The organism is Zobellia uliginosa (assembly GCF_018860745.1).
Taxonomy (GTDB): Bacteria; Bacteroidota; Bacteroidia; order Flavobacteriales; family Flavobacteriaceae; genus Zobellia; species Zobellia uliginosa_B.
Genome location: NZ_JAHKPY010000002.1, coordinates 684,289 through 799,631 on the forward strand (window position 1 = coordinate 684,289; position 115,343 = coordinate 799,631).

General features: G+C 35.5%; 78 protein-coding genes, 13 tRNA genes and 1 pseudogene (2 of these 92 only partly in view). 37 read left to right on the forward strand and 55 right to left on the reverse strand.

Annotated features, from left to right (window positions below; translation table 11 throughout):
• Both KO521_RS03215 and KO521_RS03220 read left to right on the forward strand, forming a co-directional pair.
• Positions 1-266 carry the 3' portion of a PKD domain-containing protein gene (locus tag KO521_RS03215; RefSeq protein WP_215938456.1) on the forward strand. The gene continues 367 nt to the left of window position 1, outside the view, so 266 of the gene's 633 nt are visible here — the last part of the coding sequence; its start codon lies beyond the left edge, outside the window; it ends in the stop codon at positions 264-266.
• Between the two features lie 15 nt (positions 267-281).
• A pseudogene (locus tag KO521_RS03220) lies at positions 282-749 on the forward strand (BspA family leucine-rich repeat surface protein); the annotation flags it as partial.
• 535 nt (positions 750-1,284) lie between these two features.
• Here KO521_RS03220 and KO521_RS03225 read toward each other — a convergent pair.
• From KO521_RS03225 to KO521_RS03255, 7 genes are all read right to left on the reverse strand, one after another.
• Entirely contained in the window at positions 1,285-4,020 is a 2,736-nt protein-coding gene (locus KO521_RS03225) for a toxin-antitoxin system YwqK family antitoxin (RefSeq protein WP_215938458.1), read from the reverse strand.
• A 5-nt stretch (positions 4,021-4,025) separates the two neighbouring features.
• Complete coding sequence (locus KO521_RS03230) at positions 4,026-6,875, reverse strand: toxin-antitoxin system YwqK family antitoxin (RefSeq protein WP_215938459.1); 2,850 nt, start codon at positions 6,873-6,875, stop codon at positions 4,026-4,028.
• Positions 6,865-7,638, reverse strand: coding sequence for a DKNYY domain-containing protein (locus tag KO521_RS03235; protein ID WP_215938460.1), 774 nt, complete (start codon positions 7,636-7,638; stop codon positions 6,865-6,867). The genes KO521_RS03230 and KO521_RS03235 overlap by 11 nt, the downstream gene beginning before the upstream one ends.
• Entirely contained in the window at positions 7,638-8,264 is a 627-nt protein-coding gene (locus KO521_RS03240; protein ID WP_215938461.1) for a DKNYY domain-containing protein, read from the reverse strand. Before KO521_RS03240 ends, KO521_RS03235 begins: the two co-directional genes overlap by 1 nt.
• A gap of 4 nt (positions 8,265-8,268) precedes the next feature.
• The gene (locus KO521_RS03245; RefSeq protein WP_215938462.1) at positions 8,269-8,637 is read right to left on the reverse strand and encodes a hypothetical protein; all 369 of its coding nucleotides are present in this window, start codon (positions 8,635-8,637) and stop codon (positions 8,269-8,271) included.
• 98 nt (positions 8,638-8,735) lie between these two features.
• Positions 8,736-9,929 (reverse strand): YCF48-related protein, encoded by a 1,194-nt coding sequence (locus KO521_RS03250; protein WP_215938463.1) that lies wholly within the window; start codon positions 9,927-9,929, stop codon positions 8,736-8,738.
• 10 nt (positions 9,930-9,939) lie between these two features.
• Positions 9,940-10,647: an NADase-type glycan-binding domain-containing protein gene (locus KO521_RS03255; RefSeq protein ID WP_215938464.1), complete on the reverse strand. Its 708-nt coding sequence runs from the start codon at positions 10,645-10,647 to the stop codon at positions 9,940-9,942.
• 627 nt (positions 10,648-11,274) lie between these two features.
• On the opposite strand from KO521_RS03255, the gene KO521_RS03260 reads away from it, so the two are divergent.
• From KO521_RS03260 to KO521_RS03270, 3 genes are all read left to right on the forward strand, one after another.
• Positions 11,275-12,528 carry an NRAMP family divalent metal transporter gene (locus tag KO521_RS03260; protein ID WP_215938465.1) on the forward strand — a complete coding sequence of 418 codons (1,254 nt, stop codon included), beginning with the start codon at positions 11,275-11,277 and terminating at the stop codon, positions 12,526-12,528.
• 74 nt (positions 12,529-12,602) lie between these two features.
• Positions 12,603-13,175: a 3-keto-disaccharide hydrolase gene (locus KO521_RS03265; protein WP_215938466.1), complete on the forward strand. Its 573-nt coding sequence runs from the start codon at positions 12,603-12,605 to the stop codon at positions 13,173-13,175.
• A gap of 679 nt (positions 13,176-13,854) precedes the next feature.
• A complete protein-coding gene (locus tag KO521_RS03270; protein ID WP_215938467.1) occupies positions 13,855-16,329 on the forward strand; it encodes a DUF1566 domain-containing protein in 2,475 nt (824 codons plus the stop codon).
• Between the two features lie 414 nt (positions 16,330-16,743).
• Here KO521_RS03270 and KO521_RS03275 read toward each other — a convergent pair whose 3' ends face one another.
• From KO521_RS03275 to KO521_RS03365, 19 genes are all read right to left on the reverse strand, one after another.
• Positions 16,744-17,844, reverse strand: coding sequence for a slipin family protein (locus KO521_RS03275; RefSeq protein WP_215938468.1), 1,101 nt, complete (start codon positions 17,842-17,844; stop codon positions 16,744-16,746).
• An 842-nt stretch (positions 17,845-18,686) separates the two neighbouring features.
• Positions 18,687-18,759: transfer RNA gene (locus KO521_RS03280), tRNA-Phe, on the reverse strand.
• Between the two features lie 5 nt (positions 18,760-18,764).
• Positions 18,765-18,838, reverse strand: a tRNA-His gene (locus tag KO521_RS03285).
• A gap of 5 nt (positions 18,839-18,843) precedes the next feature.
• Positions 18,844-18,915, reverse strand: a tRNA-Gln gene (locus KO521_RS03290).
• 5 nt (positions 18,916-18,920) lie between these two features.
• A tRNA-Arg gene (locus tag KO521_RS03295) sits at positions 18,921-18,992 on the reverse strand.
• A gap of 5 nt (positions 18,993-18,997) precedes the next feature.
• Positions 18,998-19,071, reverse strand: a tRNA-Leu gene (locus tag KO521_RS03300).
• 4 nt (positions 19,072-19,075) lie between these two features.
• Positions 19,076-19,148 (reverse strand) — tRNA-Leu (locus KO521_RS03305).
• Positions 19,149-19,152: 4 nt separating this feature from the next.
• A tRNA-Asn gene (locus KO521_RS03310) sits at positions 19,153-19,225 on the reverse strand.
• Between the two features lie 5 nt (positions 19,226-19,230).
• A tRNA-Glu gene (locus KO521_RS03315) sits at positions 19,231-19,302 on the reverse strand.
• A gap of 87 nt (positions 19,303-19,389) precedes the next feature.
• Positions 19,390-19,461: transfer RNA gene (locus KO521_RS03320), tRNA-Pro, on the reverse strand.
• 5 nt (positions 19,462-19,466) lie between these two features.
• A tRNA-Asp gene (locus tag KO521_RS03325) sits at positions 19,467-19,539 on the reverse strand.
• A gap of 4 nt (positions 19,540-19,543) precedes the next feature.
• Positions 19,544-19,626: transfer RNA gene (locus tag KO521_RS03330), tRNA-Tyr, on the reverse strand.
• Between the two features lie 8 nt (positions 19,627-19,634).
• Positions 19,635-19,707, reverse strand: a tRNA-Cys gene (locus KO521_RS03335).
• Between the two features lie 4 nt (positions 19,708-19,711).
• Positions 19,712-19,801: transfer RNA gene (locus tag KO521_RS03340), tRNA-Ser, on the reverse strand.
• Positions 19,802-20,614: 813 nt separating this feature from the next.
• Positions 20,615-21,160 (reverse strand): tetratricopeptide repeat protein, encoded by a 546-nt coding sequence (locus KO521_RS03345; protein ID WP_215938469.1) that lies wholly within the window; start codon positions 21,158-21,160, stop codon positions 20,615-20,617.
• On the reverse strand, positions 21,151-21,843 hold the full coding sequence (gene prfH, locus KO521_RS03350) for a peptide chain release factor H (RefSeq protein ID WP_215938470.1): 693 nt from the start codon (positions 21,841-21,843) through the stop codon (positions 21,151-21,153). Before prfH ends, KO521_RS03345 begins: the two co-directional genes overlap by 10 nt.
• Positions 21,844-21,937: 94 nt before the next feature.
• Complete coding sequence (locus tag KO521_RS03355) at positions 21,938-23,329, reverse strand: RtcB family protein (RefSeq protein WP_215938471.1); 1,392 nt, start codon at positions 23,327-23,329, stop codon at positions 21,938-21,940.
• A gap of 651 nt (positions 23,330-23,980) precedes the next feature.
• Positions 23,981-24,577, reverse strand: a complete 597-nt coding sequence (locus tag KO521_RS03360) for a hypothetical protein (protein ID WP_215938472.1) — start codon at positions 24,575-24,577, stop codon at positions 23,981-23,983.
• 17 nt (positions 24,578-24,594) lie between these two features.
• A complete protein-coding gene (locus KO521_RS03365) occupies positions 24,595-25,980 on the reverse strand; it encodes an RtcB family protein (protein WP_215938473.1) in 1,386 nt (461 codons plus the stop codon).
• 163 nt (positions 25,981-26,143) lie between these two features.
• Here KO521_RS03365 and KO521_RS03370 point away from each other — a divergent pair, with 163 nt between their 5' ends.
• The 3 genes from KO521_RS03370 to KO521_RS03380 are packed head-to-tail and all read left to right on the forward strand — an operon-like array spanning position 26,144 to position 30,231.
• Positions 26,144-27,160, forward strand: a complete 1,017-nt coding sequence (locus KO521_RS03370) for a helix-turn-helix transcriptional regulator (protein WP_215938474.1) — start codon at positions 26,144-26,146, stop codon at positions 27,158-27,160.
• Positions 27,161-27,219: 59 nt separating this feature from the next.
• Positions 27,220-27,573, forward strand: coding sequence for a hypothetical protein (locus tag KO521_RS03375; protein WP_215938475.1), 354 nt, complete (start codon positions 27,220-27,222; stop codon positions 27,571-27,573).
• Positions 27,574-27,624: 51 nt separating this feature from the next.
• Positions 27,625-30,231, forward strand: coding sequence for a DUF4132 domain-containing protein (locus KO521_RS03380; protein WP_215938476.1), 2,607 nt, complete (start codon positions 27,625-27,627; stop codon positions 30,229-30,231).
• A gap of 465 nt (positions 30,232-30,696) precedes the next feature.
• Here KO521_RS03380 and KO521_RS03385 read toward each other — a convergent pair whose 3' ends face one another.
• From KO521_RS03385 to KO521_RS03415, 7 genes are all read right to left on the reverse strand, one after another.
• Positions 30,697-32,793, reverse strand: coding sequence for a glycoside hydrolase family 36 protein (locus tag KO521_RS03385; protein ID WP_215938477.1), 2,097 nt, complete (start codon positions 32,791-32,793; stop codon positions 30,697-30,699).
• A 93-nt stretch (positions 32,794-32,886) separates the two neighbouring features.
• Positions 32,887-34,413: a sulfatase family protein gene (locus KO521_RS03390; RefSeq protein WP_215938478.1), complete on the reverse strand. Its 1,527-nt coding sequence runs from the start codon at positions 34,411-34,413 to the stop codon at positions 32,887-32,889.
• 134 nt (positions 34,414-34,547) lie between these two features.
• On the reverse strand, positions 34,548-34,907 hold the full coding sequence (locus KO521_RS03395; protein ID WP_215938479.1) for a cupin domain-containing protein: 360 nt from the start codon (positions 34,905-34,907) through the stop codon (positions 34,548-34,550).
• A 177-nt stretch (positions 34,908-35,084) separates the two neighbouring features.
• Positions 35,085-38,693: a VCBS repeat-containing protein gene (locus tag KO521_RS03400; RefSeq protein ID WP_215938480.1), complete on the reverse strand. Its 3,609-nt coding sequence runs from the start codon at positions 38,691-38,693 to the stop codon at positions 35,085-35,087.
• Positions 38,694-38,809: 116 nt separating this feature from the next.
• A complete protein-coding gene (locus KO521_RS03405) occupies positions 38,810-40,252 on the reverse strand; it encodes a RagB/SusD family nutrient uptake outer membrane protein (protein WP_215938481.1) in 1,443 nt (480 codons plus the stop codon).
• A gap of 16 nt (positions 40,253-40,268) precedes the next feature.
• Positions 40,269-43,319: a SusC/RagA family TonB-linked outer membrane protein gene (locus tag KO521_RS03410; protein ID WP_215938482.1), complete on the reverse strand. Its 3,051-nt coding sequence runs from the start codon at positions 43,317-43,319 to the stop codon at positions 40,269-40,271.
• A 450-nt stretch (positions 43,320-43,769) separates the two neighbouring features.
• Entirely contained in the window at positions 43,770-47,888 is a 4,119-nt protein-coding gene (locus tag KO521_RS03415) for a hybrid sensor histidine kinase/response regulator transcription factor (protein ID WP_215938483.1), read from the reverse strand.
• Positions 47,889-48,415: 527 nt separating this feature from the next.
• Between KO521_RS03415 and KO521_RS03420 the strand changes: the two genes are divergently transcribed.
• From KO521_RS03420 to KO521_RS03450, 7 genes are all read left to right on the forward strand, one after another.
• Positions 48,416-50,035 carry a glycoside hydrolase family 31 protein gene (locus KO521_RS03420; RefSeq protein ID WP_215938484.1) on the forward strand — a complete coding sequence of 540 codons (1,620 nt, stop codon included), beginning with the start codon at positions 48,416-48,418 and terminating at the stop codon, positions 50,033-50,035.
• Between the two features lie 212 nt (positions 50,036-50,247).
• On the forward strand, positions 50,248-51,315 hold the full coding sequence (locus KO521_RS03425) for an amidohydrolase family protein (RefSeq protein ID WP_252729836.1): 1,068 nt from the start codon (positions 50,248-50,250) through the stop codon (positions 51,313-51,315).
• A gap of 162 nt (positions 51,316-51,477) precedes the next feature.
• Positions 51,478-53,052 (forward strand): FG-GAP repeat domain-containing protein, encoded by a 1,575-nt coding sequence (locus tag KO521_RS03430; protein ID WP_215938486.1) that lies wholly within the window; start codon positions 51,478-51,480, stop codon positions 53,050-53,052.
• 40 nt (positions 53,053-53,092) lie between these two features.
• Entirely contained in the window at positions 53,093-54,550 is a 1,458-nt protein-coding gene (locus tag KO521_RS03435; protein WP_215938487.1) for a DUF4832 domain-containing protein, read from the forward strand.
• 57 nt (positions 54,551-54,607) lie between these two features.
• A complete protein-coding gene (locus KO521_RS03440) occupies positions 54,608-55,357 on the forward strand; it encodes a GDSL-type esterase/lipase family protein (RefSeq protein ID WP_215938488.1) in 750 nt (249 codons plus the stop codon).
• A gap of 17 nt (positions 55,358-55,374) precedes the next feature.
• Complete coding sequence (locus KO521_RS03445; protein WP_215938489.1) at positions 55,375-56,205, forward strand: SGNH/GDSL hydrolase family protein; 831 nt, start codon at positions 55,375-55,377, stop codon at positions 56,203-56,205.
• Between the two features lie 141 nt (positions 56,206-56,346).
• Entirely contained in the window at positions 56,347-58,230 is a 1,884-nt protein-coding gene (locus KO521_RS03450) for a right-handed parallel beta-helix repeat-containing protein (RefSeq protein ID WP_215938490.1), read from the forward strand.
• A 672-nt stretch (positions 58,231-58,902) separates the two neighbouring features.
• Here KO521_RS03450 and mnmE read toward each other — a convergent pair.
• Positions 58,903-60,300: a tRNA uridine-5-carboxymethylaminomethyl(34) synthesis GTPase MnmE gene (gene mnmE, locus KO521_RS03455; RefSeq protein WP_215938491.1), complete on the reverse strand. Its 1,398-nt coding sequence runs from the start codon at positions 60,298-60,300 to the stop codon at positions 58,903-58,905.
• 139 nt (positions 60,301-60,439) lie between these two features.
• Here mnmE and KO521_RS03460 point away from each other — a divergent pair, with 139 nt between their 5' ends.
• Complete coding sequence (locus tag KO521_RS03460; RefSeq protein ID WP_215938492.1) at positions 60,440-60,907, forward strand: hypothetical protein; 468 nt, start codon at positions 60,440-60,442, stop codon at positions 60,905-60,907.
• A gap of 122 nt (positions 60,908-61,029) precedes the next feature.
• Entirely contained in the window at positions 61,030-61,395 is a 366-nt protein-coding gene (locus KO521_RS03465; RefSeq protein ID WP_215938493.1) for a DUF4870 domain-containing protein, read from the forward strand.
• Between the two features lie 74 nt (positions 61,396-61,469).
• On the opposite strand, the gene dnaN is transcribed toward KO521_RS03465, so the two are convergent.
• From dnaN to KO521_RS03485, 4 genes are all read right to left on the reverse strand, one after another.
• Positions 61,470-62,588 (reverse strand): DNA polymerase III subunit beta, encoded by a 1,119-nt coding sequence (dnaN, locus tag KO521_RS03470; protein WP_215938494.1) that lies wholly within the window; start codon positions 62,586-62,588, stop codon positions 61,470-61,472.
• 130 nt (positions 62,589-62,718) lie between these two features.
• Complete coding sequence (gene gldG, locus KO521_RS03475; RefSeq protein ID WP_215938495.1) at positions 62,719-64,383, reverse strand: gliding motility-associated ABC transporter substrate-binding protein GldG; 1,665 nt, start codon at positions 64,381-64,383, stop codon at positions 62,719-62,721.
• Entirely contained in the window at positions 64,383-65,114 is a 732-nt protein-coding gene (gene gldF / locus KO521_RS03480) for a gliding motility-associated ABC transporter permease subunit GldF (protein ID WP_215938496.1), read from the reverse strand. Before gldF ends, gldG begins: the two co-directional genes overlap by 1 nt.
• A 160-nt stretch (positions 65,115-65,274) precedes the next feature.
• Entirely contained in the window at positions 65,275-66,108 is an 834-nt protein-coding gene (locus KO521_RS03485; protein WP_215938497.1) for an SAM hydrolase/SAM-dependent halogenase family protein, read from the reverse strand.
• Between the two features lie 290 nt (positions 66,109-66,398).
• Between KO521_RS03485 and KO521_RS03490 the strand changes: the two genes are divergently transcribed.
• On the forward strand, positions 66,399-67,352 hold the full coding sequence (locus tag KO521_RS03490; protein ID WP_215938498.1) for a PhoH family protein: 954 nt from the start codon (positions 66,399-66,401) through the stop codon (positions 67,350-67,352).
• 42 nt (positions 67,353-67,394) lie between these two features.
• Positions 67,395-68,345 (forward strand): phosphoribosylaminoimidazolesuccinocarboxamide synthase, encoded by a 951-nt coding sequence (locus KO521_RS03495; RefSeq protein ID WP_215938499.1) that lies wholly within the window; start codon positions 67,395-67,397, stop codon positions 68,343-68,345.
• A gap of 5 nt (positions 68,346-68,350) precedes the next feature.
• Here KO521_RS03495 and KO521_RS03500 read toward each other — a convergent pair whose 3' ends face one another.
• Both KO521_RS03500 and KO521_RS03505 read right to left on the reverse strand, forming a co-directional pair.
• Positions 68,351-69,007 (reverse strand): 3'-5' exonuclease, encoded by a 657-nt coding sequence (locus tag KO521_RS03500; protein ID WP_215938500.1) that lies wholly within the window; start codon positions 69,005-69,007, stop codon positions 68,351-68,353.
• Positions 69,007-70,932: a DUF294 nucleotidyltransferase-like domain-containing protein gene (locus KO521_RS03505; protein ID WP_215938501.1), complete on the reverse strand. Its 1,926-nt coding sequence runs from the start codon at positions 70,930-70,932 to the stop codon at positions 69,007-69,009. The genes KO521_RS03500 and KO521_RS03505 overlap by 1 nt, the downstream gene beginning before the upstream one ends.
• Positions 70,933-71,097: 165 nt before the next feature.
• Between KO521_RS03505 and KO521_RS03510 the strand changes: the two genes are divergently transcribed.
• On the forward strand, positions 71,098-73,365 hold the full coding sequence (locus KO521_RS03510) for an FUSC family protein (protein ID WP_252729837.1): 2,268 nt from the start codon (positions 71,098-71,100) through the stop codon (positions 73,363-73,365).
• 19 nt (positions 73,366-73,384) lie between these two features.
• Here KO521_RS03510 and KO521_RS03515 read toward each other — a convergent pair whose 3' ends face one another.
• From KO521_RS03515 to KO521_RS03535, 5 genes are all read right to left on the reverse strand, one after another.
• Positions 73,385-73,780: a response regulator gene (locus KO521_RS03515; RefSeq protein WP_215938502.1), complete on the reverse strand. Its 396-nt coding sequence runs from the start codon at positions 73,778-73,780 to the stop codon at positions 73,385-73,387.
• Positions 73,781-73,789: 9 nt separating this feature from the next.
• Positions 73,790-77,767 carry a chemotaxis protein CheB gene (locus tag KO521_RS03520; protein ID WP_215938503.1) on the reverse strand — a complete coding sequence of 1,326 codons (3,978 nt, stop codon included), beginning with the start codon at positions 77,765-77,767 and terminating at the stop codon, positions 73,790-73,792.
• Between the two features lie 287 nt (positions 77,768-78,054).
• On the reverse strand, positions 78,055-78,450 hold the full coding sequence (locus KO521_RS03525) for a response regulator (RefSeq protein ID WP_215938504.1): 396 nt from the start codon (positions 78,448-78,450) through the stop codon (positions 78,055-78,057).
• Positions 78,451-78,727: 277 nt separating this feature from the next.
• Entirely contained in the window at positions 78,728-79,363 is a 636-nt protein-coding gene (locus KO521_RS03530; protein WP_215938505.1) for a response regulator, read from the reverse strand.
• The gene (locus KO521_RS03535; RefSeq protein ID WP_215938506.1) at positions 79,353-81,356 is read right to left on the reverse strand and encodes a sensor histidine kinase; all 2,004 of its coding nucleotides are present in this window, start codon (positions 81,354-81,356) and stop codon (positions 79,353-79,355) included. Before KO521_RS03535 ends, KO521_RS03530 begins: the two co-directional genes overlap by 11 nt.
• Before the next feature lie 245 nt (positions 81,357-81,601).
• Between KO521_RS03535 and KO521_RS03540 the strand changes: the two genes are divergently transcribed.
• The 9 genes from KO521_RS03540 (at position 81,602) to KO521_RS03580 (ending at position 97,449) form a co-directional block, all read left to right on the forward strand.
• Positions 81,602-82,024 (forward strand): hypothetical protein, encoded by a 423-nt coding sequence (locus tag KO521_RS03540; protein WP_215938507.1) that lies wholly within the window; start codon positions 81,602-81,604, stop codon positions 82,022-82,024.
• Positions 82,025-82,030: 6 nt separating this feature from the next.
• A complete protein-coding gene (locus KO521_RS03545; RefSeq protein WP_215938508.1) occupies positions 82,031-85,969 on the forward strand; it encodes a M4 family metallopeptidase in 3,939 nt (1,312 codons plus the stop codon).
• Entirely contained in the window at positions 85,966-86,667 is a 702-nt protein-coding gene (locus KO521_RS03550) for a hypothetical protein (RefSeq protein ID WP_215938509.1), read from the forward strand. The genes KO521_RS03545 and KO521_RS03550 overlap by 4 nt, the downstream gene beginning before the upstream one ends.
• 11 nt (positions 86,668-86,678) lie before the next feature.
• Entirely contained in the window at positions 86,679-87,965 is a 1,287-nt protein-coding gene (locus tag KO521_RS03555) for a PQQ-like beta-propeller repeat protein (protein WP_215938510.1), read from the forward strand.
• 213 nt (positions 87,966-88,178) lie between these two features.
• Positions 88,179-88,760, forward strand: coding sequence for a porin family protein (locus KO521_RS03560; RefSeq protein ID WP_215938511.1), 582 nt, complete (start codon positions 88,179-88,181; stop codon positions 88,758-88,760).
• A gap of 304 nt (positions 88,761-89,064) precedes the next feature.
• On the forward strand, positions 89,065-89,394 hold the full coding sequence (locus KO521_RS03565; RefSeq protein WP_215938512.1) for a TerB family tellurite resistance protein: 330 nt from the start codon (positions 89,065-89,067) through the stop codon (positions 89,392-89,394).
• Positions 89,395-89,412: 18 nt separating this feature from the next.
• The gene (locus KO521_RS03570; protein ID WP_215938513.1) at positions 89,413-89,766 is read left to right on the forward strand and encodes a hypothetical protein; all 354 of its coding nucleotides are present in this window, start codon (positions 89,413-89,415) and stop codon (positions 89,764-89,766) included.
• A gap of 346 nt (positions 89,767-90,112) precedes the next feature.
• Positions 90,113-96,736 carry a T9SS type A sorting domain-containing protein gene (locus KO521_RS03575; protein WP_215938514.1) on the forward strand — a complete coding sequence of 2,208 codons (6,624 nt, stop codon included), beginning with the start codon at positions 90,113-90,115 and terminating at the stop codon, positions 96,734-96,736.
• A gap of 8 nt (positions 96,737-96,744) precedes the next feature.
• Complete coding sequence (locus KO521_RS03580; RefSeq protein ID WP_215938515.1) at positions 96,745-97,449, forward strand: hypothetical protein; 705 nt, start codon at positions 96,745-96,747, stop codon at positions 97,447-97,449.
• 103 nt (positions 97,450-97,552) lie between these two features.
• Here the strand turns inward: KO521_RS03580 and KO521_RS03585 are convergent, their stop codons facing one another.
• Complete coding sequence (locus KO521_RS03585) at positions 97,553-98,146, reverse strand: HD domain-containing protein (RefSeq protein WP_215938516.1); 594 nt, start codon at positions 98,144-98,146, stop codon at positions 97,553-97,555.
• A 600-nt stretch (positions 98,147-98,746) separates the two neighbouring features.
• On the opposite strand from KO521_RS03585, the gene KO521_RS03590 reads away from it, so the two are divergent.
• Positions 98,747-99,139 carry a hypothetical protein gene (locus KO521_RS03590; RefSeq protein ID WP_215938517.1) on the forward strand — a complete coding sequence of 131 codons (393 nt, stop codon included), beginning with the start codon at positions 98,747-98,749 and terminating at the stop codon, positions 99,137-99,139.
• A 371-nt stretch (positions 99,140-99,510) separates the two neighbouring features.
• Here KO521_RS03590 and KO521_RS03595 read toward each other — a convergent pair whose 3' ends face one another.
• The 7 genes from KO521_RS03595 to KO521_RS03625 form a co-directional block, all read right to left on the reverse strand.
• Complete coding sequence (locus KO521_RS03595) at positions 99,511-99,834, reverse strand: HNH endonuclease (RefSeq protein ID WP_215938518.1); 324 nt, start codon at positions 99,832-99,834, stop codon at positions 99,511-99,513.
• Between the two features lie 39 nt (positions 99,835-99,873).
• A complete protein-coding gene (locus KO521_RS03600) occupies positions 99,874-100,218 on the reverse strand; it encodes a hypothetical protein (protein WP_215938519.1) in 345 nt (114 codons plus the stop codon).
• Positions 100,219-100,497: 279 nt separating this feature from the next.
• Positions 100,498-101,460: an ornithine cyclodeaminase family protein gene (locus tag KO521_RS03605; RefSeq protein ID WP_215938520.1), complete on the reverse strand. Its 963-nt coding sequence runs from the start codon at positions 101,458-101,460 to the stop codon at positions 100,498-100,500.
• Complete coding sequence (locus KO521_RS03610) at positions 101,457-102,581, reverse strand: aminotransferase class I/II-fold pyridoxal phosphate-dependent enzyme (protein WP_215938521.1); 1,125 nt, start codon at positions 102,579-102,581, stop codon at positions 101,457-101,459. Before KO521_RS03610 ends, KO521_RS03605 begins: the two co-directional genes overlap by 4 nt.
• Positions 102,582-102,806: 225 nt before the next feature.
• Complete coding sequence (locus tag KO521_RS03615) at positions 102,807-103,283, reverse strand: cupin domain-containing protein (protein WP_215938522.1); 477 nt, start codon at positions 103,281-103,283, stop codon at positions 102,807-102,809.
• 444 nt (positions 103,284-103,727) lie between these two features.
• Positions 103,728-104,132, reverse strand: a complete 405-nt coding sequence (locus tag KO521_RS03620; RefSeq protein WP_215938523.1) for a hypothetical protein — start codon at positions 104,130-104,132, stop codon at positions 103,728-103,730.
• Positions 104,133-104,345: 213 nt separating this feature from the next.
• Positions 104,346-104,891 carry a hypothetical protein gene (locus KO521_RS03625; protein WP_215938524.1) on the reverse strand — a complete coding sequence of 182 codons (546 nt, stop codon included), beginning with the start codon at positions 104,889-104,891 and terminating at the stop codon, positions 104,346-104,348.
• A gap of 512 nt (positions 104,892-105,403) precedes the next feature.
• On the opposite strand from KO521_RS03625, the gene KO521_RS03630 reads away from it, so the two are divergent.
• Genes KO521_RS03630 through moaA form a run of 4 tightly spaced genes read left to right on the forward strand, consistent with a single transcriptional unit; the run spans position 105,404 to position 108,473 of the window.
• Entirely contained in the window at positions 105,404-106,621 is a 1,218-nt protein-coding gene (locus KO521_RS03630; RefSeq protein ID WP_252729838.1) for a molybdopterin molybdotransferase MoeA, read from the forward strand.
• 10 nt (positions 106,622-106,631) lie between these two features.
• On the forward strand, positions 106,632-106,973 hold the full coding sequence (locus tag KO521_RS03635; RefSeq protein WP_215938525.1) for a winged helix-turn-helix domain-containing protein: 342 nt from the start codon (positions 106,632-106,634) through the stop codon (positions 106,971-106,973).
• 44 nt (positions 106,974-107,017) lie between these two features.
• Complete coding sequence (locus KO521_RS03640; protein ID WP_215938526.1) at positions 107,018-107,458, forward strand: molybdenum cofactor biosynthesis protein MoaE; 441 nt, start codon at positions 107,018-107,020, stop codon at positions 107,456-107,458.
• Between the two features lie 4 nt (positions 107,459-107,462).
• The gene (gene moaA / locus KO521_RS03645; RefSeq protein WP_215938527.1) at positions 107,463-108,473 is read left to right on the forward strand and encodes a GTP 3',8-cyclase MoaA; all 1,011 of its coding nucleotides are present in this window, start codon (positions 107,463-107,465) and stop codon (positions 108,471-108,473) included.
• Between the two features lie 54 nt (positions 108,474-108,527).
• Here the strand turns inward: moaA and KO521_RS03650 are convergent, their stop codons facing one another.
• Positions 108,528-109,820, reverse strand: coding sequence for an alginate export family protein (locus KO521_RS03650; RefSeq protein WP_215938528.1), 1,293 nt, complete (start codon positions 109,818-109,820; stop codon positions 108,528-108,530).
• 86 nt (positions 109,821-109,906) lie between these two features.
• Positions 109,907-110,386, reverse strand: coding sequence for a DUF7738 domain-containing protein (locus KO521_RS03655; protein WP_215938529.1), 480 nt, complete (start codon positions 110,384-110,386; stop codon positions 109,907-109,909).
• Between the two features lie 182 nt (positions 110,387-110,568).
• Between KO521_RS03655 and nrfH the strand changes: the two genes are divergently transcribed.
• The 3 genes from nrfH to ccsA form a co-directional block, all read left to right on the forward strand.
• On the forward strand, positions 110,569-111,165 hold the full coding sequence (gene nrfH, locus KO521_RS03660) for a cytochrome c nitrite reductase small subunit (RefSeq protein WP_155596024.1): 597 nt from the start codon (positions 110,569-110,571) through the stop codon (positions 111,163-111,165).
• Between the two features lie 11 nt (positions 111,166-111,176).
• Positions 111,177-112,670, forward strand: a complete 1,494-nt coding sequence (gene nrfA, locus KO521_RS03665; protein ID WP_215938530.1) for an ammonia-forming cytochrome c nitrite reductase — start codon at positions 111,177-111,179, stop codon at positions 112,668-112,670.
• Positions 112,671-112,755: 85 nt separating this feature from the next.
• On the forward strand, positions 112,756-115,343 hold the 5' portion of the coding sequence (gene ccsA, locus KO521_RS03670) for a cytochrome c biogenesis protein (RefSeq protein WP_252729839.1). Its footprint extends 538 nt past the window's final position; 2,588 of the gene's 3,126 nt are visible here — the first part of the coding sequence; the start codon lies at positions 112,756-112,758; the stop codon falls past the right edge of the window.

Consider the following 115,343-nt stretch of genomic DNA (forward strand, 5'->3'; position numbering starts at 1 on the left):
GTGAGAATACTATTCATGAATATGCTAAAGAGGGCGTATATACCGTGCAAATAACCGGTGATTTTCCAGCTATTTATAACGACTCATCATATGCCAATACTAAATTGTTGACTGTGGAAAATTGGGGGGATATTAAATGGGAGAGTATGAACCGTGCATTTCAAAATTGCACGAAAATTGTTTTTAATGCTACCGATGTGCCGGATTTATCTAGAGTAACAGATATGTATGCAATGTTCGCCAGTGCTACGTTTTTTAATAGCTAACTTAAGGATTGGAATGTAAGCAATGTTACGAATATGGGCTACATGTTTTACGAAGCTAATAATTTTAATCAAGACATTTCTACATGGGATGTAAGTAATGTAACCAGTATGAAATCCATGTTCTTAAAGGATAAAGCTTTCAATCAAGATATTTCTTCTTGGGATGTAAGTCAGGTAGCAGATATGTATTTTATGTTCTATGGTGCACATATTTTCAATAGTGATTTAAGTGCGTGGAACGTAAGTAACGTAACGGATATGGACAGTATGTTTTTCAACGCTGAAGTTTTTAATCAAGATATATCTGAATGGGATGTAAGTAAAGTGACCAATATGGAGAATATGTTTAACGACGCTTTATTATTCAGTCAAAACTTATCTGGTTGGGCTACGGAAAATGTTACAGAGTGTAATTCATTTTGGTCTGATAGTTCATTGGAAGAGAGTCAACTACCAACGGAAGGAACTTGTTTTGGAGGTTAAACCAAGCCTATTTTATAGAACAATTGGGGCTGCAGGAATAATTGATGTAATGGATAAGGTCCAATTGAATTTTGCTGTAGCTCATAACCGCAAGAATTTTAAAAGCAAAAGCCTTGTTTCCAAACAATAACCTTTCTCAAGTAGTGTACAAAAATGAGGATGGTGAAATATAGTAAACAATTAACATGGCCTATATTGGTGATGGTGACTACCCAAAAACAGCAACAGTTTCATTTGTTTCCACAGATGGTGGTGACAACGAAACTTACTTGACAACCTTAGCGTATGTAGATGAATAAGAATTATAATTTTTAAATGATAGAAAGCAGCCTACAGGCTGTTTTTTGTTTCTAGTTCAATTAATATAAAATCTTGTGTTCCTCAGGTTAATAGATGTATAGGATAGGGAAGTTCCGGTGGGTATAGATGAGGTGCTTTACAATAGTTCCATTTGTTCAAGAGTTGATTTTTCAGCTTATGACTCAACCCAATAAAATAATAGGAATATTTAGTAACCGCATAATTGGTTTAAAGATTATTTGCCTAATAACTTTAAAAGGGCTTCTTTGGTTAGGCTAGTTTCCCAAGCTAAACGCTCTCCTTTTTCATATTTAAAGTACGTATAGGTTTTACTGTCCTTTGCATAACGAATATGTTCACCATCATAGAAATCATTGTTAAGAATTACACCTGTTGCTAAAAGCTTATTGTCTACATAAGAATACATGGTTACTTCACCATCAACAAACAGCTTTTCTGGGTTAAGGAAGTTTTTGTATGTAAACTGCTTAATATGTTTTAAACTAGGATATGCCTTTAATAATATCCCTTCTTTTTTCAAGGTGATAACTAATTTAGAATCAACTAATGAATAATTGATATCATAGCGCGCTTCATGATAATTAATATCGATTGTAGTTATTTTATTTTTATCATATTCTAGTGTGCCTGCTGATACATTAACATCAGAGTATACTTCAACTTTTGCTTTCGTTTTTTCTTCATTCAAATATGTACTTCTGAACATCACTAAATCTGATTCTCTTTCTGCAACCGTAAATCCGGTATCCGTATAGATAACGGTATTTCGAATTTTTTGATTTAAATCATCTTTTGTTACTATTGTTTTAACAAGTTTTCCGTTTTGGTATTCGTGAAAATGCAACCTATCTTCTGTATGCTCCATAAACCTGCCCTGGTGCGGTCTACCAGATTTATATTGCATAGAATCTACAACTACTAGGGTTTGATAATCGTTAAAACCTACGTATTGCGCTCCAAATATTTCCCCATTCTCATAATGGGTGAATGAGGCTAGTATAGGTTCGAATTTAAAAAAATCACCATTATATGGTTTGCCATTTTTGTACACGCCTTTGGCAATTTCTCCATTTGATTTTTTTAAGTGAGGGTATGATTCGGTTAAAATAATTCCCTTATCGTATTCTGCCTGTCTGCCTATAACTTCTTCGAGCCTTGTTTCAGTGATTTCTTTTTCAATCCCTTGTTTTAGACCGTTTTTGTACGTTGTAAACGTATGGTCATGTATAACGGTACCCTTTATAGGTTTCCCTTTTTTATAGATACAAGTGGTCTTCCTGTCTAAGTCCTTTTCATAGAACTCAATTAATCCATGGCGTTGATTTTTCTTATAAATACCACTAATAGTTAAATCTCGATTATTTTCGTCTTGCTCTAAAAAAACACCTTCTTTAATTCCATTTTTATAGGTGGTAATTTCTTCACTATAAACTACGTAATGAACACCGTTGTACGGTATTTCATTTTTAAATGTTAATGCATAGGTTTTACCTTTTGCAATAATAAATTGTGCGCTAACAATTCCGTTTTCGTAAGTGGTGCTACCAGTAAAAACTAAAGTATCATTTTCATGATCAAAATTGAAATTGTCTATTTTAACAATAAGCCCTTTTTCATAGTGCGTTTTGGTATAGTTGTCACAAACTTGACCCGTGTACGGATTCCCTTTTTTATAAATACATTCGCAAATATCTCCATCTATAAGATTACTTTTGACCTTACCAGTAAGTAAATCATTTTCATATGCTTGTTGTTCTACAACTTCACCTTCGTAGTTATACTGAGTAAACATACCATGTTTTTTTCCATCCTTAAATGAAGAAAAAGACAAGCTGTAGGGATTATAAAAAGTTCCGTTCCAAGGTTTATGGTCCTTGTAGATTCCCTTTGCCACTTCTTTGCCATCTTGCAAGTAATAGGCGCTTTCCCCGTCTTTGTCATTGTTTTTAATATGTTCATATGACTTTACTTGCTCCAAGTTATCAGAATAGAATGAAGTTTGTTTACCATCTAACCTGCCTTCCTTGTAGCTAGAAATTTTACTTTCATAACTATCTACGAATTCACCATCCCAATGTTCTCCATCTTTATTTATTCCTCTAGTGATAGCTTCTTTTTTTCTTGAGTATCCTATTTCCTCACCTTCTAATTTTCCGTTGACATATGTTTTTAAGTTACTGTAGTTAAAGACAGTTCCGTTATAAGGTTGGTCATCTTTATAATCGACTTTTGAAAACAATTTACCATCGTCAGAAAAAGTAGCATACTCACCATTTAATTTTCCATTTTTAAAATGCATATAGTCTTCTAAACCTAAGGCATCATCTTCTTTATTGATGAAAAATGTGGCTAACATTCCGTTTTTTATATTTCCATTTATATATTGATTTTCCCCTATTTTATTTCCTTTTTTATCAAAATATAATGTTATATCAATACTGTCATTCTGTTGTAATTTCTGTTGCGCTAGTTGATTGGAGTCTTCATAAAACATTTGCTGACCAGTACGCTTACCTTCTTTGTAAATGGGTATGTAACCATTAAAACAGCATGGGTGAATAAAAGTACCTTCCCAACCTTCATCATTTCTATATTCGCCCTTGGCTCTTAAAAATCCGTTTTGGGAGTAGACCAATGATTCTCCGTTAAGTTTACCATTAGTGTAATGCCTACTTTCTAAAAGCTGACCATTTTCATGGTACCATTGTATTTTTCCTTGATTAATTTCATCTTCAAGGTTTGACCAATAGCCATCCATCTGAATATTTCCACTTATGAAATAGTCCTTTACATGATACAGATCACCCTCTTTTTCTAGCGGTAACGGTCTAAAAAACGATGCATTAGCTTTTTCGGTTCTATGCCAATCAGCGTCAAAATAGAGCGTGTCTTGTTGTGCCGTTATTTGGATAGTAAAAACTAAAAAGAGTAGGGGGAGTATGCTTTTCATTATAGTTAATGTTTGGTTTTAATTAGTTGTACTAATTGCTGTTTGGTTATATTTTTTTGATCTTCAACCAATTTACCTTTCTTATACAAGTTAAAGTTATAGCTGCCATCTTTGTTTATATTAGTTGTAACACCGTTGTACTCTCTGCCTTCTTTATACATACATGTGGCAATAGGAGTTTCTTCACCATCTAAATAAAAACTTGCCGGACCATCACCAAAATAAAATAGTCGAAGCCAGTCTTGAACATCACTAGGTTTTATAATATGCGCAGGTTTAAGTGTACTTTCAAACTTAATCAGCATATTTTCTAAGTCAAAAACTAGATTTATTTTATTCAAAGAAATACTTTCTATGGTAACGTTTGTGCCATATTCCTTAAATGAAAATGAAGCATTTGAAATTCCTTTTTTTGAAAATGAAAATCTTCCCATTTCATTTCCATTGCCGGTAATAATTGCGGTTCCTGCACTAGAATCGGTATTTATATAAGTTACTTCACTAGAATAATTGGTCGTGTTATTGGAAGGTCGTTCATTAGTAGTTTTATAGCCTTCATTGGTATACCTAACTATTGCATCTGGTTTTTTACTAAGTCCCCATGTAAAAATATTGGTCTGTACTAAATTTCCATTTTCATAAAGGTGTTCTAGGGTATCGCTATGGTATATTTCAAGTAGATTGCCTTGAAATGGTTTTCCGTTTTTATAGCTTACACTATCTAAAACAACCTGCATATTGGATCCCATGGTAGTAAAGTATTCCATGCCCGATTTTTTACCGTTTGCATAATGACTTACAGACTGATAGCTACTTTTGGTTTCTGTATCAGGTAGGTTAATAGCTAGTGTCGTTAAAAAATCTCCTGAAAAAGGCATGTTGTTTTTATAGGTACCTACAAGACTTTTTTTGTCTTTGAAAGGGAGAAAAATAATTTCACTTAGTATCTTTCCATTTTTATATTGAATCACTTTTTCTATTAAATTCTCTTTGAAATTGACCACAGTTTCTTCTCCATTTTTCTTACCTTTTTTATAGCTAGTAAGTGTGTACTTCTCTGGGAAATAGTTTTTGTCGATTTTTTCTAGTGTGGCAAAGCTACCTTCAAACGAAATGCCGTTTTTATAGCTGCCCTCAGCAATTAAATCTTCATTGTAATAGAATTTTCCTTGATGAAGTTTACTGTCTTTATATTCGTAGTTAGCTTTAAATTTCTGAGAGATGTATTCCTCTTTTAATTGTTCGCCTTCGTTGTAGGTGCTGCGGGTATAATTAGTGCCGCCAGAATACTCATAAAATACTCCGGTAAAAGGTTTGTTCTTATTGTACAGTCCTTCTGCTATTAATGTACTTTCTTCAAAGTATTTAATTTGACCATGCAGCTTACCATCTATATAGTTTCTGCTAATACTATCAAAAGGTGAATTGTAGGCTCCATAAGCACGCATAGGAGTTTCTAATCCGTTTTTAAGTCCGTTTTTATAAGATATAATGGTGTCTTTGTAAATTGCAGTACCATCAATTGGTTTTCCATTTTGGTACATACAAAATGTACTTGTCTTACTTTGTAAATTTTCAAATTCTATTTTTCCTTCGTAAACGCCTTGGTTGTAATTACCAGATGCTATATAGCCCTTATATTTCTTACTGATTCGAAAAGGACCTTCTTTTGTACCATTTTTAAAAGTGGTTAGGCTACCCGATATACGATCGTATTCTCGACCAGAATATGCCTTGCCATTTTTATAAATTAGCTCGTATGCTTCTCCGTTTAAGTTGACAAATTTTTTAGTTTTCTCTTTATCTTTAAACAACTGAATTTCTATTTTTTCACCTTCATTTTCCGAATTGCAAGAGGTTAATTTAATCAATTGTCCATCTACATACTCATAAACGTCATAACCTTTGCATTCTTCACCGTTGAAAGGTTTTTGATTTCTATACTCACATTCACATGTTTTGGTTTTAAAAAGCCCTGTACTCATGACTTTACCTGAAATCTTACCATTAACATATTCACGTATGGAAATTATTTTTCCTTGTTCATTAAAGGTGGTGAGCGGACCATGAAAAACGCCTTCTTTATAAGAGGTGATTTTGCGCGTATATTCATTGTAAAATGAACCGTTATATGACATTCCCGCCTTATTTATACCTCTAGCTTTTTCTTTACCGTCTTCGTAATAGGAAATTTCTTCGCCTTCTTTTAAACCATCGCTAATAGCATACTTCTGCTTTTTTTGACTAAAATTTAAATCATAGTATGCTGTGGTGAAACCGTCATTTTTTCCGTCTGTGTACGTGGTTTTTTCTGTTTGTGTATTGGCAAATTCTCCACTAAATCGTTTACCGTTTTTATTGATTCCTCTAGTTGCTATTTTGCCATTTTCAGCATAACTTATTTCTTCGCCATTTAATATACCATTGGCATAGGTTTGTAATAATCGGTAAACGATAAAACTACCTGAATACGGCTTGTTGTTCTTATAGATGCCTTTAGAACTTACCTGGCCTCCTTCTTTATAAATGGTATTTGTACCATCTAATACACCATAATTATATTCTGATTCTATAGATTTTGTGCCGTCTTTAAAGTACCAGGTAATTTTGCCATGCAAGGTCTCTTTTTCCAAATTAGACCAATAGCCATTCATTTGTAGATTACCGTTTATATAAAAGTCTTTTACCTTATATAAATCGCCCTTTTTTTCTAACGGTACAAGGCGAAAAAAGGCAGCATTGCTTTTGTCTGTTTTATTCCATTTCAAATTGAAGTAGAGCGTATCCTTTTGCGCTATAAGGTTGGTAATGCTACAAAAGACAAGTAATAGTAAGAATTGATTTTTAATGTTCATTTGTTACTTCGGTTTTCTTGGTTATTCTGATACTACTACCGTTGCCACTATAAAGATTGTTGTGGTCTTGCGCCTCGAATTTGTATTCGTATTCTTTTACCTCTTCGTAACTTAAAATTTGAAACGAATTATAGTCGGCTTCTTTAATTTTTTCCCTTTTAAAGAATATAGATGTTCCATCTTTAGAAAAATCATTTTTTAAAATGCTAAATGATTTAACATCGGCGTCATCGATTGATTTCCCCTTATAGAATACCTGTTTTTTATCTTTGGCATACTCGCTGTAATCATCACCTAAAACCGAAAAAGAGTTTTTGTCAATACCATGTAAAATGCTGTTAGGGTCAGAAGGATTGTAATATACTTGATTATCATCTACAGCATATTTGTCGTTTAAAAACCTAAAGCTTGGACCATGACTGTTTGGGATAATATTATTGTCATAATACACACCATATTTATCAGCCGTAACGTATCTTTTTATAACCTTAAAGGTAGCTGGGTCTCGTTTAATCAGTTTTTTAGTTTCGTTAAAAACACTCAATTTATCTATGCCGTAATATTTCGTTAATTGCTGAAATGTTTTTGCATCTGCCCCTTCTACAACTTCAATAGAAGTATGCGCTTTTGTGTAGTATTCCTGTCCAAGTCTATAAACGGAATGGTATAGTACTTCATCTCCGCTTATCTCGTAATAGGTTTCGTCAGCATCTGAGCAAGAAGCTAATAATAACACCATTAAAATAAGTTTATATGGTTTCATTAAAATTCTCTTTTTAACCATTTTTCTTTTTCTTTAGACCAAATTCCTAAGCTACCATCATCATGCGTACCACCACCAGATCTATAATAATTGTTTTTGTCTTCGCCATCATAGCCAGAATTGCCTTCAATCATTTTATAGGATTCATAATCAACTTCTTTAACTGGTAGACCTCGATAGAAAATAGATTTGTTGTCTTTTGCTAAGTCATACTTTAAAAGTTGAAAAGAATTTACATCTGTATCTTTCATAATAGCATAATGATGATATACATGATTTTTATCTTTTGAATATCCATTCAAACTATCAAGTATTTTAAATGAAGAGGGGTCGGCTCTTTCAATACTATGCTCATTACAATACACCTGATTTTTATCTTGTGCATAAGAAACAAAACCAGAATTTATGATTTCAAATGTTTCTTTATCAGCCCCTTTTAAAACGGTATAAAAATTAGTGGGAATATAATATACTTGATTATTATCTACAGCATACCCACCATCAAGTAATTTAAAACTTAAACCATCACTATTTGGTATTAGTTTATTTTGAAGATAAACCCCAAATTTATCTATCGTTATAAATTCACTAATAACCTTAAAAGTATGTGGGTCCCTCAGATTCATTTAATTAATCAATTATGTTTATAAGCTTTAGATAAAATGATTCTGTATGAAAAATTTCTAGAATTTCATCCTTGGATGTACCTCTTCCTATTGATTTAACCCTTTTTTTTAAAAACTCAATATTGTACTTATCTAGCTCAATATAATCTGGATTCGTTCTATGTTGGTTTTCAATATAATTTGCTTGATAATTAAGTATCGTTTCTATCTGAAAGAGAGAAAGCTTCTCTTTTAGCTCATCGGAAAGGTTAGCGTAAATCGTTTTTGAAGCTTGTGCGGAATCATAAACAGCAGCTACATATATTTCGTCTTCTGGTATGTTAATAGCATATGTTTCACCACTAACTTCGATATCTTCTATTCTAAAATTCATTTTCTTTTAATTCAGCCGGTTTACGTTTCCCATTCTGCTCAAAGTATTTCCAAATACCTGTTTTTCTTTGTTTTAATGAATAAATAGCGGAATTTTTTTTAGGAATATTTTACTTTATGTTGAATTGCTGTTTTATACAAATTATATCTATCTAAAATAAGCACTTCATTATCTAGAGTTTGAATACCGAATGACTCACCAGTAAATAATACCTCTTCATTATTGGAAGTCAAGAATGGTCTACAATTGGTTCCGTCTATATTGAGTTCGTAAACAAAGGTGTCTCTATAATAATCAGAAGATATACTTGTGGTAATTAAGGCAGATTCTTTAGTGAAAATAATATCAGAAATATTCGCTTTGTACCCATCTCCATCTTTTGGCATATCAATTTTACGCCAATCATTACCGCTATTATCGGTATAGAATAAGTCTCCATTTAAACCACCTATTAACCCAATGTTTTGGTTTAAGAAAGCAATAGAATTGAGGTTTACAAAATCTTCACCGTCCGTCTCAAATAGTAGTTGCCAATTACTACCACCGTCAATACTTTTATAACTTCTGCCAGAAAAAGTCACTACAATAATTTCTTTTTCTGAAAAGGCAACAAAGTCTGAGATTCCTTCAGTTTCTTTTTCTAAGCCCATATGTTCAATAGTAGTCCAGGTTTTGCCAGCATCTACGGTTTTAAGAATAACTGAAATGCTATTCTCTTCTCCACTTATGTACCCAGAGCCTACTATAAAACCAATCTTGTCATTAACAAAACGTGTTTTATAGTATTTGGGAGAAATACGTCCTCTTTTTTCAAATAGTACTTTGGTATTGAATACACTCCAGTTTTTTCCAAAATCTGGAGTAGTGAAAATGTATTCACTATCACCAATTACAAATATGTTATCACCAGAAAATGCTACTGAATAAAACGGATTGCCAAATCTAGAAAATCGATTTTCTAGCCAGGTTTTACCACCATCTTTTGTAATTCTGGTTATTAAACCAGCACCGCCAACAATAATCCCAACATTCTTGTTTTTGAACGCTAAGCCATTATACATATGAAACCCTGTTTCTTCTATATGATGTAAGACAGAAACATTTTGCTTGGTTGTAGCATTTGAAAAACTGGTGTTTTGTTGGGTAATGGTATCTTTTGATATAAACTCATTATCTAGAATTAATTCTACCTTGTTAAAACCTGTTAGTGGCTTTTCTTCTTGGTTGTTTTGCCCTTTGCAGGAGTTTAGAACAACTATAAAAAGGAATATTAAGGATTGTAATATTTTCATTTAAAATTATTTAATACACATCTAAACCATCAAAGTAAATTTCTGTTATAGCGGTGTCCTCATATTTATCGCCTTTATACACACTCATAATCTCAAACCTGATGGTACCTCCGGTTGTTATCTCTTTATTATATGATTTAAATATCTCACCATTCGCATCTTTATAGCTATACCAACTTGTTCCATCTTTATTTAAACCTCTGTATGTTATTTCATAACCAATGGTCGGTATTTTAAAAGTCTGTTCTGCATACACATCTTTCAGATTTAAAATGGCAAATTCTTTATTGTTGACACATACTTTTAATTGCTTTACACGGGAGTTATTTTGCCAAGTAATTTTGTCTTTTACATAACCGTTAGCAATCTTAATGGTTGTAATACGCGGATGTTGCGCAGTAAAGTTAAACTCAACATATTGACCAATTCCATCTCCTTTGACACCTTCTACCCAAGCAGTGGCATAGCTCAAATCACTTATACTAGTTTGATTGTAAATGTTGCCTTTCTGTGTACTTAGAGCAGAGGAAACGCTACAAAATGGTCTTTGTTTATTAAGCTTTTGAATGTTGTAGCTTTCATCTGTCCAATCATTACCGGATACTATACTAAAAGGATCTTTTTTTGCTTGACTAAAGCCTATTTCGTCACATTTGTCTCTAAAAGCATTCCATTGGTTCCGGGTAAAAGTTTCTTTTGGAAATAAGTGTTGGTCCAAAGAATCGCATATAGACCAATAGCTTTGCTTTTCAACAAAATTATAGGGTGCTCCTATTGTGGAATCAAGACTTGGGGGGACTTGACTTTTTGCAGAATAGCTAGTTAAAAAAAATAATAAGACAAAAAGTAAATGTTGTAGAAGCATCTTGCTTTATCTCTCGTTAGGCTGTCTAGTATAAACACTTAATAGCTTTTATATGGAACGGTAATAAAAGCCATTAGGTATAAAACTGCTTGGCAATGGTGTTTTATTTAGCATTAAGCTATATAGATACTTAAAAAAAGTAGTTATATGGGTTGATTTGAATGATTAGGTTTACAGTACACATCTATAACACACAATTGTTTCTTTTAGTTGTATTTATAAAAAAGTATGCTCCTTAATCGTGTCATAAGATAAAATGCGTATTGGTCTCCTGCCGAAAATACCATTTAATACCAATGTTAACATTGGTCAAAGCAAGTTTCAAAATCAAAAAATCAATTTAAAAAATAACTGATCACCATCATAAAAATTACTGTTGTTGATGTGGCTAAAGTTATCACTACTAATATTATAACCAGTGAACTCGGTAAATTTGGTTACATTGTTCTGCAGAAAAACACAACCAACCAACAGCAAAATATGGGAAGAATTAAAAGTATAATAAAAAACCTTGGACCAGGTCTTTTATTTGCGAGTATGGCTATAGGCACATCGCATTTAGTGCTTTCAACAAAGGCAGGTGCCCAATATGGGTGGTTTATGATCATACCTATAATCTTGGCTAACCTTTTAAAATATCCGTTTTTTGAATTTGGTATTCGATACACCAACGTTACGGGCAAAAGTATTATAGAGGGGTATAATGATAGGGGCAGAGGGTATTTATGGCTCTATGCCTTTATTACTTTGGCAACTAGTTTGGCAAGTCCCGCTGCACTTTGTTCTATTACTGCCGGACTCTTTATAAATCTCTTTGGAATAACCACTGTTAGTATTACAACTGTAGCTGTTGGTCTGTTTACTTTTAATAGTATTATCCTGATAATTGGCAAATACAAATTGTTGGAAACCACATTAAAATTTTTAATTCCCATTTTATTTGTCGCCCTATTAAGTACAACGGTGTTGGTTATTAATGCTGGTCCAGTAACTCCAATAGTTGATTTTAAAGCTCCCGAATTATTTGATGAATTTGGAATCTTGTTTCTTATTACGTTAATCGGTTGGATGCCTACAGCTGTGGAAGGTAGCAGTTGGTTAAGTCTTTGGAGTGCAGAAAAATATAGAATAGATAAAAATAAGCCACCTTTAAAAGAAGCCCTTCAAGAATTCAATACGGGATATGTATTGACTGCCGTGCTTGCTATTTTCTTTTTGACTATTGGTTGTATGACGTTGTATGGCTCTGGAACGGAATTAAGTGGAAACGCCGTAACATTTGCTGACCAGGTCATAAGTTTGTTTACAACGCATATTGGCGATTGGGCATACGTTTTGATTGCTGTATCTGCATTTGCCACAATGTATAGTACTTGCCTAACACAACATGATGCTATAGCTAGGGTTAGCGTAGATGTAATTGGATTGATAGTTGGTGAGCATAATAAGTTTACAGAAAAAAAATACTATGCGGCAGGTATAATTATCATATCTGTTACCAGCATTATTGTATTGGTGGCATTGGGTGCAAATATGGGTGTAATTCTTGCTACAGCTACTGTCATTTCATTTGTTTTAGCTCCATTGGTGGGTTATATGAATCTTAGGAATGTAGTAAATACAGATTTCCCTCAGAAATATCAACCTAAAAAAGGGTTACAGTTGTTGACTTATACCGGAATCTTATTCCTTTCACTACTTTCACTTTACTATTGTTGGACGCTCATTTTTTAAAAACAAAAGTTGTCAATAAATCAAACAGACATTTTTTGGATTGATAATACTATTCATTTGGAAATTCACCGGTCATGAGAAATTATAAAGCTTTTCTATTCACACTTCTGATTTTATCTTTTTTGTTGATTTCATGTAACGAAAAACAAGAATTATTTAAAGAGGGCTCTAGTGATTGGTATTCCTATGGAGAAGCCAAATGGTATTTCTCTAATAACGAGTTGATAAGTACAATTAACAAGAAGGAAGGCTATTTATTGACTAAACAAGTATATAAAGATTTCGTGTTTGAAATGGAATTTAAGCCGGATAGCACCATAAATACAGGCGTATTTATTCGATGTAAGAATAATGATTTAAATCCTGCCAATTGTTACGAAGTAAATATTTGGGATTTACATCCGGACAAAGACAATAGCACAGGGTCTATCGTTACCCGTGTAGCACCATTGGAATTTGTTGAAACTATTAACAAGTGGAACACATTAAAAGTAAGGGCTAAGAAGAACAAAATACAGGTCTGGATAAACAACCGGTTAACTGTAGATATGGTAGACGATAATCTTCCGGAAGGTCATATCGGACTTCAGTCTAAAGGAACAGGGGAAATTAGATTTCAAAATTCTACAATTAAAATTTTTAAGTAAGACGAATTTTGGTAGACTAATTAGTTTATTTTGAATTGAATTATAGCATGATTGTTCTGTAGCTCTCCAATAGGTCCTTACGTCATCATTGCCATCACAGCGGAGCAACCCATAGGTTAGGAACAGGAAATGGCGTATGGTGTCAAAGGGTTGCCGCGGTCGTGTCTTCCTTAAAATGGTGTCTTGCAATGCCATTTAGCACACCTCTTTCCATCTATGATTTTCCTCTACTACCTTCATTTATCTTGCTATGGCATCTTCTATTTCTTTACAAGACGATAAACGTTGTAAATAGTTCTAACAGGGACAACGTAAGGCTCAATAATGTGGCCGATGAAAAAAGGTAAATGTTACTGCATATGACCCCAACATATTGCAATGATAACATCTTTTTCTATTTTAAATTAGGTCGACTTCATTCAAAGTAAGAAAAAATTTACATCGGTTAGGGTATCGCAATGGTGCAAGGGAAAAATCAGTAAAATCTTTGTAAAATGTGCGTTTGTATAACATTTTATTAAACCTTTTCATAAAGTGAAATAATTTATTGATTAGTACCCTTTTAGATAATATTTATCCCTATTTTTAACGGCTACGGAGACAACCTCTATAGTTATATCAAAAGTAGTTTTAACCTTAATTTTAATCCAGATTTTACTTACATTTATTTCGTTATAAAATGAATTCATTAAAAAACATCTTTTCAATTTATACCAGCCAAGATAAAGATGTGCTACAGTATTTCTTACTCCATTTACAATCCATAAAAAATAATGTGAACGTAGCTATTTGGAGTGATAATTCCGTTGATGATATAGCGCTGTGGAAATCAGCAGACCTATCTCGGGTAAATGAAGCAGATGTGTTTCCCATTTTATTGAGCAATGCATTTATGAATTCTGAATTTGTCAAAAGTGATGAATTTAAAATGGTGGTAGAGCAATATAAAGTGCATGGGGCTGTAATAATTCCCATAATTCTTGATGATTGCTCTTGGGACGTCACTTTTACCTTTGATCATTATGATTTTAATTTTAATGAACTACAGGTATTTCACAAAACTGAAAATCCAATAAATAACGGAAATCCAACAGACATAGTTTTTACACAGGTTTCGTATTACATTATGGGTTTGCTCAATTCATTAACAAAAAAGAGTGTTCTAACAACGCCTATCGGTGCTGAGGAACAAAAGGAGTCGAGTTTGGTAAGTGAAGGGCAAATAGCATTTGATTTTTTTGAAGAAAGTGTTGCTGAGAATAAAGACGAGAATAAGATAAAAAATAACAAAGAAGCAGAGGTAAAAGAGCGGGTTGAAGAAGAGAATAAACTGCTTGAGGAGACAGAGGTTCGTGAGCAGATTATAAAGGAGAAATGGTTAAGGCAAAAAGCGGAAAACGAAAGAAAAATAGAGAAGGAGGCCGAGGCTAGGAGAGCAGTAGTTCAAGAAGAAATCCGCGAAAGAGAATTTATAAAGGCACGTATAGCAATAGGACAAAAAAGACAGGGCCAAGTTGCCGAATCACTAAGCGAGTCAACTTGGGAAAAAGGGTATGTTGAAACAGTTACTACACAAAGAATACCGAATAGAAAAAATAGCCTTGCTAAATATAATTATCGATTCAATAATAAGAATACGATTGAGGCCCGAAGTATAGTTCCCGAAAGAAAACGGGTTATTAAAGAGCCAATAGTCCAATTAAAAGTAAAGAAGAAATTAGAGGAGAAGGTTGGGGAAACAACAATAAATCCAGTTAGAGAAACACAACCCAAAAAAGAATTGGAGGATGTAGTAGCGGTAGAACAAACAGCCACTAGAAAAACTGATCTTGCAAAATATAATTATCGCTTTGATAATAAAAGAGAGGTAGAGACTTTAGCAGTAGAAAAAGAAAAATCGGACAAAGAAGAAACAAAGACCCAAATAAAAGTAGAGAGAAAAAAACGTCCTATATTCCTTAAGGTCTTAGAAGAAACAGAATGGAAAAAGAATCTTGGAGAAAAAGTTTCCTCGCTGATAATAGTTGCGAAAGAAAGTATTAAAAAATATAAGCACCTATTAGACCAAAAAATGGATGCTTGGGGTAAACAAGTCGTATCAGAAGAAAGATTGGACAAAGATGAATCAAAGCCCCAAATAAAAACAAAAGGAGAAAAACGCCCTTCAGCATTCAAGGCTTTAGGAGCAACGCAGTGGAAAAATAAATTTGGAGAAAGAGCTACATCATTTAAAACAGCTGCAAAAGAAAACCTTGCAAAATATAAAAACCTGTTGGTTGAAAAATTAAAGGTAAAAGCCAAAAGAGTTGTTTCGGAAGAAGAATCGGACCGCGAAGAACCAAAGTCGCAATTGGCGGTAGAGGAGAAAAAACGGACTATTCTAACAAAAAGATTACGCGCGGCTAAATTGAATATGAAGCTTAGTGAAAGTACTGCTGTACTTAAGAAAGCAGTTAAGAAGTATTCTAGCAGCATCCAAGATTCCCAGGTAAAAAATATAGCCGCAATTAATAAATTCTATAAAAAATCTAAGAAGAAAATTAGTACCGATAAAAAGACAAGAGTTCGTTCTGGGGTTTTAGTCGGGGCCCTTGTTGTTTTTATAGTATTAGCTTACATATTTATAGGAGATTCTGAAAAACAACCCTCTACTACATTGTCGGAAATTGAGGAAGTAGCTATAGAAACGGAAGTAGTTGCCGATGCTACTGTTAAGACTAAGAATATTCAAGAGAATAGCATTGAGAGTAGTAAAGAAAATAGCGCAGCAGCTACCCTAAAACTTGATATTGGAGATACGTATAAAGGAGGTGTCATCTTTTCTGTTGACTCATCTAACAAAACGGGTAAAATCGCTTACGTGGAGGACAAAGGTCCAATGGCATGGAAAGACGCTATGAATATTCACGAACAATTAGGTGAAGGCTGGCGATTGCCCGAACTAGATGAATTACGTCTCCTTTATAAGACTATAGGGCCGGGTGCTGATAACCAAGGCAACTTTGTAGCTGAGTTGTATTGGAGCGCCACACCATTTGATAAGCATCAAGCGCGTCTTGTTAAATTCAGCGATGGTAATGCTTCGTATCACTATAACAGTTCAGGAACGCATCGAAAATTTCGAGTCCGTGCTATTCGAGATTTCAAGCGATAGTTTTTGACCAATCTTGTTGATGACATTATCCCGGTGCCCGTGTGTATTGAAAATTTTAGGGTGTCCAGCAGCTTTTTCTTGGTTTATTTGTACTGGTTACTTCCCGATACAATAAGTGCTACTCATAGTGAGCATAGGGGGTAGGGGAGTTTGAGGTACAAATGAGGTACACTACAATGGTTTCCTTTGACTGGATGTTGGTTGATAATCCCTGTTTATAACTTTCAAAAGGTTAAATAAAAAAATTATGGAAGAACCAACAATCTGAACACTTGGTATTAATACGCAAAAACTATTTTACGAATTAATATTAGGTCAAAAAAAGGACAAAGTTTAATTTGACGACTTTTTGTTAATGCCTTAGAATCGTTCAATAAAAAATGCGCCAACTCTCGCTGACGCATTCTAACCAACTTACTTATTGACGGAGAAAATCTCTTTCAATTGTTTCACAACACCTCCGTTTCCAGAGACCGTGATTTCACCGATTCTCTCGGCGATTTTTTCAACGTATTCCATTTCCTTCAGCTTGAAGAGCATTTCGTTGTCTTCCATCAGTTTTGCGGTGTTCAGCAAACTTCTGGTCGACGCCGATTCTTCACGTCGGGTAATGATATTCGCTTGAGCTCTTTTTTGAGCCACCAAAACTTGGTTCATGATATCTTTCATTTCACCAGGCAAGATTACATCACGGATACCGCAGCTCAAAACTTCAACACCCAATTGGGTAGCGGCTGTCTTGATATCGCCAAACACAGCTTCCGCGATGCTTTCTTTACGCTCTAGAAGTTCATCTAGCGTATAGGTGCCGATATACGCACGTAATACCAATTGCATAGCGATATACAATTGCTTCTCGTAGTCTTTGCTTCCTAGTAAGGCCTTTTCGATATCTATAACTTTATACTGTGTATAGAAGTTGATACGAATAGCAGCCTTGTCTTTAGTCAACAGTTCTTGACCAGAAATCTCCAATTGCAATTGACGCATATCTGCCTTGGCAATTTTGATGGAGATGTCATTTTTCCAGAAATGGTATGCACCACTTTCGAGAGTCTTGACATAAACATCATCAACCAAAAGAACAGCTTTTTCATATGCTGCAACTTCTAAAACACGAACATAAGGACGCAATAGTGTATGACCCAACATTGCTTTGCTGATAGTCTCAGTGATATAGATTTTACTCAAATCAGCCATCACGAACTCATACTTTAGCAAGCTTTTCCAAAAGGCATACTTACCAGCTGTCAAGACCTGCTTCAAGTTTCCGTTTTCAGAAACTAAAGCCAGTTCAGCATCTTTAACTTCGATAATATGCAACATCGCTTCCAAACTTTGGTCCTGTAGCAAGATTTCTAATGCTATAGGAGCAACAAAGGCTTTGGTAAGGTCATAAATCATAACCGCATTTCTAAAACCTACCCAATGTGTACCTTGGGTAATTACTTTTTGGTAATCGCCTCTTTTGAAGACCAAACCTACTTTTCCTGCATTAATTCTTACTCTTTTCATTACTTAAAATTTGTGTCCGCCAGTCTAGTGACGGACGAACGAGTTAAACTATTATCATGTATTACTATTTGTTCTATTTAAAAAAAACAGCAGGTGCATATCATCTTTCTGATACGGAAATACTGGTTTTTGATACTTGTTACAATTCGTTTTATAGCATGCGTCCGATTGTGCTACTAATAATATTGTTATCAGTTTTCCAGAAGGAAGGATGACCAAAAAAGGATTTGCCTTTCACATCAAAAAATCACCATCTCAAAGTAGCTTCATGATTGTCTTTACTTCCCTTAGGAAACAATTACTGATCTACAGCTACTGCTTTTTGTCATTTTAAGCCTAACAGGGCTTGGTAATCAGTTTTAAAAGATGATTAGCTTTAGGCTACATTATGAGTGTAGTGCTCTACCAACTGAGCTAAAGGGCCTAAAAAAGGTGGCCTCTTGCAGGAGTCGAACCTGCGCGTCCTTCTGTTGTTCTAACCGCTGAACTACAATCCCAATGGGATTGATGGGAATCGAACCCATGACTCACAGAGTGGTGATTGTTTTTTGGTAAACAATCGAAACCATCAAGTCAAGTTGTACATGAAGACATTATACTTCTCAGTAAAACTTCATACAATAGTGCCCTACAGAAACACCCAACAAGACTAGCTTGATATTGTTATTCCTGCCAAGGCAGGAAAGTATTTTAATGAACTTTTGTAAAGCCTCACAACACTCCTTGTTGCTATGAGGCACTACCACAAAACATGTTTCCATGAGCTTGTTTTTAATTACATGACAAAAGTGAAACTGTACTACGCAACTATTGTGCGTAGTAAAATATTCTTTTGCTTTTTGTGGAACAGACAGGACTCGAATCTGTATCGTCGAATCTTCAATCCGCCGCATTGACCATCTTTGCTACTGTTCCCTCTTGGGTGTACTCCGGGACTCGAACCCTGTTCCTCCCGTTCACAGCGGGGCGCTTTACCGGATAAGCTAGAGACACCATATGAAAACCCGAAAGGATTTGAACCTTTACAACAAGAATCAAAATCTTGTATGCTAACCGTTACATCACGGGTCTATTTGCAAGCTTAACAAGATTTGAACTCATACCTCAGGTTTAGAAATCCTGCGTGCTATCCATTACACCATAAGCTTAATTGTACCCCACTCAAGATTCGAACTTGGACTTGAAGGATTTTAAGTCCTTTGCCTCTGCCAGTTGGGCTAGTGGGGCATTGTACAGGGAGAGAGATTCGAACTCTCAGACTACTGGTTCTAAACCAGCTGCGGTTGCCATTTCGCCATCCCTGCATTGCTGAGGCATTAGGAATCGAACCTAAAACTTCCGTGTTAACAGCACGGTACTCTACCTATTGAGTTATACCTCACTTTGTACTCTGTAGGGGAATCGAACCCCTATTTCCTGATAGAAAGTCAGGCGTACTAACCGTTATACGAACAGAGCAAATGTCTGAGAAGCAAGATTGACTTCGTCTTTCTTGCAACTACTCCTTGTTAATCAAATTCAAGTAAACTTGATTTGATTAAGTCGTCTGAGAAGCAAGATTCGAACTTGCGACCTCCCGCGTCCAAGGCGGGTAAACAACCACCGTTATCTTCCCAGTTTTGCAGTACCGACGGGACTCGAACCCGTACCTTTCCGATAGACAGTCGGGCGCTCTAGCCTTTGAACTACGGTACTAAAGTGGAAGCAGTAGGACTCGAACCTACATGTCATTTTTGAATCTGATTTACAGTCAGGCGAGCCAGCCAGTTGCTCAATACTTCCATTTTTAGAGACAAGGATGAGATTCGAACTCATAAAGAACGGATTTGCAGTCCGCCACCTTAACCATTCAGCCACCTTGTCAATTTGGCGGAGGGCAAAGGAATTGAACCTTCACTACCTTATGGTAGACTCGCTTAGCAGGCGAGCGCAACAAACCAGTATTTGCCTACCCTCCAATTGCTTCAGCCGCGGGAGTCCAATTTCCCAGACTGGCAGAGAACCTGCATGTGCCGTTATCCGCTAACACCTTTATTCATTTTTAATTATTCGCCTGCCCGGTTCGGGCCAAGAGTGTGGCCACCGCCCTTTGGCTTGCTCTTCCTTTTTTCAAAAAATAATGCGCATAAAAAAAGCATCTCGTTATCGGAGATGCTTCATATATGCTAATGTTGATTTTATGTCAACACATGATACACGTATTTCTCCTTTGTTTACAAATGGACAGTTGATTACTATAGAACCGTTCAAACCCTTTCGGCGAACAGAGATGTAGTTCCACTAATTGTATACGTCTTTTTAAAAATTCCATTAGTATGGGTTTGTGATTTATTACGGTGCAAAGATTATAACGATTTTTGAATTACGCAAATAAAAATGAATTTAAATTATTGATAATCAATTAGTTATATTGAAATTAGACACTAAAATCCCTGTCCGTCATATTGCGGATTTTGAACATTTGCTACAATCGCCTGTCTACCAATTGTTTCGTAATTCAACTATCTAGTTTTGTATTTTTTTACTTCTCATTCAATTGTTTAAAATTATTCCATAAAAAAAGCGCCCAATGTTAGTTGGACGCTTTTTAATATCAATATATGGTATTAGTTCATAGAATTAACTCTCATACAAAGTCACAAAACGTCCTTTTCGCTCACTATATTCTGAGCGAAAATTGAAGAGACAAAGCTCTATTTGTTGGATGATATGTAACTCTCTCGGTGTCATTTGTTTTACAAAGATGTTATTTTTAAACGTTTTGATACTATTATTTATTCTTTTTCTTCCTTTTTTTAGTTGAAGATTTCTTCTTTTTAACTTTAGATTTATCTAATTTCAACTTCTTTTTAATTCTATTTTCTTCATCAACTATATAAAACATATAGTCGTTGTTATAGGTAAGTCTTTTTGCTTCTTTTAAATGCTGCAGCGCAACCTTATAATTTCCATTTGTTTCTAATGCATAGGCTGAAATAGAGTACAGCTGAGCTTTATCTATACCTTTTATCGAAAGAGCAAATTCAATTAATCGAAACGCCTTTTCAGTTTCATCCGCCCAGATTAAATACTTAGCATATAATGGGTATACATCTATATAATAAGTATCAATTGCTATCACCCTATCAAAGCATTCGAATGCTTCCGAATACTGATTCAAATTTCGAGCATATACTTTACCTAAAAGACAAAGTGCTGCACAATGATTTTCATCATAAGACAAGGCGTAATTTAGTGATTCACAAACTTCGTCCCAATCATAACCAGATGCTGCCTTTGCTTTTAAATAATAGGTGTCGGCTATTGTTAGTCCCATTTTTGTTTATTTAGATCGTTTTTAAGCTTTTGCCGTTTTGGTTTAAAGCTTTTATTCTCTTTTTGATGTTTGAAATCGGTTCCTTTAAAAATCCGGATCGGATTTCCTCGTTGCAGATTCAAATGATTCTCCCATTGGTCGGTCATACTGCCCTTCAACTGCTCTAGGTTAGCTTCATTTACTTTTTCTTTTAACCGAGCTATTGCTAGTTTTTTGTTTTGATGTTGTGAGCGACTATCCATGGCAACTACTTGAACTCCTGTTGGGTTATGAATTACCCGTACGGCTGAGTTTACCTTATTTACATTCTGACCACCAGGACCTGTACTTCTCATCGTTTGAAAAGAGATATCTCTGTCGCATATTTCAGAATGCTGTGGCAATTTCAATTCGAAAGCACCGATAAACCAGTTTTTACGTTTGTGGTATTTTCTAAAAGTTGAGTTGCCAATCCATTGAATTGTTCCTAACCAAGTAGCTAAAAAAATTTCTAGGTTTTTCCCTGTCAAGCGGATGCTGACTGATTGTACCGTTCCATTTTGATTTCCTTTTTCTCTTTGCAAGATGACATACTGAAACCCTTCAGTCTTGGCCTCTTGCAAGAATTTCTTAAGCACTTGGGAAACAACCCAGCTACATTCTGATGGGCCTCTTCCTGCTGTTATTTGTATAATTTTTTCCATTTTTTGTTTCTTTAAAAGAAGTAGCTAGCGTTGGTATTCCAATAATCTTAAGTTTTCAATATGCTCTATGAATACTTTCGCTAACTACTATCTATTATTTATCCATTCGTACTATTTTAGGAGTGAAGGTTCCGAGTACTTCAACCAATTCTTGTTGATTCGCCATGACTTTTTTAATGTCTTTATAGGCCATAGGCGCTTCATCAATTCCGCCACCAATAAGCGTTACTTCATTTTTTTGTAACTGCTTTTTAATTTCACTTTGGGTAAAAGTCTCTTTGCACTTACGTCTTGAAAAAAGACGACCGGCGCCATGAGAAGCAGAGTTTAGACTCTCTACATTTCCCAAACCTTTTACGATGTAACCAGGAGCGGTCATTGAACCAGGAATGATTCCTAAAACTCCTTTTGCTGCAGGTGTGGCTCCTTTTCTGTGCACAATGCACTCTTCACCGTTTATGGCTTCTTTCCAAGCGAAATTGTGATGATTATCAATTTTCACCACCGCTTTTTCTCCAATTAATTTGGCCAGACGCTTGTGAATATTATCATGACATGCGGTTGCATAATCGCCAGCTAAATTCATAGCTAGCCAATATTCTTGGCCATCATGAGTATTCAAATCCAACCAAGCCAAGTGTTGTACTTGTTTTGGTAACGGACATTGCTTAGTTGCCAAATAGGTATAGTGCTTTGCAATATTTGCACCCAACCCTCGTGAACCGCTGTGAGATAATATGCCTAGATATTCTCCAGGTTTTAATCCCCATTCGTTTTTTGCATCCATTATAGATACACTTCCGAACTCGACAAAATGATTTCCTCCACCAGAGGTGCCTAATTGTTTATAGGCTTTGTCTTTCAATCTTTTTACCAAAGGGATGTCGTTAAATTCATCTCTTTCGAAGATTTCATGATCATGTTTTATTTGATGCGTTTCTCGCATTCCGAATTTGGTATGCTCAGAAAGGATGTTCGACAATTGATGTTTCTTTCCTTTCAGATAAGAGACTGGAATCGGATAAATAGTCAAACACATTCTACAGCCGATATCAACGCCTACTCCATAAGGAATCACCGAGTTCTTCGTCGCCAAAACACCACCGATAGGTAAACCATAACCAGAATGTGCATCTGGCATCAATGCGCCGGCAACAGAAACTGGAAGTTTTAAGGCATCGTACAATTGATACTTGGCTTGTTTTTCAATTTCATTTTCACCATAAATATGAAATGGTGCACGTACCGTTTTGAGTGCATGCTTTTTCACTATTACAGGATCTAACAAACTTTCAGCAATCTTACCCCAAACCCCATCACCTTGATAGTTTTCAGGATGTAACAATACTTTTTTGGCTTCTCTCAGTATCTGTTCTTTCTTTACTCGTTTGTGATACCGATTGATTTGACCTAATGTAATGTTGATACTATTGTTCTTTGGAAAGCCCAATTTAATTAGGGCTTTTCCGCTTAATTTCTTTCCCATGATTTTAATTTTAGGAATAGGATGGCCGTTCCATTTATGGAAACCATACTAGATTTGATATATGTATTCGGAAAGTTGTGCCTTGAAAAATAAGGGCATAAAAAAGTCCGAAACTTTAGAGCTTCGGACTTTTTATCATATTGCGAGTAGCGCTATGTGTGTATGAAGTCCTGAAGCGACACCACAATTGCACCTAGTGCTTGTAGTGTTTTTTGATATGTGATTGAAATTGTCATATATACTTCAGTTAAAAATGTTATTGTTTAATTCTGGTGCAAATCTAAAACGGATATTTGAATTATACAAATAAAATTTATTATAACTTGTTGAAAAACAATAAGTTATATTTTAATTTAGACATGAGTTAGCCTGTCCGTTAGTTAACAGATAGTAGCATATTTCATCAATTTGCTGCTTTTCAAATACTTAGCTTTCAAATGGCATTCTTTTAGAATTTTAAGAATTCTCAAAAATTTTACATAAAAAAAGCGCCCAATTTCTTGGACGCTCTAGTTATGTATCTGTTTTCAATAGTATCTACCCATCAATTCGATGCAATCCTAGCTTTTCAGCGTCCGGTATGTGAATAAAATGATTTAACATAGATATACTATTTTCTTGTTTTTGTTATTAGTAATATGCAAATATGGCTTATTCTTTTGAATTCTTAGATTTAAATTCGTCAAAATCAAAGTTTGTCCATGCGAAAACCATACCAGCAAATTTAATCAAACCCGACAATTCAGAAATATCAGAATTATAAGCTTCTTCGTCCTCAATGGTAATTCTTACCACTTTACCATTAAAAATAAATTCTCTATCCTTTTGCTCTTCCTTTATTTCTTCAGCTCCCATAAGCATGTCATAGTTTATCTTACCATGTGCAACTACATTTCTAGTTTCTACGATTTTTGCTATTTTACTTTTTAGCCGATTACTGAACTTTTCATAGGTATCATATTTATGTAAAATTCCCATCCCATTCTTTTTAAAAAATTTCACTAATTCGAAGAAGTATACATTTTTAAATATTTCTGAATTCACAATGTCCTTAAGAAATTCTACCTTTCTGCCAAAGGTTTTCCCAATTATAAAGTGCTTTTCCATTATTTGATAAACGGCCTTTTGATGCTCAGTATCCTTTCCATAAGAACGCATAAATCTTAGTATGAATGCATCTATTTCGTCCTCTAAAATAATCGCGCTATTAATAATTCGTCCTCTTAATTCAGGAGTTTCTATTTCCATTTCGGTTTAGTTTAAAATTAGTTTCTTCGTTTCTTCCTCCAAGGAGCATTAATCTGAAAATCTCCTGCCATAATGCAACCATAAGGCATTACTACATCAATGGCCACTCCCAAGCCATATTCTTCCATTTGAGAACGAACGGTTTGCGCATTTTTATAGGCACTAGGTAATTCAGAAATATCAATTTCTTTAGAAAAGAAACGCACATCTAAACCTTCTGTCTCCAAATCAAACAATGCTTCTTTTGTAAAGTCGGCGTTGTTTCTTTTATGCTGCGTACGGCTCATATTTCTACCAGCACCATGTGGTGCAAAGCCTAAATTGTTCGCCGTTGTTTTACCCTCCACAATTAATACGGGTTCGGCCATGTTCAAAGGAATCAATCTAGGACCAGTAATATCAGGCATAAATTTCGCATCCAAAGGAGTGGCGCCTTTAGCATGATAGAACAAATCTCCATCTTTGAAAACAAAGTTATGTTCATTCCAGTAACGGTCTTCAGCTTCCATCTCCAAAACTTCTAAAGTGGCATTATGAATACATTCGTGGTTTAACTTTGTCCATTTTCTGATAGTTTGTAAAGCGTTCCAATACAATTGGCCTTCTTCCGTTTCAAAAGGAATCCACGCATTTTGTTTTAAGGCAGCAGGGCATAAATCTTTTCTGAATCGCTCAGCCATATGCATTCCTTTTTTATATAATCTGGCACCAGGTGCTCTTGAGCCATGATGCGTAATCATCATAGTATTACCCGTTTTTTCTGAAATACCCACAAACAAGAAGTGATTACCATCACCTTGTGTGCCCAAGTGTTCTCTCGCGAGACTTATGTCTTTATCGGCATTCAATAATTTGTTGGCTTTGAACTCGGCTAATAGTTCTTCAGTCAACTGAAATTGTTTTCCACGTGGTCTTCCACCAGGACCGAAATGCGTAATTGAATGTGCAGCATCCAAAACTAGTTTTGGGTCAGTTTTTCCGAAATCAGTCAACATTACAGAACAACAAATATCTGCACTATGCATACCTGGATGGATGGCGTTTTTTGCCACTACCACACCCCCAACAGGAATTGTTCCTGAAGGACCAGTCGGACAAGCATCTGGCATAACCGCACCATTGACTGCAGTAGGCGTTCGCATCAAAACCTTCATAGATTCTACTACGGAGTTTACATTGGTTTCTTCCAATTGGTTTTCTGCTTTGATGTTTATAACGAATTCAGTAGCAGTTGCATGTAAGTTCACCATAGGAGGTAAGCGATATTGCTCTAAGAACTCGAGCATAGCTTCTTTTTCTAATTGGTTCGTGTTTATATATTCGATGGCTTCTGGAAACCATTTCCCTGAACGAAAACCTAAATCGATTAACTCTTTTCCTGTGATGCTTACTATATTTTCCATAATTTCTTTTAATTAGCTCCGCCGATTCCATTCGTCCGGCGGAGCGCTACATGAAGTCGGCGAACCGGCTTCTTTATGATTCCAAAACAAACTTGCGACTCATGTGCGCAATTATTTTGCGTAGTAAAAAATGATTTAGTATTTTCATTAAAAACACTCCTAAATGGCTCTCAATAAAAACGCCCTTATCCGCTATAAAACTATTGACAAATGTTTACAGAATAACTACCGTCAATGGACTTTAGATGATTTAATTGAAGCCTGCTCAGATGCCTTATATGAATACGAGGGTCGTGAAGTGAACGTGAGTAAAAGGACGGTTCAATTGGACATTCAATTAATGCGAAGCGATAAATTGGGTTACAATGCACCTATTACGGTTTATGAAAAGAAGTATTACAAGTATGAAGAGGAAGATTATTCGATTACAGATATTCCAATTACGGAAAACGATATGAATGTGCTTTCTGAAACTGTAGAGATGCTAAAACAATTTAAAGATTTTTCCTTGTTTTCGGAATTAGGCGGTATCATTCAACGATTAGAGGACAAGGTCTATACAGAGAAAACACATCAAGCATCAATCATTCACCTAGATAAAAATGAAAACCTAAAGGGGCTCCATTGGTTAGATGAATTGTATCAAGCCATTCAGAAAAAGGTGGTCTTGAAATTAGAGTATAAGTCGTTCAAAGCTATAGAGGCGAACATAATCACCTTTCATCCCTGTTTATTAAAGGAGTTTAATAATCGATGGTTCTTAGTAGGAATGGGGAACAAAAATAAGGGCGTTGTTAATTTGGCCTTAGACCGAATTATCTCGATTGATTATGATTTTACAACTTCCTACACAGACTTTGAATTTGATGCAGATACCTTTTACAAGGACGTTGTTGGTGTAACGGTAAATCAAGGAGAGCGAGCTTCAAATATTAAGTTGTGGGTTGATAGATATAATGCTCCTTACGTGATTACAAAACCCATGCATCATTCACAGCTCATTGAGAAAGAAAATGAAGATGGTAGCATTGAAATCAATATCAAAGTAAAAATCAATTTTGAGTTAGAACGATTGATTTTAGGTTTTGGAGAGGCCATAAAAGTGATACAACCAGAGCGATTGCGTAAACGAATTGCTAAGAAACTGGTAAAAGCTGTCGGTTACTACAATTTAAATTAATCTTATCGAGAAATTATCGTAGAAAGCCAGAAAATGAATAAATTCAAGAAAAATATGATATGGTAATAACAATAAAAGATGCCACCTTCTCAGGAGATATCTTAAATGAAATAGAGATTGCAGTTCAAAACGAACGTACTACGGTCAAAGACCTTATTGCCGCTCGTGTAACTTCTGAAGTGAAATCCTATAATGAAAAACTCCCTGAATACTTTAAAGGCTTAATTCAACCTAGTGAAGCTGAAAAGACACTAAACGGTTTTAAATTAAGGGACAGAAAAAAGAAGATTGATATTGAAAAGCAGATATTAGTTGCGCTAGACGCTTTTCAAAAAAATGGATACTTCATACTTATTGATAATCAACAGGTAGAGGATTTAGATCAAGAAGTATTAGTGAGTAAAACCACGTAAATTAGTTTTGTGAAACTCACTCAGTTAGTTGGTGGATAACATTAGAAGAAAATGAGTATAAAAGATAGCTTAGCAAGTTTATTCGGAAAAGGAAATAATCAAAACGAATCCAGATCGGAATTTAATAAACTACTAAATGATTTACTAAAAGAAGCTTACAATGGTAATGAACACAACCATTGGATTACTGTATCTTTTAGCAAGTTAGAGACATATCAAAAAATCAAGTCAAAAGATTCTATAACAAAGAAAAAGTTGCTCTTTGATTTGATACCCCTAATTAACAAATACGAAAAATTATCTAGGAAACCGGGCGGTTATAGTGGACGAGAGGAAACTTATAGAAAAAGCTATCTCTATCCAGAGTTGTTTAACCTTATGATGCGCAGTAATCTCGATTTTTCGGATGAAGAAATTATTTCTCTGTTAAATGAGTACAAGATATCAGACGATAAAGCAGGAAGATGGTTCCGTGATTGGCCTCTAGGTTTTACTATCCAACAAGTAGAACGAATTGCAAAAAAGCATGGGCTTTCAGAAATACTAAAAAACCATCTTAAACAAGTTTTAAAATGGCCTCAGCTTAAAGAAAAAAGACATCATTGGGGGGCCGATCTAGAAAAAGTGAAGGTGAAGATTGAGAAAATAATCTTTGAAAGTGAGAATACAGATGGTGGAGTAGCTCCTTATAATTTACCAGAAGATCGACTGGCAGAAATTATAAACCCAGAAATTGAAAAGCTAAAATCAGAAGAACAGAATCATTGGTATTCCCTTTTTCATTTGTTCATAAAAGCTACGGGTTCGAAGCCTAGTGCAAAATATCTCAAAAGCACTAGTGAACTGATTGATAATATTGGACCTTCTAGATATAAAAAATCAGTTCAGTTATGGTTGGATTTTGTAATTCCCTTAAAAGCAATAGAAACACCTCATGTACATGATTATGGGGATGGTACGACGTATCAATATTCTAGCTATGACTTTCTGCATGAGAAAAACACGATTTTTTTAAAAGGACTTGTTTGGAGTTTATCGAAATTTCATGATTCAAAAACTTTAAGCCTAGTAGCAAAACTTACGGAAAGGTCATTTAAGAAAATTCCAGGAGTTGGACCCACCGCTGCAGGAGTTGGTAATGCATGTATTTACACTCTAGGCAACACAAAAGGATTGGAAGGGATTAGTCATTTGTCTAGATTAAAGTTAAAAATCAAGCAAAACAATACTAAAAAACTTATTGAAAAGTACATTGAAACTTCTTCGGAAAAATTGGGTGTTTCTTCCTCTGAGATTGAAGAATTGTCTATTCCAGATTTTGGGCTTACTGACGGTTTTAAAAGTTATTCCTTCGATGATTATACCCTGAAGCTTAAAATTGAAGGTTTGGGCAAAGTGTTATTGACTTGGATAAAACCAGAAGGTGGAATTCAAAAGACACCCCCCGCATTCATTAAAAATTCTACAAAACATAAACAGACCTTAAAACGTGTTAAGGAAGATGTTGCCCAAATAAAGAAATATTTAACTGCGCAAAGAGATCGAATCGATCGCTCATATCTATATGATAGGATTTGGTCCAACGAGAATTTCTCTAAATTTTATTTGAATCACGGATTGGTAAGTTTCGTGGCTAAAGATTTGGTTTGGGAATTTAAAAAGATGGACAAATTTATTGCAGCTTATTGGCACCAAGAAAAATGGAAAGATATTAATGATATCGAGCTATCTTGGATTACTGAAGAGACATTAGTACGTCTATGGCACCCTATCAATTCTGAAATTAATGAGGTTTTAGGTTGGCGAAATAAGTTAGAGGAATTACAGATAAAACAGGCAGTTAAACAGGTGTATCGAGAAGTATATATTTTAACCGATGCTGAGATAAATACAAAGTCCTATAGTAATAGAATGGCAGCTCACCTTTTGAAACAGCATCAATTTAATGCGCTTACAGCTATAAGGGGTTGGCGCTACTCTTTGTTAGGTGCTTATGATGATGGTCGTGATGGCGAAGTTGCTAAAATCAATTTAAAAGAGCATGGTTTAGAGGCGCAATTTTGGATTAATGAAATCTATGCTGATGATGCGTTTAACGATGCTGGTATTTGGAATTACGTAGCAACAGATCAAGTGCGTTTTATTGATGAAAAGGACGAAGTAAAAGATCTGGTTGATATTCCCAAAATGGTGTTGTCGGAGATAATGCGGGATGTGGATTTGTTTGTTGGAGTGGCAAGTGTTGGTAATGACCCAGAGTGGAGAGATAATGGAGGATTACCTCAATATCGAGATTATTGGACCAGTTATTCTTTTGGAGATCTAAATGAAGTAGCTAAGACAAGAAAAGATATTCTAGAAAAATTAGTGCCTAGATTGAAAATAAACAATGTTGCAACGATTGAAGGAAAATTTCTTAAGATTAAGGGTACAAAAAGAACATATAAGATTCACATAGGAAGCTCCAATATTTTGATGGAGCCTAACGATCAATATCTGTGTATTGTTCCTGCTCGAGGTAAGGATAAAAATACAGAGGACTTGTTTTTGCCTTTTGAAGGGGATAGAGGTTTATCATTAGTCTTAAGTAAGGCCTTTTTATTAGCAGCCGATGATAAGATTGACGACGCAACTATTCTTAGTCAAATTAATAGCTAGCAAAAGTTCAAATAAATTGATTCGAAAATGGGATACAATATGTAACAAACCTAGTAAAGATAGGGCGTAGGGGAGTTCGGGTTACAAATGAAGTACACTACAATGGTTTCTTTGGGTTGGATGTTTGTTGTTAAGAGCTGTTTATATCTTTCAAAAATTTAAATAAAAAAAATAATGGGAGAACCTACAATCTGAACATCTGGCATTAATACGCAAAAACTATCGCACGAATTATTACTACATTATAAAAGACAAAGTTTGAATTTGAGGACTTTTTGTTAATGTCTTAGAATCGTTTAATAAAAAATACGCCAACTCTCGTTAATGCATGCTAACCAACCTACTTTTTGACTGAGAAAATCTCTTATAATTGTCCAATCACTCCACCATTACGGTAGGGTTGGGAATTCGGAGAAAGCCTCAAATCTCATCCCTATTATGGAGAAATATCAAAATATGCATTACTTATTCTTTTCTAACCTCATACAATTCTCCTTGAAATTCCTTGTTAAAGATTACCTTAAAGCCTTTGGAATACAGTTCTTTTCCCGAACCATTACTAATAACTCTCTTTTCTGGACCTAGAAGCACTTCATATGTAGAACTTGGGTCAAGGTGATCTATGGTGACCCACATTTCATTCTTTTTAGAGTTTTGTTTAAAAACTCCAACAATTCCACCGGATTTAGTATCCGTATTTATACGTTGAAAACCATCCCAAAACCCATCTTGTGGTTCCCCAAAACCTGGAAGATCTTGTCGATAGGACATGAAATCATATTGAACCTGCATCTTTTTCAGCCAATCTGCCATTGTCTTGATTTCACTTTGCTGTTCATTAGATAATTGTCTAGGATCTCCTAAGACAATTGGTAAGGTCCCGGATAAGGACTTCAAAGAGAACACAAAGTTAGGGTCATCCAGTCGTTGATTACCAATTACCATTGAAGAAGCAGGAATAACAGGTGTGCGAGACCAAGCCAACCTACGAACCTTTAAGCTCCCCAATGGCGCGTTATCGATAAAATTGGAAAGCCAGTTGCCATCGGCATGCTTGCACATATCCAAATCAATTAAGTGCAGTGCACCCATAGTTTCAAAAGTACAATCTATAAAGAGGTTGGGGGCGGAGGCGTGCAACTCGTCAAACAGTTCCCAAGTAGATTGGTACATTTCTAACATAGATTCATTACGGTCTTTATGATTGTGGTTTGTTGCATGGCATCCAGACCTAGTTTTGTCTGAAGTATAAGCACCCGTTACTGCTGCGAAATCTCCTTTTACATATTCTAAACCATATTCATTTACCATTTCTAAAATTACATCACGGATGTAATCTTTCCAGCCCGTGGTCATACACATGGATCGTGATTCCCAGTCATATACTTTATCTTTATCTGAATGTAAGTTGATATCTTCACCGTTAGCCTTTCTCACCGTCCATTCTGGGTGGTCTATATAGACATTACTTTTCGTTTCGGCGGAAGCAAGACTAATCCAGACACCAGGTTTCATTCCTTTAGATTTGATATAATCAAAAACAGGTTTTAGGCCATTTGGAAATTTTTTTTTGCTAACGCCCCAATCACCATAGGATTCTTGCCAGCCATCGTCAATAACAAACTCTTGTGCTCCACATGCTGCAGCCGCGTCTATGAGCCCATAAATAATATCTTCATTAATGTCGTGCCGAAAAGGCTCCCAAGTGTTATAAACAAATGTGGGTTTTTCTGTTACATTGTAAATACGTGCACCCATATGTTTTCTCACAAAATCATTTACTGTGGTATTTAAAACTAAGCTTGGGTCGTTAGTATGATTGTAGAGACCTGAAAACACCCATGTGCTTTCCCAAGTTTCATTAGGTTCTATCCATTTTCTAAAACCAAAATTTTGTTGAATATGTGTGAGACCAGTGGTTAATAGGCTTGGTTTCAAAAATGCCGATGTTCTTTTCATTACTCCTGGTGCCTCATTGCCTAAAAACACTCCCCGTTTTGTTGAGTGGTTATGAATCACCATTATTGGATCGTACCATTCTCCAATGAATTGTCCTAAATGCTTTTGACGGCCATAATCGTTCATTATCCAACTTGATGTGCCTACATCATCATCTGCTATTTTTAATCGTTCAACATCCACGGATTCTAGTTTTAACTTATTATCACCGGTGTTTTTAAATTCAAGCTTTTTTCGGATGAGAGGTAAATCTGGGTAGATGAGATAGGTAATACTTAACTGTAATTCGATTTCCTTTGATCTAAGATTTAACTTAATCCCATTTTCAACTTTCTGAGAAGAAATAAATTCCCACTCACTAAGGCCAGTATATTCCTTGTCGTTAATCTTAAACCCAAATTCATCGGAATCGGATACTAAAAGTTTGTCTTCATCATTTTTATTAGAGTGGGTATTGATAAGAAGAAATTCTTGTTTGTCGTTAAGTAGTTTAAAGGAGCTCGCCGTAAAACTACCGGACTGACTTAGTTTTATTTCTCTATGTATAATACCATTATCTAACGTCACTACATTATTATTATAAATAGCGGTAACCTGTGACATAAGTACTTGTTTTGGGAAGAATAAACTAAATAAGGTGGAAATAAAAAGCCAAACTCTCATGTCTGTTTTGGAATACTTTGTTTTCATAAGTAGTTATTGTTTAAATTGATCAAACTCAGGATTAAGTTTAGCATTTTTGAAATACGGTATGTCTTTCCATAAATCGTAAGTAGCTTTTAATTGGGCTGTTGACTCTGAATATTGACCTTTATCATCAGTTTCTTTTATCCAATTTTCTAAAACAATTCTGTGTTCTTTCAATATTTGAAAATATTTTGGATTTTTAGCCAGGTTGTCAATTTGATATGGGTCTTCTTTTAAAAAATATAATTCTTCAAGCGGTCTTGCTCCAAACCAATGGCTTTTTTGATATGTCGTCAATAAATCTTCTTCATAAGCTTTTTTCATATCTTTTACAATTAGTCTATCATCTCTGTAACTAGCCTGCATCATTGTTCTGTTAGGATAATAATTTTTGATATAACGATAGTTTTTTGACACCACAGTTCTAATTTTGTCGATGGTGTAGTCACAACGATCTCTTGCTCCAATTACATAATCTTGCTCAATAAATGTTTTTGAAAATAAATTTCGGCCATCTAAATAAGCTGGAACCTTTGCTTTTCCCATGGCCAGTGTCGTAGCGGTAATATCTAAAAGAGAGACTAAATCGTATCTAACACTTCCTGGAATTAATGCAGGGTGATTTCCTTTTATTATCAATGGTACTAACATTCCGCCTTCATAACAAAATTGCTTGTGTCGCAATGACATAGGACTTCCATGATCAGAAAAGAAATATACAATGGTATTATCTAATTCCCCATCCGTTTCTAATTGTTTTAAAATAGTATCTACATTGACGTCAGCACCTCTATTAGCATTGTAATGGTCTGTCCATGCTTCACGTTGTGAAGGAAGATCAGGAAAATATGGAGGTATTGGAACCTCATTAGCCCCTAATTCTTGACCTTTACGTACAAATTTGGCATGAGCTTTTCCGCCATCTATTTGAATTTGGCCAAACCAAGGTTGCTTTTTATCCGTTCTTGCATTCCATGTATCTTCTGTAACTGATCTGGCGTGTTTTGCCCAATTACCTTGCCAGCCATTCATTCCATGCTCATAATCCTCTTTATTTCCTACAGTATATAAGTCCTTTCTATTATAATGGAAATTGTAATCATCTTTGCCACTATTAAATGTAAAGTAACCTGCTTCTTGCATTAATTCAGGGAGCGTCTTCATACCTTCCTGTAAATAAATGCGAAGATTTTCAGGTACGATTTCTCCATCTGCTGATCTGCTCGAACGATGATTATGGGTGCCTGTAGTAGTTTGCATAACGCCAGTAATTAATGCAGAACGGCTTGCTGAACATACGGGTGCAGTAGCGTAGGCCCTATTGAACCGTACGCCTTCTGAAGCTAATCTATCTATTACTGGGGTAGCATTTTTGTTTATTGAATCGCCATAACAACCCATAAATGGCGATAAATCTTCAGCAAAAATCCAAAGAATATTTGGTTTCTTACTCTCTACCCTTTTTTGTGAATTACACAAAAAGCATGTCATGATAATGACTGAACATAGAGCACATTTAGATAATATAACTTTCATTTTTTGTATGCTAAGAAATTAAACCAAATAGGATTACAATTGTGGTAAGTTCTTTTCTGTATGACAATAGGAATAGTAAACTAACCAATTTAAAGAGTGAAAATTTTCTCTATTATGGTATTTTTAATTTGTATTTATTGTCTTAAATATGCATCAGTTTTATCAATCCAATCTTGTCGGAGAGGGGTAAATGTGTCTGTCTCCTCAACATCCCCAATCATAAGTGCTTCATGGGGTAAATTTCCAGGAATTATTATAAATTCACCAGCATGTACATCAATAACCTTAGATTTATCTTCACCAAACCAAAAGCGAATAGTCCCCTTATGGACATCAGTAAATTGTTCATTTTCATGCTTGTGTAATGGTACCAAAAAACCATCTTTGAATTTCATACGTCCAACCATTATTTTTTCACCAAATACTAATTGCCGTTGCATTTTCTCATTAATTTCTTCTTCGGGAATACTATCCCACCTACGTTTTTCTATCATATTTTTTTTATTAATTTAACAAGGCTTTGATATTGTTAAAATTGTAAAGACTAATAAGATGTTTGCAACAAACATCTTATTAGTGATTTTTATGGAACTGTTTATACTAGAAAGTATTATGTTTTGCGTATCTCTATCTATTACTGAAACCTGAAGGTTATGAGACACATAATTTATTCAATGTTTTAAAAGAGCTTTTTTTCCTCCATTGAAATTATAAATAGTAATCTGTTTGACGTTCAAGGGGTTGTACTTTAAAATTCTAGAAGATTGCGATAAATACGATTGACCATAATAGAATTCATGCTTTCTTGTTCTTCCATCATTTAAAGTTATTAAAGCGAATGAATTCATCTTTTCAGCTTTATAAATTTTAAAACTGCTAGTTGTTTGGAGATATGCTTTTAAATTATTGTTATTCTGTGATGCTAAAAAGAGCGACTTTCCATTTTTGCAGATAAGTTCCGCCAATGATCTGCTATCATTTTGAACCGAAAATCCAGTTTCTTTGAAATTCAAAGCATTGAAATTACCTTCGCCATCCCCACTAAAAAATAGTCCATTTAAAGCATCATACCTTCCCAAGGTAGCATTTGTCTGGTAAGAATTACCTATTAAGGTAAGGTCTAAAGTGCCATTTTCATCAACATCTTGAACGAGCATTCCATTAACAGGTGCGAATTGAGCTATATATGGAAGACTTTTAACTTTAAATGATGGAATACCATCTTTATCCGTACCCTGGTTTTCAAAATATGCTGATGCAAAATATTTAGCGTTCATTTGAAGACTTTCCTCAACTTCTTCTTTAGTTAATACTTGAGATAATTTTGATTCTGCATACGTAGTATGGTTCTTAAACCTTTTTTTCATCATTACCAGTTGTTCAGCGATTTCATTTCGAGAAGGTAATGGATAGTATGAACCATCTTGTTCAAAAGCTACAATAGGATCAATACTGCCGTTGCCATCAAAGTCATTAACATAAATCAGGAGGGGAAATTCGGTTGACGCCTTTAGTTTTGAGTTCAAGCCAAGATTACCACCTATATAATCAATATCACCGTCGTTATCGAAATCAGCCCCAACAAAGCTGTTCCACCAACCCGTATGGTTATTCATACCGGTTATTTTGGTAGTTATATTTATAAATTTATTCCCGGTATTCTGGAAAAACGTAGGAGGCATCCACTCACCAGCCAATAACAAATCTAGTTTTCCGTCATTGTTGAAATCAGTCCAAAGAGATGTAGTAACCATACCCAGGTCTTCCATTTCAGGGGCTACATCATGTGTGACGTCTACAAAAACTGGGCAATCTTTTTTCTGCGAATCGTTCCTTAGAATGGCACTCCGCGATGGGTATGGGTAGCTGTTAGGCTTAATTCTGCCACCTACAAATAAATCTAAATCACCATCACCGTCATAATCTGCAGCGATTACATTTGATCCACTTTCCGCAAGCTCTGGAAGCGCATTAGTATCTAATTTAAAATTGCTATTACCATCATTAATATATAATCTGTCTTTATAATAATCAGATCCGCTTTTAAACTCAGTGCTACCGCTTACAATATAAAGATCTAAATCATCATCATTGTCGGCATCGAACAATAAACAGCCCATATCTTCTTCATACTTGCGACCATCAGTTATGGGGATTCCTAAAAAAGTTCCATCAGTTTTTTGGGTAAACAACTTGCCGGAGTGACCAAAGCTACCACCAACAAAAAAATCCTCTAGGTTATCACCATTTATATCACCAATAGCTATGCCAGGCCCACTTTGCGAATGCATATGTGGTAATAATGGTTGATTAAGAAAATCAATATATACTTTTTCCTTATGCAGATATGTGAGATTGAGACTATCTGTAACATTTTTGAATAGTGGTTTAGTATTGGTTAGAGAAATACTATCCGAATTTTTAAGTTTTGGTAAATTCGCATTTTTATAGCTTAATTCTAACTTTTGATTGCCATTAATCATTTCTAGTAATTGACTTTTGCCATCGGCCCATACCACTTCCAAAGTATCAACAAGTTTGGTGGAACCAACACCAAAATGGATAATATCCTCAACAGTAGATTGAAATCCGCGATAGGGCGATTGTTCATAGTACTGCATCCTCTCTTTGGTTTTTATATATATTTTTGTTCCTATTCCAGAAAGATTATTGGTTGGGCCTTTTAATTTGACTTTAAGGAAATTGTTTCTCGTAGTTGAGTCTTTATTACTAATTGGGTATAAGGTGTTTTCTAAGAATTGTACTTTATCGTTTATATTGTTGACCACTATATCTAAATCACCATCATTGTCGAAATCTGCAAAAGCAGCACCTTGTGAAAAAGTAGAGTCAATAACTCCCCATTTTTCTGATACGTCAGCAAAGGTAAGATCTCCGTTATTTTTAAAAATTTTATTAGGTACTTTCAAAGAAGGATAAGTGTCGAGTAATTCTAGTAACTCTCTGTTTTGGTCTACATATGACTTAAATAAAAGCCTGCCGCCCTCATTTCTATAGTCTGAATAATCAGAATTAGTGATGTCTTTGGGGTAACCATTAGCGATAAACAAGTCCCTATTGCCATCGTTATCTAAATCTATCATTAAAGGTGACCAACTCCAATTCGATTCTGAAACACCTGAGAATTGACCAATTTCGCTAAATATAGGTAATCCACTTTCAGAATTTCCTTGGTTTAGTTGCAAAGTATTTCGCACATATTGGGGGTCGTAATTGTATTGCTCTTTATACAAATTGCGTTCATAACGGATACCTTGAAGCATCAGCTTTCTTCCTTTGTTTTCTCTTGGCAGCATATCTAGAGTAATCACATCAACCAAACCATCATTGTTAATATCTGCAATATCATTTCCCATAGCAGAATGGCTCTGATGTTTAAACATGGAAGATATTTGATCTGTAAAGGTGCCATTTTTGTTGTTTATATATAGAATGTCATTTGAAATGTAATCGTTAGATACGTAAATGTCTGGCCACCCATCTAAATTCATATCCTGTATAGCTAAACCTAGTCCGTAACCTTCTTTTATAATTCCAGCTTCTATAGTCACATCGGAAAAAAAAATTTCACCTGTTTCTATAAAGTTGTTTTTATAAAGTTTATCATTGTTTACGGAAGTACCATCGTTTTTTTTCGGCACAATACTGTTTGCAGACACGTCATTTTTTTGAATATTGTTAAGAAGGTAAACATCTAAATCGCCATCTTGATCATAATCTAGAAATGCAGCATGTACTGAAGGCCCATCATCATCTAACCCGTATTCTGCACCCTTTTCTTCAAACACAGGTATACCTTTTTTATCAATCCCTTGATTAATAAAAAATAAATTTTGTTTGTTGTAAAAATTGTATGGACCGCTGCTGTTAACATATATATCAAGCCAACCATCGTTATTAATATCAACCGTTGTTACTCCTGTAGACCATTTATTTATAGCTTCAACTTTTGAAATTTTTGTAACATCAGAAAATTTTAATTTACCCTGGTTTAGGTATAATTTGTTGTCAACCATGTTACCTGTTAAATAGATATCTGGAAGCCCATCATTATTAAAATCGCCAATACCTACACCACCTCCATTATAAATGTATTCGTAAGTTAAAATATTTACCGAATCATTCTCGATTATGTCATTGGAGAAGGTTAAATTAGTCTCGTTTGAAGGTAATATCTTGAATAAAGTATTTTCTTTTGGCTTGTTACAACCAACCAAGATAGTGATGCAAAGTGTAATAAGAGTTCTAAAATTTTTCAACTTATTCAAATTTAGTTTTGTTGGTCTGTTTTAATAACTACAAGCTGATGGCAATAAATTTCGTAAAATAAAAGATTGCGCCCATTTATTTGACGCAATCTTTTACAAGTATTAAATTAATAACCTGGGTTTTGCATTAAATTGCCCTCGCTAATGTCAACTTGCGATTGTGGGATAGGAAAATGTTCGTGCTTCCCATCTACAAAAGCATGACCAGCAGCCCTGTTGACTTCACCTGCAATGCCCCATCGAACCAAATCAAAAAATGATTTCATTTCGGAGGCTAATTCAATTCTTCGTTCATTTCTAACGGCTGCGATAAGATCAGGTTGAGATAAGCCTTTTAGTTCAGGAATTGCTTCAGGAATACTTCTGGCATCATTTCTAGCACGAGCTCTAACAATTTCTAATGCATCTTCCGCCTCTGTTAGGTTGCCGAGTTCGGCTTCACTTTCAGCCACCATAAGATAGACCTCTGCTAAACGCATGAATATAAAATTGTTAGAGGCATTCGCATCAGCTCCCTCACCAAATTCAGGATCACCAATAAGTTTTAATAGTCCATATTGCTCATCGGGTATACAATCTTCTGGGATTGTAAAATCATTGTAGTTGTCACCTGGTTTAAGTAGGGTGTATTCTCTTCTCGGATCCCCTTCTTCAAAAGCGTCATATAATATTTGAGTTCCAGTGTGTGACCCCCATCCACCAATACAGCCTGGTCGGTGCCATACTGTAATAGAGCTACCTTCATTAAGGTCTTCCCATCCTGATGTGTTTGGTACAGCCTGCATTTCGAAGATTGATTCTTTGGTATTTTTTGCCCAAGTAGCTTCTCTAAAATCACCTAATAATTCATATTGTTTTGAATCAATCACTTCATTAGATTTAACAGCAGCTTTATCCCACTCTTCCATAAAAAGATAAAGTCTTGATAAGAAAGCTTTTGCTGCGCCACTTGTAACTCTACCCACATTGCCGTCATCATATTCTATAGGTAAGGCTTCTGCATCCTTAAAATCTTGCTCTATAGAAGTTAATATATCTTCCGTACTTGCTTTTCCTTGTGTTAAGGCTTCTGTATCGCTTGGTGAAATGGGCTCTAATACTAATGGAACTTCACCGTATACTTGATAAAGCCAGAAATAGTAGAATCCTCTTAGGAATTTAGCTTCATTCACCAATCTTTCTCGGAGTACAGGGTCCATGTCAATTTCAGGAATATTTTCTATAGCATAATTTGCTCTACTAATTCCTTCATAAACATCTGACCAGAAAGCTCCAATATCCCCATTTGTTGGGGTATGATTAAAACTTTCAAATCCTCCATTGGTATCTGGAGTAGAGGTGTCTGCTAAACGCCATAAAACTAGATTTGTAGTTGACCTCTTGTTTAATTTGTCATAAACTGCGCTGACTGCAGTTATAGCATCTGATTCAGTTTTGTAGAAACTATTTGTACCTAGTACAGCTTCTGGTTCTTCATCTAAAAATTTACTACAGCTGATAACTAGTGCTACGCTTAAAAGCGTGTAGAAATAAATTAAAATCTTTTTCATATTTGTAATTTGTTTATTAAAAAGTAATATTAAGACCGAGTAAGAAAGTTCTAGGTTGAGGATATCTTCCTTGGTCTATTCCGTTTGATAAATCAGTGCCATATCCATTCTCTTGACCTGTATTTGTTCCGACTTCAGGATCATAACCGTTATAATTAGTTAGTGTAAGTAAATTTTCTATAGAAGTATATATCCTTAATCTTTTTAAACGTAATGATTCTAGAATATTTCCTGAAAAATTATATCCTAATTGAACATTTTTAATTCTCAAGTAAGATGCATCCTTTATATATCTATCTGAAACTCTATTATTATTGTTTGGGTCATCCCAAGTTAGTCGCGGTATATCCGTATTTGTATTAGAAGGAGTCCAGCTATTTAGTATTTCTGTAGATTTATTTCCACCTTGGCTATCTAGTATTAAATAGTCAATTCCATTAAATACATCTACATTGGAAACACCTTGTAAGAAAATTGATAAATCGAAGTCTTCATATTGACCAGAAAAGTTAAAAGAATATGTTAAATCAGGAAATGCATCACCTAAAATGATTCTATCATCTGCTGTAATTATTCCATCAGGTACACCTTCTGGCCCACTTAAATCTTTATACTTAATATCACCAGGAGCTGTTCTTACTTCTTGGACAGGGCTCGCGTCAATCTCTGCTTGTGTTTGAAAAATACCATCGGTTGCATACCCAAAGAAAGACCCAATAGGATATCCTACTAAAGCTCTAGATAATGATTCAGAACCTCTCAGGTCGTTAGCTACAATAATCTCATCAACAGTTGATAAACTAGTAACTTCATTTTCAATTTTACTTGCATTTGCTGAAATAGAATAGGTAAGTTTACCAGCGGTATTACGATAAGTGATACCTAGTTCTAGACCTTTGTTGTTTACAGATCCTGCATTAACATTTGGAACGCTGGCCTGTCCGATTATTTGTGGTAACGGTACTTGGAGAAGCATGTCCTTTGTATCATTGTTAAAATATTCGGCTGTGAATTCTATTTTGTTTTTTAAAATACTAAAATCTAATCCTATGTTTGACATTACTGTTGTCTCCCAGCTTAAATCTTCATTTCCATACACTGATGGTGCAACTCCAGAGACTAAATTTCCGCCGAATGCATAATTATAACTTTGCCCTGAGGAAACCTGTGTAACATAAGGGTAGTAGTTATTTACAGATTGGTTACCAACTTCGCCCCAACTTCCACGTAATTTAAGATTAGATATCCAGGGTGATTCTTTTAAAAAGTTTTCTTCTGATAGTTTCCATCCTAATGAAATAGAAGGAAATGTACCCCATCTTTTGTCTTCTGTGAACCTAGAAGAACCATCTCGTCTCACTGTTGCATTTAATAAGTATTTGTCCTTATAGCTATAGGTAAGTCTTCCGAAATAAGAGAGTAGTGTAAACCCTCCAGATGCTCCGTAATTAGACATAGATAATGGTGAGCCAAAGTTTAGATATCTTAAGCTTTCAGGGTCGCCATCAGCGAATTCCTCTCTACTAGCACCAAATCCATCATTTTGAAATTCTTGTGCTGAAGTACCACCTAATAAGGTTAAATCATGATTGCCTAAGCTTTTTGTATATAACAATGTGTTTTCCCACGAATAGAAGAAATTTTTGTTATAACTTCTGCTTAATGAAGATACAGTAATCGGTCTTTGTCCTTCGGGAAATTTCTCATTGTACGTTTTTGTTTCAGTAGTAGTGTAATCTATGGATAATTGCGACTTAAGTTTTAAACCATTAATTATGTCGTATTCGCCATAAACGTTTCCCAATAACCTGAATCTATAAACTGGATTATCTAATCTCGTAGCCTGTCCTACGGGGTTATTAGCATTTCCAAAGATACTGCCAGTATTATCTGTTGGTGGAGCCACGAATTCCCCATCTGCATCTTTAACTGTATAATTTTCTGGTAGGTTAAGTGCATTAATAAGAACACCGTTCCATAAATCATTTAAAATAACCCCATCAGTCTTTTCGTGTGATAAACTTATAGTAGAGCCAAAATTTATTTTATTATTCAACTTATGGTCAATACTAGATCTAAATGTATACCTTTTATTGTTGGTAGTTATTATAATTCCGCTCTCATCGCGCATACTAGCAGACACAGCATAATTAGTAGTTTCATTTCCTCCAGTAACACCAAATTGGTAATCTTGGACTATACCCGTTGTAAATATTTCATCTTGCCAGTCCGTTCTAGATATTCTGTAATTAGGGTCTGTTAGTCTAGCGTCGGGGTCAAGTGACTCTTCCCCAGCAGCAGTTCTTTGTGCATTAGCGTTGTTTCGAGATTCATTTATTACATCTATGTACTGACCTGCATCCAATACATCTAATTTGTTTGAAGCATTACGCATACCTGTATATGTAGAGAAAGTAAATTCAGTTTTTCTGTTTTTACCACCTCTTTTTGTTGTTACTATTACAACGCCATTTGCTGCTCGAGAACCGTAGATTGCAGATGCGGAAGCATCTTTAAGTACACTAATGGATTCTAAATCATTTGGATTTATACCCTGCAAAGAACTTGTTTGAACCCCATCCACCACATATAGCGGTGAATTATCACCAATTGTACCGATACCTCTAATTCTCACTGTGGGAGTGCCACCTGGAGAAGCATTTTGTATTACTGTTACACCAGTCATTCTTCCTTGCAAAGCTTGTTCTACATTGGCAACAGGTAACTCGGTAATTGTTTTGGATGATATTGTAGATATAGCACCTGTTAAATCAGTTTTTTTCTGGGTTCCGTAACCGATAACAACAACTTCACTTAATTCCGAGGCGGACACTTCTAGTGCCACTGATAAATTTGATTGATTGTTGATGCCTATTTCTTGAGAGGCATAACCAAGGTAAGATATAACTAGAATATTGTTTCCATCAGAAACATCTATTGAGAACTGACCATCAAAATCAGTTAGAGTACCATTAGTAGTACCCTTTTCAATTATATTAACACCAGGAATCGGAATATTGGATTCATTATCAACAACTAAACCTGTTATTTTTTTTGTTTGAGCCACAGTATTAAAGGATACTAAACATATGCACAAGATTGTGAAACATGCTTTAATATGATTTTTAACTTGTCTGCTTCTAGTTATTTTATTTTTTAGCATGTACATCTTTAATTGGAATTGGTTAATAATAATGATGTTAATTATTTGTTAACCAAAAATAAAAAAGAGCACAGTTAAAATGGTGTATTTATTGTCCTTATAAGGGGTAATTATTGTCTAAATCTAATAAAAACGGACGTTTTAGACGTGATTGTTGTTGTTTCTAAAATAACAGCTACTTAAATTCATAATAATGCATCTAAGTTAAACGATGCGAATATTATACGGATTTCTTAAGATAAACTTAATATATATTACTTGATGCTCAAAAAAATCGTTCAAGTTAAGAAATACTCATTTGGTGTAGGGTTGGAGCCCACCATTGTCTCTTCTTATAATGATTAAATTACCCAATTAATTTTTAATAGTTGTAGGGAGTTGACCATGAAACTCCTTAAAGCTTTTGCTAAAATATTTTGGGTTTGAGAATCCTACCATAAAGGCTACTTCTGAAACTCGTACCCCTTTATTATCAATTAAGATTTGCTTAGCTCTTTTCATTCGCATAGTTAGCAATATATCCTTACATGACTGGCCAGTTAATCTTTTAACTTTTCTATAAAAATTTGTATGACTCATTCCTAATTGAGACTCAAGAGAATTAATGGAAAAGCTAGAGTCTGAAATCCCTTCTTCAAGTGCTTTTATTAATGATGACATGAATTTTTCGTCCAGTGATGTAAATGTAATTGCAGACGGTTCGAGTGTATTATCCAGTTGAAACAGTTTTCGTAATTGTACTCGGGTGGTTATTATGTTTTTTATCCTAATTAATAAGTATTGCATATCAAATGGCTTAGAGATGTAATCGTCCGCACCCATTTCAATACCATTATATTTAGTTTGAACATCAACTTTAGCTGTTAATAGAATTACCGGAATATGGCTTGTTTCAATGTTAGACTTAATAAATTTGCAAAACTCAATACCATCCATATTAGGCATCATAATGTCACTAACAATTAAATCAGGTGAATATTTTTTAGCCATTTTTATACCCTCCTGACCGTCCTCAGCTTCAAAGACTTGATATTTGTTTTTAAGTTCATCTTTTATAAAAATCCTCATATCAGTATTGTCTTCAACTAAAAGTACTTTATGCTCTTTCTTACTAAAAGATTGCTCTTGATTATCATTAGTGTATTCAATATTTTTTTTGTTTTTTATGTCTTCAATAATATATATTTCATCAGTGTTAGGTGATTGCATTTTAATATTGGGAATAAATATGCTAACGGTTGTTCCATAATCTTTTTTACTAGTAACTTTAATTGCCCCAGAATGTGCTTCAATTAAATCCTTACAAAGAGAAAGACCAATACCATACCCTCCGGAATCAACAATATTTGCTTGATAAAACCTATCGAATACCTTATTGATATCACTTTCAAAAATACCTATTCCTGAATCTTGAATATCAATTTTTACAAATTCCATAACTGACTTAGCTTGTAATTCCTGTGGCAAGTTGTTAGTTACTCTTTCTATATAAATATTAATTTCACCTTCGTTTGTATATTTGACAGCATTCGAAATTATATTAAATATGACCTTTGAAATCATATCATTATCATAGCTAGTATTAATAATAGCCTCGGAACTAGATATATTCAAATCTATTTGTTTTCGACTCAGTTCTGTTTCAAAATACTTGACTTCCTCTTTTATTAGATCTATAATATTATTGTATTTTAATATTGGAGACAATTTGCCGGCATCAGCTCTTCTAACATCTAATAATTGATCAATTATATGTTTTAGTTTTTTTACATTAAGCTTTATCCTGTTTAATTGATTTTTTAAATCTGGTTTTAAATCAGTACTCTCTAGTATAATTTCTAAAGGACTACTTATTAGTGTTAGAGGTGTTCTAAGATCGTGAGAAACGTTAACAAAAAAGCGTGCTCTTAATTGGTCAACTTCGTGTAATTTTTTATTAAGTTCATTTTCAAGTAAAATTTCCTTCTTGGTGGTGTAGCGGATTACTGAATATTTAGTGAGATAAAAAACAATTATTCCAAAGATTAAAACATAAAGAATGTAAGCTAGAGGTGTTTTGAAAAAAGGTGTTCTTATGTGAACATAAACGCTCCTAGGGGTCTCTTCCCAAATGCCATCATAGTTCGTAGATTTAACTTTGAAGGTATATTTTCCGAAGGGAAGGTTTGTGTATGTTGCTCTTCTATTTAGGGCATTAGTATATTGCCAATTCTCATCAAACCCTTCCAGTGTGTAAGCATATTTGATTTTATCGGGGTTTGAAAATAGCATAGCAGAAAACCCAAAACCAAAATTATTTTGATTGGGAGCAAGAAAAATGGAATCGGTTAGAGTAATATTTTCTATTAGTACGTTATTTTTAGTAACCTCGTTACCAATTTTCACTTTCTTGTTAAAAAGGAAAAAGTCTGTTATTTCGGTTTCGGCTTGAATTTTATCTGAATATATATTGTTTGGATAAAAGGTGTTAATACCGTTTATGCCTCCTATAATAATTTCACCATCTGATTTTTTAAATACGGTATGTTCAGAGAATTCGTTACTTTGAATTCCATCGCTTATAAAATAGTTGTAGTATTTTTCAGTTGTAGGATTAAATTTGCTTAGACCTTGATTAGTTCCTATCCATAAATTACTATCATTATCTTCAACTATAGACTGGATCATATTATTTGGCAAACCATCTTTTTTGTTAAAGACTTTAAATGATAATTTTCCAGAATTGGAATCACGTTGGATTTTATTTAATCCCTCATAGGTTCCAATCCACATATTATCTTGTTTATCCTTAATTATAGATCGTATATAATTATTACTTAACGAATTTGAGGAAGTACCTTTTTTGTAGATAGAAATATTTATAGCGTTAGAGTTCTTATCTAATTTTAAAATATTTAAACCTCCTCCTTCTGTTCCAACGTATAGCTCATTTGTTTTCTTCGCAAAAAATAAATCACGACAATTATTAAAAGAAATACGAGGCGTTGTTGAAGTACTATACTCCTTATCTAATATAATTTGGTTATTTAGTATTTTACACTTTTTCAAACCCTTAAAAGTGGCAACCCAATAAATATTCTCAGCAACACGTTTAATATTAAAAACAGCATCGTTATAAAATTTACTTAGAATTTTAAGTTCATTGTTACTGTATTGAACTAGGTAAATACCAAACTCGCTACAGACAAAAAGATTATTATCATTTGCAGGTCCTATGTAGTAAATCGATTCTGTTTTAAACCCTATTTTCCTAAAAATATTTTCTTTTCTATTAAGAAGATAAAGGCCGTCATTATGTTTTCCTACAAAGATGTTATCATTTATATCGGCATAAAGAGCTCTGACAAAATTAGACTCTGATACATCTTCCGTTGATTGATTTTTAGCGGAGTAGTAATTGAATTGTTTTTGATGAGGATTATAAATATTTACTCCAGACCCCACTGTTCCAATCCATACTAAGTTATTTTTTGAAACATATAACGAATAAATAAGGTTTGAGTTTAGGCTTCTACTGTTAGATTTTGAATTTTGAATATTCTTAAATGGAGGATTTTCATCATTTAAATTGCCTGACTCTAAAACTATTACTCCTTTATCTCGTGTCCCAATCCATAAATCCCCAACTTTATCAATTACAACAGAAGAACATTTATCTGAACAAAAATTAGAATCAGATTTATTTTCGGTGAAATGGCTTAACATTTTGGTTGAAGAGTTATATCTAAAAACACCTTTCTTGTGTGAAGCAACCCATAAATTTCCAAAAGTATCTTCCTTAATACTTCTTACGCCAATATATTTTGCTTTCTCATCTAAAGAGTCGGTAAAATTTATAGTATCTATTAGAATAGGACTGGTAGCATTCACTTGAAAAACTAAATGGTGAATATTATTTTCTGTTGCAACCCATACGGTTCCATCTTCTGCTCCTTCTAAAGCCACAACATTTTTTAAATTTTTATCATTTAGTTGAATTTGGGTGAAATTTTCACCGATATCAAATAAATTAACACTTTCTATATTTGCGCGTAAGAAGCCTAATGATGTCCCTAAAAGTATACGATTCTCATTTATTAGGATAGCTTTGATGGATAGTAATTCTTTTTGGAAACTAGTTAGTTCTATCTGTTGAATTTTATCTGATTTTGGACTATAAACACTTAAGCCATCATCTGTTCCAATCCATACTCTCCCTAGTGAATCCTCAGCCAATGACCTAACTGTGTTGTTTGATATGGAGTTTGGGTTGTTTTTTTCAGTATTAAATACTGTAATGTTGTATCCATCAGATCTATTAAGTCCATCTAGAGTTCCAAACCACATAAAGCCTCTAGAGTCCTCCAAAAAACAATATATTTCACTTTGAGATAGTCCGTTTTCAGTCGTAATATGACGGAATTGTTTTGACTGTGAAAAAGTTAACACATGGAATATTAGAAAAAACAATATCAAAAAGCACTTTAGTTTCATTAAACATGTTTTGAGCACAATTAAAAAGAAAATCAAATTCAGCAACGAAATGCTGTAGCTAATTAAAATATACTTTATTAAAAAGTATATAATATGCTTATTTGAAGATACATTTTTATAATCTTTTTCAATGATAATTTAATTATTCTACTTCTTTTTTCTTTAAGAAATAGGAATTAACGTTTAAATAGATTGATTTTCTTAAATCTAACAATTTTTAGTACCTATTTGGTACAAAATGCACCCTTTAGAACATTTTCAAACTCTTACATTAGCTAATGTTCTTATTGAAATGTTAATGCCGCAGGTTATTTGAGTGAACAATCTTAAGGAAGCTTCTTTATTTAAATAACAGAAAGCTATTCATGGGAGTACTCAGGAATTATACGGTTTTATTGGTAAATAATCAGAATAATAAAACAATCCTTTAATGTGTAGAAGTTCGAGTTAGTTTGAATTGTTGTTTGAATTGACCCATACTTTGTGGGTCAATTTATTTTGCTCGAATTGTTATAAAAATTAAATTTATGAAGAGAGAAATTATTATCATTTTAACCTTTCTGTTGCCTTTAGGGGTTTTTGCTCAAAGTTCAAAGAAAATAGAGTTAGAAATATTGAATAATGAGTATTGGTGGACAGGTTTGAGTTCATTAGGGCATGAAATGCCCTATGATAAGAATTCAGAGCTCACTTTTGATTTATGGGGCGATAATGGAGGAAACCAGGCACAACCTCTTTTATTATCTAATAAGGGGCGTTATATATGGAGTGAATCACCAATTAAATATGAATTTAATAAAGGATTGTTAACGGTCGAAGTGCGGAATGGCAGTATTAATTCTGGAACTGCGGGTAATAACATAAGAACTGCGTATAAATTTGCTGCAGAAAATTTCTTTCCGTCAAACGGAAAAATTCCTGACCCGCTAATGTTTACTCATCCTCAGTATAATACTTGGATTGAATTAGTTTATGACCAAAATGAAGAAGCAATATTAGAGTATGCACAGGCAATTATTGATCGTGGTTATCCTCCTGGTGTGTTAATGATAGATGATAATTGGCAAGAAAATTATGGTGTTTGGGAATTCTCTCCGCGCCGGTTTAAAAATCCTAAATTAATGATTGAAAAATTACATGCTATGGGTTTTAAGGTTATGCTGTGGGTATGTCCTTTTGTTAGTCCTGATTCAGAAGTTTTTCGTCATTTGGCACAAGAAGGTTTGTTAATATTAGACCAACAAGAGACTCAAGATATATTATGGTCTAATACAAGGAATAAAGCAGCTATTGTGCGCTGGTGGAACGGTGCAAGTGCTTGCCTGGATTTAAGCAACCCTAAAGCAATGAATTGGTTTAAGGAAAGACTTGATCATCTAATGACTGAATATGGAGTTGATGGTTTTAAGTTTGATGCTGGAGATGCAGAATACTATACAAAAAATGTCGTAACATATGAGCCGGGATTGCCTAATTCCGGCACCACGTATTTTGCCAAACTCGGTCTGAATTATCCCTTAAATGAATATAGAGCATCGTGGAAGATGGCCGGATTACCTTTAGCTCAACGATTAAGAGATAAGGACCATAAATGGGAAAGTCTTCGAAAGCTTATTCCTGATCAAATGTCCCAAAGTTTGATGGGGTATGCTTATACTTGCCCTGACATGATTGGTGGTGGCCAATTTCTATCGTTTCAAAATGCATCAACTATTGATGAAGAGTTGGTTGTCCGTTCAGCTCAGGTTCATGCTTTAATGCCTATGATGCAATTTTCTGTTGCTCCATGGAGGGTTCTCTCTGAGGAAAACAATGAAATTTGTTTAAAGGCTGCTAATCTGCATACAAAAATGGGAGATTACATTCTTAAGTTAGCAAAAGAAGCTTCAATTACTGGTGAGCCTATTGTAAAGCCAATGGCTTTTGCTTTTCCTAAAAATAACTATGAAGAAATAAAAGATCAATTCGTGTTGGGTAATGATATTATTGTTGCCCCGGTCATCGATCAAGGTGCACGGTCGCGAAAGGTTATATTGCCTAAAGGAAAATGGAGAGCCGATGATGGTAAAGTTTACAAAGGAGGTAAAACGATTGAAGTTTCAGCTGCCCTAGATAGACTACCATATTTTACCAAATTAAATCCATAAAATTTCCGGCAGAGTGTCATCAGGAAAATAATTGATTAGAAAACTTCTTTCTCGGTGTGAATTGAGCTAAATGTTTAAACTTATATTATTACGGGAGTTTTAAAGAGGTAGTTATATAATAATTTAAGATTCCTATTTATCCAACAATTGATTAACATTAAATAACAATTTGTATGATATACTTTAAGCGAAATCTATTATTCCTTTTATTCTTGAGCTTTATTATTATATCCTGTAAGTCAAAAACAGAAAAAAAATCATCTACTGAAACCGAAGAATTCTCGGTTGACCAACAATCTGTAAAAAAAATCGATATACATGCACATTATAATTATGAGCGTGACTATTTGCCAGCACTTTTCAATAAATGGAATATGCAGGGCATACTTGTCGATGTGTCAATAGCTGATTCTGTAGGTGTAAATCGTAATTGGAATGAATATGTAGTTCATGCCAAAGCGCAACCCGATTTGTTTTTTCTGTGCTCTTCATTGATAGGTAATGGTATAGACGAACTAGATTTTGCAGAAAAACAAATTGAACGCCTCAAGGTTGAAATTAAGGAAGGAGCTCGAATGGTGAAAGTTTGGAAAAATTTTGGGATGGTTACTAAAGACACGTCAGGAAAATTTATTCAAATTGATGATGAACGACTAAAACCGATTTGGAATTTTTTAAAAGAACGCAACATTCCAGTTATGTCACATATTGGAGAGCCAATACAAGCATGGCGACCACTAGATGACCCTAATAATCCACATTATCCGTATTATAATGACGCTCCAGAGTACCATGCATATAAACATCCAGAAATCCCAACATATGAAACTATTATTACTGCTCGTGATAATTGGATTGCAAATAATCCTGAGTTAAAAATTTTAGGTGCGCATCTGGGCAGCATGTCCCATGATGTTAGTATGGTGGCAGAACGTTTAGATAAATTTCCTAATTTTTATGTTGAAGCCGCTGCACGGTTTGGTGATTTGGTAGGTCAAGATTCTGAAAAGGTGAAGGCCTTTTTTGAAAAATACCAAGATCGGATCATGTTTGGTACTGATTATGGTAATTATACATCTCAACAATCAATTTCGTCAGAAGAACTTAAGTTAGAAGAACAAAACCTCGATGCAGATTTTCTACGCTTATGGGGTTATGTCGCGACAAAAGATTCTATAGTAGAACGTGGACAAAAAAATATTGGATTGGGCCTTCCAGTTAAAATTTTGAATAAATTTTATTATCAGAATGCGGCTGATTTTTTAAAGCTAGAACAGTAAGTCCAAAGTGAAATTTTGGCTAAGTATTATAGGATATTAATACTTGAGGTTTATTAATAATAACGAAATCTATGTATTTGAAATTTATACCGGTTCGAAATCTTTCTAATGTGTTGTTAAATATTAAGAATTAGTAAAATATATGGTTTTTATAATTATTCAATGAAATTAGTAGTTCAGGTATTTTTCTTTCTTATCCTATTGATTTCCTGTAATAGGAAACCTAAAAATAAGGCCGTTTTAAATTCTAGTAAAGAGACAGAATCTAAATTCTTGGGAGAAATACTTTCGAAAAGTTATTGCGCTAGTTGTCATAGCTATCCCGACCCTAAGGTTTTAGATAAAAATACCTGGAAATACGGTGTTCTTCCTGAAATGGGTTTTCGCATGGGCATTTATCATGACACACCTCGTTTAAGCTTGATAGAAGGCGGAAGAGCAGGGGAGCTGATAATAGAAAAAAACATATTTCCTCAAAAGCCAGTTTTGTCAGAAAAAGAGTGGAAGAAAATAGTTGACTATTACATTGAGAACTCTCCAGACTCTTTAATTATGCCCCAAAAAGAAATAAACAGGGGGATTAGCGGAATGAGTATTCGTACTACTGAATTGCGCATTTCTCCACCAATGGTTACGTCAATAAAATACAATTCAGATTTAAACCAAATTTATGTTGCAGATGCTAAAGCAAATTATAGTACAATAAATATATTAAATCAAAATTTAAAGATGTTAAGTACGCTAAAGCTTCCTGTTCCCATCTCAGATTTAGATTATAAAGAAGATACTATATACGCAACACTAATAGGTAGTGTTTTACCTTCTGATAACCCGAACGGTAGCGTTGTTAAAATTTTCAAATTTTCTGAAGGCGATGAATATGAAGGTTATACTCCCATTTTAAGAAATTTGCAAAGGCCAGTTCATACGACTTTTACAGATATCAATGGTGATGGCCGAGAAGACATCATTGTTTGCGAGTTTGGCAATAATACTGGTAAATTAAGCCTTTTTATAAAAAACAAAAATGGTAAATACGATAAAAAAATATTATCAAATGATCCTGGCGCAACTGATGTAATAGTTAAAGATATTAACCGAGACGGTCTGCTTGATATTGTAGTATTAATGTCACAAGGCAAAGAAAGAATTGACGTGTATTATAACCAAGACGATACTAATTTTAAGATGAAAACACTCTTAAGTTTTCCGTCGTACTATGGTTCGGTTTCATTTTCTATAGTTGATTGGAATAAAGACGGATTTGAAGATATCCTATATGTAAATGGAGATAATGCCGATTATTCGGTAATTCTAAAACCTTATCATGGTCTTCGGATATTTTTAAATGATGGAATAAATGAGTTTAATGAAGTTTTTTTTCAACATCAAAACGGTGCGTACAAAGCCATAACTCATGATTTTGATAGAGATGGTGATTTGGACATTGCATTGGCATCATTCTTTCCTGATCTAAAAAACGATTCTGAAGAAGGGTTTGTTTTTATGGAAAATGTAAGTGTTAGTGATTCCTTGGGGTTTGATCTTCACACTTTTCAAGAAGCTTCAACCGGTAGGTGGCTGGTAATGGAAAAGGTAGATTTAGACAATAATAATTTTCCTGAATTGATTTTAGGCTCTTTTACTGCGTTAGAAATAAATGGTGATAGTGATGGCGTAGTTCAGAAGAGTCTTATGGAGAATTCACCTACTGTAATGTATTTGAAATTTGATTAGTGTTTTATTTTAATTACGCATAAAATTAAATTAATACGGAATGAAGTCAACAAAATTAATCCTTGTTTCGAGCATAATTGGCTATATCTTGTTTTGCTCCTTTCTTAAAAAGGATGATTATTTAACAGTAAAACCAACGGAATACAAACAAGCGCTTCGTAATCCATTAAAAGGTTTTACAACAAGAGGAATTACTGACCATCCTTGGGCAACAACCGCACAGACCTATATTCGTTGGAATGAAATTGAAAATGACAAATCTGACGGAGTAAACAAAATTATAAATGTGTGCAATCAAAAATGGTCCGGCATTGAAGAAAAAAATATAAAAGTAATACCAAGGGTTTATTTGCATTGGAGTGGTAATAAGAAATATTGGCCAGCAGATATGCGAGAAATGGATTATTCAAGTCAACAGTTTAAAGAGAGAGTACTTCGCTTGATTAAAAGGCTTGGAGAATGTTGGGATAATGATCCTCGTGTGGCCTTCGTTGAAATGGGTGTTTTTGGAAAGTGGGGCGAACAACATTCCCCTTATCCGACTAAAGAAATGGAAAAGCTTGTAGGACATGCTTTTAGTAAGGCCTTTAAAAATAAAAAAGTTTCTGTACGAAGGAATTGGGAACGATTTACTGAAAATCCGTACGGAGTTTATTGGGATTCTTGGGCGCATTACAACCAAATGTGGAGGCATGGAAATAGTATAGAAAAAATGAATGAAAATGGTCGTTATCTGCAAAATTATGTGGGAGGGGAAGTTGCTTATGATTGGGGCGATTCTAAAATTCAACCAGGAGCATCTCCAACAGAAAGCGTGGCATTTGAAAAGCACCGAAATTTTTTGATTAACTCAATCCGATGGCTGCATTGTACCCAATTGCGGTGGATAGAAGATTACGATAAAAAAAACAACAAAGCTATTGTTGGAGCTGAAAAAATTCAAAAAGCTTTTGGATATCGCTACTTGCTTAATGAAGTGCGGTTTACTTTAAATGATTCATTAAAATTATCATTTGATATAACCAACATCGGTTCTGCCCCTTTTTATTATGACTGGCCAGTTGAAGTTGCATTGCTCGATACCATAAATTATAAGCCCGTTTGGAAATCAACACTGACAAGTGCTGATATAAGAAATTGGTTGCCAGGTGAAGGATGGTCAAATCCTGAATGGAAGGCAACTGGGTCTAATGATTTTAACCCTGATCCAAAATGGAATCAAACGGGTAGATCTGCTTGGAGTAAATTACCTGTAAAAAACACTATTACTGAAAATTTCAAAGTTAAAATATCGAAAGGCACCTATATTCTTTCAATTGCAATATTAGATCCTGCAGGTAATCTACCAAGTTTAAGACTTGCTACATCAAACTATTTAAAAGGAGGAAGACACCCCATCGGATTAGTTAATTTCACTAATAAAAGTTGTTATAAATTACCTGTTAATTTTGTGTTTGATGACCCAGCTATAGACAGAAGGTTACATTATAAATACTAAAAAATTATAGGTGCATTCATCAATATAAAATACAGTCCAAAACCAAATTAATATATCATGATAAAAAAAATAAGGAGTAGTCAAATCATATTTGTTCTATGCATGTGGGTGAATGTGTCATGCACCGGTATTAAATCTAGTTCCGTTAAGGAGAACCCTGCAGCACAATCAACACAGAAAAATGAGGATTGGTGGAATGAGAGACACCAGACTATTATTAACCGTCTGCAAACAAACCCTGAACTAATTTTGGTAGGAAATTCAATTTTCCATTCTTTGGAAGAAGAGGATAGAAAAGAGGTTAAGGCAAAGTACCTTGATCGTTACCGAACCTTGAATATGGGTATTAGTGGTGATCGTACCGAGAATGTTATTTGGCGACTAGAAAATGGGGCATTAGAAGGTATAAGCCCTAAAATTGCTATAGTGTTAATTGGTACCAATAATACTGACGGAAACCATTATTTAAATATAAGTACTCCTACAGAATTAGCAGATGGAATTTATAAGATATGTGATCTAATACATAGTAAGCTACCTGATACTGAAATTTTACTTATGGGCATACTTCCATATGGTTATAATGCTAACCTTAGAAATAATACGAACAAAGCAACCAACCAACTGATTTCTGCATTTCCTGAGAAAAATCCCAAAATACATTATATAGATATCGGTTCAGAATATATTGATAAAAACGGAAAGGTCAATAAAGAACTAATGCCCGACTACCTTCATCCTAATGCAGAAGGGCATATGTTAATGTTCAAGGCACTTGATTCTAAAATTCAAAATCTTATGAAGTAATAACCAATTACAAGCACATGAAAATCATATTCAAAATCTTATTAGTAACCTTGATCTATTTTGGTTTTGTTGCTTTTAAAAGTACGCATTCACCTTCTAAAAAAATTAAAATACTGTTGATAGGTGACAGTACTACAATAGGTAATACCCCTCGTGAGGTTAAGCCTGAAGGACCTCATTTAGAACAAATGATAGAGCAGCTTGCACAAATTGAAGGTCTGCCTGAATTAGAAGTTATAAATACGGGGAAGGGTGGCGATACTGCTGCAGGATTATTGGGTAGTGATTGGTATAAAGAAAAAATTGCCCATGTAAAATATGTAGATTTTATCTTTCTTCGAATGGGTATTAATGATTGGTTCAAATACAAAGATTTTCAGACGGAATTTCCTGAAAAAATGAAAGTTTTGATTGGACGATTGAAAAATGACCACCCTAAAGCAAAAATTATTATATCTACAATTTGTCGTTTTATGTCTGAAGATGATTGTAAAGAGGTTAATAGTCTTATTAAAAATATTGCTCAAGATGAAAAATTAGACCTATTTGATCTTTACACACCTTACAATGAATTTCTTCATGAAAATGGAGAGAACAGTCTTAATGTAAGGCAAATGTATATTGATAGCTTACCTCAAAAATATCATGAATGGCTCAAGCCATATACACATTATAGAGAGGGTTGGCCGCAAACACCATCTGGCTATGTAGTAAAAGTAAATGATATATCTCTTGATCCCATATTTGGGGAGTATAAGGGGTGGTATGGAGACAGGCACCCGAATAGCACCGGGTACAACTTAATCGCCCAAGAAACGGTAAAGTTTTTAAAGCCACTTTTAGAATAGCAGGTTTTGTTGATATTGTAGGTTAAACTTAACAATAGTCAAAATGTGTATTGAAAATAGCTATGATTAAATGTAAAATCATTTTAGCCAGATAAAACACTATTCAAGATAAAAAAACAATTTTTAAAAAACATTAAACAAATGCTAAAACTAAAAAACATCCTAACTATTATATTACTTTTAGCGTCAACATTAGCTATTGCTCAACAGGTCACAGTAGGTGAGCAAGTCTATTTCACTACTGAAATTTCAGAAGACGCTTCCCCTGCAGTTTTAGAAAGAGTGCTTTCTGCAAATGAAAAGCGCATTTCAAAAATTTTGTTTGAAAAGGGCACTTATCATTTCTATCCCGATAAGGCTTACGAAGTGTATAGCAATATTTCTAACCATGATGATGTCATAGTTTATACCGCTTTTCCTTTACTGGGATTTAAAAATATAACAATTGACGGACAAGGATCAACCTTTATTTTTCATGGTAGAATGGTTCCTTTTTTGATAGAAAACTCCGAGAACATTACTGTGACCAATGTTTCTATTGATTGGGAAGTACCTTTTCATAGTGAAGGTATTATTGTGGCAAATGATGAAAAAAACGGAACTTTCGATTGGAAGTTTACAGATGAATATCCGTATGAAATCAGAAATAAACAACTCATTTTTTTAAAACCGTATTACGAACATACTATTGGAGAGACCATTTTGTTCGACCCCGAACGGAAAGCCGTCATGTTTGATACCGAAGCTTATACCGCGATTACCACGAAGTCGAAAACGGCATTACAAAACAACGTAGATAAGATTACATACAAATACAAAACTGACCCGCTTTCAAAACTTCATGAATCATGGGGTATTGAGAATAATACATGGGCAGAACAATTAGAACCTGGTTTAGTTCGTATTCATGGTCATACTAAAAAGCTGCCTCCAGTTGGTATGGTTCTGACCAGCAAAGGGAATCTAAGTTCAAACCGGATGTCACCTGGTTTTCGAGTAACCTATACCGATGGATTTACTGCCATAAACGTAAATGTGCACCATGCGGGTGGAATGGCTATAATTGTAGAAAACTCCTCTGACATATTGCTAGATAATTTCAATGTTACGGCTTCAAATGGTAGAATGGTATCAACAACAGCTGATGCAACACATTTTATTGGATGTCGTGGAAAAGTAACCCTTCGCAATTGTACTTTGAAAAATATGCTTGATGATGGTTTAAATCTTCATGGTGTATATCAAGAAATCGTAGATATTAAAGGAGATCATGTATTTGGCGTGCGAATGGGACATTTTCAACAGCAAGGTTTTACTATTGGAAGGGAGAATGACACCTTGGGAATCTTGCGTTTGAGCGATTCATTTTTTCCGAATAGTAAATTGACAATTAAAAGTATTCAGAAAATGAATGCACGTTATCAAATTATTACGGTAAATGAAAAACTGCCATCCTCTATTAATGTTGGTGATTTAGTTGAGAATTTAGATGCCTATCCTGAATTATTGGTTGAAAATTGTAATATTAGTAACAATCGGGCAAGGGGAATATTGCTTTCAAATCCTAAGAAAACCATTATTCAGAATAATACATTTAGTACTGAAATGGAGCCGATTTTAATTCCAGTTGAAAGTGGTCATTGGTTCGAGGCAGGTAATGCGGCGAACGTTCTAATTAAAAATAATGTTTTTAAAGATGGCCAACATAGTGGCTTTAATAGGGGAGTCATTCGTTTTGTAACCGATGATGATAATAAAAATATTGCTTTTACTAATATAGAGATAATAGATAACACTTTTAATCAATTTGACAATTTGATATTAGAAATTGCCAATACTGATGGGCTATTAATTAAAGGGAATACGATTACGAATTCAGGTTCTTTCCCTATGTTATTTTCAGAAAACTCAGCAATTAAAATTAAGACGTCAAAAAACATAAAATTACAAAAGAACAATTATAGGGGTAAGGCGAAGGAAATAATTGAAGTGGATAAAGAGATGTTGAAATTAAAATTCAGATAATTAAAGCAGTAGAAAGAATTATTGAGTTAGTATAAAAGAGTAATTGGACTGAGTATTTAAACTCATTCTTACGAAATTCTTTTGCTTAATCTTAAGAAGAAAAGAATATATCTAAAATTTACTAAATCACAAAAACTATTTAAATAGGCAAGTATGTATGTTGATTAGGTAGGGTAAGCATAAGCTCTTTTTATAAAAGTTAAACTAAGAAAGGTCTTCTTATGAAAAGTCTAGACATCCCCTTTTTATTACATTGTAAGATTCTCTGAATATCATGATAAAACAAATATTGATTTTCCAGTTGAAAATATTATAATCGGACTTTCGAAAAATATGCTTTTGTTTAAGTAGGTTCGATTCGCGCCTCGAGTACGATTAAATCCTATTATTTATCTGATTAACAGGATTTTTGTTTTTAGTGGTAACAGAATAGTAACAAGATTTGGCTTTAAAAAGGAAATTAGTTTAGTCTTAAATTAGATTCCATACATTAATTATAATCTGAATTACGACTTTAAGTTGAATGGATTGTTGGTTAATTGATTGAGCTGTATTGCATAGAAGATAAGGCTAGAAAATATATGAAAGTTCTTTATACAAAGTGGATTGTTAAAACCTCATAATTACAATAGGAATATTAGTAATAAATACTTGATAATCAAATAGTTACATCTATTTTCCGATACAAAAGTTAGCAAAGATATTCCCTAGCAATTCGTCATTCGTCACTTGTCCTGTGATTTCCCCTAAGTGGTAGAGTGCTTCGCGAACGTCGATTGCCATAAGATCACTAGAGAGGTCTTCTTCCATACCAAATTGGACTTTCTCAATTTCTTCTAGGGCTTTGAGTAGTGAGTTATAATGTCTGGTATTGGTTACTATAGTTTCGTTGTTTCGCAGCGCTCCGGTATTTACAAATTCCAACAGTCGGTTTTTCAAATCTTCAACACCTTCACCTGTTTTGGCTGAAAGGTAATTTACGGAATCTAGATGTTGGGCTATGTTTTCCTTATCAGTATCGGAAAGCGTATCCGCTTTATTCACCAATAAAAGCAGTGGTTTTAACGGGTTCTGATTTTTTATTTTTTCAAAGTCGATAGTAATGTTCTTCAGCTTCTCATTATCGACCAGAATTTTTGAACCATCTACCAAAAGCAAAATTACCTGAGCCTGTTCAATCTTTTCAAATGTTCGTTTGATGCCCATACCTTCCACCACATCTTGAGTTTCCCGGATGCCGGCCGTATCTATAAACCGAAAACCGATTCCGCCAATTGCAATTTCATCTTCAATAGTATCACGGGTAGTTCCCGCTATATCCGATACAAGGGCACGTTCTTCGTTTAAGAATGCATTGAGTAAGGTAGATTTGCCCACATTGGGTTCGCCTACAATGGCAACGGGAATTCCATTTTTTATTACATTTCCAACGGCAAAGGAATCAATCAGACCTTTTAAAACCTTTTGAATACGTGCCAATAGCTCTTTGAATTGAGTACGGTCCGCAAATTCTACATCTTCTTCGGAAAAATCGAGTTCTAATTCAATTAGAGAAGCAAAGTTTAGAAGTTCTTGACGTAGGTTTTTAATCTCGTTACTAAACCCACCACGCATTTGCTGCATGGCAATTTGGTGGCTTGCCGCATTATCACTAGCAATAAGGTCGGCAACGGCTTCGGCCTGGCTCAGGTCCATTTTACCATTTAAGAAGGCCCTCAAAGTAAATTCTCCCGCGTCTGCGGTTCTACAACCATTTCTGAGAAATAACTGAATAATCTGCTGTTGAATGTATGGAGAACCATGACATGATATTTCAACAACATTTTCTCCTGTGTACGAATTAGGACCTTTAAAAACGGAAACCAATACCTCGTCAAGTATTTTATTATTTTCTGTAATATGTCCTAAGCTAATGGTATGGCTTTTCTTTTTTCTTAAATCTTTGCCGTAGGCGGATTTAAAAAAAGTGGCGGCGGTATCTATTGCCGTTTCTCCAGAAATACGGATGACTGCAATTGCGCCAGCACCCGAAGGAGTTGCCATTGCTATAATATTATCATTAGGAATCATTAGAAAGTTTTGGCAAAAATAGGTAAAAACCTCTAGATGCAAATTGCAGTGGTGGTATCAAAAATAAAAGGTTGGAATGTTTTTGGATAACGGAAAATAATTAACTTCGCCGTCCATTAACTATTTAAATCCTATTATTATGAATATGCGATTATTGGCGTTTTTAGCCCTATTTATTGGAGTAACAACTTTTTCCTTTGCCCAAGAAGAGGAGAGTGAAGAAGGAGAAGTGATTCGATTGGATTCTATTTCCAGAGTGGAGCAAGTAGAAAGGGAAGCTAAGGAAATTAGAAAACAAATTGAAGCTGCCGAAAAAGAAGCTAAAGAAGCTGAAAAAGAGGCTAAAGCAGCAAAAAAAGAACAAAGTAAGTCTGAAAAGGCGAAAAAAAAGTACGAAAAGCTGAATAGCCAAATCAGTTCTATTAAAAAGGGATTGGAAAAAGACGAGAAGAAGGTTGCCAAGATCAGCGATAAAATGGCCGTTGATAAAATTAAGGGGAAACTTTCTCCTAACGATGTTGCCAAAATCGAGAAGAAATTAGGGAAGCTAAAAAGCAATATCAGTAAGAATCAGCAGAAGTTGATTAAGCTTGAAAGAAAGCTTTAAGCCTGAGAATTTATTTTTTGAAATCCCGTAGGACATTGCTCTTACGGGATTTTTTGTGTCCATTAGTGTAACATTTTGGTTTTTTACGCGTCATATCTCTAGAACCCCTAAAACAATCAAAAATGGAAATCATCAATCAAAACAGAGCATTAGAACAAAACAATCAGTTATTGGTAATTGCACATCTATCTCAAATGTTAACGTATGTAACCGGATTTGGCGGTTTAATTGTACCGTTGCTCTTATGGCTTACAACCAAAGATTCCGTTGCGGGAATGGATGAGCATGGCAAATCTATTATTAATTTTCAATTAACTGTCTTACTTTTTACTATTGTTAGCGTGCCGGCCATATTGCTTTTTGGCCTTGGTATTTTAAGTTTAATATTTTTGGCTATAGTTGCTTTTGTAATTCCCATTGTTAATGCGGTAAAAGCGAGTAATGGAGAAAAGCCTAGTACGTTTATGACTATTAAGTTTATTTCTTAATGCATAGCGAGTTAAATAATAAAAGCCCCAAGAAGAAATTCTTGGGGCTTTTTATGTATTGAGAAAATAGTTTTTTAGTTGTTCAACATAACCGGCATTACAAGCATAGTTACATTTTCGCCTTCATCAAGACCGTCTATCGGGGTAAGAATACCAGCTCTGTTAGGTAAGCTCATTTCTAATGAAACATCGTCAGAAGTAAGGTTGTTCAACATTTCTGTTAAGAAGCGTGAGTTAAAACCAATTTGCATGTCGTCACCTTGGTATGAACATGTTAATCGTTCTTCGGCCTTATTGCTGTAATCGATATCTTCCGCAGAAATATTAAGCTCTGCACCAGCAATTTTAAGACGGATCTGGTGTGTCGTTTTATTAGAGAAAATAGCAACCCTTTTTACAGAGCTCAAGAATTGGTTTCTAGCGATTGAAAGTACATTCGGGTTCTCTTTAGGGATAACAGCTTCATAATTAGGGTATTTACCGTCTATCAAACGACAAATAAGTTCTGTATTTTCAAAACTAAATTTAGCATTACTGTCGTTGTATTCAATAACAACATCAGACTCGCTCCCTGCCAAAATTCCTTTTAAAAGCGTTAAAGGTTTCTTGGGCATGATGAATTCAGCAACTTGAGAAGCCGTAACATCCGTTCTTTGGTATTTTACCAATTTGTGGGCATCTGTTGCAACAAAGGTTAGGTTCTCCGTAGAAAACTGAAAAAACACACCGCTCATTACGGGTCTTAGGTCATCATTACCGGCTGCAAATATAGTTTTGTCAATCGCGGTAGCTAAAATATCACCTAAAAGGGTAGTGGAACTAGGGTTGGCCAATTCAACAGCTTTAGGGAACTCAGCCCCGTCAGCATATGCCAATGCATATTTACCATGGTTAGAGCTTATTTCTACTGTGTTATTGTCTTCTACAACAAATGTTAGCGGCTGCTCAGGAAAAGTCTTTAGTGTCTCTAACAACAAACGCGCCGGAACGGCAATAGTTCCTTGGTTGTCCGAATCTACATCTAATACCGAGCTCATTGTAGTTTCAAGATCAGAAGCGGAGACCGTTAATTTGTTGTTGTCTAGATCGAATAAGAAATTGTCTAGAATAGGCAGGGTGTTACTGTTATTGATAACACCGCCTAAAACTTGTAACTGTTTTAAGAGATAGGTACTGGATACTATGAATTTCATAGGAGAATCGTTATTTCAATTTGTGGTATATAGTGTCTAAAATGTCTCGATATTGATACAAGGTTCTAAAAACCTGTGTGAAACAAAGATATTTGAAATGACTTTTTTACCGAAACAAACTTATTAACATCTAAGCCCCGTATTTGCGCTTTCTAAAATAGCGAAAAACGACTCCAAAAAGAAGTATCAACCCCACGGGAAGGCCAATATTTATTAGTTGCCATTTGGTTTTCTGGTCCGTTATCCTATTAGAGTCAAGAAAGGGTACCGCAACTTTTTTATTTCTAATGTTTATAAGTCCTTTTTCATCTAAAAGGTAATTCAACGCATTTATTAAAAATTCTTTGTTGCCATAATAGTTGTTTGTCCACTTGTCATAACCTAATTCCAATGGTCTATTATTTCGTATTTGATTTCGAATAATATCGCCATCTGAAACTACCAGCATTTGGTTTTGCACTCCTTGGTCTACTGCTCCTTTTAGCTCAACTGGCTTAATACGATTTGCAAATGCCGATGAAAATACACCGGATAAAAGAACGGCCAGTGGATTATTTCCTTTGTTATAAGTCTCCTTTTGAGGTGGGGTATTAATAATATCCAGACTGATCTGTTTTGGAGTACCCTCTAATTTAGACAATGGTGAGCTTGCCAATAGTACGGTCTTTTTGTTTTTATTGGCCAACGTATCTATAGAATTGGCAAATTGAAAACGAATAGCTTCTAAATTATTATTAATGGGATGGTCGTTTTTTGAAAAGACCATGGGATTGTAGTACCAAGGTACCGGATTGTATTCCGATGAATTACCTTCGCCTGATGCCAGAACGATTTGTGTAAAATATAAATCATCTATTAAATTGGGGTTAATTCGAATCCCGTATTTGAAAAAGAAATCGGTTAGATTCAAATCTCTCGGTAATGCCATAGCCGCTCCGTTTTCGTTGAATAGGCTGTCTAGCTCCATTTGAACTTGGTCTATAAGCCACATGGATTTGCCTCCGCCAACAATATATTGATCTAACACATACTTCTCGGCCTCGGTAAATGCCTCCGTGGGTTTGGCAATCAAGGCCAAATCATACTTATTAAGCTGTTCTAACGTCTTTTGCGGGTTCGTAGCTACAGAATCTAGGGTTATAGCTCCTATATTATAATAGTCCTTGATGGAGGTCAAGAAATCTGCTATGTACATATCAGCTAACTCCCCATTTCCTTTGAGTACGGCAATCTGTTTCTTTTTGGTTATACTAATTTTTGCAAAAGCATCTGCAAAGGCGTATTCCAGATGTTGAATGGAATTATTCGTGCGCTCCTCTGTAGTGGCTCCTAATTTGTTTTTTAACAAAGGAACCTTCACCGTTTTATTGTTGTAGTTGACCATCGCCCACGGAAAAACGATTTCTTGCGAGGTTTTTCCATTTTCCTCTACGGTAATCTGTGCAGGCGTTAGGCCTAAAGCTTGCAAATCGGTTATGGTACCGTCTATTGTGGTAGCATCTTCCAATGGATTTGTAAAACTGAATTTTATGTTCCTATTCTTAGATGCAAATTCTTCTAACAACTGCCGTGTCTCCGTCTTTAGCTTTAGGAATTCGGGAGGAAGGTTTCCATCTAAAAGAACATCTACAATAACGGGATGATCAAAGGCCTCAATAGTTTCTATCGCTTCTTCGGATAATGTATATCTATGGTCCTCTGTCAAATCAAAACGGGTATATGCCCATCCAGAAATAAAGTTCAACACCAGTAAAATGACAAAGGCAGCTGCAATTGGGAATATTGTTTTTTTCATTACCGGTTTGTATTTTTAAGTTGAACAACGGTTAGAAAAAGAAAGCATATGGTTAAGGTGATAAAGTAAATTAAGTCTCGTGTGTCCAAAACGCCTCTGGCTATACTTTCATAATGATGTTTCATTCCCAATTTTTCGATAAAAACGGTTATCTCTCCCTCTTCAAAAACAGTGGATAGTCCTTCAAATCCGTAGTAAAAAAGAAAACATATTATGAGTCCCACTATAAAAGCAACAATCTGGTTTTCTGATAAAGTGGAGGCAAATAGCCCGATAGCTGTGTAACATCCCATTAAAAACAGGGTTCCAAAATATGACCCAACCACTAATCCTGTATCTAAGTTGCCAGTTGTAGTTCCCAATTGTGAAATGGTATATACATAGAGAAGGGTAGGTATAAGAGCTATTAACCCCAAAGCGAAGGTTCCTAGGAATTTTCCCAAAACCGTTTCCCAGATTGATATGGGTTTAATGAACAGCAGTTCTAAAGTGCCTAATTTCTTTTCTTCGGAGAAGGTTTTCATGGTTATGGCCGGAATAAGGAAAAGAAAAACCCAAGGAGCCAGCAGAAAGAAGTTGCTAAGGTCTGCAAACCCATAATCAAAAATATTAAACGGGCCTTTAAATACCCATAAGAACAATCCGTTCAGTACAAGAAAGAGTCCAATTACCAAATACCCAATGGGAGATGTAAAGAACGATTGTATTTCACGTTTAAAAATGGCAAGCATATGCGGCTTATAGATTTTTAGTACTCCCTACGTTCGGAGTAACTATATTTAAGTTTGAGGTTGATTATGTCTACAGCTCAAAAGCATAACATCAAATTTATAAACAATTTCAGTTTAAATAAACATTTGTTGAATTCTCTGAGAATAGTTTTTCAACTTTCTATGAGAAAGTAATGGTAACTGTATCCCTAAAATCCAAACCAAGTAGGGTAGAGGCTCCACCTACGGTATTCAGGTCACTTTTATATATAGCAAGCTGAATGTAGTTGGCACTGTTAAAAAGGGCTAAACGGTCTCCCGCACCTTTCCGCTGGCTCTTATCTAAGTCAAAATTGATGATATCACTATACTTATTATGAATTTTTTTGAATTTGGCCGTACGGGCCGTTATTTCAAAATCCCTCCCCTTGCGGTAGGCTTCAAAGAAGTTTTTGCTAATATTGGTCACCACATTTCCGTAGTTATCAATGTAGATAACGCTGCCTATAATCTTGTTGCCATTATCTGTTACCGTCGGCGCAAATTCACGGAGGTCTTTGAGTTGGTCAAAAGGTTTGCCCACAACCTCTAAAGTACCGCCACGCGCTATATGACAGGCAACTTTAACAAATACGTCCAAAACAGGAAATGACCCTTGGCTGGGATTTGGAATATTTAACTGCACCACTTTTTCAGGTTTGGTTTCACTGGTAATTAGACCAATAACCCCGTTATTGGCACTAATAAAGTAATGACCGTTAACTAAGACGGCAACATGTTGGTTTTCTGGGGTAGGTTCGGAATCCACTCCCACAATATGTATGGTGCCTTCAGGGAAATGTTTGTAGGAGTTCTCAAGAATATAGGCGCATTCTTGAATGTTGAACGGGCTTATGTTATGGGAGATATCAACTATTTTAGCATCGTTAAGTTCCCTGTATATGGTTCCCTTTAGGGTGCCCACAAAGTAGTCCTTAAGACCAAAATCTGTAGTTAACGTTATAATTGGATTCATAAAATACTTTAATTTACATCAAGTAATATAGGCAACGGGCTAGCGTACGATACTTCTTCAACGAAGCGGTCTACCGTAACAATTGCGCTAAACCTATATAAAATGAAATGCAAGATGTTATTTGAGAATAAAAGAATCTGATTATTTGAGTTCGCTATCATACAGTAATGTTGATATGTTTTAGTTAGGCAAACTGAAATTTTCGTTAAGTTTGTTAAACAAAATTATAACAAAAAAATAGCCAAGCGAAATATTATGTTCACAGGCTTCCATTTTAACACCTATACTTCTTGAACGAACTCATAATTGAACTTACCGAGATTAGCCCAAGGGAATTTTTCGGGCAACAAAATGAAAATATCGACTTACTTAAAAAGTATTTTCCAAAGCTGAAAATAGTAGCAAGGGGAAGTAAAATAAAAGTCTACGGAGACGAAGAACTCTTGGAGGAATTTGAACGCCGTTTTGATATGTTGACTACACATTTTGGCAAGTATAATAAACTAGACGAAAATAGTATTGAAAGGGTTTTGACCAGCAATATATCTACGGATTATGAGTCGCCCGAAAGTAGTGATGAAACTTTGGTGCACGGGGTTAACGGAAGGTTGATCAAACCCCAGACCGTAAACCAAAGAAGACTTGTTGCCGCAGCTAAGAAAAACGATATGGTATTCGCAATAGGGCCAGCTGGTACAGGTAAAACGTATACAGGAGTTGCTCTTGCGGTTAAGGCACTGAAAGAAAAGCAAGTAAGGCGCATTATCTTAACAAGACCTGCGGTTGAGGCCGGAGAGAATTTAGGTTTTTTACCGGGTGATCTTAAAGAAAAATTAGATCCGTATATGCAACCCATTTATGATGGTCTTAGGGATATGATTCCTGCTGAAAAATTAGCGAATTTAATAGAGAATGATATTATTCAAATTGCGCCATTGGCTTTTATGCGCGGCCGTACTTTGGATAATGCCTTTGTTATTCTGGATGAGGCACAAAATACCACGCACGCACAAATGAAAATGTTCTTGACGCGTATGGGTAAGAATGCCAAGTTTATGATAACGGGGGATCCAGGTCAGATAGATTTACCGCGTAGGATGATTTCGGGCCTAAAGGAAGCTCTTTTAATACTCAAGGATACGGAAGGTATTGAAATTATATACTTGGATGATAAAGATGTTGTGCGTCATAAGCTGGTTAAGAAAGTTATTGATGCATATAAAAATATAGAGCACCAGAACTAAATTAATATTTTACCTTTTTCAATTACAAATCACGAATATCTCATGAGCAGTACCATTACAGACACAAATTTTAAATTTCCAGGCCAGAAAAGTATATATAAAGGCAAGGTGCGCGAGGTTTATGAACTAACTAATGGAGTATTGGTTATGGTGGCTACCGATCGTTTATCTGCTTTTGATGTGGTTATGCCCAAAGGTATTCCTTACAAAGGACAGATTTTGAATCAGATTGCTACTAAGATGATGGATGCTACTAAAGATATTGTCCCAAATTGGTTAATGGCCACACCAGATCCGAATGTGGCGGTAGGCCATGCTTGCGAGCCTTTTAAGGTGGAAATGGTGATAAGAGGGTATCAATCCGGTCATGCGGCACGTGAGTATAAATTAGGAAAGCGAATGTTGTGTGGTGTGGCTATGCCAGATGGCATGAAAGAAAACGACAAGTTCCCAGAGCCTATTATTACACCGGCTACCAAAGCGGAAATGGGTGATCATGACGAAGATATTTCTAAAGAGGATATTCTTAAAAGAGGTATTGTTTCTAAGGAGGACTATGAGGTGTTGGAAAAATATACGCGAGCCCTTTTTGAAAGAGGAACACAAATAGCAGCGGAAAGAGGACTTATCCTTGTAGATACCAAATATGAGTTTGGAAAGACGAAAGAAGGCAAAATTGTCTTGATTGACGAAATTCATACACCGGATTCTTCGCGTTATTTTTATGCGGATACCTATAAGGAACTGCAAGATAAAAATGAACCTCAAAAGCAATTGTCTAAGGAGTTTGTACGTCAATGGCTGATACAGAATGACTTTCAGGGATTGGAAGGACAGACCTTGCCTGAGATGACGGACGCCTATATTGAATCGGTTTCTGAGCGATATATTGAATTATATGAAAACATCACAGGAGAGACTTTTTTAAAAGCGGATATATCTGATATACAGAATCGTATAGAGAAAAATGTTATTGATTACTTGAATAGTTAAAACGATTATTTAAGTAGTTTTTTCGTAGAAAATTTTTTCTTTGTTTTTAATTTCTGCAAAATTTTCATGAAAGCGATTGCAGTAATATACGCATCGCCCAAAGCAGTATGGCGATCCTTTTTTGATATGTCGAATTTTTCTGCAAGTTCGTCTAGGGAGTACTGAGCTTTTACGGGAAGTAAAGGTGATTTGATCAATGTGCGCTTGTAAAGTACCGAGGTATCAAGAAACTTGTTCAGTAGGTTTGGCATTCCGTGCCTGTTTAGGGCGTGATTGATCATGTTGCGGTCAAAACCGGCATGATGCGCTACCATTACGGAATCTCCTATATACTCTAAAAATTGAATTAAGGCCTCTAGCTCCGTAATTCGTTCCTGCCGCTCCTCCTGTAAAATACCATGAATCTCTATGTTCTTAGCGTGGTAGAAATGTTGGTAAAGGAATGCTTCAAAACTATCGCTTATGTTTATACTGTTGTTTTGAACGGATAAAGCTCCAATAGAGAGAACACGGTCTGCATCATAATCAAACCCCGTAGTTTCGGTATCGAATACCACAAAACGTATATCGGGAAGGTCGTAGGATATCTTCTTTTCGAACTTCTGTTCGTATTCCGTCCAAAAATCTGGATAGTTTTTTTTACGTTTTTTGAACAAATCCATTAGCCCAGTAAGTTAGTTACCTTAAATCTAATTTTAAGAAGCTCCTGTAGATCCTTTATGGTCTTAAAACTACGCTTTAGTTTTATTTTTTCTTCTTTCGTTAGTTTGTTCAATGCAATAAAACGTCCGGAATCATTATGTAAAAGACCATGTTTAGTCCTAAATTTCAGTAATGCCTTAGTGGCATAGGAGCAGGCCAAGAATAATTCCTCGTTATTGGTTTCAAGTTCAGCTAGCTTCTCAAAACGCTCTGCGGTATTGTTAATGGACTTTACTTGGTGGGACAGGGTCAGAACCCTTGCGCCATCTATTAAAGGCATCAGGGCCCTTCGTTTTAAATCGAAAAAATCTTTGTACTCCCCATCTTCTTCAACCAAAAAGCTTCGGAAAAACCCACTTGGCGATGGGCTTTGGAGTGCGCCACTTGCTAAATGCATAAAGAAAACTGGGTATTTCTCAGTCGTTTCAAAAATATGAGCACTTAATTCGTTCACCAAATTAGCATCGCCATAAGACAGGTTGTAGTCAAAAAATATTGACGATAATAGTACCTCGTCTGGTCCTGGGTTGGTTATCCAGTGAAAGGTTCGATCTTTCCATTCCGCGATACTTAAGCACCATTCCGGGTTGGAGGCCATCATTTCTGCCGGGCAGTATTCGTATCCTATTTTAAATAGGCCCTTAGTAACGATTTTAGCCAACTCCAAGAAGTACGTACGTGTTTCTTCTAACTGTTCCCGGGGTACATTTTCAAATACCAGAGCATTATCTTGATCGGTGTGAAGTAATTGCTCACTACGACCTTGACTACCCATGGCTAACCAGGCGAAATTTACCGGAGGCGATGTTGTCATACGCTTTAAAGCAATTTTTATTATTTGTTTTATACACGCATCATTTAACTCTGAAATAATCTTGGAAGTAAGTGTTAGGGGGATATTTTGATTTAAATAGCCTTGAAGTAGGTTCATTATTCTTCTGCGGACCGTTTTTAGCTTCTTAAAACCGTTAGCTCTTTTTATTGCTTTTATAAGCACCGCAGGGTTGTTCCCTAGTTCAAACATAATATCATGCTTACTAATAATGCCTACGGCTTCGGTATTTGGGGTGCCATCTATCGTCAGGCACAAATGGCTGATACTGCTTTTCATCATGGCCATTTGTGCTTGGGTAATGGTCATTTTTATAGGATAGGTAATTACTGGGGAGCTCATAACGTTCGTAGCTCGTGTAGTAATGGGAAAAAGGCCTGTTGCAATTTTATTCCTTATGTCTTTATCTGTGATGATGCCAACCGGAAGCATATCTTTTACCACTAAAACAGAACCTACTTTTCTGTCGGTCATGGTAGTTGCAATAGTCTTAATAGTAGTATTCTCGGAGCAGGTAATTAATTTTTTGGAATAGTGAACACCTTGTAAGTCCAGTAACTCATTGTTTGTGAGGTGGTTTTCCTCTGTTGGTACTGAACCTTCATAAAGTTTACCTCTGTAGCTCTTTGAATACGGATTACGCGTATTAGAGGCAAAGCTTTCAATTAGAAAAGTACCCACCGCTTTATGTTCTTGGATAATGGGTTTAAACTCCGCAATGGGGATAGCGTAGAGAATGGTTTCTTCATATGCTTTCGCACCAATTTTATAATTTTCATTTGCAATCAGTGGTCGTAGGCCAAAAATATCTCCTTCATCACATAGGTCTACAACTTCGTCATCAGGTTCTTTGGTAAGCACGACAGCGCCTTTATGAACCACATAAAAACAGGGGTGAGCCTCTTCTTCATTGGCGAAGATAACCTCTCCTTTAACCTTGTATACAATACTTATTTGTCCGGATAATGTTTCCAGCTCCTTGTCCGCTACCTCGTTAAACGGTGGATAGTTTTTAAGGAAATCGGCAACCCGGGCAGAAATCGTATTTTTCATGTGATGAATTTAAAGCTAAAGTTAAATCAGGACAGGCATAAAAAAAAGTAAAACCAGTAAAGAAAGCTATACAAAGGAATTGAGCTTGATTTTCTTGTATCGGAGTAATAGATTTTTAGAAAGAACCTATATGTGTTTGAAGTAGCCCAAAGTTATCTTCTATCTTTGAAGTTCAAAAGCGATGTTTTGGCCATAACAAAAAGTAATATTGACTTAAACTTTAGGGAGCTGCTACAGTTTTTTAGAAGTGCGGACTTTACAAAGGCTATAATGGTGGGCGTTGCAGTAACGGTCCCCATTTTGTTGGGAATCTATTTTGATCAACTGGAAATAGGGTTGGCTATTTGTTTTGGGGCTTTTTGGAGTTCGCCCAGTGATGCTAGCGGTAGTTACCGGCATAAAAAAATAGGAATTCTTTTCTCATCTGCCCTGGTTGTCATTGTAAGTTTTATTGGGGGTTATTTGGATTTGCCTATTTATATTTTAATTCCAGTTTTAGGCATACTTACTTTCGCTATAGCCTATATATCCGTATTTGGTTTTAGGGCTTCTTTAATTAGTTTCTCCGGCTTATTGGCATTGGTGCTTAGTTTTGCTCATGAATTACAGGATTTAGAGGTGTACCAATATGCGCTATTTGTTGGTTTGGGAGGTTTATGGTATTTGTTGTTGGCGGTAATTTGGCATCGCATAAACCCTACAGGTGAAATAGAGGAAATATTTCAAGAAACTTATCTTTTGACCTCTAGATTTCTTCATATTAGAGGACAGTTGATTGAACCTGGTCTGGATAGGGAAAGCTTACTGTCCGAACTTCATAAGTTGCAGGAGCAACTTATGGAAAAACATGAAAAGTTAAGGGAGACCCTAGTGTTGTATAGACGAAGTTCAGGGCGTTCTATTTATCATAGTAAAAAACTATTGGTATTGGCCCAGCTTGTAGAAATGCTTGAGATAGCAATTGCTAAACCTGTAAATTACAGCAAAATGGCTGAAATTTTAGAAGAGCATCCTCAATACGTTAATCTTTTTCAAGATTTGATATTTAATGTTTCTAAGCAATTGCAAGAGATAGCCTATGCGGGAAGAGACAAGAAAAAAATACCTCAAAATGCAGAGCTACAACGTGCTTTAAAAAAAATATCAGGTGAGATAGAGCAACTTAAAGCTACGCCCAAAAACCAGAATCTCAGTGCCTATTTAATGCTTCAGAATTTATATGAATACCAAGAGCAACAAGTAGAACTTCTTAAAAAAATAAAATGGTTACTAGATGATCCAAAAGAAGAGGAGTTGGATTTTATAGATGAGGAATATGCCCGTAAATTTATTGCTCCACAAGATTACGATCCAAAAATGTTGGTAAGTAATTTTAGTTTTGACTCTCTTATTTTTAAGCACGCCCTACGTTTGGCTGCAACTGTAATGGTTGGATATGGTATTGGTACTGTATTCGATTTTCAAAATCCCTATTGGATTTTATTGACTATCATTATCATATTGAGGCCTAGCTACGGTTTAACAAAAACAAGATCAAAAGATAGAATAATTGGTACGCTTATAGGAGGGGCAATAGCTTTTGTTATAGTATCCTTGGTTCAGAATACCTATGTTTTTGCCACTTTGGGAATAGGGTCATTAATTGTAGCCTTTTCTATGTTGCAACGTAATTACAAAACGGCGGCCACCTTTATAACCCTAAGTGTTATTTTTATTTACGGAATTCTACGTCCGGATATTTTAACGGTCATTCAATATAGAATTCTTGATACGGTTATTGGCGCTGGGTTAGCATTTTTTGCCACTTTGATACTGTGGCCGGCATGGGGCTTTTTAAATATGAACAATAATCTTAAGGATTGCCTTATTGCCAATAAAAACTTTTTAACTCAGATCGCGGCATTTTATAGTTTGCCTGAAAAAGAACCTGTAAGCTTACGTATTGCACGCAAGAAAGCTTTTCACGAGACTTCTAATTTAAGTGGTGCTTTTCAGCAAATGGTGCAGGAGCCTAAGTCAAAACAAAAGAAAGTAAATGAAGTTTATGAATTGGTAACGTTGAGTCATGCGTTTTTATCCTCATTGGCCTCATTAAGCTCTTATATTCAAAATCATTGCACTACAGAGGCATCGGGCGGTTTTAAATTTGCTGTAGCGCATATAGAAGAAAATCTGGAAAGGGCTATTAATGTTCTAGCTCATGTAGATACAAAAGATAATTTCTCCCTTAAAAACCAAGAAGAATCGTTTGAGAGTAATCGCTCAAAATTCAATACCGTTGTCTGGGATTTTGAAAATGCTTTAAAAGTAGGGGAGGAACGTAATTTACAAGAAGCTTATTTAGTATTAGGACAATTACGTTGGCTGTTTTCTTTAAGTGGAAAAATGTTAAGAACAGCCGTTGCTATTGAAAACGATGTAACAGCTGAATAGCACGTAGAGGGTATGGTATTTAAAATGTTAGGTTGAAGTGCTCGTTCATTATGTCCTTTATGGCTTCTTTGTTTAAAGGTTTGAGCATAATAGCTTCAATTTCTTTGAATAAACGAATTTTTTCCTTGTCCGAAGGGATGATAGAGGTAGTTAAAAGTATAACCTTGGTATTAATTTTTCGGGAAATATCAATACCCTCGTAAATTTCCATAAACTCCCAAGCATTCATGGTTGGCATGTTTATATCTACAAATATGATTTCCGGGAATACCTCTAAATTCATAAGGTATTCAATCGCTTCTTTTCCCATGGTAAAAGTGTGAATTCTTTCAACACAATTAACTTGGTTTAAGTATGTTTCATGAATAAAATTGGTAGCTGTGTTATCATCTAATAGTACAATGGATTTTAGCATATATTTAAATTAAAGATTCAAGTTAATGAGAAAAGTACATCCTTTGCCAAGTTCGGACTGTACCCAAATTTTACCTCTATGTAATTCTACTATTTTTTTGCAATGAGCCAGACCTATACCGGTTCCTTCATAATGTTCATGGTTGTGCAATCTTTTAAATACTTCAAAAATATTATCCTGATTTTTTTTATCTATTCCAATACCATTGTCTTTTACGTAAACGAGATGCCCGCTTTCTGTTGGTAAAGTACCAATTTCAACAATAGGATTCTCTGTCTTACTTACAAATTTTATCGCATTACCAATAAGATTCAGAAAAAGAGAGTGCAGTTCGATCTGGTGTCCATTTATCTTTGGAAGCTTATGAACTATTATTTTGGCATTAGAGGAAACTATCCGCAATCGTAGATCTTTACGCACGTCTTCTATTAAAGAATTTAAATCAACTAATTCTTCTTCTGAGTCACTTCCAATTTTAGAGTACGCCAAAATTACCTTTACTAATTGCCCCATTCTTGCGGATGCCTCTTCTATAAAGTCTAGATAACTATTTGCATTACTGTCTAACAACTTTATGTACTGTTCTTTAAACAGCGCAACAAAGTCTCTAATAGTGCGCAGGGGCTCTTGTAAATCATGACTGGCCACATAGGCAAAACGTTCCAGTTCTTTGTTACTTTGAGAAAGTCGTTTAAGATCGGTGATGTTAATATGGCTACCTACCATTCGTATGGGGTCTCCATTGTCTGCCCATTCTATTACTAAGCCTTTGCACCAAACCCACACTATATCTCCATTTTTGTGAAAGTAACGAACTTCGTTGTCGTAAGGTACTTTTCCTTTACTTTTCACATGGGCATCAAAAGCTGAGAAAACACCTGGAAGGTCATCCGGGTGTATTATTTTCTGCCATGCTTCAGGCGTGTTTTCCATTTCCTGATCTTCGTACCCGAACATTTGCTTAAAGGTAGGGCTCAGGTACTCGGTATTTTCCTGTATATTCCAATCCCAAAAACCGGCTAATGTTATTTCAAGAATCTGCTCGAAAACCATATTTTTATCGAGAAGTTCTTTTTCAAGTTTCGGCATTTTTTTGAGCATTGAGACATCGGTCGTGGTACCCAACATTCTTTTGGGTTTGCCTTCTGGGGTCCATTCCACTAATTTTCCTCTGAGTAGTAAAGTCACGTAATGGCCTAATTTGTGTTTATACCGAGTTTCAACAGCATACGGAAATTTACCTTGGCTAGCCAAATGCTTTTCCATAATAAGGGCACTGGCTTGTAAATCATCTGGATGGGTCTGACTATCCCAAAAATCCGTAGTCTCTTCAATTTCATTTTCTTCATACCCTAAAATATGACGAATTGAACGACTCACATAGTATGTACCGTCTATTAAATTATAATCCCAAAAGCTATCAGTGGTCTGTTCAAAAGCAAGCAACTGGTTTTTAAGTTTTTGCTCTGCAGATTTAAGTTCATTAATGTCAACATAGCTTAGTGTACCCCCTTCGATCTTTCCTGCGCCATCACGAAAAGGGACTATTTTTTGTAAAAACCAATGTCCTTTGGTGTCTGTTACTTCATTTTGTTGTGCTACACCATCATTAACCACCTTTTTAATGTCAGCGATAAAATTTTTGTAATCGCTCTTGTGAAAGGTACTGGCAAAATGTTCCAGAGGACGGTTAATATCACTAGGCATTAAATTAAAATGTTCAGCAACACTAGGTGTAAATTTTCGTATTCTTAAGTGGTTGTCCAAAAATATAGTACCTATATCCGTGCTTTTGAAAAGATTGTCTAAATCTGAGTTTAGGGAAGCAAGTTCTTCTAATTTTTCTTGAAGCTCCGTATTAACGGTGTGCAACTCTTCATTTACACTCTGTAACTCTTCATTGGTACTCTGAAGCTCTTCGTTTGAAGCTAAAAGTTCTTCATTGGTAGCTTGCAGCTCTTCATTGCTGGTTTCTACCTCTTCGATCATGTTTTTTAGACTCTCCCGGGTTTCTTTTAATTCTGCTTCTAGTTCGTTCTCTCTAATGTTTTGAGGAGAATCATCGCGTTCATTTCTAGGTGCATCTGCTACTTGTATGTCCGCCGGTTTTATAATCACCAAATAATTGGATGGATTACTGTTCAAAGGGTTTTGAAAAGCGGCTACGTGCATATTGGCGATCGTTGGCTTCTTTCCGGTAGAGAAATTTAGATTTTCATGTTTTAGTTTCTGGCTCGTGCCTCCTACTTTTCTTAAGGAGTAACTTAGTACAGTGGCTACACTTTCGGGCACCATTTTTAAAAGGTTCATGCTAAACCCTTTATTGGGAAGGCTTATGTAGTTAGTAAGGTCTCCAAATGCATCTACAATATTAAAATTACCATCAATGACAATGGCTGCAAGATCTAAATTATCGCTCAATGCCTCTACAATATGTTGTCTGGCGTTTCTCTCATGGCTCGGGTTTCTTAGGCCGTAAGGATTTTTTTGGTTCTTGCCCGAATTGTACTGCTGTAGCCCCAGAATCTTAGCGGGTCTAATATTGCTGTATATCTTTTGTTTGCGGTACAATTCTTTAAATGCATTTTTTTGCTGACCAAGGGATTCACTGCTGCCAAGCACCAATATACCGTTCATGTTAAGCGAGTAATGCAAGACATCTAATGCTCTATTCTGTGCTGCCGGCTGAAGATAAATAAGCATGTTTCTACACATGGATATATCCATCTTATTAAAGGGGGGGTCTTTAAGCACATTGTGTTTGCTAAATATAACCATGCGCCTAATGTTTTCGTTAACATGGTAATAATCCCCATTTTTGGTAAAATTCAATCGCAATCGTTCTTCAGAAATATTGGCAATGGCACTTTCATTATATATGCCTTTTGCAGCATCGTTCAAGTGATGTTTCTCAATATCAGTGGCAAAGATCTTGACCACGTTTTTCTTGTTGAACTTTGTGAGTGTCTCATTGATGATTATAGCTAAAGAATAGGCTTCTTCACCACTGCTTACCCCAACACACCAGCATTTTATGGTCTCCTCCTTTTTCTTACTAGATACTATTTTGGGAATGATTTCATTGGTTAAGACCTCCCATACAAGCTGATCTCTAAAGAAACTGGTAACTCCTACTAAAAATTCTCTTACTAGAACATGGGCTTCTTCAGGTTTTTTAAATATATAGCCCTTGTATTCCTGAAGCGTATCTAAACGATTAATTCCTATTCTTCTGGCAATCATCCGAACCAAGGTAGGCCTCTTGTAATATTCAAAATCTAATTTGGTCTGACTATTTAAAAAGTTTAGGATTTTAATCAGTGTTTCTTCGTCACCAAGAATATTTTCTTCCAAAGACCCATAAACAGCAGGGTGGTGAATAAACCTCTTAAGTTCTTCTCCCATTTGTTCTGTGGGCAGAATATAATCTACTAAATTGGTGTTGATGGCATTTTGAGGCATACTATCAAACTCTGCTTGGTCTGGGCTCTGCACCATAACCATTCCGCCATATTCCTTAATATCCCTGGCGCCAGAGGTTCCGTCGCTTCCTGTTCCACTTAGAATAATAGCAACCGCCTTGTTGGTCATTTCCCTAGCCAATGATTTAAAAAATAAATCAATTGGTAAATTTAATGTTCTGGTTTTAGGTTTATCTTCTAGAATTAAATAACCGTCTTTTATGAAAATATTCTTTTTTGGGGTCAAAAGATATACTGTAGCTGGTTTTATCTTCGTCTTTTCCTTGACTTCTACTATGGGCATGTCTGTATTCTTAGACAATAATTCGCCCATAAGACTCTTATAGTCCGGGCTTAGATGCTGTACGACAACAAAACTATGTTTGAATTTTGAGGGTAAATGATCAAAGAAGGACTTTAAGGCTTCCAAGCCGCCGGCGCTTGCGCCAAGGCCTATTATTGAGAATCCGTTATTTTTTGATTTAGATTGTTCAGAAGGCCTGTCTAAGGCTAGTGATTCACTCATTGAAACATATTTGGTCTTTTTAAAAGTAGTCAAAACCTTACTTTTTTTAAAGTAAAACTTATATTTTTTTAAGCTTTTTTTAGTGAGACACTTAATTTAATTATTTAGATTAACTGAAACGCTTGAAAATCAGTGAATTGGAAGATAAACAAAGTGCAATTTTACCCGTAAGGGGGCAAAAAACGTTGTTTACCCTAACTTTTATAGAAGTAAGGGATTTATGACCGCGTAAAAGGCCATTCTTAGGAGATGTATTGAACCTTTTAAAAAAAGTTCTTGTAAAAAGATTAAAGCGTAAGATTAAAATATTTATTCATGACTTGTTTTATTACAGGTTCATTTAAAGGTTTGAACAAAACTTCGTCAATTTGAGTATACTTATCTATTTTTTCTTTGTCCGAAGCCATTATAGAAGTAGTAAGTAAAATTACTCTAGTATTGATTTTTAGGGACATATCTAGTTTTTCATACATATCTAAAAACTCCCAAGCATCCATTGTGGGCATATTTATATCTACGAATATAAGCTCAGGAAAGGTTTTTAGACTTTGTAGGTATTCTAAAGCCGTTTCTCCTCTAGTATATGAAAGAACATTTTCTACACAGTTTACACGTTTTAAGTAGGTTTCATGAATGTAGTTTGTAGCGGTATCATCATCTACAAGTACTATGGTATTTATCATAATACGGGGATTATAGATTTAATTAAACGATTTTATGTTCATTACTCATGCTTCTTCAATCCAATTTTTTTTCATAATCATTGGATTATTTTTTTGATTTTGGGAAAATTCTTCACGAATATGCAAAATTTTCAGCATATTATCAACTGTAAGACCTACAAAAAACAATTGTTTTGAGTCTTAACAGGCCTTTTAATTTCATTTTATTTTTGATTTTTAATCGGTTTCTACCCTAATTTTAGTAGTTCTCAATCATAATTTTTTAGAGTGTAAAACTTTAAATTAACTTTTTTTCAACAGCAACTTTAATTAGGGAAGCAGCATTTGAAACCTCTAACTTTTGCATCAGATTTCTTCTATGCGTTTCTACCGTAAGCGGACTAATAAAAAGCTCTTCTGCAATGTTGTTTGTTGTTTTTCCTTCTGCTATTAGGGTGAGCACATGTTTTTCTCTGCGGGTAAGCTTGGGCAGGTCAGTGCTCTCTTGTGTTACGGAATCTGCTAGAATTTTTTGAACTTCACTACCAAAATAAAAATTACCTTGTTGTACTTGAGAAATGGCATTAACCAACTCATCTGCCGTAGCGTTTTTAAGTAAGTAGCCCTTTACGCCGTTCTTAATCATTTGGTTAATGATACTAGGCTCACTATAGGTGCTAAGGCCAATGATACCAACATTAGCTCTTATGTTCAGTATTTTAGTAACCATTTCAACACCATTAATGTCCGGTAGGTTTACATCCAACAGAATAACATCTGCCGTATCTTTTTCTAAATAAGAAAGGGTATCCGTTCCGTTTATAAAATGGGTTTTTACGGAGACTCTTTCATCATCACTTAATAATGTTTTAAGCCCCTCAATGACCATTGGGTGATCATCAACTATTAAAATGTCTATGGGTTTACGCTGCATCTACATTGATTTGAACATTAACAGTAGTTCCTTCATTTTCTTCTGAGTGAAATTCTAAATCGCCTTTTAAATAGGCAACCCTAGTTTTAAGGTTAGAAAGCCCCATACCGCCTTCTTTATCGGCAGTATTACCTTTGCTAAAACCAACCCCATTATCTTCTACGGTAATATCTACTTTATTGCCATCTCTCATATACTGCACCAAAACATCTGAAGCTTTGGCATGTTTTATGGCGTTATTAATCAATTCTTGTATGACACGGTACATGGTAACCTGTTGATTTAAGCTGATGCCTTTTTCAGTACCGTAAAATTGTAAGGTTACTTTGGTGCCACTCCCGGTCATGCTACTGCAATAATCTTTGAGTGCCGCTTGAAGTCCGAATTTCACTAAAGTTTCCGGCATCATATTTCGGGCAATGGAGCGCAACTCGGTTAGGGAGTCGTCAAGGTCTTTCATCACCTTTTTTAGTTGGGTCTTAGGGTATTCCTTTGGCTCGTCCTTATCTAGTTTGGACAAATTCATGCTAATACCAGATAATCGCCCACCCAGGCCATCGTGAAGGTCTATTGCCAATCTTTTCCGTTCTTTTTCCTGACCTTCTATCATGGCGGAAAACACTTCGTTTTCTTGCTTTTGTTTTAAAAGAGAAACTTCTTTTTCTTGTTCCCGTTCTTTTTTTCGTGCTCTTCTAAGCTTAGCGTTGTACGCGTAGAAACCGATAAAAAGCAGTAGGGCGAGTAGACTGGCCACGGCTCCCAAAAGATAGTTTTGTGACTTCTTGACCTGAAGCGCTAAAGCTGCCTCACTTTTTTCATTTTTAAGCGCTAAAATTTCTTTTTCTTTGGTTGCAGTTTTGTATTGTATTTCAAGCTGCTGCATTTCGTTGCCCAATTCTCCAACTCTGGCACTATCTAGTGCAGCCACGTAGTCTTTTAAGTAGTTGTACGCCGACTTGTAATTGGTAAGTTTGGCATCGAATTTTGCTAGGGAATAGTAAGAGCCTAACTTATCATTAAAAGAATGCTCATCGTCACTAAAGTTAATATACTTTAATGTGTACTCTTTGGCTTTTTTAAAATTACCCATTCCACTATAAGCTTCGGCATACCTTTGGTATATTAGTTTTATATAGAAACTAGATGACTGTTCCTTGTAATATGTATAGGCTTTGTCTAATGCAACAAGCGCTTTATTATACTCGCCAATTTTGGCATGATAAAGGCCAAGTTCCATTTGATAAGGGCCTTCGTAGAAAGAATTAGGGATTAGGTCTAGATTTACTTTTGCAATATCCAATACAGATTTCATACGTTTTAATGAGTCCATACTTGATAAAGCGGAAGAAAATGATAAGCTGTGATATAACATATCTTCTGGAGTGCCAACTTCTTCATATTGTTTTTGACTTATTAAAAACATTTCATAAGCCCTCTTATATAGCATTAAATTACTGTATTTGATTCCTAAGCTGGTGTTGGCATTGGCTACGAACATTTTATCGCCCATTTCCTGTGCGTAGGGTATGGTTTCTGCAATTTGTTTTATTTCCTTTTCTACATTGCCCTCGTAACCATAGGCTACACCTATATTATATTTGCCGCGCAACCATATTTTCATATTACGGGAAGATGAATCTTTTGCAACCAATTTATCGGCAAACTTATTACCTATTGTAAAATACTTCTTTGCATTATCCACATCAAAATAATCAAGATAACAACCTGCTAAGTTAATATTAGCATCGGCCATACCCCTTAGGTAGTTGATTCTTTTGGCCAACGCAATGGCGGCAAACCCTTTTTCAAAGGCTTTTAAGGAGTCTACGCCACCGTAGGAGCGTGCCAACTCGCTAAGAATGTTCACCCTAGTGGTATCTTGCCCCGCTGATTTCAAAGCATTTTCTAAACTATCTATGCGCGCTTCACGCCCTGTTTGGGCAGAAATAGTGAGGGATAGTAAAAGAATAAAAACAAATACTAGAGAACGCATTTTGGTATGGTAGTTTTTTGATTGTTTACCGCCAAGATACTACAACTATACGGCACTATAAACACCCTGTAATCAATATACTGGAAAACCAGTAGAAAAAAATACAAACAACGTGGTATTTCAGAAACAAGCATTTCAAAATACCTTGCCATCAGCAAATTACAAGAAGTATCCTATAACCGTCAAGCTACTTAATTATAACAGTATTACCGAAAAAACTACTAAAAATAAATACATACTTAAAGATGAAACGAACACTCTTGTTTTATGGTCTACTTTTCTTAACGCTGTTGAATTGTAAGTCTCAACACTACACTTTTGACGAATTGCCCAGTAAGCAACTGGTTTTTGGGTACGGAGGCGGTATGGCTGGAACGGTAGATAGGTATATACTTCTAGAGAACGGACAGTTATTCCATACGAATTCGCTAACCCAACAAACAGAGGAGTTAGCCCCGCTATCAAAAAAAGAAGTGACTGCATGTTTTTTAAAGTTTGAAGAATTAGCACTGTCCGAAGCCAATTTTAACCACCCTGGCAGTCGCTATTATTTCTTGGAAGAAGTAAATCAAAATATTAAACACAAGGTCGTGTGGGGATCCAGTGACCATAAACCTGATAAGGCCTATTTGGAATTTTATAATGAGATGAAAAACCACATTAAATAACCAGCTATGAGAAGCACACTATATATAACCACCATTATTTTCACCTTTTTTATGGCGGTGACAGTTACCGCACAAGATACTTTTGATGATAAAAGACATCAGAAAGGAACCGCTGCTAAGAAACGAACGGTAAAGAAAATAAACATACCTAAAATGGCTAAGGCCAAAAAGAGGTCTAGCATAACAGGACGAACTAATTTTCAAATGTCCTCGGTTTTTAACGTGGGTTCAGGTAATCATAAATATAAACATATGGTTACTGGCAAATCTGAAAACGGAACGCCTCTATTTATTAAGAGCAAGGCAAATAAAGATGTAGCCTCTGTCGTAGCTAAGCAATCATCTGAGGATGTGGTAAAAGGCTATTTGGCAGATGTAAAGGACCTTATTAAAATTAAGGACCCTGAAACTGAGTTTGCTGAGATATCTAATAAAATCGATGTTTTAGGGCAGAGGCATATTAAAATGCAACAGGTTTTTCAAGGCATAAAAGTATATGGGAGTGAGGTAATTCTACATTTAGATAAAAGCAATAAAGTAAATGCGCTAAACGGAAGAAATAAACCTACGCCTAAAATAGAAAGCACCACTCCAAAGCTAACGGTACAAGACGCATTACAAGTTGTAGAAAGAGATTTAGGTGTATCACTTTCTGAAGGACCTGTATATAATATTATGCCAATATTGGATTCAAAATACGAAGAAGAACTATTGATTTTTCCATTTGAAGGCGAGAATATTCTAACTAGACATTTAACGGTATACCCGAATATAAAAGATAGGTGGGAGTATTTTGTTGATGCACAATCCGGCCGCATTCTAGAAAAGCGTTACCATACCTGTAGTTTTTACCATAAGTACGAGGATGAAAAAACAAACCATAACCATGCTGCATTGGTAGCACCACCAACAACCGGTTCGGGAACTGATTTAAACGGGGTAAACAGACAGTTGAAAACACATGGTGAAGATGGTGTAAACTACATGATCAACACTTCTGAATCTATGTTCAATGCTAGTCAATCAAAACTGCCAGATAATCCTGTTGGGGCCATAGTGACACTTGATTTGAAAAATAAACCACCGGGAGAAGGAGCAAAACTTTATCATGTAACAACTACAGGAAGCACTTGGAATGACCCTATAGCGGTATCTGCGCATTATAATTCTGAGGTGGCCTATAATTTTTTTAAAAATACGTTTAACAGAAATTCTATTAATGGACAAGGAGGTACGATAATTTCGGTAATAAATGTATCTGATGAAAATGAAGAAGGATTTGACAATGCCTTTTGGAACGGAAAAGCCATGTTTTATGGCAATGGTAAAAATGCGTTTAGCCCTTTTGCAGGAGCCTTGGATGTTGGTGGTCATGAAATGTCTCACGGTGTCATTGAGGCTACCGCAAACCTAATGTATAAGGATCAGTCAGGCGCGATCAATGAATCTTTTGCAGATATTTTCGGCGCTATGATTGACAGAGAAGATTGGTTGATAGGCGAAGATGTAGTCAATACTCAGTATTTTGCTTCTGGAGCCATGCGGGATATGCAAGACCCCAATAATGGGGTCAATCAAGGAGAAAGAGGATGGCAGCCTAAAGATATGACGGAGTTCTATTCCGGGTCGGAAGATAACGGAGGGGTCCACAGAAATAGTGGCATCGTAAACAGAGCCTATTATTTAATCGCTACTGATATAGGAAAAGAGAAAGCGGAACAGATTTATTACCGAGCTCTAGAGACCTATTTGACAGTATCCTCTCAATTTGTAGATTTAAGAATTGCTATCATTCAATCCGCTACTGACCTGCATGGCGAGAATTCACAAGAGGTTGAAGCCGCAAAAACGGCATTTGATACGGTAGGTATTACTGAGGGTGAAGCTACGGAAACAGATAATGACATACCAACGGTTGATGGTGATGAGTTTATTTTAAGTTTGGATATTAGAGATACCGATCCTTATACTTTGTACGCTTCCGATACTGAGGTTACTACGTATTATCAATTAACAACCACTGGAATTTTTAGAAAACCTAATGTTGCGGACGATGGTAGTTTTGCCATCTATGTTACGGACGAGAATAAAGTCAATATGCTGTCTTTGGACTTGAATGCTCCACAGGAAGAAGTGGTTTCTGATGAATCGCTTTGGGGTGGGGTAGCACTCTCAAAAGATGGCACCAAACTAGCTATGATCTTTAATGACCAGTCTAATGTTATTTACATATCGGATTTGGTAAGTGGTGAATTCAAAGAGTTTGAATTGTACAACCCTACTTCTGCAGATGGCATAACCACGGGAGAGGTATTATATCCTGATGCCCTAGAGTGGGATTACTCAGGCGAGTATTTGATATATGACGCTTTAAACCGATTAAATAACGCGAACGGTGAAGATATAGAGTATTGGGATGTTGGTGCGCTGCATGTATGGGATAATAGCTCTAAAACATTTGGTAGTGGAGCTATTCAAAAAATATTCTCCAACTTACCGGAAGGTGTAAATATCGGAAACCCTTCTTTTTCTAAGACTTCAGGTAACATTCTGGCTTTTGATTATTTTGATACTCTTGAAAATTCGTATAAGGTAATTACGGCAAATATTGAAACGGGAGCATCGGAAGTCGTATATGAAAACAACAAATTGGGCTTTCCCAATTATTCTAAAAACGATGATAAAATCATATTTGACACCTATAACGGAAGCGATGAAGATATCATGTCTATTGACATGGCAGCGGATAAAATAACACCTGCCGGTAATGTAGTAGAATTGATTCCCAATGGTAAATGGGGCGTTTGGTATACCGTTGGCTCAAGAAGCACGCTAAGTAATGAAAAGGAAATAACGGATTTTAGATTTAATGTAACTGCGCCATCAGCAGTTGGGGCTATCAACGGAAATAACATTACCATAGAACTACCGGATAATATCAACCCCGCAAATTTAGTAGCCACATTTGCCCATTCCGGTAGGGCAACGGTTTCCGTTGCGGGAGTCACTCAACAGAGCGGGGTTACTATAAATGATTTTACTAATCCTGTTATTTATACGGTGACTGCAGAAGATGGGTCTACTAAAGATTTTACGGTAAGTCTTGGCAATAGTACCCATACTGATCCTAATGATAGTGATGGCGATGGGGTCTTAAATGCAAATGATGATTGCCCCAACACGCCATTTGGAGCAACTGTAGATGTTACGGGTTGTGAAATATTCTCGCTACCAAGCAATAATTTCACGGTTTCTTCTAAAGGAGAATCATGTGTAGGAAGTAATAACGGAAATATCAATATTAATGCAAACGCTGACTATAACTATATAGCAACATTGACCGGTAACGGAGTGAGTAAAAACAACAATTTCACAAGCTCTGTTTCTTTTTCAGATTTGGAGAGTGGCACCTATAAAGTTTGTATTACGGTTAATGGGCAGTCTGGTTATAAGAACTGTTATGATATTAGTATAGCTGCACCGGAAGCACTTTCGGTAACTTCAAAAGTGAACTTAAGTGCAAAATCGGTGACCCTAAATTTAGCCGGTGCCGATGAATATACGATTTCACTTAACGAAGAAACTATAGTAACTGCAGAGTCTGAGATAACGCTGCCAGTCTATGCGGCAAAAGCAAAACTTTCGGTAGCCACAGATAAGAATTGCCAAGGAGTTCATGAGGAAATCCTAGATTTTAAAGAGCAAATAATTATCTACCCTAACCCTGTGAAAGATGGAAAAATTTCCGTTGCGTTGGGTAAAACGTCTGAAGAACCCGTACCCATTCAATTAAACACTTTTGATGGTAAAATGGTATTACAAGAAGTAATAGAACCCAATACTAGTACTATAAAGATTGATGCAAACAGACTAACGGCAGGAGTTTATGTATTGTCGGTTCAAATAAACGGAGATACAAGAACATTTAAAATTATAAAACAATGAGAATACTAAAACCAACAATGTGGCTACTGTTATTAGTTGTAATGACCGCATGCCCGGGCAGTAAAGATGATGGTCGGGAAGAAGGTGATATGGGAGACCCTGGTAGTGTAAGTTTGGTTTTTCCTGAGAACAACTCAGAATGTACCGAGGGTAATACGGTCAACGACCAGCAAAGTGCCATTACTTTTCAATGGCAGACTTCGGAAAACGCAGATAGTTATGAGGTGAATGTAAAGAACCTTCAAAATGGAGATACGCAAGTAACGGAATCCCCAAGTAACGAGGCTACCCTAACGCTCAATAGTAATACACCATATGAGTGGTATGTGACAACTAGTAGCGAAGATTCCGAAACGGCTCCAAAAAGTGCTATCTGGAAGTTCTATAATGCAGGTGAAGGCGTGATTAATTATGCTCCTTTTCCGGCCGAAGCTTTTTACCCCAAGAGGGGAGCGACTATCTCCGCAAATTCTAGTGTAGCCTTAGAATGGAAGGGAGACGATGTGGATGATGATATCACGGAATTTGAAGTGTTTTTCGGTACGGAAACTACACCATCAACATCATTAGGTGGTTCTGCCCAAAATAAAATGAATGTAAATATAGCATCCGGCAATACCTATTATTGGCAGGTGAAAACCGTGGATGGAGCAGGAAACACATCAATATCAGAGATTTTCAATTTTAAAGTGGAATAAAAATTACTACAATGAAAAAGCGACAAATAATTAATTACCTTTTTCTATCGCTCTTGACCATTGTTATGGCCAGTTGCTCTAAAGATGACGGGGTGGAACTCAATGAAAACGGGGAAGTGGTCCATCCGGAAAAAGGCGGACAGATTGTAGCAGGAGACCCGTTACTCAATGATTTCGTTATCGCGGCCAAAGATGAAACCATTTATACGGTTGATGCCCAAACCGGCGAAGAAACCGTGATTTATTCTTTTCCGGACCTTACCGACTTTGTAGGACCAGCGGATTATAACAATGGTACTATTTATGTAACATCCGATGATAACTCTATAAATGCGCTAAACGTAGCCGATAGACGTTTTTTATGGGACCGGTACATGTTGGAATTTGATTTTGGCAGTATGGGGGCCACCCGCCCCATATGTATTGATGGGGTCTGTTATGCCTCTGGGGGATCTGGGGTGGTAGTTGCCGTAGATGAGGTCACGGGAATTTTAAAATGGTACTATAGCACCGAGCCCAATGGAAGATTGGATTATGTTTTGAACAATAACCAAGCTCCTGTAGTTTATGGGGATAAGGTCTATGTGTTTTCTGAAAAAAGCTATTATTCCGATGTGCCCTCCTACCTTCATATTCTGGATAAGGAAACTGGGCGCCTTATACAAAAGCAAAAACTACCCTACGAACCAACCGGAGTCCCCCTATTTATGGAAAATACCATGTACTTACCGGCTAAAAATCTTTATGTAATTGATTTGGATACATTTAACACCCTTTGGATGTTGGAAGTAAACGGTGTTGGAACCCCGTTTGTTTCTGGCGATAAATTGGTCGTGAACGCCATACCGTACGGTCAGAGTATCGGTTCTGTGTTATATTGTTTGGATAAAAACAACCAAAGTATTCTTTGGGAGGTAGAAACCGGTGCGAATAGTCTTTGGGAGCCCTTAATTGTGGGGAACGTGGTCTTTAGCAATTACGATAAAGGCACAAGTTTTCCGGGTGCCACTAATGCAAAGCCTTTTGCCCTAGACCTGCGAAACGGGGAAGAATTATGGAATAACCAAGATGTATCTGTAGATTTTAGCCCCGTATACGCCAATGGCATGTTGTTTACCCATGGCCATGATATTTTAAGGAATAATAATGATCAAAATAGTGTAGGATTGTTGGCCATGGATGCTAATACCGGTGAGGTCTTATGGCTGAACCCTTTGTTTCGGTTTGGCTCCCATATCGCCCCTTTGGTTGTAGCCGACAACGGCGTTTTTGGCCCTTCTTCCTATAGGAGTAAGTGAATATAAAATAAAGTTTGGTTTGTTGCTAAGAGTCCTATTTTATTGAGATAGGGCTCTTTTTTTATCAGTAAAAAATACGCTCTACTGGATTACCAGTAGAAAAAAATACAAAAAACGTGGTATTTCAAAAACGCAGGTCTTCAGATACCTTAGCACCATAAAATAACTAGGGTTTCGAGAACACGAACATCCATAAACTTTAAAATTTATATTATGAAAAAATCGGTAAAAGTACTTATGATTTTATTAATTGGTTCGCTAAGTTTTTCAGCTAATGCACAAATTTTTGGTGTAGAAGGTTCCGTAGGCCTTTCGAATATTAGCTCTCCTCAGGCAGATATTTCTGATCTTTATGGTAGGATTTTAGGAATAAAATTAGGGGGAACCATAGAGCTTGATATCACAGATGAATTATATGTAGGTTCAGGATTGTCATTTGCAAGAAAAGGAGCTACTACATCAAATGATAATTTTAATCTGCTCTATTTAGAAGTGCCCATTAGCGCTAGGTATAATACTTTTGAGATAGGTGATTCTGGAGAATTCTATTTTTCCGCAGGATTTTATTTGGCTCCACTTTTATCTGCAAAAATTGGAGATACTAAATTGGATATAGGAACAGATATTAAAGGTTTTGATTTGGGTATGAATGGAGGTGTTGGTGTTATTTTTGATGATCGATTTGATATTGGATTATCCTACGAAAGTGGATTTTTAGATTTCTCTGCCAATGAATTTAACGAACAGAAAAACGTCGCTATAATGTTATCTTTTGGTTACAAGTTTGATATGTAGAGGAGTAAGTTTTTTAGTAGCTTCAGCTAGTTAAAATGTAAGGTCTCTGTACTTAAATAGAGCCGGTTTTAAATAGGGTGGAAAAAATTATGTTGGTTTGGTTGAGACCCGTATCTATTAATTGGTACGGGTTTTTTGCTTTACTCATAAGCTGTTTATGGTATTGGTTTAGGGTAATGAGCTATAAAAAGTTGTGATATAAAACTAAGATGTTTTAAATTTAATAGTATTTCTCATAATTGGGGAGAGGGCTCTTTCAGGAATTTACTATCTTACCATCACTAACACAAATCATTGACATTTTATGCAGGAAGAAACAATAACTTTTACATTGGCCGAGAAACTGGCTATTGTTCATGTTATCAATTCTGTAATACTAGTAGATGGTCACGTTCATAATGGTGAAATAATTGCGCTGACCCAGCTCATGAAACAAATTGATTTTGATAGCAATTTTATAATGCAAGCTAGAAACATAGATAGTGAACAAGCCATACTTATATTAAAGGAAATGCCTGAAAAAAAGAAGGTAAATCTAGAATCTATTTTAGAAATGACGGCAATTTCGGATGGTTTTAAACATGCAAAGGAAAATAGCTTAATGACTTATATTTTTGAATCTATGAACAAGTGATGTTGATAAATATAAACTATGAATACCAAGAAACCGGAAAAAGTACTATTTGATAAAGAGGAAAAAAAGGCTATTTATGTGATGACCAATCAGGTTGTTCTTGCCGATGGAACAGTTCACCCCAATGAGCTAGAGGCCATGAGTCAACTTCAGGAAGATATTGGTATGAATGCTATTTTAGTAAGTGATGCACAAGAAACAACGGTAGAAGAAGCTTTAGTTTCCCTTCACAATATGACGTATCCTAAAAAGAAGGTTTTGGCTCAAATATTGGAAGACATGGCCGTGTCGGATGACCATTTACACGAAAAAGAAATGAATCTGATTATTCAGACCTTTAAAAATATTGGAATAGGAGAGGAGACGGAGTAGATAGTTGGTGAAATGCCCCCATTTATGTAATTGATTTTTAGTTTGCCTTAACCTCTATCTAATGCATAGAATAGTAGCAACTATTTTCTGACTCCTACATTAGATGGTTATGTCCTTTAACCACTACTATTTCTAAAAGCTATCTTCATCTTCAAAATCATATAATCCATTCATCGAGAATAGTAATTCTCAGGAAATAATAAGGATTTGCATGCGTTAGAAACAGACTATTCTATCTAACCAGAGGTCTAACCAGCCCGCATTGCCTTGTTTTATGAAGAAGTTTATTCTTTTTTTTCTCCTTATTTTCTCGTTTTTTAGTTTTTATGGACAATGTCCTAATTCATTGATATACATAAATTCTCAGGCTGATTTAGATAATTTCAAAACTACGTACCCCAATTGTACGGAACTTTTAAAAAGTCTGTATTTAAATAGCCCTGATATCACAGACCTTTCAGCTCTAGACGAAATAACGGGTATAGCAGATAGTTTTACTATCAATAACACCAGTATTACCAATCTAAATGGTTTAGATAATTTAGTATCCGTGGGTAGTTTAATTATTGAAAACAATGAGGCTTTACAGATGGTAACGGGGTTAGAAAACCTTTCAATAATTAACAATTTTACGGTAAGGTATAATTCCAATCTTATATCTATAAATGGTTTATCTAATTTATCACGAATAGATAATGACTTTACTTTAACAAATGGCTCGGGATTAACCAATATAGCCGGTTTTAATGGTTTAACGGAAGTAGGTGGAAATATAACTATTGGTGGTATTGGTGTTGGAGACTTATCAGCATTTAATCAACTTGCAAATGTCCATGGTAATTTTTCAATTACCTCACTGAATGTAGACGACCTGCCGGATTTAAATGTGTTGCATACTATTGGAGGGGTATTGCTAATTAAACATCACGGAAATCTTGAATCTATTTCTGGATTTTCAAGTCTGGCACAAGTTGGAGGTTTGGATATTGATAATAATGACTTACTACAAAGTATTTCAGGACTTTCAGCCCTTGTGAATGTCAACGGAGATTTTATTCTTGGTCATTATTCCACATTGTCAAATTTTAATAAGGGTAATGATTTGCTAAATGATGTTTCGGGATTCAATTCTTTACAGACCGTTGTGGGAGATTTTTCGTTAAGAGGAAATAAAGTCCTACAGAATTTAATTGGCTTTGAACAGTTAGCAACAGTGCAAGGCGATTTTGAAATAGATAATAACCAAAGTTTGGAAAATCTAGATGGATTAGAAGGCTTAGAATCTATTGGAGGCACATTTACTATTCGCGACAATAATAACCTTTTGGAAGTAGATGCATTGTTAAGCTTGAAAAACGTGAATGGTGGTGTAAAAATATTTTCTACTGATGCTCTGTACAGCTTATCTGGTTTAAATGAGTTAGTTACCGTAGGTGGTGATTTTGTAATTGGTAGTGTAAGTAGTATATCAGGTAACGGTAATGATGCCTTAATTCAAGCAGATTTTACAGCGTTAGAATCGGTAGGAGGAAATTTTTATTTTAAACTTAACAAATTAATGCCAGATATTACTGGTTTTGATAATTTAGAGTCAATAGGTGGTTCTTTAAATATTTCAAGTAATAATGAAGTTGAACGTATTACAGGCTTTGGTAGTCTCACCAATATATTAGGTAGTATATCAATATCAGGTCTTGATAAACTTACTACGATATCTGGTTTTCAACAACTCCAAAATATTCCAACATATCTTTTAATTTGTGCTGGGGAAAAACTAGAAACAATTAGCGGTTTCTTAAATCTTATCAATGTTGGGTCAAATCTAACTATTTGTTCAAGCCCATCTGTATCAAGTCTTTCAGGTTTTCAAAACTTAGAGACTATTCAAGAAAATTTCATTATTTCTAATAATAATTATGACAATGGAAATTTAATCTATAGTGGTTTTACAAATTTTACAGATTTTTCTAAATTGAAAAGTATAGGAGGAACATTTAAGATTGATAAACAGATAAGTCTTGAGAATTTTGATGGATTACAGGCATTAGAAACTATAGGAGAAGATTTTATAGTAGAAACAGGTTTTCTTTCTTTAGATCAAACTTTTTATACATCCTCATTAACTTCAATGCAAGGGCTTACAGCTTTAAAAAGCGTAGGTCAAGATATGAGGATTCAGTATAACTCTTCTTTAATAAATTTTGATGGACTACAATCCTTAGAATCTGTTAATAGGTATATGACCATTTCTTATAATGATGCGTTACAAAATTTAAATGGTCTAGATGCCCTGGAAACCATTAATTCTAATTTAGCGATCAATTACAATAACAACCTAGTTGATCTTACAGGTTTGGAATCATTAAAAACGGTTACCAATAACATAGATATTATAGCAAACCCAAAACTTGAAACTCTTGCAGGGTTAGATAATTTAGAAACATTTACAGTTTTAAAAATTGATCAAAACAATTCACTCCTTAATGTAAATCACCTTAACTCTTTAAACTTAGCAGGAGTTGAATATTCCACCTTACATGTTAGCAACAATGAAAAACTAACTTCTCTTGAAGGTCTTGAGGCGATTACTCATTTAAGTTATATATTTTTAATATCTAATCCTGAACTTGTATCATTAGATGGACTGGAAAATCTAGAGGTGTTAGGGAATTTACATATTCAATCTCATTTAAAATTAAATGATTTATCCGCAATTGAAAATGCAGAACTTACAGCAGGTGGACTATTAAGAATACAATACAATCCGGAATTATCGGAGTGTAGTGAAAAAAGTATTTGCAACTTCATTAAAACGAATGATCGAGTTAGCATTAACATGAATAATAATGGTTGTAAAACAAAATGGGAAATCTTAGATCGTTGTGCAAACCCTGAAGATTTTGATGGAGATGGTGTATTAAATAGTATTGAGGATACTGATGGTACGGACCCAGATGATGGTTGTTCGTATGTTACTGCCAATCAAGATAGTGCCTTAATATCCGTTTTATGGGAAGAAGCAGATTGTGATAATGATGGTATACTCAACGGAGTAGAACTTACAAATGGTACTAACCCAAAGATAGATGATACGGACGGCGACGGCGTTTTAGACGGTAATGATTCCAACCCAATAGATGCTTGTATTCCGTTTCAAAATAAAGCGTATACGGGTTACGATAGTTCAAGCGCCATTTGGCAGAATAATGATTGTGACGGAGATACCGTATCCAACGGTGATGAAATTACAGCGGGAACAAATCCTTATTCCAATGAATTACTTTATACAGATTCTACTTATCCTGATACGTTTGCTGAACAACGTATAGAAACGGTAGGCGGAGAAGCAAAATCCATTGCAACCAATGGCACAACAGTAGTGGCAGGAATAAGAAGTGCTACGAGCAGTAAAGTTGAAATATATGCTAAAAACTCCAGTGGAGTTTGGGAAAAGAACCAAGAACTTACATCTCCAAAAGCATCGGGAACTACAAGATTTGGTCAAGCTTTGGCCTTGTCTGAAAATACGTTAATTGTTTCCCAGCCTTATGATGATGAAAACCTGCCTGACACTGTATTTATATATCAAAAGGATGCTAACGAAACTTGGGTAGAAACGCAGCAAATTGAAGCATCTAGCGCTTTCTCTAATGATGGTTTTGGTAGTGCTTTGGCAGTTTCAGAGAACGTTCTTGTCTTGGCTGCAGGGGGAATAGCACCAAGTGGGGCGGTCTATATTTTTGAAAAAAATACGAGTAATGTTTGGGTAGAAACAGCAGAGCTTTATCCATCAGATGACCTTTTTGCTGGTGGTTTTGGAGAATCTGTTGCTATCTCCGGTAATCAAATAATAATTGGGGCTTCAGGTTATGACGCTACGGGTGCATTTATCTATGAAAAACAAAGTGATAATTCCTGGCAAGAAATACAACAGCTAAGTGCTCCGGACGGGCAGAATTATACCTACGCAAGAGATGTGGCCATTACAGAGAATAGAATTGTCATAGGAGATGTAGGATACACGGATGTTGTTTATGATCAAGGCGAAACTATAGTTTATGAAAAAGGTTATAATGGACTATGGAATGAAGTTCAGACCCTAAAGGCTAGTAATGGTTATCAAGCGGATTACTTTGGGGATGCTTTGGCAATGAATAGCAATAGGATTGTAGTAAACATGTCCGTTGATCAAACCATTGAGGGATGGCTTTATGTATATCACAAATCTAATGGTGAGTGGGTTGAAACCCATATTTTGACCGACACCGAAGGTTCAATTATAGATTTTGGGTATAACGTTGCCATTGGGGAAGGATTAATTGCAGCAACTTCTATGGACCATGTGTACTTTTTTGAAGACTCTTCTAATATGGATACGGATGGAGATGGAGTAGAGGACAGTATAGATAGTGACCCTAATGATCCTTGTTTGCCAATTCAACAGGACACGAATACAGCGTATGATTCAAATAATGCCATATGGGCTGCAGCAGATTGTGATAATGACGGTATTTTAAATGGGGAAGAAGTATCTAATGGAACCAATCCATACCAAGCGGAAACCTCTGCAGCGGCATGTTTTGAAATTTTTCCATCGGATGGAGCGGCATCAGATCTGTTCGGTAGAGTAATGGCAATGACCGAAGACGGAAATACTTTGGCAGCTTCTGCAAGTTATGATGATGATTTAGGAGAAAATAGCGGGTCTGTATATATTTTCAATAAAACAACGACAGGTGAATGGGCAGAAATCCAAAAGATAACCGCATCAGACGGTGGTGAAGATGAAAATTTTGGATTTGCACTGACTTTTGCGGGAGAATCACTAGTTGTCAGCTCTTATCAGCAGAACTATAGAACTGGAGCAGTGTATGTTTTTGATAAATTGGCAACAGGCGTATGGCAACAGTCACAAAAGCTTTTAGCGTCTGACAGTACCTTTTATAAGCAATTTGGTTATGCTATAGACGGAACGGAAAATCAAATTATAATAGGGGCATCAAATGACAACGAAAACGGTACAAATGCAGGTGCCGCTTATATCTTTAAAAAAGAAACGGACGGTAATTGGGTAGAAACCAAGAAATTAATGGCCTCTGATGCAGAAGCTCAAGATGCCTTTGGGATATCGGTATCTATTACCGCTAATACGGCAGTTGTTGGTTCTTTCTATGATGATGATGTAATAGAGAACAGTGGAGCAGTGTATGTCTTTGATAATACAATCAATGGAAATTGGACGGAAGTGGCTAAACTCAAGGCCTCAGATCCAAAAACATATGTAGGCTACGGAGTTAGCGTAGATCATACGGAAACTGATATCATTGTGGGCTCAGCATCTATAAATTCTAATAGTACTGAAACGGGGACAGCTTATATTTACAAAAAAGCAAATGATGGTTCATGGATATCTGTAGAAAAACTAACTCCTGAAGACGGTATGGCCAAAGATAAGTTTGGTATTGATGTAGCTATTAATGGAGATCGCATTGCATGTGGTATCAGTGGAGATGATGAAAATGGCTCCTCTGCAGGTGCGGTACAGCTTTTTTATCGATCTCATACTGGTGAATGGATCGGTTATGAGAAATTATTGGCATGTGGCACTTATGGAGAATACGCTGCTTTTGGAAACAGTATCAGCCTAACGAACAATTCAATTGCGGTAGGAACAAACTTTTACTCGGCCATTGGTTCTGGCTATGTTTTTGAGCTAGATGAGGTACCAAATGATACTGAGCCCCTTGTTGTTCAGCTAATACAAACTACATCTTTTGGTTGTAGTGAGGTAGGTGCCGTAGTTGAGGTAAATGTAACTGGCGGGTCGGAAGAGTATAATTACGAACTTTACAATGCTTCAAATTCCATTTTGATTACAAGTAGTGCTATAAACAGTTTTGAAAATGTTGCAATAGGAACCTATTATGTTCTAGTAACCGATAGCAATTTAAATCAAGAGCAAAGTAATTACGTAACGATTACGGCATCGGAGCCAATTGCGGCAGAACTGAATATAGAACAAGTTACGTGCAATAGTACGAACAATGGTTCCATTATCATAACGGCGACCGGTGGCTTAGCCCCATATCAATATAGTATTAATGCAGGGTCATTTCATTCTGAACCCAATTTTTCAAATCTTGGGACTGGTGACTATGATATCAGTATTCAAGATGCTAATGGATGTTCCATTCAGTTGTTTACTACCGTAACTAAAGAAACAGGATGTTCAGACTCAGATTTCACACTGCCAGTTGATAATTTTACTGTGGCAGCTACAAGTGAATCTTGCATATCAAGTAACAACGGAAGTATTGCGGTAAGCGCGGTTGAAAGCCTTGATTATACTGCAATCTTAACTGGTGGAACGATAAACGAATCCAAAGGATTTAAAGCTTCTACGAATTTTGACAACTTGGAATCTGGCTCATATAAATTATGTATTACAATTGCAGGTGAAGCCGGTTATAAAAAATGTTTTACCATAAGGGTTACTGAACCAGAAGCGCTTAAAGTAGACGCTAAAACGGATACTACGGGTAAGTTGGTTTCTTTAAGTCTTAAAGGTAGTTCTAGTTATTTTATAACCGTAAACGAAAAAGAATATACGACTTCAGAAAACGAAATAACCCTACCGCTCTCTGATGCGGAGAGTACTATTACGGTTAAAACGGACTTGGAATGTCAAGGTGTTTTTGAAGAAACGGTTATGGCAACCAATGAAGGTGTGTCCATTTTCCCTAACCCGGTAGAAAATGAAGATGTTACCATATACCTACCTTCTATAAGCACAGACGAAGAAATCCTGATTACCGTATTTTCACAAAGTGCCACACGTGTCATGGAAAAGATGGAGAAAGTAGATAATAGGATTGCAAAGATTAATATGGGTCATCTGCCTGCCGGAGTATATACTATTGTGGTTACTTCCAATTCACAGAACAGCTCCCATAAAATCTTAAAAAAATAAGAGCGCTTATGAATATCAAAAATAATCTTTTTGTCATTTTAGTATTAGGAGCGCTATGCGGTTGTAATTCGGACCCGTCAGATTTACTTCCTCAAAATGTGGTGGAAGAACCTGTTTCGGCTTCATTGGTTTTTCCTGAAAATCATACTGAGTGCAATGAAGGAACAATTGTGAGCAAGACTAAAAGTAAAGTCGCCTTTCTTTGGAATGCTTCGGCAAACACTGATTCTTACGAGCTTATTTTAACTAAAGTTGAAACTAGTGAGGTTTCTAATTTTGAGGTGGACGATACCACTAAAGAAATCAGCTTGGAAAGAGGTACCAACTATGAGTGGTATGTCATATCAAAATCTTTAACAAGTACGAAAACGGCAAAAAGCGAAACCTATGAATTCTTTAATGCTGCTCCAGGAATCCTAAGTCATGTGCCCTTTTCTGCGGAAGTCATAGCTCCTGAAAACAATTCAATAGTGGCCGCTGTTTCTGGAAAGATAACCCTGCGGTGGGAAGCTTCGGACATTGATGACGATATAAAAAATTATGTAATTTTTATAGGAACGGACAAAGAAGTATTAGAAAATAAAGGACTGCAAGCGGTTCCTAGTTTTGAAATGAGTGTTACTTCTGGAACTTCTTATTATTGGATGGTTGAAACTCATGATGAAGCAAACAATGTATCTACTTCAGAGGTGTTTAGTTTTACTGTTGAATAAGCATAGTCAACATAGATTTGAGTTTAAACCTACCGGTTTAGGAAGCTAAAGATTTACATCAATCTTTATGGTATTCGATTCAAGCAATAAATTTGCGAAAATTTTACAACCGCTTTCTATATTGTTTTAACTGCTGCAAGTTTTTCTGTTTTACGGGCTCCAATATTTCTTTTCCATATTTGGTAAAAAATCGGTGCTTTTCCATAAACTCGATATTCATGGAATACCAATCAGCATCTGAGTAAACCGTATGTAAGAATTTGGACCACTCTTTTCGTAAAAGGTTATTTTTGGATTGATACTGTTCCGTACCTAAGTGAAATAGATCCGCATCACAAATAATCTCTTCGTAAATTCCCTTTGGCCGCTGTGGCATTCGGGTTGCTTTAATACAGCTTACTATTAAATCTATTTTCTCTGGAGGACACTTTTGAGCCAATAAAAAGTTGCTGGCTTCTGTAACGCTATACTTCTCATGACCGGCAAAAACGGTGGCATTTCCGGTATCATGAAAGAGGGCTGCTAGTAAAACGGATTCTAACTCTTGAAGATCTCTATTCTCATACATTCCTATTTTTAAGACATGTTCGTAAACGTCCATTGTATGTTGAATGTTATGAAAAGGCAAAGAGCTACAGCGACTTCTAGTTAGAAGTCCCTTGCAATATATTTTCGCGTTTCCAATTATCTTTTTCATGGTACTTAAAATCTGTTCAAAAACTATAATTTTACTATACCCTCAGCCAATTCTAAAACCAAGGGAATAATGTTCGCCTTAAAAAAGGCAATCAAAATAGGGGGATATTTTTCTGATGTTCAATATATTAGAGCTGGCTCCCATAATTACATCTGTAAAAATGATAGTTAGCGCTAGATTTTTGGTTCGGTCAATCCAAAAGTTCTAAGATTTAGCATCGTTTTGATCCGTAATCTATAACGTTGGAATAAGAGCAAATCTTATGTAATCACCCAAACTACTTTAAAAAAATTGCCTGTCCATTTTCTTGTGCCATTGTTGATAGGTGTATTTAACCATTAAATCAAAAGACAATTCAGTAATTGATGATAGGAGGGAAGTAAAGGAAAAGGTATGAATTTTAAGTCTTATTTTTAGAATTCAGATAAAAAATTTAATTGTCATGTTAATTCTATGGGTGGTGTTTAGTACTGCAATATAAATTTTATTTACAGCCATGTATTTATATTTGGATTGATACCGGTTAATACGCTTCTATGAATTGAATAATTAGCCCTATTTTTGAGCCATTATAGAATCACCTAATTGGTATTTAATTTTATGTCGTATCAAGATGTATTTGCTCTTTTCTGGAATCAGGTAGAAGAAAGTGTTGAAGAAGGTAGCTTTGCCAAGCTTACTATGGCCAAGACCATAGGAAAGCCAAACTTGAAAAATATCTTTTTAAGACCCATTTATTCCGAGGATGATTTTAAGGTCCTTTTGAAGTTGCGTTACAGATCAAGGGAAATAGAAGATGAGGAAGATGAACTTACATTAGCAGAGGCTTTGGTTGTTTTGAAATCACATCTTAAAAGCCACTTTTCGTCCGTCCTGTTATTTACTACCAAAAAGGATGTTATGTTTAAAGTGAATAAAAAAGGAGCTGGGAGTATTACAGAAACCTTACCCTCGTTTAGTGCCGTTACACAGGCTAGAAGGGATGAAGAATAGACATTAAGTAATTTGACAGTAAAATTGTCTTACCCATTGTTGGAATGTTAACGGGTTTTTCGAATTCGAGGAAGGTGAACACCATAGGGCTCGAACAGGTCAACAAGATAATGCACCTCTCGGCGATTGCCTATAACCTAAAAATGTACCTGAAATTCAAACAAAAATGCTCAGAGAAATAGGATAGGCAAGGCTGTTTTTTCGGTTTTTATAAAAACCGGACTTCACAAGCTCAAAAATTGGTTTCATGCCCTGTAAAAGTAATGGGTTGTTCCTATAATTAAAAAACAAGACCGCCTTAAAAAGCGGTTATGGAGGTCATTGTTGTAATGATTATGGAGTTGTGCAACGGTTACTTTTGTTGTGTGTAGTTATTTTAATTTCGGTGGATTTTTTATTGCTGCTTTCACAACCTGAGCTACAGAATTCCTATTAATATTATTTTGTTTGCAATAATCACTTTTGAGCCAATCTTCCAACAGTTTTGCTCCTTTACTGTCATTACATGACATACAGCAAAGTGAAATATTGTCAATACCATTTATTCTAATGTCATTTACGATATGCTCCCAAGAGGCCTTTTGTTTTCTTGATTCAGAGTGTTCTAAAAACTTCTGACCGCAGTAAACACAACTCGTATCTCTTTGCTTAACAAAAGCTTCAACTTCTTTTGGTATGCCCCAACGATTTGCCACTTATTTTTTTAGTTCAGTTATTAGGTCTTGCCATTTTTTTTAGGCAAATAAAATCCTCCTGTTCGTCAGAACATTTGAAATTCTCTGAGCTAATAGGCCTCCATAAACCATTAATTCTTGAATATTCATACTGCTCTGGATATGCTGGTTACATCTAGCCGAATAAAGTCCTATATTTTCAATAGAACTACTTTTTTCAGGCATTTGATTTTGAGAAAGTAAATGACCCCATTCATACTTGATATAACGGATGTTCCAGTCAGAAGGTCTGTTCCAACAAAGTGGAAGTTCCGTTCCTTCTACATGAAAAAATGGTCTGTGTTCTTGAGCTTCAAATAGCAGACAAAGAATTTCTTTTAAAATGGCTTTTTTTCTTTTGGTCAAATCGTACTTCAGAAAAATCTTGTCTGATGTGATTAATTACAGACTTAACTAATCTGTCAGATCTTAAATCTGTTTCATAGGCTTCTGGATTTCCGTTTATGACTTGTCTATGTTCGATTAATTTCATTTTTCAAATTACACAACGTTGCGTATATGGCTTGTTGCATGTTTAAATGTATTAATTTTAGAGGTAATAGTTAACTTATTTTAATAAACACTTAGCTTTGGTTTAGCGATTTGTAGCAATAAATTATATACTGTGTTGTCGGTTCGTTTTATTTAAGAATGTTCAGAGTCAAATTTAATTTTGTCTATTATCGAAGTTGCTGCGGCCAAATCTTGGATTCCTACCCCAACAAGTTTTGCTACTGTAATTTTATCCCTAGCATTTTTGAATGCTATATTCTTAAAGGCAGCACCAAACTCGATAGTTTTATCAATTAGATGTGGTGAAGATTTTATTGCATGAGCATATTCCCCATATTTTTTATTTAGTTCAAGACTATCAATGAAAATACTATCGGCAACATGAAAACAATCGCTATCCATTTCATTTTTATAAACATCATCAGAACCAACTGCAGTTATGTGTTGTCCTTTTTGTAGCCATTTACCCTTTACAAGAGGTGTTTTACTTGACGTAGTGGTAATGATTATTTCAGATTCTTTTACTGCTTTCTCTACGCTGTCAACTAAGTCTACTTTCAAGTCAGGAAAAGAATGAGTCAGTTTTTCTTTTAATGAATGTGCTTTTTCCTTGCTACGGCCATAAATGGCAAGTGTATTGATCCGTCTTAGTTTCGCCAAAGCAAATACTTGATGGTATGCTTGTATACCAGTACCAATAATAGCAACCGATGTTGAAGATTTTGAAGCTACAAAATCGGTAATTAAAGCACCTGCCGCTGCAGTTCTTAAATCTGTAATAATGCCTTTATCGTTTAAAATGGCAGTAGGAAAACCTGTTTTAGCATCAAACAGAAAAATAGCGCCACTAAAAGGAGATAGGTTTTGCATTGCATTGTCAGGGAACATGGAAACTACTTTTATAGAAAAGTAATCATATCCTTTTATAGCAGCTGTCTTTATATGTGTATCCGCATTATTGGGAAAGTGGAGTAAACTTACGGGAATCCCAATAAGCGATGATGGGTTATAATCAATAAATGCCTGTTTTACTGGTTCAAATAAATCCTCTATTTTCAATAGATCGTTTATTTGTTCGTAGGTTATATTTATCATTTGCCCATTAAATTTTCTAAAACAAAAGATTCAAATTGTTCTAATGCTTCTGGTGTTTTTTGTCTACCAAAACCTATTCTAAAATAGCCGTTAAAATCATACACACCACTAGGAAGTATTAATACACTCTTTTCTTTAAGCACTTGTTCGGCAAAATCCATGTCATTGGTATCAAAATGCATTTTTACAAAAGCTATTGGTCCGGCATTTGGTTTATACCAAGAAAACAAGTCTGCGTATTTTGTAAAAAAGATATCATAAAGCGGAAGATTATCTTGTATTATTTTTAGATTTTTATCTAAAATAGCATGCCTGTTTCGTAATGCAACACCTGCTAAAAATTCACTTGGTCCAGCATTACAAATGGTTGTATACTCTTTAAGAATAGCTACTTTTTCTAAAATGGATTGGTTTTTTGTTGCTAGCCAGCCTATTCTTAAACCAGGTAAACCATATGCTTTAGACAATACACCTATAGAAACACCATTTTCATAAGCATCTGCAAAAGCAGGAATTGCAAATGAAGGATTGTGTTCTAATTCTCTGTAAACTTCATCGCAAAAAATGATGATATTGTTAATTCTTGCGAGTTCTATAATTGCTTGTTGTTCTTCTTTTGTAAAAAGAAACCCAGTAGGGTTATGTGGCGCATTTAAATAAATAACTTTGGTTTTGTTGGTTATCATTTTTTTTAACGCTTCAATATCAAAACAAGGGACGTTTTTTTCGTAACGTACATGCCAACTCAACACCTTGCACCCTATACTTTCTGGTACTGACTTTAAAGATTGGTAGCAAGGTGTTTGCACTATAACTTCATCGTCTGAGTTTAGCATAGCATGGGAAAACAAGAAAATTGGTTCTTGTGCCCCAGTACAAACAATGACATCCTCTGCCGTTATTTTGCTGTAAATTGTAGTAATATCTCGTCTTAATTCTGGACTACCTTGCGTATGGGTATAACCCAACCATGTGTTGTTAAACGCTTCTTTTGCTCCATTTTCTAATGAAAGTAAATCGGCTATTGTCATTGCTTCACAATCAGAATTGCACAACGAATATTTAGCACTATGTTCGTGTAAGGTATAATACCTTTCGAGTTTGAATGGTTTTATTTTCATGTAGGTTTTCTAAATGACCGACAATGGTCAGGTTATGATCAGTGCTTCGTAGATTTCCTTAGTTTTTGCAGCTACACGCTAAGCAAAATCACAAAAAAATCCGGGCCCTTATAAACAAGCACAGACCTTGGCTTAAAAGCCATAAGTCCGCATTTATCATAGGCATGATCTTTGGTGTTTTTGCATTTGTCTGTTAGGTGTCTGAACAAATAATCTTGATGATTATCAATTGCTTTTTAGCTTTTCCGCTACCTCGTCATAATATTCCTGCGTTAGTACTTCAGTCCAAGTAGTTGGTTGTCCTCCACCATATAAAGCCAAATACGTTACATCATTGCTCTTGGTCGATGAATGCCAATGTTCGATATCTTTATCACATTTTATTATATCTCCTTCTTTCAGAATTATTGGCTCGTTTCCTCTCTCTTGATAATACCCTTTTCCTTCTACGATTATTAAGACTTGTGCAGAATCGTGTTTATGCCAATCCAAAGTTGAGTTGGCTTTGAAGGTTGCTTTGGTAATATTATAACCCAATTCTTGGTCATCGTGGATAATGGCATTTAACCAAGCCTCTCCGATATAATGAGTGTTTGGCGCTTTCTTACCTTCATTAAGGTAGGAGGCAACATTATATTCAGCATCTTGTGAAAATACAGGTATAGAGAATAAAATTAAGAGGAAGAAAATCGTATTTTTCATTTTACTTTATTTTTTGCTTGGTTCTTATGCACAACTATCTTCTAAAGGTATTCAAAAAACTCTAAAAACTGTAGTTTCGTCCGAGTAGGAAGCCCATAAGCATGCTAGTTGCGCGCGGATTGGATATTCCCTCTGTTTTTTGTTACAACCCAATTTTTTAAGGATTTTAATTCTGAATTTTGACCTTCCTGAAATCTTTTTTCAACGTTAAAGATAACTGTCGGGCTAAGCTTGGTGCGGTAATAAGGAAACTTTTCGTTTCCGTCTTTGCAGGAAGCTAAAGCTTATTGTTTAGTTTTATTTTTTGTTTGTACAAAGCTAAATTCATAAGATTTAGCGACATTATAAATATACACAAACCCTGCGATTAAGCCCGAAACCCATATAATTTATAGGTTTTGTTGTGCAAAGTATTTTATTTTTTCCTTACTTATCTCGGTCTTATTAATCCAGTGCGTTTTGGTCAACTCCGTAATATTCAACTCCAAATCTGTCGCTCTTTTCCAAGTATTTTTTTATTAAATCGTTTTCATCTTCTACATAAGTGTTTATACCTAAAAAGGAAACATTATCCTCATATTTATGCAACATAATAGCTCTAGGTTCTCCAACCATAGGAATAAATGGAGAATCCTTTTCATGGCCAATGGATGGGTTATCCTTTTCTAAATCGTAAATATATGTTACGTCCACTTTTCTGTTTTGATAGGCAAATTCTTTTTCGACTTTTATAATAAGTCCTTGCACTTCAACAAAGTCCTCTTCATTATAATCTTCAAAATTCTTTGTCGATTTTTCTCGACAACCGTGAAATAAAACGATAAGTGAAATAATCAGAAAACTTCTCATGGTGAATATGTTGCACAACGGTTTAGCTATGAACAGTACGGGAGCAAATTAGCGTTTACTTTCCTTTTGGGACTTAGCCAAACCTTTTTGTTTTGCTTTTTCTTTTTTTATTCAATGCCAAATCCAAAAGTTTTGGCGGTGTTTATTGATATTCCGGGTTTATAAATTAAGCAGCCAAGCCTATATTGTTTAGAGGTTGTGTTAGCAATAGTTTTAATTTTTAGCATTATTATATTTTTCAATAATATACTTTATGTTATCTAAACTTCCTTTTAAAGTTTCAAACTCTTGAAGAATTTTTGGCTTATCTTCCAATAATGTTCGGATTTGTCCATGAGATTTTTTCCTTGAAGTACCTATACTTGTCGACCTAAGAATGGAGTTATTCTTAATATAATAATATGAAGGTTTTTCATTTGCTAAACTTACAACAGATTTAAATAACCTAATTTCACCGTCAACGATTCTCTCTAAAAAAAAGTGCTTATCTCTAGATACAAAAAATGCGTCTCCATCAACGCCATCAATAGTGTGAAAAAACTTAACTTCACTTGGCTTGATAGGTCTATACTTTTTATTGTCCTCTTTAAACTTATAATGAAACTGGGTAAGTTTAGGTCCTCCAAGATCTGTTCTTCTCTTTACTTTACCATAAATTGTGTCATTATCAAATGTTACTATATATTCTTTGTTTTGTGACATGCAATTATTATAAATTAATATCATAATAATTAGTCCGATTATTTTTTTAATTTTCATATTTAACTTTATCTAATATTTTTTAAAAATACTTATTCGATTTTCTGAGGTTTGTTATTTACGGAATTCAATTATTGCTAACAATTATATAAGCGTACTTAGGTACGTTTATTTCTATTTTATATATACTACTAATCTAAAGCAATTTTAATTCTCCCAGTTTAATATTAACAGTAGTTTTTGCAAGAAAGGTAAATGTAAAGGCCCATGGCCCATATCACGATTCGTACATCAAATAAAACCTCTCACTGATCAAATTTTTCCTTTTTCAACAGGGCCGTCTAATCGGTTTTTGATTGCATACGATGTGGATTATTTACATGAGAGCACTATTAAAATTAGTATCATCATGATTAAAAAATCAGTAAATATAGGGTAGTAAATATGGTAAAAAGAAAATAATGGTCAAACAAGCAATAACAAAGTATCCGTTATGTTTGAATGGAAATAACGATTTCGTATATTCATCGTTTCTTATAGAAAAAATTAATATCATTGGAGAATAGAAGCGAATGGCCCACATCTATGACACAAAGAACAAAAGGCTAATGATTGACACCACTACAGCGTTAGAGTTAGTTTTGTTGCATGGTTCCGTTAACACGAATGTACTTGAGGTAGACCTTAAAGATGGATTGGATTATGTGCTGGCCCAGGATGTAATTTCAGAAATAGATATGCCACCATTTAGACAGTCTGCTATGGATGGTTATGCTTTACATATGGGAGATGATGCTACGTATACCCTTGTAGGTGAAGTAAAAGCAGGTGACAACAACAATCCCACTTTGCAGAAAGGCAAAGCGGTACGGATTTTTACGGGGGCTCCCGTGCCCATTACGGCAAATACGGTTGTGATGCAAGAAAAAGTAACCGTTGAGGGTACTAAAATAACCATAGAAGAACCGCTAAAAGAGAATACGAATATCAGACCCCAAGGAGAGCAGATAAAATTAGGTGGTGTTGCCATAAATAAAGGAACAACAATTAAGGGAGTTCATATAGGTTTTTTGGCCAGTTTAGGAGTTACAAAAATCACGGTTTGTAAAAAGCCGTCCATTGCTATCATAGTTACAGGTAATGAACTTAAAAGTGCTGGAACTAAATTGTCTTATGGTGAGATATACGAATCCAATGGTGCCATGCTAACCGCTGTACTAAATGAACTAGGTTACCAGAATACCTCTGTTATAACTATTAAGGACGATTATGGTAAAACAAAAAAAGTTCTAAACGATACCATAGGAAAACATGATTTGGTTATTGTAACAGGTGGTGTATCTGTTGGTGATTATGATTTTGTTGGAAAAGCATTTGATGAAATTGGCGTAGAACAGGTATTTTATAAAGTGAAACAAAAGCCAGGAAAACCTTTGTACTTTGGAAAAAAAGAAGGTGCATCCATATTTGGGCTACCCGGAAATCCTGCAGCTGCGCTTAGTTGTTTTTACATCTATGTGTATCCACTTTTAAAAAAATATGAAGGCGCAGAGCATACAAGCCTGCCCAGTATCTCATTACCTTTGTTATCTGATTATTCGGTAAAAGGAACTCAGGCACAATTTTTAAAAGCAAGAATAGAAGCTGCGGGAGTAACTATTTTAGGAGGGCAGGGTTCTGCTATGGTACGTGCTTTTGGAGATGCAAACGCCTTGGTTTGTTTGCCTGTAAACTCTACGGAAATCAAAAAAGGCCAGATTGTAAAAACCATACTACTACCCTTTAAATAGAACAGCCATTATGAGCGATTATAAAATTAAAAGTAGGATTTGGATAGAAGTAGGGGATAATGTATTAGTGGGTGAAGGTAGGGTGCGATTGCTAAAAGAAATTGAAGCTCAGGGTTCCCTATCGAAAGCTGCAAAAACAATTGGTATGTCCTATAAAAAAGCGTGGACGCTAGTAGATGCGGTAAATAAATCAGGAAAAGAGGCCGTAGTAACTACTTCGGTTGGTGGGCAAAAGGGGGGAGGAACGGTAATTACCCCTTATGGGAAAAGCTTAATAACCGCTTTTGACAGAATCAATAAAAAATGTTGGGAATTCTTAGATCAAGAATTTGAAACCCTAAACGGAATTTAAGAAAGCAGAACAAGACAATAATCAGAGCAAAATAGGATTAGAAAATGAACACTACTTATAAAAACGTCTTTAAACAAGGAGCAATTTCTTCGGAATTTATAGGAGAGTCTATTGCCAAACATCAATCTAAAACAACTATTGGCGCGCATAATATTTTTCTAGGCCAAGTACGGGCAGATGTGGTTGAGGATAAAAAAGTTGCTGCAATTGAGTATACCGCTTATGAGGACATGGCAAATAAACAATTCCATGAGATAAGGGAGGCGACTTTTAAAAAATTCAATCTTTCCTGTATGCATATCTACCATAGTTTGGGGGAGGTGAAATCCGGAGAGATATGCTTATTTGTCTTTGTGTCTTCCCCAAGAAGAAAAGAGGTTTTTAAGGCATTGGAATATGTGGTGGAGGCTATTAAAGCCGATGTGCCTGTTTTTGGTAAGGAAATTTTTGAGGATGCATCTTCGCAATGGAAAGTAAATAGCTAGCTGCATGGTAGATATTACAAACAATAATATACTCACGGACACATTTGGTAGAAAGCATACCTACTTGCGTATCTCACTTACGGAGCGTTGTAATTTACGCTGTACGTATTGCATGCCCGCAGCGGGTATTCCGCTTTCTCCAAAATCCCACATTATGACGTATGAGGAAATTTATGCCATAGCAAAAGAGTTTGTGGACCACGGAGTCACCAAAATACGACTTACAGGTGGCGAGCCCTTGGTGCGAAAAGATGCTGCGTTGATTATGGAGAAATTGGCTTCACTGCCTATAGAATTGGCAATAACCACCAACGGTGTTATCGTAGATAAGTTCATTGATACCTTTAAGAAAATAGGTCTTAAGAAAATTAATGTGAGCCTAGATTCTCTAAATACGGAAAAAAATACATTTATAACCCGTAGGGATTACTTTAAAAGGGTTTATGACAATATCCAGTTGTTGGTAAAGGAAGGTTTTGAAGTGAAAATAAATTGTGTTTTAATTAAAGGTTTTAATGAAAACGAGATTATCGATTTTATAGAGCTTACCAAGACGCAGGCGTTGCAGATTCGTTTTATTGAGTTTATGCCTTTTGATGGTAATAAATGGGATTTAGAAAAATTGGTATCGCTAGAAGACATACTAAAACGAGTATATGACCATTATGAAGCAAGCAGTTTTGTAAGGTTGAACGATGCACCTAATGATACAGCCAAGAATTATCAAATAAAAGGCTATACGGGTACTTTTGCTATCATAAGCTCTGTTACCAATCCGTTTTGCGATAGTTGTAATAGAGTGCGCTTAACAGCAAACGGGCAACTTAAGAATTGCTTATTCTCAACCACGGAATCCGATTTACTTACACCTCTTCGTGAAGGGAAATCTATAACTACGGTAATTGAGAAAGCAGTTGGTGCTAAGAAAAAAGTACGTAGCGGTATGGATAGTCTAGAGAAATTTAAGAATCCAGATTCGCATAACAACCGTAGTATGATCGCTATAGGCGGATAAAAAAAGCTGCAATCTTTTGGATTGCAGCTTTACTATGTTGAGGTAGTTGTATGCTTAATTTGCTGCTTTACTCAAATTTGTCTTAAAAAGATTAGGGTTGATTGTTAGTTGAACCCATCCCCAGTTGTTTGTATTATCACTTGGTCTGCCACCTTTTATAAGACTCATACTGTCCGAAGCAAACATATGTGAATAGCCTACATTTAGTTTTACATTCTTCATTAAGGCTTGCGTATAAACCAAATCTAATTCCGTTCCTAAATAAGCATCTGAATCTCCGGTAAGTTCTGCATTGGCGCTAAAATAATGCCCTTTTAACAATAGGTTGGATTTTTCTCCTGTGGTAAAAACAACTTTTCCGTACACATCATTAAGTCCAACGTTGTTAGCATGGTTGCCAACATAAAAATAATCCATAAATCCATTAAACTTGTGATTGGTGCCGTATAGAGGAAAGAACGATTTGTTTTTGGAGTCACCGTCTTGATCAGTTCCGCTTAAAAGTTCAACACCTAATCCGTAAAGAATTTTATTAGATTTATAAGTAGCCTCTAAAGCCAATTGATAAGCTGCTAAATCTGTGGTAGCATTCGCTTTCCCAAATTGATAATAGGCACTACCGGCAAAATTTACTTTTTGTACGGGAAATTTAAAGTATGAACCCGTAGTCTGTCTATAGGAAACGCCGTCTGCAATGTCATTGGCATCACCTGTAAAATCTTGAAAACCTGTATTTAGAAAAAGAAAGCTCACAGAACTTTTCTCCCAAGATTTTTTGAGGTACGCATATTGCATGGATTTATAAGTAAAAAAACCTTGAATGTTATATGCAGTTCCTTCATTACTTGGTACTTCTTGGCTAAACGCTCCACCTAGGTCAAGCATAAAGTCATCCTTCTTATAGCTAATGATAGCTGCATCATGAAAGCGACCTTGCATTGCCCAATCCAGACCTCCAAAAATACGTTGGTCATCATAGGATATAACTTGCCTACCTACTTTTGTAGACCAGTTTTCATTGAATTGTAATTCTGCCCAAGCTTGAAATAAAGAAAAAGAGTCATTACCGTCTATTGCTAATATTTGCCGCGTGTCTCCCCAAGTACTCACATCTTGTACGGCAATAAATAGTTTTAATTTTTCGGCGGAATACCCAATATTAAGACGGGTACGTTGGTTTACGAATGCAGCGGGATCCGCATCATTAGGGAAAAGGTTGTTAAAGCCGTGGCGATATTCAAAGCGAGCTCTTACATCTGCATCTACTTCCAGCGTTTGCGCTGTTATTGGAATAAAGTTGAAAATAAGTAAAAAAAGAATACCTATCTGAAGTCTTTGTATGGTCATAATAGTTGATTTATTACATTTGGCAACAAAGATTCACTATTTAAACCTCAATAAACATGACATTTATCATCTGTAAGAGATAAGGTCTAAACACCCGGATTCCACCCAAGTGCAATGGCTACTTGTTTTTTTTCCTTAATAATAGATCGTATCATATAAGGTCTGTCCGTATCTACGTTCTGAATGGTTTCTTGCATAGGCTTACCGTCTATAGTAACGTCTCCGGTAAAATTTGCCAAGGGTTGGTGGCCTAGGCCGTATCTGTTGTCTTCAACCAAAAGAAGCATCAACATTTTTTCAGGGTCTGGCGTAGAACAATAAATGCCAAGTTCATCCCATAAATACACGTTATTTTTTGTTTGTTTAATAGGCTCAATACGTGACGCCTCTCCTAATATACTTTTTAGAACTGTGTAATTAGTAGGGAAACTAATGAGCGTATTATTAAGGAGTATCTCCTTAGCATTACATTCTATAGTAACCGTATCACTCTTTTTTTTTCTTTTGCTCGGATCTCTAAAGTCAAATATTCCCATACCATGCAAGATATTTCTTTTTTTGAGCATAGTGTGCAATTTGGGTTTTATTATCAGTAGGTGTTTTCTGATTTTTTAACAGTAAAAAATATGATATTAATCATAAAATAGTCGAAATTTTTTTAACTTAATTTTTTGTTAAGAAATACTGTAAATCAGGCATGTATAAAGTATTTTTTAACTATTTTCGTGTTTCTAATTAACCGCCAAAATTGAAGGAAACCCCTAACATACTACCCAATAAAAATTCTGGATGGAGAACTACGGCTGTATTTCTCATTGCTGTATTTATTGGTATTGGTTTGTTTTTGGCTAAAGAAGGAGAGGTTGTTTCTTACCTGTCGGATAATCCAGAAGCATGTGTTAATTGCCATGTAATGACTCCTGTTTATAATGGTTGGATGCATAGTTCACACAGAGAGTGGGCCAATTGCAACGATTGCCACGTACCTCATGATAACGTAGTAAATAAGTATTTCTTCAAGGCAAAAGATGGCTTGTATCATGCAACGATATTTACGTTAAGAGCAGAGCCAGACGTAATAAAAATGCAAGAAGCCTCTCAGAAAGTGGTACAGGCAAACTGCATACGTTGCCATATGCAACAAGTTACTCAAACAAAATATGACGGTTGGATAGATAACCATGCCGAGAATAGAACGGATAGACAATGTTGGAGCTGTCATAGGGAAATTCCACATGGAAAAGTACAAGGTATTTCTACATTACGATACAATATAGCACCATTACCAACCGATCAAGAAGAAGCTGTAATACCTGCTTGGTTAGAAAAAGAAAAGAATAAATAACGACGAGGAGTATGAAAAACAAGGTCTTATTTGTAGTAACGATTATTGCTGTTTTTTTATTAGGACTATTAGCTTCTAGTATAATTAACAGAAAGAGCGAAGCAAAATACGAGTATGTGCCAAAGGTAGATATTGGTGAGAACGAACCTAGGAGTAAAGTTTGGGGAGAGAATTATCCTCAAGAATATCAATCTTGGTTACAGACGGCAGATACTACATTTGCTAGTTTTCAAGGAGGTTCTGCCATGCGTGATGTATTGGAAGAAGACCCAAGATTAGTAGTTCTTTTTGCCGGGTATGGTTTCTCCAAAGACTACAATCAAGGTAGAGGACATTCATATGCAATTGAAGATATCAGGAATAGTCTGAGAACGGGAGGTCCTAAAGGAGAGGGAGATGGACCAATGCCAGCAACATGTTGGACTTGTAAAGGTCCCGATGTACCAAGGGTAATGAGTGAGATAGGCGTAGCCGAGTTTTATAAAGGTAAATGGGCAGATAAAGGAGAAGAGATTGTAAACCCTATTGGTTGTGCAGATTGTCATGATCCGGGGAACATGAAACTTAAGATTACACGTCCAGCATTGGTAGAAGCTTTTGATGCTATGGGTAAAGATATTAACCAAGCTACGCACCAAGAAATGCGTTCGTTGGTTTGTGCTCAATGTCACGTTGAATACTATTTCAATAAGAACTTACCGGGCAAAGAAGGCGTACCTTATTTAGTTTTCCCTTGGAAAGATGGTATGGCTGTTGAGGATATGGAGAAGTATTATGATGATATAGCATTTGCAGATTGGACACATAAGATCAGTAAGACGCCAATGTTAAAAGCGCAACATCCTGGATACGAAACTTTTAAAACGGGAGTACACGCAGATAGGGGAGTTTCATGTGCAGATTGCCACATGCCGTATAAGAGTGAAGGTGGACAGAAGTTTACAGACCACCACGTACAATCTCCTTTAAATAATATGGCCAATGCTTGCCAAGCATGTCACAGAGAAGAGTCGACCAAGTTAATGGAAAATGTTTACGAGCGTCAGCGTAAGGCAACGGAAAACCGTATAAAACTAGAAGATTTATTGGTTAAGGCACACGTAGAAGCGGGTAAAGCTTGGGAGTTGGGAGCTACCGATGAACAAATGAAACCAATTTTACAAGATATTCGTCACGGACAATGGCGTTGGGATTATTCTGCGGCATCTCACGGAGCATCTTTCCACTCGCCGGTAGAAATCGGAAGAGTAATTGGTGGAGGTTTGGATATTGCTGCAGAAGCAAGAGTTAAGCTGGCACGTTTGTTGGCAGATTTAGGCCATAATAAGCCAGTAGAGATGCCGGACATTTCTTCAAAAGAAAAAGCACAGAAGTATATTGGCTTGGATATAGAGAAACTAGAAGCTGAGAAGGAAGCTTTTAAAGAAAATTTATTGCCTAAATGGATGGAGGCTGCTAAAGCGCGCGAGGATAAAATAGAAACCAAGTCCGTTTCTATGAATTAGGTATTATATTTAGATAGATTAAATAATTATAAAACTTATCCTCATCACCATAAGAGTGATGAGGATAAGTTTTTTTTGGAAAGATATGACACGAAGATTATATAAGATTTTTGCTTCACCGGTATTGGCGCTTCTTTTGTTGCTGACCTTTGGGGTAGCAATGGCCGTAGCTACCTTTGTAGAGAATGATTTTGGTACTGCTACGGCGTGGAAGGTAATTTATGATGCGTTATGGTTTGAACTTGTTATGGTGGGATTATGTATTAGTTTCATTCTTAACATTTTCAAATATAAATTACTCAGAAAGGAAAAATGGCCTATACTTCTTTTTCACATTTCATTCATCATCATCATTATTGGGGCAGGTATTACAAGATATACTTCTTACGGGGGCGTAATGCGCATAAGGGAAGGAGCTTCTTCCAACATCATCATATCGGATGCTAATTATGTAAAAGCAAAAATATCCGATGGAAATAGTACTAAAGTGGTACTTAAAAAATTGAGCTTTTCTCCATTAACAAATAATGATTTTAGTATAAAAACCGATTTTAATTCTACTCCCATTGAGATAAGGTATAATAAATTCGTTGCTGATGCCCTACCTAAAATAGAAGATGATGTAGAAGGAGGAAAGGCGCTTCTAGAATTGGTGGTAACAGCCGGAAACGGAAGGGAAACGGTATTCTTACAGAAGGGAGAAATAGAGCAAATAGGAGAACATAGGCATCTAGTTGGTTTTGAAGCAGAGGGGGAAGGTGTAATCAATATTATCGAGAAAGACGGCGATTTTCAAATGAACACCCCTAGGGATCTGGACTTTTTTATTATGGCTTCTCAAACAGCTGGTAAAATAAAGAAAGACACTATCACCAACATGACCCTCAAGACATTGTATAGAGATGGGGATGCTTCTTTTGTTCCTACGGCATATCATCCAAATGCAAAAATAGATATTGTTAGTACGTCAGATAAGTTAAAGGATAACGACCCTAATAAAGATGATGCATTGCTAGTAGACGTCACAGTCAATAACGAAACCCAAACTACAAATTTACTATATAGACAAGGATTTTTACCAACCGAACATAAGGCGGAATTTAAGGATTTATCTATTTTACTTTCTTATGGTGCTGAAGCAGAAGAAATACCATTTTCTATAGGATTGGAAGATTTTCAATTGGAAAGGTATCCAGGTTCAACAAGTCCATCTGCCTATGCCAGTGAGGTTACTATTATAGATAATGGGGTGAAAACCCCATATCGGATATTCATGAACAATGTCCTGGATTATAAAGGATATCGCTTTTTCCAGGCCAGTTACGATACAGACGAAAAAGGTACGGTACTTTCGGTCAATCATGATGCTGTAGGTACGTGGGTTACCTATTTAGGCTATTTCCTAATGGGCCTAGGTATGTTTTTCACACTTTTTGGAAAAGGGTCTAGATTTGTGGAGGTAAATAAGAGGTTGAACAAACTAAAGAGGAAAAAGACAGCTCTTTTAATGCTCTTGTTTATAGGATATACTGCCGCTCTCCAAGCAAGACCTGAACAAGAAAAAGACCCAATACCAGAGCAGATTATAGACGCAGACCATGCTGCATTGTTTGGACGGGTAATGGTGCAAGATTTAGATGGGAGAATTAAACCGATAAATACACTGGCATCTGAATTTTTAAGAAAGATTTCCGGCAGGCCGTATTTTAAGCTCTCTCAAAATGGAGCTACGGTAAAGTTAGATGCCAATCAGACCTTTTTGGCCATGCATGTTTCGGCTAAATATTGGGAGAAAGTCCCTATTATAAAAATTGACAAAAAGAAACTAGGAACTGAATATGAGTCACTTAAATTAGGCGAAAACGGTTTAATATCTTTTCAGAATTTATTGGATAAGGATGGAAAATATGTTTTTGGGGAGCAAGTTGAAAAAGCAAATCAGAAAAAGCCGGCAGAACGCAATGAATTCGATAAAGAAGTTCTAAAAGTAGATGAGCGTTTTAATATACTTTATAATGTGTTTATCGGGAATTATCTAAAGGTTTTTCCCAATAGCCTGGATGAAAATAATACCTGGTTTACCTATACCCATGACTTTAAGGATTTTCCTGAAGAAGACGGGCGCTTTGCCAAAGCTATAATACCTACCTATTTTTCTGATGTAGCCAACCAGAATTGGGTAGATGCCACGGAAAAATTGGGATATATAAGTACCTATCAAAATGTACTTGGGGAAGACATCATACCCAGTAATCAAAGAATAGCTGCGGAACTGTGGTATAATGATTTAAACCTCAACTTCTATTTATTTCAAGTACTGTTCGTTTTGGGATTTATTTTATTGGTTTTGGCAATGGTAAAAGTATTTACACAAAAGAAAAGTGTGGAATACATCTGGAACTTTTTTATTATTCTGGCCCTGCTTAGCTTTATAGTATTTGCAGGTAATATTATATTAAGATGGTACGTGGCGCAACATGCCCCTTGGAGTAATGGATACGAAATGTTGATTTTTGTAGCTTGGGTACTTATGCTTTGTGGTTTTCTTGTTTATAGAAAATCAGATTTTGCATTGCCGCTTGCGACCTTGTTTTCTGGTGCTCTGTTGTTTGTGAGTTATTTGGATTGGATCAATCCGGAGATAACCAATTTAATGCCCGTCTTAAAATCGTA

What these genes read in the sequence shown, in the direction of transcription:
- KO521_RS03225 (WP_215938458.1), bottom strand. Translation starts at nt 4,020, where the DNA reads ATGAAAAGCATACTCCCCCTACTCTTTTTAGTTTTTACTATCCAAATA.
- KO521_RS03230 (WP_215938459.1), bottom strand. Translation starts at nt 6,875, where the DNA reads ATGAACATTAAAAATCAATTCTTACTATTACTTGTCTTTTGTAGCATT.
- KO521_RS03235 (WP_215938460.1), bottom strand. Translation starts at nt 7,638, where the DNA reads ATGAAACCATATAAACTTATTTTAATGGTGTTATTATTAGCTTCTTGC.
- KO521_RS03240 (WP_215938461.1), bottom strand. Translation starts at nt 8,264, where the DNA reads ATGAATCTGAGGGACCCACATACTTTTAAGGTTATTAGTGAATTTATA.
- KO521_RS03245 (WP_215938462.1), bottom strand. Translation starts at nt 8,637, where the DNA reads ATGAATTTTAGAATAGAAGATATCGAAGTTAGTGGTGAAACATATGCT.
- KO521_RS03250 (WP_215938463.1), bottom strand. Translation starts at nt 9,929, where the DNA reads ATGAAAATATTACAATCCTTAATATTCCTTTTTATAGTTGTTCTAAAC.
- KO521_RS03260 (WP_215938465.1), top strand. Translation starts at nt 11,275, where the DNA reads ATGGGAAGAATTAAAAGTATAATAAAAAACCTTGGACCAGGTCTTTTA.
- KO521_RS03265 (WP_215938466.1), top strand. Translation starts at nt 12,603, where the DNA reads ATGAGAAATTATAAAGCTTTTCTATTCACACTTCTGATTTTATCTTTT.
- KO521_RS03270 (WP_215938467.1), top strand. Translation starts at nt 13,855, where the DNA reads ATGAATTCATTAAAAAACATCTTTTCAATTTATACCAGCCAAGATAAA.
- KO521_RS03275 (WP_215938468.1), bottom strand. Translation starts at nt 17,844, where the DNA reads ATGAAAAGAGTAAGAATTAATGCAGGAAAAGTAGGTTTGGTCTTCAAA.
- KO521_RS03345 (WP_215938469.1), bottom strand. Translation starts at nt 21,160, where the DNA reads ATGGGACTAACAATAGCCGACACCTATTATTTAAAAGCAAAGGCAGCA.
- prfH (WP_215938470.1), bottom strand. Translation starts at nt 21,843, where the DNA reads ATGGAAAAAATTATACAAATAACAGCAGGAAGAGGCCCATCAGAATGT.
- KO521_RS03355 (WP_215938471.1), bottom strand. Translation starts at nt 23,329, where the DNA reads ATGGGAAAGAAATTAAGCGGAAAAGCCCTAATTAAATTGGGCTTTCCA.
- KO521_RS03360 (WP_215938472.1), bottom strand. Translation starts at nt 24,577, where the DNA reads ATGGAAATAGAAACTCCTGAATTAAGAGGACGAATTATTAATAGCGCG.
- KO521_RS03365 (WP_215938473.1), bottom strand. Translation starts at nt 25,980, where the DNA reads ATGGAAAATATAGTAAGCATCACAGGAAAAGAGTTAATCGATTTAGGT.
- KO521_RS03370 (WP_215938474.1), top strand. Translation starts at nt 26,144, where the DNA reads ATGGCTCTCAATAAAAACGCCCTTATCCGCTATAAAACTATTGACAAA.
- KO521_RS03375 (WP_215938475.1), top strand. Translation starts at nt 27,220, where the DNA reads ATGGTAATAACAATAAAAGATGCCACCTTCTCAGGAGATATCTTAAAT.
- KO521_RS03380 (WP_215938476.1), top strand. Translation starts at nt 27,625, where the DNA reads ATGAGTATAAAAGATAGCTTAGCAAGTTTATTCGGAAAAGGAAATAAT.
- KO521_RS03385 (WP_215938477.1), bottom strand. Translation starts at nt 32,793, where the DNA reads ATGTCACAGGTTACCGCTATTTATAATAATAATGTAGTGACGTTAGAT.
- KO521_RS03390 (WP_215938478.1), bottom strand. Translation starts at nt 34,413, where the DNA reads ATGAAAGTTATATTATCTAAATGTGCTCTATGTTCAGTCATTATCATG.
- KO521_RS03395 (WP_215938479.1), bottom strand. Translation starts at nt 34,907, where the DNA reads ATGATAGAAAAACGTAGGTGGGATAGTATTCCCGAAGAAGAAATTAAT.
- KO521_RS03405 (WP_215938481.1), bottom strand. Translation starts at nt 40,252, where the DNA reads ATGAAAAAGATTTTAATTTATTTCTACACGCTTTTAAGCGTAGCACTA.
- KO521_RS03415 (WP_215938483.1), bottom strand. Translation starts at nt 47,888, where the DNA reads ATGAAACTAAAGTGCTTTTTGATATTGTTTTTTCTAATATTCCATGTG.
- KO521_RS03420 (WP_215938484.1), top strand. Translation starts at nt 48,416, where the DNA reads ATGAAGAGAGAAATTATTATCATTTTAACCTTTCTGTTGCCTTTAGGG.
- KO521_RS03430 (WP_215938486.1), top strand. Translation starts at nt 51,478, where the DNA reads ATGAAATTAGTAGTTCAGGTATTTTTCTTTCTTATCCTATTGATTTCC.
- KO521_RS03435 (WP_215938487.1), top strand. Translation starts at nt 53,093, where the DNA reads ATGAAGTCAACAAAATTAATCCTTGTTTCGAGCATAATTGGCTATATC.
- KO521_RS03440 (WP_215938488.1), top strand. Translation starts at nt 54,608, where the DNA reads ATGATAAAAAAAATAAGGAGTAGTCAAATCATATTTGTTCTATGCATG.
- KO521_RS03445 (WP_215938489.1), top strand. Translation starts at nt 55,375, where the DNA reads ATGAAAATCATATTCAAAATCTTATTAGTAACCTTGATCTATTTTGGT.
- KO521_RS03450 (WP_215938490.1), top strand. Translation starts at nt 56,347, where the DNA reads ATGCTAAAACTAAAAAACATCCTAACTATTATATTACTTTTAGCGTCA.
- mnmE (WP_215938491.1), bottom strand. Translation starts at nt 60,300, where the DNA reads ATGATTCCTAATGATAATATTATAGCAATGGCAACTCCTTCGGGTGCT.
- KO521_RS03460 (WP_215938492.1), top strand. Translation starts at nt 60,440, where the DNA reads ATGAATATGCGATTATTGGCGTTTTTAGCCCTATTTATTGGAGTAACA.
- KO521_RS03465 (WP_215938493.1), top strand. Translation starts at nt 61,030, where the DNA reads ATGGAAATCATCAATCAAAACAGAGCATTAGAACAAAACAATCAGTTA.
- dnaN (WP_215938494.1), bottom strand. Translation starts at nt 62,588, where the DNA reads ATGAAATTCATAGTATCCAGTACCTATCTCTTAAAACAGTTACAAGTT.
- gldG (WP_215938495.1), bottom strand. Translation starts at nt 64,383, where the DNA reads ATGAAAAAAACAATATTCCCAATTGCAGCTGCCTTTGTCATTTTACTG.
- gldF (WP_215938496.1), bottom strand. Translation starts at nt 65,114, where the DNA reads ATGCTTGCCATTTTTAAACGTGAAATACAATCGTTCTTTACATCTCCC.
- KO521_RS03485 (WP_215938497.1), bottom strand. Translation starts at nt 66,108, where the DNA reads ATGAATCCAATTATAACGTTAACTACAGATTTTGGTCTTAAGGACTAC.
- KO521_RS03495 (WP_215938499.1), top strand. Translation starts at nt 67,395, where the DNA reads ATGAGCAGTACCATTACAGACACAAATTTTAAATTTCCAGGCCAGAAA.
- KO521_RS03500 (WP_215938500.1), bottom strand. Translation starts at nt 69,007, where the DNA reads ATGGATTTGTTCAAAAAACGTAAAAAAAACTATCCAGATTTTTGGACG.
- KO521_RS03505 (WP_215938501.1), bottom strand. Translation starts at nt 70,932, where the DNA reads ATGAAAAATACGATTTCTGCCCGGGTTGCCGATTTCCTTAAAAACTAT.
- KO521_RS03515 (WP_215938502.1), bottom strand. Translation starts at nt 73,780, where the DNA reads ATGCTAAAATCCATTGTACTATTAGATGATAACACAGCTACCAATTTT.
- KO521_RS03520 (WP_215938503.1), bottom strand. Translation starts at nt 77,767, where the DNA reads ATGAGTGAATCACTAGCCTTAGACAGGCCTTCTGAACAATCTAAATCA.
- KO521_RS03525 (WP_215938504.1), bottom strand. Translation starts at nt 78,450, where the DNA reads ATGATAAATACCATAGTACTTGTAGATGATGATACCGCTACAAACTAC.
- KO521_RS03530 (WP_215938505.1), bottom strand. Translation starts at nt 79,363, where the DNA reads ATGCAGCGTAAACCCATAGACATTTTAATAGTTGATGATCACCCAATG.
- KO521_RS03535 (WP_215938506.1), bottom strand. Translation starts at nt 81,356, where the DNA reads ATGCGTTCTCTAGTATTTGTTTTTATTCTTTTACTATCCCTCACTATT.
- KO521_RS03540 (WP_215938507.1), top strand. Translation starts at nt 81,602, where the DNA reads ATGAAACGAACACTCTTGTTTTATGGTCTACTTTTCTTAACGCTGTTG.
- KO521_RS03545 (WP_215938508.1), top strand. Translation starts at nt 82,031, where the DNA reads ATGAGAAGCACACTATATATAACCACCATTATTTTCACCTTTTTTATG.
- KO521_RS03550 (WP_215938509.1), top strand. Translation starts at nt 85,966, where the DNA reads ATGAGAATACTAAAACCAACAATGTGGCTACTGTTATTAGTTGTAATG.
- KO521_RS03555 (WP_215938510.1), top strand. Translation starts at nt 86,679, where the DNA reads ATGAAAAAGCGACAAATAATTAATTACCTTTTTCTATCGCTCTTGACC.
- KO521_RS03560 (WP_215938511.1), top strand. Translation starts at nt 88,179, where the DNA reads ATGAAAAAATCGGTAAAAGTACTTATGATTTTATTAATTGGTTCGCTA.
- KO521_RS03565 (WP_215938512.1), top strand. Translation starts at nt 89,065, where the DNA reads ATGCAGGAAGAAACAATAACTTTTACATTGGCCGAGAAACTGGCTATT.
- KO521_RS03570 (WP_215938513.1), top strand. Translation starts at nt 89,413, where the DNA reads ATGAATACCAAGAAACCGGAAAAAGTACTATTTGATAAAGAGGAAAAA.
- KO521_RS03580 (WP_215938515.1), top strand. Translation starts at nt 96,745, where the DNA reads ATGAATATCAAAAATAATCTTTTTGTCATTTTAGTATTAGGAGCGCTA.
- KO521_RS03585 (WP_215938516.1), bottom strand. Translation starts at nt 98,146, where the DNA reads ATGAAAAAGATAATTGGAAACGCGAAAATATATTGCAAGGGACTTCTA.
- KO521_RS03590 (WP_215938517.1), top strand. Translation starts at nt 98,747, where the DNA reads ATGTCGTATCAAGATGTATTTGCTCTTTTCTGGAATCAGGTAGAAGAA.
- KO521_RS03605 (WP_215938520.1), bottom strand. Translation starts at nt 101,460, where the DNA reads ATGATAAATATAACCTACGAACAAATAAACGATCTATTGAAAATAGAG.
- KO521_RS03610 (WP_215938521.1), bottom strand. Translation starts at nt 102,581, where the DNA reads ATGAAAATAAAACCATTCAAACTCGAAAGGTATTATACCTTACACGAA.
- KO521_RS03615 (WP_215938522.1), bottom strand. Translation starts at nt 103,283, where the DNA reads ATGAAAAATACGATTTTCTTCCTCTTAATTTTATTCTCTATACCTGTA.
- KO521_RS03620 (WP_215938523.1), bottom strand. Translation starts at nt 104,132, where the DNA reads ATGAGAAGTTTTCTGATTATTTCACTTATCGTTTTATTTCACGGTTGT.
- KO521_RS03625 (WP_215938524.1), bottom strand. Translation starts at nt 104,891, where the DNA reads ATGAAAATTAAAAAAATAATCGGACTAATTATTATGATATTAATTTAT.
- KO521_RS03630 (WP_252729838.1), top strand. Translation starts at nt 105,404, where the DNA reads ATGGCCCACATCTATGACACAAAGAACAAAAGGCTAATGATTGACACC.
- KO521_RS03635 (WP_215938525.1), top strand. Translation starts at nt 106,632, where the DNA reads ATGAGCGATTATAAAATTAAAAGTAGGATTTGGATAGAAGTAGGGGAT.
- KO521_RS03640 (WP_215938526.1), top strand. Translation starts at nt 107,018, where the DNA reads ATGAACACTACTTATAAAAACGTCTTTAAACAAGGAGCAATTTCTTCG.
- moaA (WP_215938527.1), top strand. Translation starts at nt 107,463, where the DNA reads ATGGTAGATATTACAAACAATAATATACTCACGGACACATTTGGTAGA.
- KO521_RS03650 (WP_215938528.1), bottom strand. Translation starts at nt 109,820, where the DNA reads ATGACCATACAAAGACTTCAGATAGGTATTCTTTTTTTACTTATTTTC.
- KO521_RS03655 (WP_215938529.1), bottom strand. Translation starts at nt 110,386, where the DNA reads ATGCTCAAAAAAAGAAATATCTTGCATGGTATGGGAATATTTGACTTT.
- nrfA (WP_215938530.1), top strand. Translation starts at nt 111,177, where the DNA reads ATGAAAAACAAGGTCTTATTTGTAGTAACGATTATTGCTGTTTTTTTA.